The organism is Tenacibaculum litoreum, assembly GCF_964513915.1.
Lineage (GTDB): Bacteria > Bacteroidota > Bacteroidia > Flavobacteriales > Flavobacteriaceae > Polaribacter > Polaribacter litoreum.
Genome location: NZ_CAZEQS010000001.1, coordinates 115,344 through 230,686, shown reverse-complemented (window position 1 = coordinate 230,686; position 115,343 = coordinate 115,344). Strand labels below are relative to the sequence as shown.

Annotated in this window: 103 protein-coding genes and 1 tRNA gene (2 of these 104 cut by a window edge); 42 read left to right on the top strand and 62 right to left on the bottom strand. The window is 31.9% G+C overall.

Annotated elements, in window-relative coordinates; genetic code table 11:
- Positions 1-397, bottom strand: partial view of a tyrosine--tRNA ligase gene (tyrS, locus tag ACKTTR_RS00990; protein ID WP_408026104.1) — the 5' end (the start) only. 908 nt of this gene lie to the left of the window's left edge; 397 of the gene's 1,305 nt are visible here — the first part of the coding sequence; the start codon lies at positions 395-397; its stop codon lies off the left edge, out of view.
- 62 nt (positions 398-459) lie between these two features.
- Between tyrS and ACKTTR_RS00985 the strand changes: the two genes are divergently transcribed.
- Entirely contained in the window at positions 460-1,470 is a 1,011-nt protein-coding gene (locus ACKTTR_RS00985; protein WP_408026103.1) for an SDR family oxidoreductase, read from the top strand.
- Here the strand turns inward: ACKTTR_RS00985 and ACKTTR_RS00980 are convergent.
- Genes ACKTTR_RS00980 through ACKTTR_RS00965 form a run of 4 tightly spaced genes read right to left on the bottom strand, consistent with a single transcriptional unit; the run spans position 1,463 to position 4,475 of the window.
- On the bottom strand, positions 1,463-1,939 hold the full coding sequence (locus ACKTTR_RS00980; RefSeq protein ID WP_408026102.1) for a DUF4296 domain-containing protein: 477 nt from the start codon (positions 1,937-1,939) through the stop codon (positions 1,463-1,465). The two genes, ACKTTR_RS00985 and ACKTTR_RS00980, sit on opposite strands and share 8 nt — an antisense overlap.
- Positions 1,940-3,280 carry a dihydroorotase gene (locus ACKTTR_RS00975; RefSeq protein ID WP_408026101.1) on the bottom strand — a complete coding sequence of 447 codons (1,341 nt, stop codon included), beginning with the start codon at positions 3,278-3,280 and terminating at the stop codon, positions 1,940-1,942.
- A 6-nt stretch (positions 3,281-3,286) separates the two neighbouring features.
- Entirely contained in the window at positions 3,287-3,748 is a 462-nt protein-coding gene (locus tag ACKTTR_RS00970) for a GNAT family N-acetyltransferase (protein ID WP_408026100.1), read from the bottom strand.
- 4 nt (positions 3,749-3,752) lie between these two features.
- Complete coding sequence (locus ACKTTR_RS00965; protein ID WP_408026099.1) at positions 3,753-4,475, bottom strand: polyprenol monophosphomannose synthase; 723 nt, start codon at positions 4,473-4,475, stop codon at positions 3,753-3,755.
- Between the two features lie 77 nt (positions 4,476-4,552).
- Here ACKTTR_RS00965 and ACKTTR_RS00960 point away from each other — a divergent pair, with 77 nt between their 5' ends.
- From ACKTTR_RS00960 to ACKTTR_RS00940, 5 genes are all read left to right on the top strand, one after another.
- Positions 4,553-5,191, top strand: a complete 639-nt coding sequence (locus ACKTTR_RS00960) for a DUF4271 domain-containing protein (protein ID WP_408026098.1) — start codon at positions 4,553-4,555, stop codon at positions 5,189-5,191.
- Between the two features lie 14 nt (positions 5,192-5,205).
- On the top strand, positions 5,206-5,952 hold the full coding sequence (locus tag ACKTTR_RS00955) for a uroporphyrinogen-III synthase (protein ID WP_125066130.1): 747 nt from the start codon (positions 5,206-5,208) through the stop codon (positions 5,950-5,952).
- 117 nt (positions 5,953-6,069) lie between these two features.
- Positions 6,070-7,062 carry an inorganic phosphate transporter gene (locus ACKTTR_RS00950; protein WP_408026097.1) on the top strand — a complete coding sequence of 331 codons (993 nt, stop codon included), beginning with the start codon at positions 6,070-6,072 and terminating at the stop codon, positions 7,060-7,062.
- Positions 7,063-7,100: 38 nt separating this feature from the next.
- Entirely contained in the window at positions 7,101-7,985 is an 885-nt protein-coding gene (locus ACKTTR_RS00945) for a sterol desaturase family protein (protein WP_408026096.1), read from the top strand.
- Between the two features lie 90 nt (positions 7,986-8,075).
- Entirely contained in the window at positions 8,076-10,169 is a 2,094-nt protein-coding gene (locus ACKTTR_RS00940) for a S46 family peptidase (RefSeq protein WP_408026095.1), read from the top strand.
- A gap of 113 nt (positions 10,170-10,282) precedes the next feature.
- On the opposite strand, the gene ACKTTR_RS00935 is transcribed toward ACKTTR_RS00940, so the two are convergent.
- The 3 genes from ACKTTR_RS00935 to ACKTTR_RS00925 are packed head-to-tail and all read right to left on the bottom strand — an operon-like array spanning position 10,283 to position 13,463.
- A complete protein-coding gene (locus tag ACKTTR_RS00935; RefSeq protein ID WP_408026094.1) occupies positions 10,283-11,581 on the bottom strand; it encodes a POTRA domain-containing protein in 1,299 nt (432 codons plus the stop codon).
- The gene (locus ACKTTR_RS00930; RefSeq protein ID WP_408026093.1) at positions 11,565-12,572 is read right to left on the bottom strand and encodes a glycoside hydrolase family 113; all 1,008 of its coding nucleotides are present in this window, start codon (positions 12,570-12,572) and stop codon (positions 11,565-11,567) included. Before ACKTTR_RS00930 ends, ACKTTR_RS00935 begins: the two co-directional genes overlap by 17 nt.
- Before the next feature lie 21 nt (positions 12,573-12,593).
- Positions 12,594-13,463: a transporter gene (locus ACKTTR_RS00925; RefSeq protein WP_408026092.1), complete on the bottom strand. Its 870-nt coding sequence runs from the start codon at positions 13,461-13,463 to the stop codon at positions 12,594-12,596.
- Positions 13,464-13,603: 140 nt separating this feature from the next.
- On the opposite strand from ACKTTR_RS00925, the gene ACKTTR_RS00920 reads away from it, so the two are divergent.
- The 6 genes from ACKTTR_RS00920 to ACKTTR_RS00895 are packed head-to-tail and all read left to right on the top strand — an operon-like array spanning position 13,604 to position 20,639.
- Positions 13,604-14,947: an NAD(P)/FAD-dependent oxidoreductase gene (locus tag ACKTTR_RS00920; RefSeq protein WP_408026091.1), complete on the top strand. Its 1,344-nt coding sequence runs from the start codon at positions 13,604-13,606 to the stop codon at positions 14,945-14,947.
- Between the two features lies 1 nt (position 14,948).
- On the top strand, positions 14,949-16,571 hold the full coding sequence (locus tag ACKTTR_RS00915) for a 4Fe-4S binding protein (protein ID WP_408026090.1): 1,623 nt from the start codon (positions 14,949-14,951) through the stop codon (positions 16,569-16,571).
- On the top strand, positions 16,561-17,037 hold the full coding sequence (locus ACKTTR_RS00910) for a toxin-antitoxin system YwqK family antitoxin (protein WP_408026089.1): 477 nt from the start codon (positions 16,561-16,563) through the stop codon (positions 17,035-17,037). The genes ACKTTR_RS00915 and ACKTTR_RS00910 overlap by 11 nt, the downstream gene beginning before the upstream one ends.
- A gap of 3 nt (positions 17,038-17,040) precedes the next feature.
- Positions 17,041-17,733, top strand: a complete 693-nt coding sequence (locus tag ACKTTR_RS00905) for a glycosyltransferase family 2 protein (RefSeq protein WP_408026088.1) — start codon at positions 17,041-17,043, stop codon at positions 17,731-17,733.
- Positions 17,733-19,223, top strand: coding sequence for a cellulose synthase family protein (locus ACKTTR_RS00900; protein ID WP_408026087.1), 1,491 nt, complete (start codon positions 17,733-17,735; stop codon positions 19,221-19,223). The genes ACKTTR_RS00905 and ACKTTR_RS00900 overlap by 1 nt, the downstream gene beginning before the upstream one ends.
- Positions 19,224-20,639 carry a mannosyltransferase gene (locus tag ACKTTR_RS00895; protein WP_408026086.1) on the top strand — a complete coding sequence of 472 codons (1,416 nt, stop codon included), beginning with the start codon at positions 19,224-19,226 and terminating at the stop codon, positions 20,637-20,639.
- 51 nt (positions 20,640-20,690) lie between these two features.
- On the opposite strand, the gene ACKTTR_RS00890 is transcribed toward ACKTTR_RS00895, so the two are convergent.
- From ACKTTR_RS00890 to ACKTTR_RS00855, 8 genes are all read right to left on the bottom strand, one after another.
- Entirely contained in the window at positions 20,691-21,272 is a 582-nt protein-coding gene (locus ACKTTR_RS00890; RefSeq protein ID WP_408026085.1) for an acyltransferase, read from the bottom strand.
- A gap of 48 nt (positions 21,273-21,320) precedes the next feature.
- On the bottom strand, positions 21,321-22,064 hold the full coding sequence (locus ACKTTR_RS00885) for an energy transducer TonB (protein ID WP_408026084.1): 744 nt from the start codon (positions 22,062-22,064) through the stop codon (positions 21,321-21,323).
- 104 nt (positions 22,065-22,168) lie between these two features.
- Positions 22,169-22,891, bottom strand: a complete 723-nt coding sequence (locus tag ACKTTR_RS00880; RefSeq protein ID WP_121146344.1) for an energy transducer TonB — start codon at positions 22,889-22,891, stop codon at positions 22,169-22,171.
- A gap of 63 nt (positions 22,892-22,954) precedes the next feature.
- On the bottom strand, positions 22,955-23,332 hold the full coding sequence (locus ACKTTR_RS00875) for a VanZ family protein (RefSeq protein ID WP_262607241.1): 378 nt from the start codon (positions 23,330-23,332) through the stop codon (positions 22,955-22,957).
- A complete protein-coding gene (gcvH, locus tag ACKTTR_RS00870) occupies positions 23,298-23,678 on the bottom strand; it encodes a glycine cleavage system protein GcvH (protein ID WP_047787900.1) in 381 nt (126 codons plus the stop codon). The genes ACKTTR_RS00875 and gcvH overlap by 35 nt, the downstream gene beginning before the upstream one ends.
- 26 nt (positions 23,679-23,704) lie before the next feature.
- The gene (gene sov, locus ACKTTR_RS00865) at positions 23,705-30,808 is read right to left on the bottom strand and encodes a T9SS outer membrane translocon Sov/SprA (protein WP_408026083.1); all 7,104 of its coding nucleotides are present in this window, start codon (positions 30,806-30,808) and stop codon (positions 23,705-23,707) included.
- 21 nt (positions 30,809-30,829) lie between these two features.
- Positions 30,830-31,411: a Holliday junction branch migration protein RuvA gene (gene ruvA / locus ACKTTR_RS00860; protein WP_408026082.1), complete on the bottom strand. Its 582-nt coding sequence runs from the start codon at positions 31,409-31,411 to the stop codon at positions 30,830-30,832.
- A gap of 64 nt (positions 31,412-31,475) precedes the next feature.
- The gene (locus ACKTTR_RS00855) at positions 31,476-33,770 is read right to left on the bottom strand and encodes an NADP-dependent malic enzyme (protein WP_408026081.1); all 2,295 of its coding nucleotides are present in this window, start codon (positions 33,768-33,770) and stop codon (positions 31,476-31,478) included.
- A 135-nt stretch (positions 33,771-33,905) separates the two neighbouring features.
- Here ACKTTR_RS00855 and ACKTTR_RS00850 point away from each other — a divergent pair, with 135 nt between their 5' ends.
- Complete coding sequence (locus ACKTTR_RS00850) at positions 33,906-34,523, top strand: PAS domain-containing protein (protein WP_408026080.1); 618 nt, start codon at positions 33,906-33,908, stop codon at positions 34,521-34,523.
- 322 nt (positions 34,524-34,845) lie between these two features.
- Positions 34,846-35,484 (top strand): PAS domain-containing protein, encoded by a 639-nt coding sequence (locus ACKTTR_RS00845; protein ID WP_408026079.1) that lies wholly within the window; start codon positions 34,846-34,848, stop codon positions 35,482-35,484.
- 41 nt (positions 35,485-35,525) lie between these two features.
- On the opposite strand, the gene queG is transcribed toward ACKTTR_RS00845, so the two are convergent.
- Complete coding sequence (queG, locus tag ACKTTR_RS00840; protein WP_408026078.1) at positions 35,526-36,449, bottom strand: tRNA epoxyqueuosine(34) reductase QueG; 924 nt, start codon at positions 36,447-36,449, stop codon at positions 35,526-35,528.
- Between the two features lie 119 nt (positions 36,450-36,568).
- Here queG and ACKTTR_RS00835 point away from each other — a divergent pair, with 119 nt between their 5' ends.
- From ACKTTR_RS00835 to moaD, 3 genes are all read left to right on the top strand, one after another.
- A complete protein-coding gene (locus tag ACKTTR_RS00835; protein ID WP_408026077.1) occupies positions 36,569-39,169 on the top strand; it encodes an AsmA-like C-terminal region-containing protein in 2,601 nt (866 codons plus the stop codon).
- 128 nt (positions 39,170-39,297) lie between these two features.
- Positions 39,298-41,763 carry a DUF5686 family protein gene (locus ACKTTR_RS00830; protein WP_408026076.1) on the top strand — a complete coding sequence of 822 codons (2,466 nt, stop codon included), beginning with the start codon at positions 39,298-39,300 and terminating at the stop codon, positions 41,761-41,763.
- A 9-nt stretch (positions 41,764-41,772) separates the two neighbouring features.
- On the top strand, positions 41,773-42,015 hold the full coding sequence (moaD, locus tag ACKTTR_RS00825) for a molybdopterin converting factor subunit 1 (RefSeq protein WP_408026075.1): 243 nt from the start codon (positions 41,773-41,775) through the stop codon (positions 42,013-42,015).
- A gap of 29 nt (positions 42,016-42,044) precedes the next feature.
- On the opposite strand, the gene ACKTTR_RS00820 is transcribed toward moaD, so the two are convergent.
- Genes ACKTTR_RS00820 through recO form a run of 3 tightly spaced genes read right to left on the bottom strand, consistent with a single transcriptional unit; the run spans position 42,045 to position 45,528 of the window.
- On the bottom strand, positions 42,045-42,326 hold the full coding sequence (locus ACKTTR_RS00820) for a DUF3817 domain-containing protein (RefSeq protein ID WP_408026074.1): 282 nt from the start codon (positions 42,324-42,326) through the stop codon (positions 42,045-42,047).
- Between the two features lie 12 nt (positions 42,327-42,338).
- Positions 42,339-44,804: a TonB-dependent receptor gene (locus ACKTTR_RS00815; protein ID WP_408026073.1), complete on the bottom strand. Its 2,466-nt coding sequence runs from the start codon at positions 44,802-44,804 to the stop codon at positions 42,339-42,341.
- A gap of 1 nt (position 44,805) precedes the next feature.
- The gene (gene recO, locus ACKTTR_RS00810; protein ID WP_408026072.1) at positions 44,806-45,528 is read right to left on the bottom strand and encodes a DNA repair protein RecO; all 723 of its coding nucleotides are present in this window, start codon (positions 45,526-45,528) and stop codon (positions 44,806-44,808) included.
- A gap of 92 nt (positions 45,529-45,620) precedes the next feature.
- Between recO and ACKTTR_RS00805 the strand changes: the two genes are divergently transcribed.
- Complete coding sequence (locus tag ACKTTR_RS00805; protein ID WP_408026071.1) at positions 45,621-46,091, top strand: CYTH domain-containing protein; 471 nt, start codon at positions 45,621-45,623, stop codon at positions 46,089-46,091.
- A gap of 55 nt (positions 46,092-46,146) precedes the next feature.
- Here the strand turns inward: ACKTTR_RS00805 and ACKTTR_RS00800 are convergent, their stop codons facing one another.
- The 3 genes from ACKTTR_RS00800 to ACKTTR_RS00790 all read right to left on the bottom strand — a co-directional run bounded on the left by ACKTTR_RS00800 (position 46,147) and on the right by ACKTTR_RS00790 (position 50,773).
- Positions 46,147-49,272, bottom strand: coding sequence for a M43 family zinc metalloprotease (locus ACKTTR_RS00800; RefSeq protein ID WP_408026070.1), 3,126 nt, complete (start codon positions 49,270-49,272; stop codon positions 46,147-46,149).
- A 174-nt stretch (positions 49,273-49,446) separates the two neighbouring features.
- Positions 49,447-50,088, bottom strand: coding sequence for a PAQR family membrane homeostasis protein TrhA (gene trhA / locus ACKTTR_RS00795; protein WP_408026069.1), 642 nt, complete (start codon positions 50,086-50,088; stop codon positions 49,447-49,449).
- Positions 50,060-50,773: a lysophospholipid acyltransferase family protein gene (locus ACKTTR_RS00790; RefSeq protein ID WP_408026138.1), complete on the bottom strand. Its 714-nt coding sequence runs from the start codon at positions 50,771-50,773 to the stop codon at positions 50,060-50,062. Before ACKTTR_RS00790 ends, trhA begins: the two co-directional genes overlap by 29 nt.
- A gap of 249 nt (positions 50,774-51,022) precedes the next feature.
- Between ACKTTR_RS00790 and trpS the strand changes: the two genes are divergently transcribed.
- The 4 genes from trpS (at position 51,023) to ACKTTR_RS00770 (ending at position 53,226) form a co-directional block, all read left to right on the top strand.
- Positions 51,023-51,991: a tryptophan--tRNA ligase gene (gene trpS / locus ACKTTR_RS00785; RefSeq protein ID WP_408026068.1), complete on the top strand. Its 969-nt coding sequence runs from the start codon at positions 51,023-51,025 to the stop codon at positions 51,989-51,991.
- Between the two features lie 140 nt (positions 51,992-52,131).
- Positions 52,132-52,386 (top strand): hypothetical protein, encoded by a 255-nt coding sequence (locus ACKTTR_RS00780; RefSeq protein ID WP_115899774.1) that lies wholly within the window; start codon positions 52,132-52,134, stop codon positions 52,384-52,386.
- Between the two features lie 80 nt (positions 52,387-52,466).
- A complete protein-coding gene (locus tag ACKTTR_RS00775) occupies positions 52,467-52,772 on the top strand; it encodes a DUF6370 family protein (RefSeq protein WP_408026067.1) in 306 nt (101 codons plus the stop codon).
- 268 nt (positions 52,773-53,040) lie between these two features.
- On the top strand, positions 53,041-53,226 hold the full coding sequence (locus ACKTTR_RS00770; protein WP_408026066.1) for a hypothetical protein: 186 nt from the start codon (positions 53,041-53,043) through the stop codon (positions 53,224-53,226).
- Positions 53,227-53,290: 64 nt separating this feature from the next.
- Here ACKTTR_RS00770 and ACKTTR_RS00765 read toward each other — a convergent pair whose 3' ends face one another.
- The 3 genes from ACKTTR_RS00765 to ACKTTR_RS00755 all read right to left on the bottom strand — a co-directional run bounded on the left by ACKTTR_RS00765 (position 53,291) and on the right by ACKTTR_RS00755 (position 56,261).
- The gene (locus ACKTTR_RS00765; RefSeq protein ID WP_408026065.1) at positions 53,291-54,331 is read right to left on the bottom strand and encodes an NADP(H)-dependent aldo-keto reductase; all 1,041 of its coding nucleotides are present in this window, start codon (positions 54,329-54,331) and stop codon (positions 53,291-53,293) included.
- 119 nt (positions 54,332-54,450) lie between these two features.
- On the bottom strand, positions 54,451-55,041 hold the full coding sequence (locus ACKTTR_RS00760; RefSeq protein ID WP_408026064.1) for a hypothetical protein: 591 nt from the start codon (positions 55,039-55,041) through the stop codon (positions 54,451-54,453).
- Positions 55,042-55,073: 32 nt separating this feature from the next.
- Positions 55,074-56,261, bottom strand: coding sequence for a phosphoglycerate kinase (locus tag ACKTTR_RS00755; RefSeq protein ID WP_408026063.1), 1,188 nt, complete (start codon positions 56,259-56,261; stop codon positions 55,074-55,076).
- A gap of 108 nt (positions 56,262-56,369) precedes the next feature.
- Between ACKTTR_RS00755 and ACKTTR_RS00750 the strand changes: the two genes are divergently transcribed.
- From ACKTTR_RS00750 to ACKTTR_RS00740, 3 genes are all read left to right on the top strand, one after another.
- Complete coding sequence (locus ACKTTR_RS00750) at positions 56,370-56,792, top strand: molybdenum cofactor biosynthesis protein MoaE (protein WP_408026062.1); 423 nt, start codon at positions 56,370-56,372, stop codon at positions 56,790-56,792.
- A 64-nt stretch (positions 56,793-56,856) separates the two neighbouring features.
- A tRNA-Ala gene (locus tag ACKTTR_RS00745) sits at positions 56,857-56,930 on the top strand.
- A gap of 14 nt (positions 56,931-56,944) precedes the next feature.
- Positions 56,945-57,478: a GNAT family N-acetyltransferase gene (locus ACKTTR_RS00740; RefSeq protein WP_408026061.1), complete on the top strand. Its 534-nt coding sequence runs from the start codon at positions 56,945-56,947 to the stop codon at positions 57,476-57,478.
- Here the strand turns inward: ACKTTR_RS00740 and ACKTTR_RS00735 are convergent.
- Positions 57,475-60,231: a PD-(D/E)XK nuclease family protein gene (locus ACKTTR_RS00735; RefSeq protein WP_408026060.1), complete on the bottom strand. Its 2,757-nt coding sequence runs from the start codon at positions 60,229-60,231 to the stop codon at positions 57,475-57,477. The two genes, ACKTTR_RS00740 and ACKTTR_RS00735, sit on opposite strands and share 4 nt — an antisense overlap.
- A 77-nt stretch (positions 60,232-60,308) precedes the next feature.
- Between ACKTTR_RS00735 and ACKTTR_RS00730 the strand changes: the two genes are divergently transcribed.
- Complete coding sequence (locus ACKTTR_RS00730) at positions 60,309-61,094, top strand: amidohydrolase (protein WP_408026059.1); 786 nt, start codon at positions 60,309-60,311, stop codon at positions 61,092-61,094.
- Positions 61,095-61,124: 30 nt separating this feature from the next.
- Here ACKTTR_RS00730 and ACKTTR_RS00725 read toward each other — a convergent pair whose 3' ends face one another.
- From ACKTTR_RS00725 to ACKTTR_RS00680, 10 genes are all read right to left on the bottom strand, one after another.
- Positions 61,125-62,105 (bottom strand): acyl-ACP desaturase, encoded by a 981-nt coding sequence (locus tag ACKTTR_RS00725; RefSeq protein WP_408026058.1) that lies wholly within the window; start codon positions 62,103-62,105, stop codon positions 61,125-61,127.
- Positions 62,106-62,145: 40 nt separating this feature from the next.
- Positions 62,146-62,874 (bottom strand): lysophospholipid acyltransferase family protein, encoded by a 729-nt coding sequence (locus tag ACKTTR_RS00720; RefSeq protein ID WP_408026057.1) that lies wholly within the window; start codon positions 62,872-62,874, stop codon positions 62,146-62,148.
- Between the two features lie 142 nt (positions 62,875-63,016).
- The gene (locus tag ACKTTR_RS00715; RefSeq protein ID WP_408026137.1) at positions 63,017-63,439 is read right to left on the bottom strand and encodes a hypothetical protein; all 423 of its coding nucleotides are present in this window, start codon (positions 63,437-63,439) and stop codon (positions 63,017-63,019) included.
- 101 nt (positions 63,440-63,540) lie between these two features.
- The gene (locus ACKTTR_RS00710; RefSeq protein ID WP_408026056.1) at positions 63,541-66,111 is read right to left on the bottom strand and encodes a TonB-dependent receptor; all 2,571 of its coding nucleotides are present in this window, start codon (positions 66,109-66,111) and stop codon (positions 63,541-63,543) included.
- A 218-nt stretch (positions 66,112-66,329) separates the two neighbouring features.
- On the bottom strand, positions 66,330-67,901 hold the full coding sequence (gene pgi, locus ACKTTR_RS00705; protein ID WP_408026055.1) for a glucose-6-phosphate isomerase: 1,572 nt from the start codon (positions 67,899-67,901) through the stop codon (positions 66,330-66,332).
- Between the two features lie 2 nt (positions 67,902-67,903).
- Positions 67,904-69,196 carry a peptidoglycan DD-metalloendopeptidase family protein gene (locus ACKTTR_RS00700; protein WP_408026054.1) on the bottom strand — a complete coding sequence of 431 codons (1,293 nt, stop codon included), beginning with the start codon at positions 69,194-69,196 and terminating at the stop codon, positions 67,904-67,906.
- A 98-nt stretch (positions 69,197-69,294) separates the two neighbouring features.
- The gene (locus ACKTTR_RS00695) at positions 69,295-70,071 is read right to left on the bottom strand and encodes a DUF3108 domain-containing protein (protein WP_408026053.1); all 777 of its coding nucleotides are present in this window, start codon (positions 70,069-70,071) and stop codon (positions 69,295-69,297) included.
- Between the two features lie 102 nt (positions 70,072-70,173).
- On the bottom strand, positions 70,174-71,091 hold the full coding sequence (locus ACKTTR_RS00690) for a tryptophan 2,3-dioxygenase family protein (protein ID WP_408026052.1): 918 nt from the start codon (positions 71,089-71,091) through the stop codon (positions 70,174-70,176).
- A gap of 190 nt (positions 71,092-71,281) precedes the next feature.
- Positions 71,282-72,442 (bottom strand): 4-hydroxyphenylpyruvate dioxygenase, encoded by a 1,161-nt coding sequence (hppD, locus tag ACKTTR_RS00685; protein WP_408026051.1) that lies wholly within the window; start codon positions 72,440-72,442, stop codon positions 71,282-71,284.
- An 84-nt stretch (positions 72,443-72,526) separates the two neighbouring features.
- A complete protein-coding gene (locus ACKTTR_RS00680) occupies positions 72,527-73,684 on the bottom strand; it encodes a homogentisate 1,2-dioxygenase (protein ID WP_408026050.1) in 1,158 nt (385 codons plus the stop codon).
- 369 nt (positions 73,685-74,053) lie between these two features.
- Between ACKTTR_RS00680 and ACKTTR_RS00675 the strand changes: the two genes are divergently transcribed.
- The 5 genes from ACKTTR_RS00675 to ACKTTR_RS00655 all read left to right on the top strand — a co-directional run bounded on the left by ACKTTR_RS00675 (position 74,054) and on the right by ACKTTR_RS00655 (position 80,339).
- On the top strand, positions 74,054-76,462 hold the full coding sequence (locus tag ACKTTR_RS00675; protein WP_408026049.1) for a TonB-dependent siderophore receptor: 2,409 nt from the start codon (positions 74,054-74,056) through the stop codon (positions 76,460-76,462).
- An 88-nt stretch (positions 76,463-76,550) separates the two neighbouring features.
- A complete protein-coding gene (locus ACKTTR_RS00670; protein WP_408026048.1) occupies positions 76,551-76,880 on the top strand; it encodes a hypothetical protein in 330 nt (109 codons plus the stop codon).
- Between the two features lies 1 nt (position 76,881).
- Positions 76,882-77,184 carry a hypothetical protein gene (locus ACKTTR_RS00665; protein WP_133535320.1) on the top strand — a complete coding sequence of 101 codons (303 nt, stop codon included), beginning with the start codon at positions 76,882-76,884 and terminating at the stop codon, positions 77,182-77,184.
- Positions 77,184-79,259: a PepSY-associated TM helix domain-containing protein gene (locus ACKTTR_RS00660; RefSeq protein WP_408026047.1), complete on the top strand. Its 2,076-nt coding sequence runs from the start codon at positions 77,184-77,186 to the stop codon at positions 79,257-79,259. Before ACKTTR_RS00665 ends, ACKTTR_RS00660 begins: the two co-directional genes overlap by 1 nt.
- A gap of 111 nt (positions 79,260-79,370) precedes the next feature.
- Positions 79,371-80,339, top strand: coding sequence for a helix-turn-helix domain-containing protein (locus tag ACKTTR_RS00655; protein WP_408026046.1), 969 nt, complete (start codon positions 79,371-79,373; stop codon positions 80,337-80,339).
- Here ACKTTR_RS00655 and ACKTTR_RS00650 read toward each other — a convergent pair.
- From ACKTTR_RS00650 to ACKTTR_RS00565, 18 genes are all read right to left on the bottom strand, one after another.
- The gene (locus ACKTTR_RS00650) at positions 80,311-81,276 is read right to left on the bottom strand and encodes a sterol desaturase family protein (protein WP_408026045.1); all 966 of its coding nucleotides are present in this window, start codon (positions 81,274-81,276) and stop codon (positions 80,311-80,313) included. The genes ACKTTR_RS00655 and ACKTTR_RS00650 overlap by 29 nt on opposite strands.
- 2 nt (positions 81,277-81,278) lie before the next feature.
- The gene (locus tag ACKTTR_RS00645) at positions 81,279-82,307 is read right to left on the bottom strand and encodes an alpha/beta hydrolase (protein ID WP_408026044.1); all 1,029 of its coding nucleotides are present in this window, start codon (positions 82,305-82,307) and stop codon (positions 81,279-81,281) included.
- A 2-nt stretch (positions 82,308-82,309) separates the two neighbouring features.
- A complete protein-coding gene (locus ACKTTR_RS00640) occupies positions 82,310-83,410 on the bottom strand; it encodes a heparan-alpha-glucosaminide N-acetyltransferase domain-containing protein (protein WP_408026043.1) in 1,101 nt (366 codons plus the stop codon).
- A 16-nt stretch (positions 83,411-83,426) separates the two neighbouring features.
- A complete protein-coding gene (locus tag ACKTTR_RS00635; RefSeq protein WP_408026042.1) occupies positions 83,427-85,250 on the bottom strand; it encodes an IucA/IucC family protein in 1,824 nt (607 codons plus the stop codon).
- Positions 85,240-85,830: a GNAT family N-acetyltransferase gene (locus ACKTTR_RS00630; protein ID WP_408026041.1), complete on the bottom strand. Its 591-nt coding sequence runs from the start codon at positions 85,828-85,830 to the stop codon at positions 85,240-85,242. The genes ACKTTR_RS00635 and ACKTTR_RS00630 overlap by 11 nt, the downstream gene beginning before the upstream one ends.
- A gap of 2 nt (positions 85,831-85,832) precedes the next feature.
- Positions 85,833-88,250 (bottom strand): GNAT family N-acetyltransferase, encoded by a 2,418-nt coding sequence (locus tag ACKTTR_RS00625; RefSeq protein ID WP_408026040.1) that lies wholly within the window; start codon positions 88,248-88,250, stop codon positions 85,833-85,835.
- Between the two features lie 3 nt (positions 88,251-88,253).
- Positions 88,254-89,447, bottom strand: coding sequence for an MFS transporter (locus tag ACKTTR_RS00620; RefSeq protein WP_408026039.1), 1,194 nt, complete (start codon positions 89,445-89,447; stop codon positions 88,254-88,256).
- Entirely contained in the window at positions 89,434-90,756 is a 1,323-nt protein-coding gene (locus ACKTTR_RS00615) for a lysine N(6)-hydroxylase/L-ornithine N(5)-oxygenase family protein (RefSeq protein ID WP_408026038.1), read from the bottom strand. Before ACKTTR_RS00615 ends, ACKTTR_RS00620 begins: the two co-directional genes overlap by 14 nt.
- A gap of 5 nt (positions 90,757-90,761) precedes the next feature.
- Complete coding sequence (locus tag ACKTTR_RS00610; protein WP_408026037.1) at positions 90,762-92,270, bottom strand: pyridoxal phosphate-dependent decarboxylase family protein; 1,509 nt, start codon at positions 92,268-92,270, stop codon at positions 90,762-90,764.
- Between the two features lie 173 nt (positions 92,271-92,443).
- Positions 92,444-92,776, bottom strand: a complete 333-nt coding sequence (locus ACKTTR_RS00605; protein ID WP_120185967.1) for a 2Fe-2S iron-sulfur cluster-binding family protein — start codon at positions 92,774-92,776, stop codon at positions 92,444-92,446.
- Positions 92,777-92,778: 2 nt separating this feature from the next.
- On the bottom strand, positions 92,779-93,597 hold the full coding sequence (locus ACKTTR_RS00600; RefSeq protein ID WP_408026136.1) for a sterol desaturase family protein: 819 nt from the start codon (positions 93,595-93,597) through the stop codon (positions 92,779-92,781).
- Positions 93,598-93,677: 80 nt separating this feature from the next.
- Positions 93,678-94,733 carry an NAD(P)/FAD-dependent oxidoreductase gene (locus ACKTTR_RS00595; protein WP_408026036.1) on the bottom strand — a complete coding sequence of 352 codons (1,056 nt, stop codon included), beginning with the start codon at positions 94,731-94,733 and terminating at the stop codon, positions 93,678-93,680.
- Positions 94,734-94,924: 191 nt separating this feature from the next.
- Positions 94,925-95,161 carry a NifU family protein gene (locus tag ACKTTR_RS00590; RefSeq protein WP_408026035.1) on the bottom strand — a complete coding sequence of 79 codons (237 nt, stop codon included), beginning with the start codon at positions 95,159-95,161 and terminating at the stop codon, positions 94,925-94,927.
- Positions 95,162-95,167: 6 nt separating this feature from the next.
- Positions 95,168-96,298 (bottom strand): Mrp/NBP35 family ATP-binding protein, encoded by a 1,131-nt coding sequence (locus tag ACKTTR_RS00585; protein ID WP_408026034.1) that lies wholly within the window; start codon positions 96,296-96,298, stop codon positions 95,168-95,170.
- 176 nt (positions 96,299-96,474) lie between these two features.
- Positions 96,475-97,020 (bottom strand): DUF4269 domain-containing protein, encoded by a 546-nt coding sequence (locus ACKTTR_RS00580; protein WP_408026033.1) that lies wholly within the window; start codon positions 97,018-97,020, stop codon positions 96,475-96,477.
- A complete protein-coding gene (locus tag ACKTTR_RS00575; protein ID WP_408026032.1) occupies positions 97,017-97,340 on the bottom strand; it encodes an MGMT family protein in 324 nt (107 codons plus the stop codon). Before ACKTTR_RS00575 ends, ACKTTR_RS00580 begins: the two co-directional genes overlap by 4 nt.
- 82 nt (positions 97,341-97,422) lie before the next feature.
- Complete coding sequence (trmB, locus tag ACKTTR_RS00570) at positions 97,423-98,094, bottom strand: tRNA (guanosine(46)-N7)-methyltransferase TrmB (protein ID WP_408026031.1); 672 nt, start codon at positions 98,092-98,094, stop codon at positions 97,423-97,425.
- 12 nt (positions 98,095-98,106) lie between these two features.
- The gene (locus ACKTTR_RS00565; protein ID WP_408026030.1) at positions 98,107-98,328 is read right to left on the bottom strand and encodes a DUF6341 family protein; all 222 of its coding nucleotides are present in this window, start codon (positions 98,326-98,328) and stop codon (positions 98,107-98,109) included.
- Between the two features lie 42 nt (positions 98,329-98,370).
- Here ACKTTR_RS00565 and ACKTTR_RS00560 point away from each other — a divergent pair, with 42 nt between their 5' ends.
- Positions 98,371-99,276, top strand: coding sequence for a DUF6427 family protein (locus ACKTTR_RS00560; protein WP_408026029.1), 906 nt, complete (start codon positions 98,371-98,373; stop codon positions 99,274-99,276).
- Position 99,277: 1 nt separating this feature from the next.
- Here the strand turns inward: ACKTTR_RS00560 and upp are convergent, their stop codons facing one another.
- Together upp and ACKTTR_RS00550 are read right to left on the bottom strand one after the other, a co-directional pair.
- Positions 99,278-99,931, bottom strand: coding sequence for a uracil phosphoribosyltransferase (gene upp, locus ACKTTR_RS00555; RefSeq protein WP_408026028.1), 654 nt, complete (start codon positions 99,929-99,931; stop codon positions 99,278-99,280).
- Positions 99,932-99,973: 42 nt separating this feature from the next.
- Positions 99,974-100,747: an alpha/beta fold hydrolase gene (locus ACKTTR_RS00550; protein ID WP_408026027.1), complete on the bottom strand. Its 774-nt coding sequence runs from the start codon at positions 100,745-100,747 to the stop codon at positions 99,974-99,976.
- Positions 100,748-100,786: 39 nt separating this feature from the next.
- Here ACKTTR_RS00550 and brnQ point away from each other — a divergent pair, with 39 nt between their 5' ends.
- On the top strand, positions 100,787-102,070 hold the full coding sequence (brnQ, locus tag ACKTTR_RS00545; RefSeq protein ID WP_408026026.1) for a branched-chain amino acid transport system II carrier protein: 1,284 nt from the start codon (positions 100,787-100,789) through the stop codon (positions 102,068-102,070).
- Between the two features lie 79 nt (positions 102,071-102,149).
- Here brnQ and ACKTTR_RS00540 read toward each other — a convergent pair whose 3' ends face one another.
- The 3 genes from ACKTTR_RS00540 to ACKTTR_RS00530 all read right to left on the bottom strand — a co-directional run bounded on the left by ACKTTR_RS00540 (position 102,150) and on the right by ACKTTR_RS00530 (position 105,203).
- Positions 102,150-102,653 (bottom strand): DUF3575 domain-containing protein, encoded by a 504-nt coding sequence (locus ACKTTR_RS00540; protein ID WP_408026025.1) that lies wholly within the window; start codon positions 102,651-102,653, stop codon positions 102,150-102,152.
- Between the two features lie 216 nt (positions 102,654-102,869).
- Entirely contained in the window at positions 102,870-104,975 is a 2,106-nt protein-coding gene (gene feoB / locus ACKTTR_RS00535) for a ferrous iron transport protein B (RefSeq protein ID WP_408026024.1), read from the bottom strand.
- Between the two features lie 3 nt (positions 104,976-104,978).
- Positions 104,979-105,203 carry a FeoA family protein gene (locus ACKTTR_RS00530; RefSeq protein WP_047787963.1) on the bottom strand — a complete coding sequence of 75 codons (225 nt, stop codon included), beginning with the start codon at positions 105,201-105,203 and terminating at the stop codon, positions 104,979-104,981.
- Between the two features lie 120 nt (positions 105,204-105,323).
- Between ACKTTR_RS00530 and ACKTTR_RS00525 the strand changes: the two genes are divergently transcribed.
- Genes ACKTTR_RS00525 through ACKTTR_RS00510 form a run of 4 tightly spaced genes read left to right on the top strand, consistent with a single transcriptional unit; the run spans position 105,324 to position 109,201 of the window.
- Positions 105,324-106,475, top strand: a complete 1,152-nt coding sequence (locus ACKTTR_RS00525; RefSeq protein WP_408026023.1) for a DNA polymerase III subunit — start codon at positions 105,324-105,326, stop codon at positions 106,473-106,475.
- Between the two features lie 2 nt (positions 106,476-106,477).
- Positions 106,478-106,948, top strand: a complete 471-nt coding sequence (locus ACKTTR_RS00520) for a hypothetical protein (RefSeq protein WP_408026022.1) — start codon at positions 106,478-106,480, stop codon at positions 106,946-106,948.
- Between the two features lie 50 nt (positions 106,949-106,998).
- On the top strand, positions 106,999-108,411 hold the full coding sequence (locus ACKTTR_RS00515; RefSeq protein WP_408026021.1) for a sensor histidine kinase: 1,413 nt from the start codon (positions 106,999-107,001) through the stop codon (positions 108,409-108,411).
- Positions 108,412-108,418: 7 nt separating this feature from the next.
- Positions 108,419-109,201 (top strand): enoyl-CoA hydratase/isomerase family protein, encoded by a 783-nt coding sequence (locus tag ACKTTR_RS00510; RefSeq protein WP_408026020.1) that lies wholly within the window; start codon positions 108,419-108,421, stop codon positions 109,199-109,201.
- Positions 109,202-109,398: 197 nt separating this feature from the next.
- Here the strand turns inward: ACKTTR_RS00510 and ACKTTR_RS00505 are convergent, their stop codons facing one another.
- Both ACKTTR_RS00505 and ACKTTR_RS00500 read right to left on the bottom strand, forming a co-directional pair.
- Positions 109,399-110,052 carry an HD domain-containing protein gene (locus ACKTTR_RS00505; protein ID WP_408026019.1) on the bottom strand — a complete coding sequence of 218 codons (654 nt, stop codon included), beginning with the start codon at positions 110,050-110,052 and terminating at the stop codon, positions 109,399-109,401.
- A 65-nt stretch (positions 110,053-110,117) separates the two neighbouring features.
- Positions 110,118-111,125, bottom strand: coding sequence for an aspartate-semialdehyde dehydrogenase (locus tag ACKTTR_RS00500; protein ID WP_408026018.1), 1,008 nt, complete (start codon positions 111,123-111,125; stop codon positions 110,118-110,120).
- 226 nt (positions 111,126-111,351) lie between these two features.
- On the opposite strand from ACKTTR_RS00500, the gene trhO reads away from it, so the two are divergent.
- The 5 genes from trhO to dinB form a co-directional block, all read left to right on the top strand.
- Positions 111,352-112,383, top strand: coding sequence for an oxygen-dependent tRNA uridine(34) hydroxylase TrhO (gene trhO / locus ACKTTR_RS00495; protein WP_408026017.1), 1,032 nt, complete (start codon positions 111,352-111,354; stop codon positions 112,381-112,383).
- On the top strand, positions 112,383-113,630 hold the full coding sequence (locus ACKTTR_RS00490) for a peptidase U32 family protein (RefSeq protein WP_408026016.1): 1,248 nt from the start codon (positions 112,383-112,385) through the stop codon (positions 113,628-113,630). Before trhO ends, ACKTTR_RS00490 begins: the two co-directional genes overlap by 1 nt.
- The gene (locus ACKTTR_RS00485; RefSeq protein WP_073182300.1) at positions 113,630-113,860 is read left to right on the top strand and encodes a ferredoxin; all 231 of its coding nucleotides are present in this window, start codon (positions 113,630-113,632) and stop codon (positions 113,858-113,860) included. The genes ACKTTR_RS00490 and ACKTTR_RS00485 overlap by 1 nt, the downstream gene beginning before the upstream one ends.
- A 107-nt stretch (positions 113,861-113,967) precedes the next feature.
- The gene (locus ACKTTR_RS00480; RefSeq protein WP_408026015.1) at positions 113,968-114,366 is read left to right on the top strand and encodes an ACT domain-containing protein; all 399 of its coding nucleotides are present in this window, start codon (positions 113,968-113,970) and stop codon (positions 114,364-114,366) included.
- Positions 114,367-114,375: 9 nt separating this feature from the next.
- Positions 114,376-115,343 carry the 5' portion of a DNA polymerase IV gene (gene dinB, locus ACKTTR_RS00475; RefSeq protein ID WP_408026014.1) on the top strand. 115 nt of this gene lie beyond the right edge of the window, so 968 of the gene's 1,083 nt are visible here — the first part of the coding sequence; it begins with the start codon at positions 114,376-114,378; its stop codon lies off the right edge, out of view.

The window sequence follows — 115,343 nt, the reverse complement described above, 5'->3', positions numbered from 1 at the left end:
ATGAAAAATCTTTCATCCAATCGTAATTGTTTACCAATAAAGGAGAGTTTTTAGCCCCGTTATCAAAATCTAAAAAGCGACCTAATGTTCTTTTTAAACCTGCTACGTTTTTTGCTAAAGCTTCTTCATTTAATAAATTACGCTCATCTGATTTTCCAGTTGGATCACCGATCATACCTGTTGCACCTCCTACTAAAGCTACTGGCTGATGCCCTGCTTTTTCAATGTGAACTAGTAAAATAATTGGAACTAAACTACCAATGTGTAACGAATCTGCAGTTGGATCAAAGCCAATATAAACCGACGTCATTTCTTTTTGAAGTTGTTCTTCGGTTCCTGGCATAATGTCGTGAATCATTCCACGCCATTGTAATTCTTCTACTAAATTCTTGGTCATTTTATTCTATTTTTAAAGAAGCAAAGATAAGTTTATCAGCCAAAATAAACTAAATTCGCTTTATGATTTTAGTTACAGGAGGAACAGGTTTAGTAGGCTCACATTTATTATATCATTTAAGCCAAAAAAACGACAAGATTCGAGCTATTTTTAGAACTAAAAAAAAGCTTGAACATGTTAAGAAAATCTTTTCTTTTTATACAGATAATGTGCTACAGTATTTCTCTAAAATTGAATGGATACAAGCTGACATTACTGATATTCCTTCCCTAGAACCTGTATTTAATAACATTACACAAGTTTACCACTGTGCTGCATTGGTTTCTTTTAACCCGAAGGATTATAGAAAAATGCGTCAAGTAAACATTGAAGGAACTGCCAACTTAATCAATTTTGCTATTGATACTAACGTAGATAAATTCTGTTTTGTAAGCTCTATCGCTTCAGTTGGTAATGCTATTAACGGAAAACCAATTAATGAAGAAAACGAATGGCTTGATAGTGATGAAAATCACGGATATGCAATTACCAAGTATGGTGCTGAAATGGAAGTTTGGAGAGGTAGCCAAGAAAATTTAAATATCGTAATTGTGAATCCTGGTGTAATTTTAGGAGGAGGTTTTTGGAATGAAGGCTCTGGTAAAATGTTTACCCAAATAAATAATGGATTTAAGTTTTACACTGAAGGTATTACTGGCTTTGTTGGAGTTAGCGATGTGGTGAAAGCAATGATAAGTCTGATGGATTCTCACATTAAAAATGAACGTTTTATTCTTGTTTCAGAAAACAAATCGTTTAAAGATGTTTTATTTAGCATTGCTGATAACCTGAATAAAAAGAGACCCTCTAAAAAAGTAGGAAGGTTGATAACTTCAATATTTTGGAAAATTGATTGGCTTTTAACAAAGCTTACTGGTAAAGAACCTTTGCTTACTAAAAACTCTGCAAAATCTGCTCACAACGAATCGTTCTATACTTCTAAAAAAATCATGGAACAACTTGGTTTTGAATTTGAACCTGTTGATAATGCAATTGCTAGAATTTCCAGAGAATTCAAAAAACAAGTTACTTAATATTATTCTTCAAGTCTTTTTTTTCTAACTCTCTATCTTCCCTTTTTATTAACTCTTTAGGAATATCATTCAATAATAGTTCTTTATCTAAAACAGTATCTTTTTTGATGCCTTTTATAGAGTCTTGAACCTCTTGTTTTTTTCTATATAAAACGTCTAATGAATCAATATTCTTTTTTACTTTATTTAAAATTTCAGTATACTGGTCAACCATAGAAGTGTAATAGGTATTACTAGCATCAAAGCGAGTACTATCAATTTTATACTTTTCGTATACCAAAATCATATAGTTTTTTTCTCTCTTTAAAAACTTATTTTTTTGGTTTTTAGCTGAAGAAGCAATATACATATCGGTTAATAACGAAACCATTGAATCTTTCGGTATAAGATTCTCTGGCTTTTTGTATATCGTATTACTGGTACACGACACTATAAACAAACCAATACATATGTAAAAAAAAGACTTCATCTATCTGTTAAATAATAATCGTTTCCCTTTAATCTCTTCGTTAAACACACCTTCATTGTACATTAAGTTTCCATTTACAAAAGTGTGTGTTATTTGGTTTGAAAACTCAACTCCTTCAAACGGAGACCATCCACATTTATACAATACATTTTCTTTATCTACTGTCCATTTTTTTTCAGCATCAACTAAAACTAAATCAGCATAAAACCCTTCTTTTATAAATCCTCTTTTTTCAATTTTGAAGATTTTCGCTGGGTTATGACTCATCTTTTCTACTGCTTTTTCTATTGGTAGCACTCCTTCTTTCACCTTTTCTAAAACTGCTGGAACTGCATGTTGTACTAATGGACCTCCACTAGGTGCTTTTGTATACACATTATCTTTTTCTTCTAAGGTGTGGGGTGCATGGTCGGTTGCAATAATATCAATTCTATCATCTAACAATGCTTTCCATAAACCATCTTTGTCTTTTTGAGTTTTTACCGCAGGATTCCACTTAATATGTGTTCCTTTTTTATCGTAATCAGCATCGGTAAACCATAAGTGATGTACACAAACCTCAGCCGTAATTTGTTTTTCTTCTAACGGAATATCATTTCGGAATAAGTGTGTTTCTTTTTCTGTAGATAAATGAAAAATATGTAAACGTGCTCCTGTTTTCTTTGCTAATTCAATTGCTTTTGAAGATGATAAATAACATGCTTCTTCACTACGAATCAATGGGTGATATTTTACAGGAATGTCATCACCGTATTTTGCTTTATATTCTTCTGTGTTTTTTCTAATAGTAGCTTCGTCCTCACAATGTACAGAAATCAACATTTTAGTTGATGAAAATATTTTTTCTAATACTTCTTCATTATCAACTAACATATTTCCTGTTGAAGAACCTAAGAATAGTTTGATCCCCGCAACGTCTTTTGGATTCGTTTTTAACAACTCTTCCAAATTATCATTAGTTCCTCCAAACATAAACGAATAGTTAGCATACGATGTTTTGCTTGCAATATCAAACTTGTCTGCTAATAGTTCTTGAGTTGTTGCCTGTGGCACTGTATTGGGCATTTCTATAAACGAAGTAATTCCTCCAGCAATTGCTGCCTTACTTTCTGTAGCAATATTAGCTTTATGTGTTAAACCTGGTTCACGAAAATGTACTTGGTCATCAATCATACCAGGAATTAAGAATTTTCCTTCAGCATCTACCATTAATACATCATCGGTAGGAATTATGTTTTCTCCTATTTCCTTAATAAATTCTCCTTCTATTAAAACATCGCCTTTAAAAACCTTGTTTTCGTTAACGATTTGTGCGTTTTTAATTAAATATGATTGTTTCATTTTCTACTAAATTTCCATTTTCATGTTAATCAAACTCTTGTTAAAACCAAAGCGTTCATAAGATTTTATCGCTGCTAAATTCTCATTATAAACATCTAACCTTAGTTCTTTTAATTCTTTGCTCTTTGCCCAATTCTTTAAAGACTCCAAAATTAGTGAACTTATTCTTTTGCCTCTAAAATTTGGTTTTACATACATAAAACCAATATATCCATTCAATTCATTTTTACGATAACTTCCAGATTTTTCTATTCTAAGATAGCCTGAACCCACAATTTCATCTTCAGCTACAGCTACAATTAAATGTACGTTTTCAGCAAAAATCATTTCTTCCAGATTATAGTAACTAATTTTCCCTTCTTTCAATGATGAATCAAAAGGTCTTTCAGCTTCTATAATACCTTGTTCAAATCCCAACAAGATTTCTAAATCTTCTTTCCTTGCTTCTCTTATCGTAATTATGGTCATTATCCTATTTCGGTAATCCTTTAATTCTCATTTTAATCACACCGAAGACAGCTTCTTTAATAATTCCTTTGCTTAGTTTTGACTTTCCTAAAACTCTATCAGTAAAAATAACCGAAACTTCTTTGACATTAAACCCGTGCTTCCATGCTTTATATTTCATTTCTATTTGAAATGCATAACCTACAAATTTAACTTTATCAAGTTTAATTGTTTCTAACACTTTCCTTTTATAGCATACAAAACCTGCTGTAGTATCATGAATAGGCATTCTGGTAATTAGTCGTACATATTTTGATGCAAAATAAGAGAGTAATACCCTACTCATTGGCCAATTAACTACATTAACCCCTACCGAATATCTTGAGCCTATAGCTACATCTGCTCCTTCATTAACACATTCATCATACAATCTAATTAAGTCATTAGGGTTATGTGAAAAGTCGGCATCCATTTCTATAATATAATCATATTGTTTTGCTATTGCCCATTTGAATCCATGGATATACGCGGTACCTAATCCATTTTTTCCTGCTCTCTTTTCAATAAAAAGTTGGTTTGGAAACTCTTCTTGTAAATTTTCTACAATTGCTGCTGTTCCGTCAGGGGAATTATCATCAACAACCAATACATGAAATACCTTTTCTTGACTAAAAGTTGCTCGAATAATAGCTTCGATGTTTTCTTTCTCGTTATACGTAGGAATTATGACTAAAGCGTCTGACTTCATGTAATTTTCATATAATTCTGGGCAAAGATACACTTATTTATTACTAATTTTGTGTTAATTAAAAAGTATAAAAGCAATTGCAAGCAGTAGAACGAATTACAAACCATGATAGTTGGATTACTTTAGTTATTGTATTGGCTATTGTATTATTGGCTATGATGAAATCGTTAAAACCTACTAAGCTATATGGGTATACTGTTGCTTTTATAACTCCTGGTTTTTTTCATAAAAGAACTGAAGAAGGAGCCTCTTTTTTCACCCCTTTTAAGCTACTTTTATTTTCTTTTTCATCGATTGTTATTTCTCTGTTCTTATTCTTGACTTTAGTATCAGAAATATACTCTCAAAGTTTTTTAGCTTTTCTAGGATTACTTTTATTTGTTATCCTATACTTTTTGCTACGTTTTTTAATAGATTATGCATTAGCAAACGTTTTAGGTTTATCATCAGTTGTAAATTATTTTTTACATACAAAATCAGGATATTTATATGTTCTTAGCATATGGTTACTTCCTATTGTTATACTATACCAGTATGCTTTTACCAACAAACTTTTTTTAATTTATTCTTTCGGTATCTTGCTTATTTTTAGGGCTTTTTTAATTTTAACAAATAATAAAAAGCTTGTAATTAGCAAGTTGTTTTATTTTATTTTGTACTTTTGCACCCTTGAAATAGCACCGCTATTAATTCTTTATAAAACAACAACTACGTAATAAAGAGAAAGTTTATGAAAGTTAAAACTATTTTAGTCTCTCAACCTAAACCGAAAACGGAAACATCGCCATATTTTGATTTGGCGGAAAAGCAAAAGGTTAAGGTTGACTTTCGATCGTTTATTCATGTCGAGGGAATTCCTGTTAAAGAGGTAAGAGCTCAAAAAGTTGATTTAAACAATTACACAGCAATCATACTTACTAGTAGAAATGCTGTTGATCATTTTTTTAGAATAGCTGAAGAAATGCGCTTTACAGTTCCTGATGATATGAAATACTTCTGTCAATCTGAAGCTGTAGCTTACTACTTACAGAAATACGTTGTGTACCGTAAGCGTAAAATTTATGTTGGTAACAGAACGTTTCCTGAATTAACTAAATTAATTAAGAAGCATAAAGATGAAAAGTTTTTACTTCCTTCTTCAGATAAGTTAAAGCCTTTAATTCCTGCTGAATTAGATAAATTAGGAGTAGATTGGAAACGAGCAGATTTATATCGTACTGTTGTAAGTGATTTATCTGACTTAGAAGATGTTTTTTACGATATTTTAGTATTCTTTAGCCCGTCTGGAATTGATAGTTTATTTAAAAACTTTCCTGACTTCAAACAAAACAATACTCGAATAGCCGTATTTGGTAACACTACCATTAAAGCTGTTGAAGATAGAGGTTTACGTGTGGATATTGCTGCACCAACGCCTGAAACACCTTCAATGACCATGGCTTTAGAAAAATACATTAAAGAAGCTAACAAAAAGTAATTTACTTATTTTTAGCAGCTTAAACAGCCATCAAAGTATCTTTGATGGCTGTTTAATTTTACACATGTAAGTTTAATTTAATTCTTCCGTCAAACGAACGACAATTAAATTAATCTCATGATATTTTTACTACTTTTTTTAGCAGCCTGTTTTCTTGCATATAGCAATGGAGCAAATGATAATTTTAAAGGGGTTGCTACTTTATTTGGCTCAGGAACTACTAACTATAAAAATGCAATTAGTTGGGCTACCATTACTACTTTTTCTGGTTCAGTGGCCGCTATTTTTTTAGCAGACGAGTTAGTAAAAAACTTCTCAGGAAAAGGCTTAGTTCCAGATGATTTAATTCAAACACCAATATTTGCTATCGCTATCGCTATGGGAGCAGCAATTACTGTATTCTTAGCAACAAAAATAGGAATGCCAATTTCTACTACACATAGTTTAGTTGGAGCTTTATTTGGTACAGGTATTATAGCTGTTGGCAATACTTTTAACTTTAAATTACTAACAAGTACTTTTCTTTTTCCTTTAATTGTTAGCCCTTTAATTGCAATGATTTTAAGCTTAATTACTTACCTTGTTTTTAAATTTATACGAAGACAAATTCCAAGCTTACATAAAGATAATCCAGCTTTACTTAATTTTTCTTCTCTCAATATTTTAAACAGTTTACATTATTTGAGTTCGGGTATTGTTAGTTTTGCTAGAGGTTTAAATGATACTCCAAAGATTGTAGGTTTGTTAATCATTGCCAATACTATTGACTTAAAATGGAGTATGATATTAATTGCAATTACTATGGCTTTAGGAGGGTTATTAAATGCAAAAAATGTGGGTGAAACTATGAGTAAAAAGATTACTAAAATGAATGTTGGCCAAGGGTTTACCGCTAATATTGTTACTGGTTTACTCGTAACCACTGCCAGTATACATGGTTTACCTGTCTCTACTACACATGTGTCAGTTGGTTCTTTATTTGGAATTGGAACGGTTACCAAAAAAGCTAATTATAAAGTAATTACTAACATTTTGTTATCATGGTTACTTACTTTACCTATTGCTGCTATTATAAGTGCTGTAATTTTTAAAATCTTAGAAATAATTTAACTAATTTATATTTTGTAATTGCTATTTTTAAATTCTTTATGGACACTTACATAGACATTATAAAAAACTCATATACTGGTTATTGGAATTACATTAAGCAGTCAGTACTTATGGAGTTAAACTGGGAAAATTATTTTTATGGTTTAATTCTTATTTCTCTTGTTGTTTGGGGGTTAGAAATCATCTTTCCTTGGCGAAAAAATCAACCTTTATTTCGTAAGGATTTTTGGTTAGACACTTTTTACATGTTTTTTAATTTCTTCTTATTAAATCTAATTGTACTTATTGCCTTATCAAACACAGCAGAGCAATTGTTTAATGACTTATTAGGTTTAGTAGGGTTGTCTGTTGCTAGTTTTCAATTATTTGATATCAATACTTTTCCCTATTGGGCAAGAATTACCGTATTTTTTATCATTATCGATTTTGTGCAGTGGTTTACACACACTTTACTCCATCGTTATGAATTTTTATGGAACTTTCATAAAGTACACCATTCCGTAAAACAGATGGGGTTTGCCGCACACCTTCGATATCATTGGATGGAGCCCGTAGTATATAACTCTATGAAGTATATTCCACTTGCTATTATGGGTGGATTTACGGCACAAGACGTAGCCATTGTGCATTTTTTTAACATTACTATCGGACACTTAAATCACGCCAATATAAATTGGGATTACGGTTGGTTAAAATATATTTTAAATAACCCAAGAATGCATATTTGGCATCACGCAAAAGAACTTCCATCAGAAAGAAAAATGGGTGTCAACTTTGGAATTACCTTAAGTATTTGGGACTACATCTTTAAAACCAACTATATTCCTTACAACGGACGTGATATTGAGTTAGGTTTTGAAGGAGATGAAAAATTCCCAAAGGATTTCATTCACCAAGAACTCTATCCAATAGGAAAAAAATAATATTTTAAGTCTTTTTTAACCTATTACTTCATACTTTCAATTAGCTGTTCTACTGCCAATTTGTATCTTTAGCTTTTTAAAAATAAACAGATGAAGTATATAAAAATTCTATTCTTATTTATTGTCGTTCAGGTTACTGCACAACAAGGTGGTATGTGGATTCCTTCACTTTTAGAAGGAATGAACGAACAAGAAATGACTTCTTTAGGAAGTAAATTAACTGCCAAAGACATTTACGATGTAAACAACTCTAGTTTGAAAGATGCTATTGGACATTTTAACGGAGGTTGTACCAGTGAAGTAATTTCTCCTGAAGGATTAATTTTAACCAATCACCACTGTGGTTTTGGACAAATTCAGTCACATTCCTCTCTAGAAAACGATTATTTAAAAGATGGTTTTTGGGCAATGAGTAAAAAAGAAGAATTACCTAATAAAGGGTTATATGTTGAATTTATTGTTCGAATTGATGATGTAACTACCAAAGCATTAAATGGTGTTACTAATACAATGACTGAGCGTGAAAAACAATCGACTATTGATAAGAACATCAATGAAGTTACAAAAAATGCACAAAAAGAAACTTGGCAAAACATTAAGGTGAAGCCTTTTTACAAAGGAAACCAATATTTCTTATTTGTTACTGAAAAATTTGAAGACGTTCGTTTGGTAGGAGCACCACCAAGTAGTATTGGAAAGTTTGGTAGTGATACCGATAACTGGGTTTTCCCACGTCATACAGGAGATTTTTCATTATTCAGAATTTATGCTGATAAAAACAATCGTCCTGCTAAATACAGCAAAGACAACGTTCCTTACAAACCAAAGCACTTTTTACCAGTTTCTTTAGATGGGATTGAAGAAGGTGATTTTACCATGGTTTTTGGATTTCCTGGTCGCACAAACGAATACTTGCCTGCGGTTGCCATAAAACACATTACACAAGAGTTTAACCCAAGTAATATTGCTATTCGTGAAGCTGCATTAAAAGAAATTGATGCACAAATGAAAGCGAGCGATGCTGTTCGTATTAAATACGCTTCAAAGCAAGCACGCATTGCAAATGCTTGGAAAAAATGGATTGGTGAAAACTTAGGTATTAAAAAAAGTAATGCTATTGCAGAGCGTCAAGCTTTTGAAGCTACTTTCAAAAAAGCATTAAAAGAAAAAGGATTAGAAAAAAACTACGGAAATATTCTTCCTGAGTTCGAAAAATTATATGCAGATTTTGCTGATATTAATATTAAAAGAAGAAACTTTATTGAAGTTTTCTTGGTTACCAACGAGTTGATGCAAATGACTTTTAGAGCATATCAATTAGAACAAGTAGCCTTAAACAAACCTGAAAATTTTGAAGAAGCTAGAACTTCTTTGATAAATCGAATTAAAGGAATTCACAAAAACTTTGATGTAAATGTTGATAAAGGAGTGTTTAAAAATGTAATGCCTTTATACAACCCTACTAATGTAGATGCTTCTATTTATGACAAAACAAATTTTACTGATTTAGATAAAGCTTTACAGTTATTAGAAGGAGATGCTAAAAAGATAGTAAAAAACTTAAACAAAGATGCTGCTTACCGATATGCAAAACCTATGATTGAGGAGTTCTACACAAAAATCAATCCTGAGTTTCAACAGAAAAACCAGCCAATTACAGCGTTACAAAAAACATACATGAAAGCATTAATGGAAGCATTACCAAATGCACGCTATTTTCCTGATGCTAACAGTACATTACGTATTACTTACGGTCAAGTTCGTGGATATTCTCCTAGAGATGCAGTATACTACAACCCCGTAAGTTATTTAGATGGTGTTATTGAAAAATACGTTCCTGGTGATTATGAGTTTGATGTACCTCAAAAGTTACGCGATTTATATGACGCTAAGGATTTTGGACAGTACACTGATAAAAACGGAAAAGTTCCTGTTTGTTTTTTAGGAACCAACCATACCACAGGTGGTAACTCAGGAAGTCCTGCAATTGACGCACACGGAAACTTAATTGGATTAAACTTCGACCGTGTATGGGAAGGAACGATGAGCGACATGAATTACGATCCAGAAATTTGTAGAAATATTATGGTAGATATTCGTTATGTATTATTTATTGTTGATAAATATGCAGGAGCTAAGCATTTAATTGAAGAAATGAAGTTAGTGCACCCAAAGAAAAAATAAAACATTTTTCTATATAAGAATAATATAAAAGCGAGGTTGTAAAATACATACCTCGTTTTTTTATACAAATAAATAAGTCTTTGGAGACAGAACTCTTGGCTATCTCCCTACGATTAAAAATATTGACCTATACCAAATACAAGTCCTTTTGATGCATTCTTTGTAAGTCCATGTCCATAATCAATTCTAAAAATTGCATTAAATATTTTTTTATTGATAAAACGTAAGCCAATACCAGAATACATTCTAACATTATCACTATCTACAAAATCACTTAATGCTCCTCCAGGTTTTCGCCAAGTTCCAACATCTGTAAAGATATTTCCTTGTAAAACAAACCATTTCTTTTCATACAAAGTATAACGGTACTCCGAATTTAAAACAACGCTTCCTGTTCCTCTATCAACTAAAATACCAACACCTCTTAAATTCAAATTATTGTCTAAAGCAAATGGAGCAAATGGAGTATCATCATTAGATGATAAACCAAAACGCAATCTGTTTGCCCAATTTCCTTTTTTACCTACTCTTTTAAAGTAAAAAAAGTCGTTCCAAAAAATTAAAAAATCATTCTGATATTCATTTTCAGAAGTTACATATTGTCCATGAAATTCATTTTTTAATCCATTGATGTATTGATAATTATAGTCTAAATCATCAAAAGTATAAATTAACTTCAGCAGCTTTTTATCTACATTTAACTCGGTAGGAACATCCGATGAAGTACTTCCGTTTAAATAGTTATACTTTTCTTTAAAAAAATTGATTCCAAACTGAAACTGATTTTTAAAATTATGTTGGTATAAAGCCAAGGCTTCATAAGAGATATTCTGATACTTATAATTAGCCGATTCACTATCAAAGTATAGTGGTTCTTCACTTGTCCAGTTTTGATGACTTAATAATACTCCCCATTTTGCTGAAAATAACGTAGGAGCCCTAAAATTAATTCCATAAGAATCAAAACCATTGTATTGGTAAAACCCACCAAGGGTCATATTCCTCCCCAAAAAGTTATACTCACCTACTCCTATTCTGTAAGCTAATTTTTGATTGATCGTTTTGTGAAAATTGACTTCTGGAATTATTGTAAAATTCTCTTCTACAGTTACAATAACATTACATTTACCCTCAGAAAATAATACTTTAAAATACGCATTAGAAATTGCTGGTAAACGCTTTAAACGAATCATATCTTCATTTAACACAATTGAATCAAGTACTTTATTTTCTTTTGATTTCAATATTTTCTTTAAGACGTGTGCTTTAGTTTTTTTAGCACCTGAAAAAGTGATTTTTTCTATACTTTTCTCTTGTGAATAACAGTTTACAGACAACCAAAATGTTGCAAGAATTATTGTTTTCAAGAAGAATAGATACTCATTTTTATATTTCTCATTTACTACTTTCATACATCTTTTTTATAGTCAATTCTGCTGGTTTGTTTTGAGGTGTAAATCTATTGTTCTCTTGACCTCCAACTTCTTTATGATTATGAAACCATTTCCAAACAAAACCACCAGCAAACCAATCTTCTTTCCAAAATTGATTATACAAAGCCTGTAATGCTTTTTGTTGGTTTTCTAAGTTTACATCTCCTTCTATTCTACCTGAGTTCCATGGTTCTCTCCCAGTAAAATTTACACTTCTGTATCCGTACTCAGTGAATAAAACAGGCTTATTAAACTTACTTTGAACCAGAATAACTTCATTTTTGTGTGGTTGCCAACCTTTTTCAAAATCTTTAAGAGTGGGAGATTTTCGATCACTTAACGGAAAATAAGCATCAATTCCTATAAAGTCTAAATCTTCCCAAAAATCTACTCGCTTAAATTCATCCCAATTTGCTGCATAGGTCAATTTTCCAGAGTATACCTTTCTGATTTTTTTAATGAGTTTTTTCCAGTATTCTGGTCTGTTTTTTACAAACTGTTCCAATTCTGTTCCAACACAAAAAATTTCTGCATTAATTTCTTCTGCTACTTTGGCAAAAGCAAGAATAAAGTCTTCATAAGATTGCTCTAGTTTTCTCCATTTATCTTCGGAATTCATTTTTATAGTTCCTGTATACACACCATTCCAAACCCAAATTTGTGGTTTCAACATAATCTTTATCTTACTTTGTTGAAACTCTTTGGCATATTGTTTCACACCTTCTTTTGTCTCTCCAAACCATTGATTCTTTGAATTATAAATCACATTTGGAGATGATAAATTTTTAACAAAACCAAAAGGCATCAGTGTAACATAATTTGCTGATACCTTTTTTACGTCATCAATATGTTGATTTGTTATCTCTTTTGAAGAAGCAACAAAACTAACACCATTTATCTTTTTTGACTGACTCGTACAAGAGCCCACAAAAAGGATAAAACTTAATAAAAGGAGTTTTAGAGTTTTCATTACTCCTCTAATTTACTATTTTTAAAATAATGCTCTTAATCCTAAATTAAAACTTTGCCCTAAGCCATTGTTTGTTCCTCTAACAAAATTACTATACAACACTTCTAAGTTTAAGGTCTTAGTGATTTGATATTTCCCTCCCAAACCTAAAGCTGTATAATCTTGTGTAAAATCTCCAAACCTTTGTGAATGTTGGGTAAAAACTAATACAGTAGACTTTTCATTTGGAAAATAACTAAAGAAAACTCCTGGAGCTAACAAAAAAGTATTGTTCGCAAAGCTATCATCATCTCCAAAATTGTACTCAGTACTTAATTCGGTAAATAATTGCCATTTTCCACTAGAAAAAGTATAATCGTAAAAAAATCGGTTTTGAAAAGTCCATGCTGTTTGATCTAAAAAAACACCATTTTCTGTTTCATTACTCACTAAAGGAATGTGTATTGCTGATTGAACGGAAAAGTTCCCAACATTTTTTAATGGTTGAAACTTAATAGCTGGTGCAATTGATGTAATTCCTTTTCTTTCTGAATTTGGGCTATCTTCTAAACTAAATACTGATAATGCTTGACGTCCTCCTATTGTGTTGGAACGAAACTCTACAATTGCTCCTACGTTAATACGGTTGTTTTTAGAAACTCCTGTGAAGGCTTCCAACGTTGAAGTGAAGTAGTTCTCTCTTAATTTTGACTTGGAAGTACCATCGGCATCTGCAAATTTTGTTTCTGTGTAAAGGTTATTAAACCATTTAATATCCCACTGACCATTATTTAAAAGTTTAGATGGTGTATACGTTTGAATATTTGATTTTTCTGCTTTATCATCTTGAGCATTTGAAAATTGCACTACAAAAAACAGTAAAACTGAAAGGCTTACTAATTGTCGTTTCATAAGGTTAATTTTTTATATAAATCATAGGTCGCCTAAAAAAAACTTCTCTTACAAAACCTCTTTATTTAAAATCATTCTAAATTTAATTCCTTTATTAAGTTCTTAACTTTAGCAACGACCTAAACTGCAAATCAACATTTATGGAGCACGTTGTTATTATTGGTAATGGAATTTCTGGAGTTACAGCCGCAAGGCATATCAGAAAATTATCAGACAAAAAAATTACCATTATTTCTTCTGAGACTGATGAGTTCTTTTCAAGAACTGCTTTAATGTATGTGTACATGGGACACATGAAATTTGAACATACACAACCTTACGAATCTTGGTTTTGGAAAAAAAACAAAATCAATCTTAAAAATGGTTTTGTTTCAAAAGTAGATTCATCAGAAAAAGAAATAGAGTTTAGTACTGGAGAAAAATTGTCTTACGATAAATTAATTATAGCCACTGGCTCTAAACCCAATAAGTTTAGTTGGCCTGGACAAGACTTAAAAGGTGTTATGGGAATGTATCATAAACAAGATTTAGAGGCTCTTGAACAATATGCACCCAACAACAAAGTATGTAAAAGAGCTATAATTGTTGGTGGAGGTTTAATTGGTATTGAACTTGCCGAAATGCTTCATAGCAGAAATATTCCTGTAACCTTTTTAGTTCGTGAAGATAGTTTCTGGGATAAAGTATTGCCTATGGAGGAATCTGCCATGATAAATCGTGAAATTATAGAAAATCATATCGATTTACGATTAGGGGTAAATCTAAAGGAAATAAAATCAGATAAAAACGGACAAGTTACATCTGTAATTGTTGAAGATACTGGTGAAGAAATACCTTGTAATGTTGTTGGTTTGACTGCTGGGGTTTCTCCAAATGTTGATTTTTTAAAAGGCTCGGAAATTGAGCTTGGTAGGGGAGTTAAAGTCAATCGTTTTTTAGAAACCAACATCAAAGATGTGTATGCTATAGGTGATTGTGCTGAACAGCACGAAGCAATTGGTTTACGTCGTCCTATTGAAGCCGTTTGGTACACTGGTAGAATGATGGGTGAAACCGTTGCGCAAACTATTTGTGGCAACCGAATTCAATATAAACCAGGACACTGGTTTAACTCAGCAAAGTTTATTGATATTGAATACCAAACCTATGGTTGGGTATGGCCACAACCTAAAGAAAATGAAGCGCATTTTTACTGGGAACATGATAGTGGTAAAAAATGTATTCGAATTAACTACGATAAAAACACACAAGAATTCCTTGGCATAAATACATTAGGAATACGCATGCGTCATGAATTTTTTGATAAAGTTTTGAATGAAAAGCAGTCTGTAACTTATACTTTAGAACATTTAGCAGACGCAAACTTCGATCCTGAATTCTATAAACTTCACGAATCAGAAATTGTAGCAAAATTCAACAAAGAAAACAACACCAATATTCAATTAAAAAAGAAAAGCTGGAAGCGAATTTTCAGCAGAGTTTAGGATGAAAATAATAAAACAAACAGGTTTACTTCTATTCTTAATAGGATTAATCATTTTTTCAGGAGTAATTTTTACTGGTTCTTTTAATTTAAATCAATCAGAGTTAGACTCATTTATTACTGAAAAAGGATATAAAAGCGAAATTATAAAAGAGGAACTCAGTAAAGCTATAGTTACCGATGAAAGCTTGAATATTTTTGAGTTTTCTAGTCAAGTTAGGAATGCCTATGAAGCATCTAACAATCATTACAATACTTTAATTACTAAATACAACGCTGAAAAAAACTGGGATAAAAAAGGAGAACAGTACCAGTATTTAATTTACGGTAAACCTCATACATTAAGTTATGAGTTAGCTAAAAAATCAGGTAATGGCTTTGTAAAAAACAACTCAGGTTTATTATGGTTACTTACTTTTGGTTTAGGTATTTTGGGGGCTCTATTGTTCATCCTTCCTAATTTTATTTTACTTGGACCCAAAGGAATAAAGAATAATGGTATTTATTTAGAAACTAGTACAAATAGAGGGTGGATAGCTTGGTTAGTTTTAATTTACTTAGTTGTTTTTTACTTGTTGCTTTATTTTTTTCCTGATTATGTGGTGAACTGGACTTTTATATTAGATCCTATCAGCAAATTTTTAAACGGTGGAGAAGCTAGCCAATGGTTTGTATATGGTTTTTTATACTGTGTAATTATGTTAGTAATGGGGGTGAGAATGTATATAAAATACAGGCACAACAAATATCAAGTTATTAGAACAACTTCTGTCTTATTCTTTCAAATTGTATTTGCCTTTCTTATTCCAGAAATCATGACCAGTTTAAATATGCCTGGGTATGATTTTAAAAATGCTTTTCCGTTAGACTATGACTTCTTTTTTGAATGGAATTTAGATAGCTTAAGAAATAGTGGAGCTATTGGTTTATTTATTTTAGTTTGGGGTATTGTACTTACGCTTATTATTGTTCCTGTAATGGTATATTTCTTCGGAAAAAGATGGTATTGTTCTTGGGTTTGTGGTTGTGGTGGTTTAGCCGAAACTTTAGGTGATCCATACCGTCAACATTCTAACAAAAGTATGAATGCATGGAAATTAGAACGTTGGTTAATACATAGTGTCTTAGTATTTTCGTTGGTAATGACCGTTGTAACGTTATACTGTTACTTTACTGGAGCGCAATCTTTCCTTGGAATCAACTCTCAATGGATTAAAGATACCTATAGCTTTTTAATAGGAGCTTGGTTTGCAGGAGTTATTGGTACTGGGTTTTATCCAATTTTCGGAAATCGTGTTTGGTGTCGTTTTGGTTGTCCGTTAGCCGCTTATTTAGGAATTGTACAACGTTTTAAATCTCGATTTAGAATTACTACCAATGGCGGACAATGTATTTCTTGTGGAAATTGTTCTACGTATTGTGAACAAGGTATTGATGTACGTGCATATGCCCAAAAAGGAGAAAATATTGTTCGTGCAAGTTGTGTCGGATGCGGAATTTGTTCAGCAGTATGTCCTCGTGGAGTATTAAAGTTGGAAAATGGTCCAGAAAAAGGACGTATTAATCCAACAGAGATTTTATTAGGTAACGATGTTGATTTAATGAAATTGGTAAATGAAAAGTAATGTTTTCATACTATACTTTTTTATTACTTTCTCTTTAGTCGGACAAAAAACATATCATAAATCATTTTATGAAGAAGGAACACTAAAAGAAGAAGGCTGGCTTGAAAATAACCAAAAAACCGATTATTGGATTTTTTATTATAAAAATGGAAACATTAAAAAAGAAGGAGGTTTTAAAAATAACCTCCCTGTAAAGTATTGGTATTTCTATTATGAAAACTCTTTTAAAAAAAAGGAAGGACACTTTATTAACGGCCTACAAAACAAATGGTGGGTTTTTTACAATAATAAAGGAAGTATTTATCAAAAATGTCAAATCAAAAACAATAAAAAAAACGGATACTGCTTGTTATATAAAGAACATAAATTAATAAAAGCTATAAAGTTTAAAGAAGGACTAAAGTTAAAAGAATGGAATAATTTGTCTTCTTTTGCAGAAGAAAATAATCTCAACGACTTAAAATAATTAATGAATCCACTTATAAAGGTTATCATCCCCGCATATAACGAACAAGATTCTATTATCCATGTAATCAATGACATTCCTTCCATAGTAGACGAGGTAATCGTTATTAGTAACAATTCAACAGATAATACTGAAGTTAATGCTAAGAATGCAGGAGCAACAGTACTTTCTGAAAGCAGAAAAGGCTACGGGTATGCTTGTTTAAAAGGAATGGAATACGTTTCTATAAAAAATGAAAAACCAGATATCGTTGTTTTTTTAGATGGTGATTATTCTGATTATCCTGAACAACTCACTGAGCTTATTGCTCCAATAATAAATGATAATATTGATTTTGTAATTGGTGCACGTGTACAACGACTACGTGAAAAGGGTTCTATGACTCCTCAACAAATTTTTGGTAATTGGCTAGCAACTACTTTAATGAAGTTGTTTTTTGGTGCGAAGTTCACCGATTTAGGTCCTTTCAGAGCAATAAAATATGATAAACTGCTTGCTTTAAACATGGAAGATAAAACGTATGGATGGACAGTAGAAATGCAGCTAAAAGCCTTGAAACAAAAATTAACTTATACCGAAATCCCTATGAAATATAGAAATAGAATTGGCGTTTCTAAAGTTTCAGGAACCGTAAAAGGTAGTATCTTAGCCGGCATAAAAATTTTAGGTTGGATCTTTAAATATAGCTTTAAATAATGGTTTTAGAATATATAATAATTACACTATACACCATATCATTAGTACTTATATTACTGTATGCTATAGCACAGTTAAATCTGCTTATAAATTATTTAAAAGCTCAGAAAAAAAAAGAAAACGCACCTATGTTAGATTTATCTGACATTAACAAAGTTCCGTATGTAACAATACAGCTACCTGTTTACAATGAACTATATGTAATGGAGCGTTTATTAAACAACATTGCTCTATTAGAATATCCACGCGAAAAGTTAGAAATTCAAGTATTAGATGACTCTACCGATGAATCTGTTGAGAGTACAGCCATACAAATTGAAGAACTTCAAAAAACAGGTTTAGACATTCAACATATTAGACGTGAAAACCGTCAAGGGTTTAAAGCTGGCGCTTTAAAAGAAGGACTTAAAACAGCCAAAGGTGAGTTTATTGCTATTTTTGATGCCGATTTCTTACCTAAGAAAAACTGGTTACTAGAAACTGTTCCATATTTTAAAGATCCTAAAATAGGCGTAGTTCAAACTCGTTGGGGACACATTAATAGAAACTATTCAACTTTAACAAAAATTCAAGCTTTTGCTTTAGATGCTCATTTTACTTTAGAACAGGTAGGTAGAAATAGCCAAGGACATTTTATCAATTTTAATGGTACCGCAGGTATTTGGCGTAAAGAGTGTATTTATGATGCTGGAAACTGGGAAGGTGATACATTAACAGAAGATTTAGACTTAAGCTACCGTGCTCAATTGAAAAACTGGAAATTCAAATATTTAGAAAATGTTGTTACTCCTGCTGAATTACCGGTAGTTATTAGCGCTGCTCGTTCACAACAATTTAGATGGAATAAGGGAGGTGCAGAGAATTTTCAAAAGATGTTAAAAAGAATAATTACAAGCCCTAATATTTCTTTTAAAACAAAACTTCACGGAACACTACACTTACTAAATAGTTCAATGTTTACTTGTATCTTTTTAGTAGCTGTTTTAAGTATACCTATGTTGTATATTAAAAATGAATATGCTCATTTAAAAATTTACTTTTTAGTAATGAGTTTTTTTATTGTAAGTACCTTTATTTTCTTTATCTGCTATTGGTTTATGTATAAAAGGACTTACGGAGGAGGTTTCTGGAATTTTATCAAATATATTGGTGCCTTTTTCGCTTTTTTCTCTATTGCCATGGGCTTCTCTTTACACAATACAATTGCTGTTTTAGAAGGTCATTTAGGTAAAAAAAGTGAATTTGTAAGAACCCCTAAATTCAATATTAAGTCATTAAAAGATAGTTGGAAAAACAATAAATACATTCGTAAAAGGCCTTCTTTACATGTAATTATAGAAGGTTTATTAGCTTTATACTTTGCTTTTGGTATGTATAGTGCTTTTACTGTTGGTGATCAGGGTGGAGACTTTGGTTTATTCCCCTTTCATTTAATGTTATTTGTTGGTTTTGGGTATGTCTTTTTTAAATCGATTTTCTCAAAAGCTTAAATGTCTTTTTTAAAAAAATATAGCTCAATTATACTAACCTTTGTTAGTGTAGTTCTTTATTTTTTATTTGCCTATACAATTGAACGTACCGAATTTAACAAATTACTTTTTCTCTGGATTAGCCTATTTACTTGTTATTTTGCTCTTCTACGTGATAAAGAATTATCGTTTGCTTATTTAACAGGAATTGCGGTCTTATTTCGATTTGTTTTCTTTTTTGCTACTCCTAATTTATCACAAGATTTTTATCGCTTTATCTGGGATGGTCGTATGATTTTAGAAGGATTGAATCCTTATCTATCCTTACCTCAAACATTTATTGAGCAAAACAACTATCCAGTAAACCAAGCTAAGGAGTTGTATGAAGGAATGGGGACTTTGAATGGTAGTCATTACACCAACTATCCTCCAGTTAATCAACTTTGTTTTTTAATAGCTGCTCTCTTTGCTAAAAACAGCATTTTTGGAAGTGTTGTTGTAATGAGAGTGTTGATTATTTTGGCTGATATAGGTATTTTATACTTCGGAAAAAAGCTTTTAGAAAGGCTACAATTACCTGTTAAAAACATTTTTTTATACATTTTAAATCCTTTTGTGATAATTGAACTTACTGGAAACTTACATTTTGAACCTGTAATGTTGTTCTTTTTGGTTTGGAGTATTTATACGCTACATAAACAAAAGTGGTTTTTAGCAGCTATTTTACTGGCTTGTTCGGTTTCTGTAAAACTAATTCCTTTGCTCTTTTTACCTTTATTTTTTCAATGGTTTGTAAAGAATGATTTTTCACTCCTTAAAGGATTCAAAAAATTAGCATTCTTTTATGGAACTGTAGTTCTTACAATTATTCTACTTTTTCTTCCTTTCTACTCTCCTGAATTAATTTCAAACTACACCAACTCTGTTGGCTTATGGTTTAAAAACTTTGAGTTTAATGCTAGTTTTTACTATTTAGCTAGAGAAATTGGTTATCTATTTAGAGGCTATAATGAGATTGCCATTATTGGTAAGATAATACCTATTCTTACCGTTTGCTTTTTATTGATTCTTACTTTTTTCAAAAAAAACAAGTCTACAAAACAATTAACTGTAAGTATGCTATTTGCTTTATCGTTCTACTATTTTTTAACAACAACAATGCATCCATGGTATATAGCAACACTTTTAATTTTATCTGTATTTACTCAATATCGTTATGCTGTTTTGTGGAGTTTAGTCGTTATCCTAAGTTATCAGGCATATGCTAATTCTCCATGGAAAGAAAATCTTTGGCTAATTACTTTAGAGTATATTATTCTATACACTTACGTTATTTGGGAAGTTTGCATAAAAAAGAAAACCCACTCAAAATTGAGTGGGAAAAATTGCTATGAAAAAGAAAAAGAAAGTGGTTTTAAAACCACTGTTCAAATATAAATAAGATTTTTCTTTTCACAAATATTTTTTTTACTTTTTTTAAACTTTAACTTAAAGTTTTCTTAACTCATTGTTTTTCAAGGCATATTTCTCTCCACTTTCTGGGCAAATAGCCAAGCCTTCTTCATCAAAATTTAAACGATGCCCGTACTCACTAATCCAACCTATTTGTTTTGATGGGTTTCCTACAACTAAAGCATAGGGTTTTACTTCTTTAGTTACCACAGCTCCTGCACCTATAAAAGCGTACTCTCCTATATTATTACCACACACAATGGTTGCATTAGCCCCTATACTTGCTCCTTTTTTAACAACTGTTTCTAAGTACTGGTCTTGTCTTTTTATTGCACTACGTGGATTGATTACGTTCGTAAAAACCATAGAAGGCCCTAAAAAAACATCATCTTCGCATCTGACACCCGTATATATAGAAACATTATTTTGAACCTTTACATTATTCCCCAAAACAACTTGTGGTGACACTACAACATTTTGTCCAATATTACAGTTATTTCCAATAATGCAATTTGGCATAATATGACTAAAGTGCCATATTTTGGTACCATCTCCAATTTTACAACCGTCATCAATAACTGCTGTTTCGTGTGCAAAAAATGTTTTGTTTGTATCCATATATAACAAAAATAAAAAAACTCAACCAGTTGGCTGAGTTTTTACTTTTTATTCCACTCTAAAAGTAATAGGCAACGTATATTTTACTTTTACTTCTTTATTATTCTGTTTACCTGGAGTAAATTTTGGAATTTTATTTACCACTCTATCCGTTTCCTTTTCTAATTTAGCATGCGGTGCTCTAATTTGAATATCCGTAACATTACCTAATTTATCAATAACAAACTGTGTTAATATTTTATATTTTCCAGAACTTAATCCTACATCTTGTGCCAATTCAGAGTTGAAATTACGTTGTATATGTTGTTGTATTTTTCTTTCAAAACATTTTATATTTTCTTCTTCTGAAAGTCCTTCACAACCTTTAAAAACTGGAGTATTTTGCACATTGTTTATTGAAACTGGATCGTCAATATCTTTTATAATTTCAGTTTCTTTTAACTCTGGAATTTGATTTAAATCAATAGGTGCTTCATCTACAGGTAAATCTATTACAGTATTGGTTTCTGTATTATTATCTACTACTTCTGGTTTAAATACTTCTTTAATTACACGCTCTTGCTTTGGCTTTTCAATTTCTTTTACTTTTCTTTTTATAATAACAGGCTTATCAAAAGGATAAACTTTCTCATAAACTTGTGCATTGGTAGGTTCAACTATTGCTACATCTTTAGCTGTTTCGTGTTCTAAAACAAGAAAAACTACAAATAAAGTTAGCACCAAGCCTAACTGTGTAAAAATAGTTGAGAATTTTTCTAATTGCTTCTTAGCATGTTTCTTAGGTGTTTTCATAGTACTATATTTTTATGTTAATACTTTGTTAAAAACAAGAAACGTGCCAATAAAAAAGGCAGTCCAAAATGGATTGCCTTTTTTATCTTTTATTTAAGCTATTACTACTCTACATTAAATGTAATTGGTAAAGTATAACCTACTCTTACTGGTCTACCTCTTTGTCTACCAGGTTTCATTTTAGGTATCTTTCTAGCAACTCTTTCTGCTTCCTTCTTTAATCTTGGATGCGGAGCTCTAGCTACTACATTTGTAATAGATCCATCTTTGTCAATTTTAAACTGAACGTAGATTCTTTTCTTCCCTGGAGATAAACCTAACTCATTAGCAAGTTCTGCATTAAAGTTACGTTGAATATGCTTTTGTAACTTTTTATTTAAACATTCTTTCTTTTGAGCCTTAGTTCCACTACATCCTGGAAATACAGGAACTTCTTCAATAATAGCGAATGGTACATCTTCTACTACCTCTTCTACTTCTTCTACTTCTTGAATATCTTCTACCTCTACAGCTTCAGATTCATCAGTTTCAGTAGATTCAATTACTGTTTCTTCTATTTCTTCCTCGTCTTCTACTACTTCAATTTTTTCAGGAGCTGGTGGTGGAGGCGTATTTGGTTTAGGCTTTGGTGGCTCAATTTGAAGTTCAATAGTTTCCTCTTCAATATCAGAAGCCATGTTAGCCATACCTAACTCTCCATATTCTTTATCATATGTCTTATTTTCAATAGCAACATACGTTACAAATAAAGCTAAAACCAAACCTATTTGCATAAATAGTTTACTATAGTTTTCTAAGTTTGATTTTGGATTTTTCTTGATTTCCATCCTAAATGTTTTTAATAGTTCGCTAATTTAATTAATTTATTTCAACTTTTACAAGCTTAATCTTTAAATAGCTTTATTTTTCTTAAAAAAAGAGTTGTAAACTATGAAAGCTATTAAAATACCCGTCGTATTTGCCATTATATCTAAAATCTCTCCTGATCTATATGACGTGGTTGTAACTTGTAGAACCTCAATAATTATGCCGTAAAAAAAACAACAAAAAACGATAATATATTTATTAATTTTTGTTGTTTTTAAAGCTAGCAACCATACTAAACTTAACACGAAATAAGCGAAAGCATGTTCTAACTTATCTATATGATTAACTTGTATAGGAGCTTTTTCTAGTTTTATTAAACTAATAATAGCAATACTTAAAGTTATTAGTATTGCTATTATGATTAGTTTATCCTTTAATAAGTTCTTGGTATGCTTCAGCACTTAATAAATCTGCTACTTGTGAATCGTCAGATAATTTTACCTTTATCATCCACCCATTTCCATAAGGATCTGAATTTACTAACTCTGGTTCATCTTCTAACGCTTCGTTAAACTCTACTACTTCTCCTGATAAAGGCATGAAAAGGTCTGAAACTGTTTTTACCGCTTCTACAGAACCGAAAACTTCTTCGGCATCTAATTCCTCATCTAATGTATCTACGTCAACGTATACGATATCTCCTAACTCTCCTTGTGCAAAATCAGTAATACCAATAGTTGCTACACCATTTTCTACTTTAACCCACTCGTGGTCTTTGGTGTACTTTAATTCTGATGGAATGTTCATTGTAATGATTTTTTATTGTGTTTGTTTTAATTTCCTAAGTTGTATACTAAATTAATTCCTGCATTAATAGATTGTCTTGGAAAAGTTGTAGAAACTGCGTATTCAAACGTTTGGTGATTATAATAAAAAGATGCTGTTAAATTGCTACTTAAATTATAGTCGGCAATAAATTTTAATCCAAATAATTTCTCGCCTCCTGTAATCTGACTATTCTCTTCATCTACACTTCTTATCAACGTTAAGTTATCTCTTAACGAAATATCAGCTCTTAAATTTATATCTCCTTTTAGAGTTTCTTTCTTCCCTGTAAATCTGGTGACAAATTTAACATCTCTTATCTTATATCCAAATCCTAAAACATATTCTGTTCCTTTAATGTCTGTTAAAGTATTGTTGTTAAAATTTAATGTTAAAGATCTGTCTCTTCTTATCTCTCCTTTGAATGAAACTGAATTTTTCATTCTAAAATCAACTTTTATTAATGGTGAAAACTCATCAATTAAAGTTGCCGACGAAATTAAGAGTTCTGATTGATAATTACCAGAAGTATTTGTATTTGTTGGTGTATTTGAATCGTACTGTAAATTATTGGTATAATTACCTATTGTATACGAAGATTTATACCCATGTGATAAGGTGAAAGAAGTAAAGTTTTTCTTAAACCACTTATACTTCATAAACCCATTATAGCGTAGTGTCCAGTTTGGAATTGGTATGTTTTTAAAGATTCCTGTACTTACTGAATTTGGATTATTTCCAGAATATGCAGCAATAAACGCTGGGAGCATTGCTTGTTGTCCATTTTCTTTAAACCCTGGGTTATTATTATTTCTGTCAAAATCGTTTGCAGCTATTCCTCTCTCATCAGCAATTCTTCCTGAAATAGTACTTCTATAGTCTAAGAAATTTTGATATAACCTTTCATTGTCAGTAAAAATAGTTCCTAACATAAAATGACTTATACTATAATTACCTGTTTCAAAAGGTTTAATATTTGGGTCTTGTTCAAAACCTCCACTACCATTTGAAACAACATCTAACTGTTGTGTTAAATTACTTGTTTGAATTCTGTTTCCTCGTAAATCAATACTTAAGTCTCTAAATGGTTTTACAGATACATTATAATCTAGTTTTTTATATCTTGTTTTAGAGTAATTCTTACTATAATATTCATCTCCAGAGTTTCTGGTAATTAACCATCCATTCTCGATAGCTGTATTTAAAATATCTGTTTGACTACCAAACACAAATCCTAATGTTGGAGCTAAACCTCCATCAAAGCCATTTCTCCCTAAGAATCCAACTGAAGGTTTATATCCTTGTAGCAAGGTTCCATTATTTTGAGAGTAGCTGATTTTTGCTCTTTTTACCGATGTTAATACATCATACACTCCTTTTCCTAATTTCTGACCGAAAGTAGCTTTCTTTTTAAGCTTTGGTTTTTGCGCTACTTGATTCCCTCCTAATGCAGCTGTTCCTTTTTGGGTAGGTTGCTTTTTTGTACCTTTTAATAATAACTTATCAACTCCAACAATTTTATAAAAACGACCAAAATCTATATTAGTATTTAAGTTATGTGTATTGGCGTTTTGAATCATGTTTCCAACTTGCTCAATATAACTTTGCGATCCTGCCTTCCAATCAAAATCAGCTGTATAACCATAATCTGCATTGATGAAATTCAAGAACGGGAACTTATCTAAAGGTAATTTATAAGTTGTATTCAACTTTTGATGGTAATTGTCAGGTCTTCCTATACTAAAAAATTGATCGTAAACTTCTAATTGTTCATCTTCACCAAAACTATCATATATATAGTTATTCGATGCATTAAAGTTTAATTGTAGCGACTTGGTTAAGTCAAAACCAATTGTATAATCCCAATTAAATAAAAATCTTCTCTGTATAAGTTCTGGTTGGGCAGGTAAAGGGTTTACAGGATCAATAATTAGGTTTCTTGACTGCTGACTATTATAATTTCTGTTAATTCTTGAGTTTAATGCTATTGTTTTTGGTACTGGGTTAAAGTTTAAATCTCTTATAAATTGTAAGTACCTATTTTTAAATCCTTCAGATTTTTTAAATGGTTCAATATTAAAAGGAACAAAAGTGAAATTATAACTAGCTCCTGCCATTACATTTTTGTTTACATAGCTTTCAATATTGTAATCTTTATGAAACTCTTCACTATGTGCATACGAAGCAGAGAAATTCTCTACATCATAAAATTTAGGTTTCTTCTTACTCTCTGGATTTCTATTCTTTTTTACATTGATAAAACTAATACTTTTTCTTCTTGTATAATCTTGAGCATTTTTACTATTTGGATTTTTATCAATTGCGTCTTCTAATTCTACGTCTTGAAATTGTGGATCGTATTTTGGATCTCTAAACTCTTCTCCATAACTATAATTCATCGGCACTTGCATGTTCCATTTTTTAGGCATCATTTTACCTAACTGAATATTTGTAGCTACGCTATATTGTTTTATTTCTTCAATACTTCTTTGTTGTACACGATCTTCTACATTACCAAAACCTATGGTTGACATTCTTCCTGCTAAAGACACATCCATCACATCGGCCATATTAGCATCTGCATTTACCACAGCTGCCCACCCTCCTTTATTATCAAAACCAACAGCACGTAATTCATTAAACCAAACTTCTATCGATTTGGTATCTGTTACTTCTTTATTCTTCACCCCTAACATTACTGTTCTAACTTGGGCTAAGGTTGGATTTCCTTTTACAGAGATCTTTAATTTCCCTCCTTCAATATTTGGGTCGTCTACCTCTCCAGAAAAAACTTCAGTAATACTAACCCCTGTAGGTCTTTCAATTTTTAAATTAGCTAGTTCTTGTAATGGTACTTCTAGGTTGTTTTCTGTTGGCCAAATATCAGTTGGTGAAGCGCTGGAAGTTGACCACTTTAATGGCTTCTCTATTTCGTAATAATTATCATTTAAATCTGTACCTAAACGAATAATTACCACTGTATTTGTTGGGTCTCCTTCTCTAACAACTTTATCAGGGTTCTCTGCGTGTAAAAACATACGTAGCTTTTTATACCTACGCATATCAATACTAATGTTTTTATAAATAGTCCTAGATTTATCAGGTTCTAAATCAGTTACCTTTAAAGTTACTGATTGCTCGTTTTGACGCTGAATTCTGTTTGTTCCTTGTAAACGTTCTCTTTGAATTCCTGGTGGTAAGTCATAACGATCAGGGTTTTGTTCAATACTTACCACCCCAACTTCAAACTTATTTAAATCTTCTGACTCTAAAGGAATCGACACCCCTGACTCTGGTAGTGTTTTGGTATAACGACGCCAATCTCCACGTACTAATTCTAACTCTCCAAAACGCAATACCACTGGCATTTTAAATCCTGCTAGAAACATTCGTATAAAACGAATACTATTAAAATCAGTTATATTATATTTTTGGTCTTCTGTTACATTTCTAATTGGAATTCTAAATTGATACCATGTACTATTTCTTTCCTCTCCATTTAACAAAACAACTTTTTGACTTTTTACATCAACAATATGATTTTGCCCCAACACTAAATCATTTTCATTTAATGAAACCTCATACTCAAAATAACTATTTACAGGATTCATTGTTTGATCCTTATTAATATCTTCTGTATCTGGGTATGTGGTTGATGATGTAGGGTACGGTTCATTTGATTGACTCGCTGTTGGTGAGTTTCCTTGAGTACCATTATAATTTTTATATCGAGATAACACGGAAGGATTAGTATTCTCTATAGCTCCTCCTCTAAAAAACTGGAAATTATCTCCCGCAGGATCTTCTAGTCCAGCAAAAGCTGGATATTTTACGCGTTCTTCATCATCATTTAAACCATCTAGACCAACATCTTGATTTGTTCTTGCTTCGTTACTTGAATCGAAAGCATATAAAATAGAAGGATTTATAGGTGTATCTCCCCAAATAGAAGTTTGAATATTACCTCCATCAGCTTTTTGTCCATCAGCGGGAAGTCCATTTTCGTATTGTTTTCTTCCATCTTTTAAAATGTCTTCGGAAATATTACCTAAATTTATAAATAGTTTCCCAACCTGATTAACTTTAAGGTTTGGATCTACCCCCGCTTGTAACCCTTCTTCTGTAGTGATTGAATAATTTTCATACGGATCCATTAACCAAAACTGAATGTACTCTACATTTGCTTGTTCAAAATTGTTTGTAGTTAACGATCGCATAATACCTCCCCAACGCTCTTCTGGAAGTACTGTATTTGCATTCTCATTATAGTTATACGGACCTCTTTCTGCAGGGTAATAAGCTAAATCTAGAGTTCTAACTAAATTTTGTTGTGTAATATCTAGGTCTGTATTAGGAAATAATTCATTGTAACGTATTTGACGTACCTCATCTCTAGATAATTCATTTTCATCAATATTACTTGGCCTGTTTCCACTTCCATAGAATAGTTGATCAATGTTATACCAAGCTAATTTTCCTCTTTTGTAATTATACTCTAAACCAAAAGTACCTCCATCAAAACCTTGAGATTCTGGTGTACTGGCTAAAAACCATTGCTGTGGTGAGTTTAAGTTTATTGGTATTTGTGAAGCTTCAAAATCATCTAAATACGATGTCGCAGTACCATCTACATTAATTCCACTAGGAGACCCTGGTAATAAGTATGCCATATCTGCTCTAACCGAAACATTCGACGGAGCTTCTGTTTCTACAAAAGGTAGTTTATTGGCTAATTTTGTTAAATAGGGTACTTCTGAAGAGTAATCTAAATTCAACCCTAACATGATATTATCTATAGGTTCTCCTCCTAAATTTACCTTAGGCGTAATTGGCTTTTCACTAACATTTAAAAAAGTTCCCCCTAAAATAAAATCTTCAGAAAAACGATGTTCAACATCAATTCCTATAAATGTTTTTCGTTGCTGATTAAAGAATGTATTATTTTCTACAGATGCATTAATTGGTACTCCAGATGCTTCTAAACCTGGATCTAAAATTTGCACACGACCCAACTGATAATCCACCACATAATCTATTCCTTCAACCAATTGTCTTCCTCCAGCTGTAACTCGTACCGAACCTCTTGGAACATTGAAAGCTCCTAATGAAATTCCTCTACTAGTTTCAGATTTAAAATACCCTTTTAAAAAGAATTTATCTAAATTTTGATATTCGTTTTTGGCTTGAATTTTTGTAGTTAAGTATAACTCTTCAAACACATACTTATCTTGATCTGCTGGGTTAGTAAGCTCATCTTTTAAATCATTACCGAATGGCTCTGGTTCAGGAAATAAAATATATCCTCTTTCAGAATTTACCGTAATTCCTTCAACGTAATCAAAGAAACCATCTCCATTAGGAACAGCATATTCACTTTGATCTAATTTATCTAAGTTTAAAATACGTAATAATGGCTTATCTGTTATACCAGGGGTTTGTGCTTTTTGCAGAGTATTTTGCAAAGTTCCCGTTTCATCATCACGGTACAATAATTCAAAACGAAATCCATCACGTTGTAAAGGAAATGCTCCTAAAGCATATACGTTTTTCATCATCAATCTCCAAGTTGGAAAAGCTTCCGTATCATCTCCTGGTCTTGTAGTATTTAAAATTTCACTACGCAATAACTTAACTGCAATATTTGCTGGTGCTACAATTCCATCGTTTGAAAATTCTCCTACTTTAAATACTGTTTCTCCATTAGAAGCCCCAACCACAGTATACTCAAAAGCTACCGCTAAAACCTCTCCATCATTTAATCTTCTGTTTAATGAGATGAAACCTAACTGTGAGTTTAGTTTAAATTCATTAGGTTGTAATCTACGAGCATTTTGTAAGTATGTATAGTTAAACCCTTGTCGTGCCGGTACTCCTATACCATTAATTGCAGCATCAATCGTTGCTACATCTCTTATTCCTCCTGAATTTGCCGCTAATAATGAACTTAAATTATTCACTCCATTATATGGTATAATTTCAGAATTAACCGATATAGCTCCTGGTGTTGTCGTTATTTCAGCTGGATTTACCTCGTTTGCATCATCTGACTCTCCTAAATCGGCAAGAGCTACAATACTTCTATAATCACTTACGTTTTGGTTTCTATTAGTTACCCAAACTTCAACTCTTGTAATATTTATAGGACTATTGATTAATGGATAATTCTCTAAAGCTTTTTTATAATTTTCTCTAAAGTATTGTGATAAAAAGAAGTGTCGATCATTATCATAATCAGATGCTCTTAATTCAAATGGCTCTATGGTTGCTCCACCTTCAGCAACTACTGTTTTAGATTGTGAGTTTTGTTGTGAGAATGCAGCAGTTACATATGTTTTACCAAACTGCAACTCTGTTTTTACTCCAAATAACGATTGTGCTCCATTAATAAGTGAGTTTTTAATTGGCATACTAATATTACCTGCCTCGATGTTTCTAATAATATCATCTTCGGTTGGAGTATATTCTAACTTAATAATATTTTGAAAATCAAAAGTAGATTGGGTATCATAATTTGCTGTTACCGTTAATCGCTTACCTACTTTTGCTTGTAAACTCGCACTAATTTGTTGATCAAAATCAAATGTAAAACTACTTTGATTTTCAACAGAGATTTGAGGATTTTCATTGTTTTGATATACCCCTCCAAGTTTAATATTTATTTGTCCTGTTGGATTTACCTCAACCGTGTTGCCTCCAAAAACGGATTCAAAAAATTTAGAGTTTACATAGTATTTAGGTAATAAATTTTTACGAGCTGCTTCGTTTCCTTTCTTTTTAGGATTAGTAGCATCTACTTTTTCTTTGAAGTAATCTTTTAAATCATTTTTTAAACGGTACTCATTATACTCTTTAGGAGTCATAAAAATAGGTGTACCTACATAATAGTCTCCTATTTTTTCAACAATCATAAACTTATTCAACGCCTTATCATAAGTTACTACTTTTTGAGTGGGGTTATTTAAGTAAAGTGTTCCGTTTTGATTGTATTTAAAATTGTATTTAAGGGGAATTACAGTATCTTTTTTAACAGCATTAGTGCTGTCCTTTTGAGTGTTTTGTGAAAACGAAACAACACTTACTAAAACAGTAAGTACCGTAAGTAGTCTATTCATAACTGCTTTTTCCAACCTTTTTTATAAATTTTTTAACGCCTGTTTTATAAGTTTTTCAACACTTGCATCAGGTGTTTCTTTTAATATATTCCCTATTACCTTATCAGCTTGCTTCCGCGGAAACCCAAGAACCTCTAAAGCAGATAACGCTTCTTCTTTATTTGTATTGTTCTGTACCACAGAAACTTCGTCAATGTCAAAGGTTTTTAATACCTTATCTTTTAAATCAACAATAACTCGTTGTGCTGTTTTGGCTCCAATACCTTTAACTGTTTGTATTAACTTCACATTTTCAGAAGCTATTGCCTGCGAAACTTCATGTGAAGTCATTGAAGATAGCATTGTTCGTGCAGTACTTGGACCTACACCTGAAACCGAAGTTAGTAACCTAAAAACTTCTCGCTCTGTTTTTGTTAAAAACCCATATAAAGTATGAGCATCTTCTCTAATAGATAAGTGTGTATACAACAACACATATTCATCGTTTGGTAATGATGAATATGTGTTTAAAGAAATATGCATTAAATATCCTACTCCATTGCAATCTACAACAGCGTATGTAGGATTTTTTTCCACAAGTTTTCCCCTTATTTGTGTTATCATCCAGCTATTTTTTCTATTTGTCTAAAATAGACAAAATTATCTTTTAAAAAAATTTCTCTCTAAGCTATTGAGAAACCTTCGTTTTAGCTTTCATTTCCTTGTTTTGAGCATCTACAACTGCTACCGCAGCCATATTTACCATTTCGTCAACACTTGCCCCCAATTGCAAGATGTGTACTGGCTTACTCATTCCTAGTAAAATTGGCCCTATAGTTTCTACTTCATCAACAGCTTTCATTAATTTATAAGTAATGTTAGCTGACTCTAAATTTGGAAAAATTAACACGTTTGCTCTTTTTCCATTTAATTTAGAGAAAGGAAATTCTTTTGCTAATAATTCTGGGTTCAAAGCAAAATCTGCTTGTAGTTCACCATCTACTACAACATTTGGATAATGACGGTGAATGTAAGAAACTGCTTCTCTAATCTTAGTTGAACTTTCTGCTTTTGATGAACCAAAATTTGAAAATCCTAACATTGCTACATTTGGTTTCATTCCAAACATTTTAGCTAGTACAGATGTTAACTGTGTAATTTTAGCTAAATCTTTTGCTGTTGGATTGATATTAATTGTTGTATCTGCTAAGAATATAGGTCCTTGCTTCGTTAACATCATGTTAGTAGCTGCTACTCTTGTTACTCCTTGATCTTTTTCAATCAATTCTAACATTGGTTTCACCACAGAAGGATAAGGCCTTGAATATCCTGTAATTAACGCATCCGCCTCACCAGAATTAACCATCATTGCCGCAAAATAGTTACGTTCACGCATCCATTTTTGAGCTTCTAAAAAAGTTACTCCTTTACGCTGTCTTGATTTCCAAAATATTTCGGCATATCGGTTTCTTCTTTCTTCTTCCTCGTCTGTTTTAGGGTCAATAATCGGCACGTCAGCATCAAACCCTAACTCAGTTTTCAACTCTAAAATAATTTCTCTTCTTCCTAATAAAATCGGTTTTCCAATTTTTTCTTCATACACTCTCTGTGCTGCTTTTAACACATCTAAATGATCTGCTTCTGCAAACACTAATCTCTTAGGGTTCTTTTTAGCTCTGTTATGTAGTAGTCGTACTTCTTTACTTCCTGTACCTGAACGATCCATCAACTCCTCACGGTACTTATCCCAGTCATCAATAGGTTCCTGAGCTACGCCAGAATCCATCGCTGCTTTTGCTATTGCTGGTGGAATTTCATAGATTAATCTTGGGTCAAATGGTTTAGGTATAATATATTCTTTTCCAAAAGAAAGGCTTACTTCATCATATACAATATTTACCTGTTCTGGTACTGATTGCTTTGCTAAATCTGCTAATGCATGTACCGCTGCCATTTTCATATCTTCATTAATCTTTCTTGCACGTACATCTAATGCTCCACGGAAAATAAAAGGGAAACCTAACACATTATTCACCTGATTAGGATGATCTGACCTTCCTGTTGCCATAATAATATCGTCTCTTGTCGCAATTGCTAAATCATACTCAATTTCTGGCTCTGGATTTGCCATTGCAAAAACAATAGGATTTTTAGCCATTGACAATAACATTTCAGGAGACACCACATTTCCTTTTGACAAACCAATAAACACATCAGCATTTAACATTGCCTCTTCTAATGTATTTACATCTTGATCTGTAGCAAATTCCGCTTTTTGTGATGTTAGGTTGCCTCTATCTTTTCTAATAACACCCTTACTATCACACATAATTACATTTTCACGACTCGCACCTAAGGCTAAGTATAAACGTGTACATGAAATTGCTGCAGCTCCTGCTCCGTTAACAACAATTTTTACATCCTTAATATTCTTTTCATTAATTTCTAATGCATTTTTTAAGGCTGCGGCTGAAATAATTGCTGTACCATGCTGATCATCATGCATTACAGGAATATCTAATTCCTCTTTTAATCGTCTTTCTATTTCAAAAGCTTCAGGAGCTTTAATATCTTCTAAGTTAATTCCTCCAAAAGTAGGAGCAATAGCCTTAACAGTTTCAACAAATTTATCTACATCTGTAGTATCTACTTCAATATCAAAAACATCAATATCAGCAAAAATTTTAAATAGTAGTCCTTTTCCTTCCATTACTGGTTTAGATGCTTCAGGACCAATATCTCCTAGTCCTAAAACTGCTGTTCCATTTGAAATAACAGCTACTAAGTTACCTTTTGATGTGTATTTATAAACGTTGTTTTTATCTTTAGCTATTTCTAAACAAGGCTCTGCTACTCCTGGAGAATATGCTAACGATAAATCGTGTTGAGTTGCATATTTTTTGGTAGGTACTACTGCTATTTTTCCCGGCTTCGGCTTAGCATGATAAAGTAGTGCTTCATGCCTTTTTCTAGAATCTCTCATAGGTTCGTTCTTGTTTGTTTGAACTTACAAATATACATTTTGTTATGAAGTAAAAAGAATTTGTAACCTGATAAAAGTCATATTTCGTCTTTAAAAATTTCCTGAATTTTGCCCTAACCTTAAACCAAATAAAAAATGGAAACTACACAAAGACACATTATTGATGAAGAAGTACAATGGGACAAAACAAAAACCATTGTAAGTAAAACCGATGTTTACGGAACTATTTTATATGCTAACGATGTTTTTTCAAACACCTGTGAATATAGTACTATTGAATTAGTTGGTGAACCTCATAATATTATTCGTCACCCAGACATGCCTAAAGTGGCTTTTAAAGTATTGTGGGACGCTCTTAAAAAAGGCGAAAACTTTCATGCTATTGTTAAAAACCTAACAAGAACAGGTAGATATTACTGGGTTATTACCGATTTTACTATTGATAAAGATGAAGAAGGTAAAATTGTAGGATACACTGCTCGAAGAAAAGCCGTTCCTAACGGAGTTGTAAAAAAGATTGAACCTATATATAAAACACTTTTAGATATTGAAAAACTAAAAGGCGAAAAGGCAAGTGAAATGTATTTTGATGCTTACTTAAAAGAAGAAGTTGGTAAAACATACAATGAGTTTGTTGTTGATTTATTTAATGAAGAACTTTCTAAAGAGGAAGCTGAAAAAATTAAAAACGAGACAAATCCTTTGAAAAAAGGGTTGAATTGGTTCTTTTTCGGAGAAACAAACCCGACGTAAAACTTATTATTCCCCTAAATAATCCTCTTAAAAAACTTTTTAGTAGGGCTGAAACAAATGTTTCAGCCCTATTTTATTTTAAAATGAAATCTTTGAAAAGATCCTCACAAATAAAAATAACACTATCCTATTATTTTTAAAACAAAAACCAACACAATACAATCATCTAAAAACCAGTATTTTAGATTGAATAAAAATTACTTCTTTTTAACAGTTTTTAACCCAACTAAAAACTCAATCAAAACACACTCCTCCATCAAAAACCTTATATTTGCTGATTATTTTTTATAAACCACCCCGAATAACTATTAAAACAAAAAAAATGCACACAAACAATTCTCTCAGACCTTCCAAAGTCATTGATGAGGAAGTAAAATGGGACAAGTCTAAAACAATTATTAGTAAAACAGATCCTGTAGGAACTATTTTATACATGAACGATACTTTTGAAGAAGCTTCGGAGTATAATAAGATAGAGCTTATTGGAGAACCTCACAACGTTATTAGGCATCCTGACATGCCTAAGGTAGTCTTCAAAGTATTATGGGACAACTTAAAACAAGGAAACAACTTCCATGCTATTGTTAAAAACCTAACAAGAACAGGTAGATACTATTGGGTTATTACTGATTTTGATGTAGAAAAAGATGATAGCGGAAAAATCATCGGATATACTGGAAGAAGAAAATCTTTACCTGAAAGCGTTGTAAAAAAAATAGAGCCTTTATACAAAACGCTATTAGAAATTGAAAAAGTTAAAGGTGAAAAAGCAAGTGAATTATATTTTAATTCATATTTGCAAGAAGAAGTTAATTCTTCGTACGATGATTTTGTTGTAAACTTATTTGAAGGAGAAACTGCTAACACAAAAGAGGCAGATAAAAAAGCTCCTGTAAAAGAAAGCGGAATGATTAAAAAAGGACTTAATTGGTTTTTCTTTGGAGAGACGAATCCTAAATAATCTTCAAAACATAAATAAAACCGCTTTAAAAAGCGGTTTTATTATTTTATAAAGTCAATATTTCTTAACAGACCTGAAAACTTAGTACGCTTTACTGCTGATTTTTTAAAAACCTTACTAAAGGTTTCTTGCGTTAATTCTTGCCAATCACGTTTCGTCATTTGCAGTAAATTTTCTTGAGGCGTAAATAAACTTTCTTCGTGCGGTTGTGAAAAACGATTCCATGGACATACATCTTGGCATACATCGCAACCAAACATCCAATCTTGCATTTCTCCCTTAAATTCTGATGGAATTGCATCCTTTAACTCAATTGTTAAGTACGAAATACATTTACTTCCATCAACTGTATTATCAGGTAAAATAGCTTGTGTTGGGCAAGCATCAATACAACGAGTACAACTTCCACAATGATCTGTTTTAAAAGGTTCATCATATTCCAGTTCTAAATCAATAATCAATTCAGCTAAAAAGAAAAATGATCCTTGTTGCTTCTGGATTAACAACGAATGTTTCCCATTCCAACCCAATCCTGACTTTTTCGCCCAAGCTCGTTCTAGCACAGGAGCAGAATCAACAAAACAACGACCAGAAACCTCTCCAATTTCATCATTAATTAACTGCAATAGTTCACGTAACTTTCCTTTTATAATGTGGTGATAATCTTGCCCGTAAGCATATTTAGAAATCTTATAACTTCCTTCTTGCTGAACTTCCGAAGGAAAATAATTATACGATAAAGAAATCACAGATTTTGCACCTTCTACTAATAGCCGTGGATCCAAACGTTTATCAAAGTGATTTTCCATATAATGCATTTCACCATGATATCCATTTTGTAACCATTTCTCTAAACGAGGGGCTTCTTCTTCTAAAAAGTCAGCTTTTGCAATACCACAACCTAAAAAACCCAAACGTTTTGCTTGTGTTTTTATAAAATTTGAGTATTGCTGTTTCTTATTCAAAATACGTGATTTTAACAGCGCAAAATTACCAAAAGAAAAATTATAATTTTATTCACTTTCTATTTACAAATAAATGTTGAAATTTGTTCGTTAGTATTACATGACAAACTTTATTCATTATGAAAAAGATATATAAAATATTATTAAGTATTGTGGTTTTTTTCTTCATCCTTTTGGTTAGTATTCCCCTACTATTTCAAGATAAAGTGATGAACTTGGTAAAAACTACCATTAACAACAACGTAAACGCCAAAGTTGATTTTAGCGATTCTAGCTTAAGCTTACTTAGAAATTTTCCAAATGCATCAGTTCAATTATCTAACCTAACGGTTATTAATAACGCTCCTTTTGAAGGTGATACTTTGGTATATGCAAAAGAGGTAAACTTAGCATTAAAACTTACTGAGCTTTTTAAAGCTTCATCTGAACAGCTAAACATCAAATCATTTACTATTGATGATGCTTTGGTAAATGTATTAGTTGATAAAAAAGGAAATGCCAACTACGATATTGCGAAACCTTCAGAAACAGAAGAGACAAAAGATGAAGAACCATCTACTTTTGGACTATCTATTAATTCATATGCTATTAACAATGCTACGATAAAATACAATGACGAACAAGGTAAACTAAACCTTGAGCTAGCTGAGTTAAACCATAGTGGAAGTGGTGACTTTTCTCAATCAAATACTGAACTAGATACTCAAACCTCTACCCTAGTTTCTTTTGGAATGGACGGTAATTCGTATGCCAAGAATCAAAAAATAGAATTAGATGCTATTTTAGGAATGGACTTAACTAATATGAAGTTTTCTTTCTTAAAAAATGAGGCTAAGTTAAATAACCTTCCATTAGTATTTGATGGTTTTGTTCAAATAAACGAAAAAAACCAAGAGGTTGATATTAACTTCAAGACTCCTTCGTCTGACTTTAAAAACTTCTTAGGGTTAATTCCTGAAGCCTATACTAAAAGTATTGCTGGAGTAAGTACTACGGGTAATTTTAGTGTAAATGGAAAAGTAAACGGAATTATTGACGACAACCATATTCCTAAGTTAGATATTTCTATGAAGTCAAATAACGCTTCATTTAAATATCCTGATTTACCAAAAAGTGTTCAAAACATTAATATTGATGCACAAATAAAAAACACTACTGGTAAAACTGAAAACACTTTTGTCACTATTAATGGTCTTTCTTTTAAAGTTGACCAAGATACTTTTTCTGGAAAAGGAAACATCTATAACTTAACCACTAACCCTAAAGTTAATGCTAGTTTAAAAGGTGTTTTAAACCTTGCTAATATTAACAAAGCGTATCCTATTGATTTAGAAAATGAGTTAAGCGGGATTTTAAAGGCAGATTTACGTACAGAATTCGACATGAAAGCGCTTGAGAACAATACTTTAAGTCGTATTAAAAATAACGGAAAAATGGAAGTAAGCGACTTTGTTTTTTCGTCGGAAGATGTTGTAAACCCTCTTCATATTAAAAATACAGTTGTCAATTTTACCCCTGGTACCGTTAGCTTAACAAAGTTTGATGCGACTACTGGAAAAAGTGATTTAAATGCTACTGGAACACTTAAGAACTTATTAGGTTTTTTACTTTCTGACAAAAAGTTACGTGGAAACTTCAAGCTGAATTCAAACAACTTTTATGTAAGTGATTTTATGCAAGAAAATCCTGAAGCTGTAGGAAACAAAGAAAATGATTCTAAAAAAGATACACCAACTGAATCTTTAAAGATTCCTGCATTTTTAGATTGTGCTGTTTCTGCAAACGCTAAAACTGTATATTACGATAACTTGACTCTAAAAAATGTAAGAGGAACACTTCTTTTAAAAGACGAAAAAGCCATTTTACAAAACATGAATGCTGGTATTTTTAATGGTCAAATTGCTTTAAATGGAGAAGTTAACACACAACAAAAGAAACCTACATTTGATATGAAGTTAGGTATCAAATCTTTTGATATTGCTCAATCATTTACTAGTCTTGATTTACTACAATCAATAAGTCCTATTGCAGGTGCTATGAATGGTAAATTAAATTCTGACATTGACTTAGCTGGAAGTTTAAATGATGATTTTACACCTAACTTAGCTTCTGTTTCTGGTAAAGCTTTAGCAGAGTTATTAACTACTAGTATCAATCCACAAAAAACGAAAGCTTTAAGTTTATTAAATGATAAACTATCTTTTATGGATTTATCAAAACTAGATTTATCTGATATTAAAACTCATCTGTCTTTTAAAGAAGGTAAAGTGGTTGTAAAGCCTTTTGATTTAAAATATAATGATATTGGTATTACCGTTGGTGGTAGCCATGGATTTGATAAAACAATGAACTATAATGTTACCCTGAATGTTCCTGCTAAATATTTAGGTAATGAAGCACAAGGATTACTTTCTAAGCTAAGTGCTAAAGACCAACAAAATATTACTGTTCCTATTACTGCAAGTATTGCTGGAAACATGACTAATCCTTCTGTAAAAACAGATATGTCTTCATCGGTTAGTAAATTAAGTCAGCAGTTAGTTCAGCAACAAAAAGACAAATTAGTAAACAACGCTATAGGTGGTTTATTAGGTAACAAAAAGAAAGATAGTACCAGCACAACCAACAAAAAAGAGGAAACCGTTAAGAAAGTAACAGACGTTTTAGGTGGTTTGTTCGGAAAAAAGAAGAAAAAACAACAAAAAGACACTGTTAAATAGTCTTTTGTAACATTTTTTCTACTTCATAGTCTTACTTATATTAAGAGAACTTTGTAAGTTATTTAACACTTCTTAAATACACTTTACAAAGTTCTTCTTTTATGTTTGTTACCAACAACTAACTGACTATGAAAATCATAACTACATTTTTATTTTTAGTATGCTCTTCAATTACTTTTTCTCAAATTACAGGAAAGGTTACCAATACTAAAAACCAACCTATTTCTTTTGTAAGTGTATATTTAGAAAACACTATTACAGGTACCACAACCAATACAAATGGCGACTATGAATTAGCCTTTAACTCAACAGGACAGCACACTGTAATATTTCAAATGTTAGGCTATAAAACCATTAAAAAAATGGTTGAAATCAACTCTTTTCCTTTTATCTTAAATGTTGTTTTAGCTGAAGAAGAAGTTACCTTAGATGAAGTTGTAGTTTCTTCTGAAGAAAACCCTGCTAACAAAATTATTAGGAATGCTATTGCTAATAAAGCTAAAAACACGGATAAGTTTGCTGAGTATACTGCCAATTTTTATTCTCGCGGCTTGTTTAAGGTAAAAGATTTACCTAAGAAATTTTTAGGACAAGATATTGGTGATATGGGTGGTGGATTAGACTCAACTCGAAGTGGTGTGGTATACCTTTCTGAAACTGTATCGAAAATCGCTTTTCAAAAAAGACCTAAAAACTTTAAAGAGCATATTATAGCTTCAAAAGTTAGTGGGCAAGACAACGGGATTAGTTTTAATCAAGCGGAAGAAGTGAATTTTAATTTTTATGAAAATTCTTTTGATTTAGCTGATGTTAAAGTTATTTCACCCATTGCTAATGGTGCATTTGGTTATTACAATTATAAATTAACAGGTGTTTTTTATGATAAAAACGGAAAACTAATTAACAAAATTCAACTTTTACCAAAACGTAAAAACGATCGGGTTTTTAGTGGGTTTATTTATATTGTTGAAGATGATTGGGCTGTTTACGGTGCTGATGTTATTGTTACTGGCGCACAAATAAGCTTGCCTATTGTAGATTCACTACATATTAAACAAAACTATAATTTCTCTACTAAAAACAAAGCTTGGGTACCCGTTACACAAACTATAGATTTTAAAGCTGGTTTGTTTGGTTTTCATTTTAACGGTCGATTTTCTGCTGCTTATTCTAACTATAATTTCAACCCTAACTTTACTGAAGATACTTTTGGTAACGAAGTGCTTTCATTTGCTGAAAACGCTACAGAAAAGGATTCGTTGTACTGGAATAAAATTCGTCCCGTAACTTTAACTTCTGAAGAAATATCGGATTACAAATTAAAGGACAGCATAAAAACCATTCGAAAATCGAAGAAATATTTAGATTCGATTGACACAAAAAACAATAAGTTTAAACCGTTGGATATTCTTTCTGGTTACACTTACCAGGATTCTTACAACAAGTGGTCGTTAAGCACTTCTTCTCCTATTGAAAGCCTTAACTTTAATACGGTGCAAGGGTGGAATTCTTCTTTAGGTGTTAACTATCGAAAATCACTTAACAAAAAAGGAAAACGTTTTAGTATTGGGGCTGATGTTAATTATGGTTTTTCAGAAAAAAAAGTGCGACCTACAGCCAACTTCAACTATCGTTGGAATAATACTACGCGACCTGTTTTAACAATTTCTGGAGGAATTGCTACACCACAGTTCAACCCAAAACAACCTATTTCTAAGTTTTGGAACACGATAAGTTCTGTTGGCTTTGAAAGAAACTATTTAAAAATTTATGAAAAAACATTTGCTAAAACAACCTTTTCACAAGAAGTAATGAACGGAATACGCATGTTTTCTTCTTTAGAGTTTGCAGATAGAAAACCATTATTTAATACAACTAACTATGTAATGTTTCCGCAAGACGATGTAGACTACACTTCTAATAATCCACAAAACCCTACTAATTTTTCAACAGGTTTTACACCTCATCAAATGTGGACTTTTTCTTTAGGAACAAACATTAATTTTGGTCAAAAATACTTATCATATCCTGATGGAAAATATAATATTCCTAGTCGTAAATATCCATCGCTATATATTGGTTATCAAAAAAGCTTCGGGTCTGGAAATTCTGAATGGAATTCTGATGTGATTTTTTCTCAATTATATCAACAAATCAATCTAGGTAATTGGGGTGAATTTGCTTACAAAGCGAAAGGAGGTATGTTCTTAGAGAAAAAAGACATTCCGTTTATAGATTATGCTCACTTTAACGGAAATCGCTTATTAATAGCTCCAAAGGACAACTATTTGAACAACTTTTACATGCTTCCGTATTATCAATTAAGTTCTAATGATAAATACGCTGAACTTCATGGAGAATATAACTTTAAAGGTGCGTTATTAAGCAAGGTTCCTTTGTTAAACAAACTTAACTTTCATTTAGTTACTGGAGCAAAAGGATTATTTACAGCAGGAAACAAACCTTATTCTGAGTTTGCTATTGGTTTAGATAATGTTGGTATTGGAAAATGGCGCTTTTTACGTGTAGATTTTGCTCGCTCTTACTTTAATGGAAAATTTGAAAATAGAGTTGTTTTCGGGATAAAATTGTAGATTTGTTATATGAAAATAAGCATTCTATTTTTTGGTATGGCCACAGACTTGGTTGATAGTTCTTCTTTAGAAATTGAACTACCTAACAAAAGTTCTGTTGCTAGTTTTAAAGAATTTCTTTTAGCAGAATTCCCCGAGTTACAAAAAATGAGCTCGTATGCTGTAGCTATTAACGAAAGTTATGCTACAGACGATATGCTCATACAAGAAAATGATGTAGTGGCAATTATTCCACCGGTAAGCGGAGGATAATTCATCAATTTACTACAAAATAAAAAATATTAAGCTTCTGCCTTTTTTAAGTATCTGCCAACGAAAAATGTTCCGAAAGGTAAGATAGAAAGTAAGCTAACAATTCCGAAAGTTTTACCGTTCCAGTTTAACTCGTACTTTAACATAATAGCTAATACAATATACCCAACAAACAATAATCCGTGGGGCATACCCAGCATTTTAACATACTCTGGATTTCCTTGTAAATATTTAATTGGAACAGCTATAAAAAGTAATAAAATATAAGATATCCCTTCCAATAAACTTACTAATCTGAAAAAATTAATCATTTGATTTTTTACTTAAAAATTGGTTAGCAAAGATACTGAAATATTACGTCCTGCAGCTGAAACTCCTGAAGCAAATTCTTTATAGTGCTCGTCAAATAAGTTAGACAATTGTGCTTGTAAAGCTATGTTTTTTGTGAACTGAAATTTACCATACAATCCGACAGTCATCCAACTAGGGCTTCCGTAGTATTTATCAACATCTTCAGCTGCATTAGCATTAACAACTGGTGTTTGTTCATGGTTATCAATACCTTCAGTTATATTATAGTCTGAAATATCTTTCTTTGCATTAAAAACTAAGTTAGCTCCGCCTTCAAACTTTTTGTTTACATAACTCAAATCAAAACGACCAAACAACGGCGGAATGGATGATAAAGGTTCATTTGTATCATAAGCTTTACCATACGTGTAAGTAATAAACCCAGAAGTATTCCAGTTTTTATGCAGTTTACCTTGATAACTTACCGTAGCTCCCGTAACATAAGCTGTTCCTTTATTTACATTAGCAACAATAGTTCCTTCTTCTCCATCATACTCAATAGTTGAGCTTCCATTCAATTCAAAATTCTCTCTGTAAATGTAGTTATTCAACAAGGTATAATACACATTTGCCCCAACTCTAAACTTTCTATTATTAAAGTATTTTTGAGCTCCAATTTCAGCATTATATGCGTGTTCAGGCTTTAATCTTATGTTTGGTATCGTCACCTTTCCATTTTTCTCTCTTATCTTTCCTACATCATCAATATTTGGTGATCTGAAACCAGAAGATAATACTGTATTTAATTGCCAAGTTTTATTAGGCTTGTATACATAACCTATAGTTGCTGTTAGCGATTGGTTATCTAATTGAATATCATTTTGAGGAATATCAATAAAAGTTTCATCTAACCATTTTGCTTTTAATACTGTATTTGTTCCTCTTATACCTGTATTTAACGTTGATTTACTATTGATATCTTGACGGTAATCTACATAAAAAGCAGAGCTCAAATAACTGCTTCCTCCATCAGGGTAACGAGACTGAACTACAAAATCACCATCAAAACCAACTATGCTATTGCCATTAACGCGTAATGTTTTTCCGTGAGAGTTTGACGCTACATCATTATATGCTATTTCAATTCCGTATCCTAAATTTCTATTTTCTGCTAGCGGAACTGTAAAATCTCCATTCAAACTAAAAACATCAACTTTTTCTTCTCTGTAAGATCTATCTAAACTTCCAAACTTTCGCTGAATGCGACTTTCTTTTATCTTTTGGTACGCTAAAGTAATTGTACCATTATCCATCCATTTTTTCTTTGGATTGATAATTAACTGCGGAGATATTAACAAACGTTCTTGTGGCCCATAATACCATTCTGCAAACTTTAAACTTCCTTTTTTCAATTCCATTAACTTGTCAAAACGAGGTATATTAGAAGATGTTGAGTATTGAATATTTAATTTAAAATCTGTGTTTTTTGAAAAAGGTACATAAAACTTTTGCAATACATCAGTTTGACTGTAACCTGTGTTTCTTTGTAAGTTCTGGTTAGAATTAACTACTGGTGAATCGTTATAAAAAGTATTAGTATTGTTGGAGTAAAAAGGTACTTTTCCCCAATTTTCAAAACCATGTGAACGGTTTTCTCCCATCTTTAAATCTCCGAAATTACTATGAGCTATACTTGTAAAAGATGCCCATTTTTTAAATCTTAATTCAGCAGAAACCACATTAGTTACTTCATTATTTGCTGAGCTGTATCGTAAAAAAGTATTTCCTTTAATTTCGTTTTCTTTTTCCGATAGTTTTGGAGTTTTAGTATAATAATGAATCACTCCCCCTAATGCGTCTGAACCATAAATTACAGATGATGGTCCAAAAACGACTTCTGTTCTATCTAATAAGTTAGGAGCTACTGTTATTGAGTTTTGTAAGTGTCCTTTTCTATAAATAGCATTGTTCATACGAACACCATCAACCACTAAAAGTACTCGATTACTTTCCATTCCACGTAAAACAGGGCTTCCTCCTCCAAACTGTGATTTCTGAACTTTAATTCCAGGAACACTTGCTAATAAATCTGCTGATGTTTGTGGTGATAGTTTTTCTATTTCTTTTGAAGATACTACCGCTATTTGCTCAGCAATGCGGTTGGTTTTTTCTCTATTTTTAAAAACCGAAACAACTACCTCATCTAACTGCTCTGAATTTTTTGATAAATAAACATGATAGTTATTCCTTTTTATTACTGATTTTTTTTCTTGATATTCAGCATAAGATACATGTGTAAACGTAAGTAACTCATTTTCTCTAAAATCAGAAATATCAATTTTCCCTAACTCATCACTTATAGCTGACGTTGTTTTGCTTTTATTAAAAACAGCAACAGCCTCTACAGGCTTACCTGTTTCAGCATCAATAACAGTAATTGTTTGAGAAAAAATTGTGGTAACAAATAGTAAAAAAAATACAGTAATTCTGTGTTTCATATTAATTAAATACAGTTTCTAAAACATCTAATGATTTAGGCTTTCTAAATCCCTCCAAATGTAATTCATAATACTGAACTATAATTCGGAGAATAATTTGTCTTTCTTTTTTTGAATAAGAAATCGAATTAATCTCATCAAAATTTATGCCTAATAGGCTTTTAAATAACATTATTTCTTTTCCTGAAATCGTTAGTTTTTCATATTCAGTGTCTGTAAAACCTCCTTCTAATAAATTAAATGCTGCCTTATCAATATTGGTAGTATCTGGATAGAAACCAAGATATCTAGATAAGTTTAATAAAAACAACAAGTGAAAATTTGCAACCTCATCATGCGTATCTAACCAAATCAAAGATGTTTCAATATAACTGTATAAAGAATTATTTTCTTCCTCTTCTTGTAGAATATACGATAACACTTCAGATAAAAATAACACGATTGTTTGCTTAACTACAGAAGTATAAATAGTTTCAAATGGATGTATAACTTGTACTTCCTTAATAGAATGCAACGAACTTTTGTTGCTGTGGTTTGCTGTAAGGTTTAATTGCGTTAATGGTTGAAAATGTGCAGGCTTTAACTTTCCTTTTTTTGATTTTAATATTCCTTTTACCATATACGATTTTACCCCTTCTTGTAAAGTAAAACATTTTACAACTAAACTAGTATCTCCATATTTAAGAGAGCTCAAAACGATGGCTTTTGTAGTAATTACCGCCATTTAATTAAGTTTATCTATTAAAATCATTAATCAAAGATATACCAATAATATCAACAAAAATAGTACATTCGTGTAAAAATGATTCCTTTAGCATGACAACAGAAATAGAACGAAAATTCTTGGTAAAATCTACTGATTTTAAACAAGAAGCTTTTCAAAAAAACTATATAAAACAAGGATTTCTAAATTCAAATAAAGAAAGAGTTGTACGAGTTCGTTTAAAAGATGATACTGGTTTTTTAACTATTAAAGGAGCATCAAACGCTAATGGAACAACTCGTTTTGAATGGGAAAAAGAGATTGATAAAAATGAAGCCGAAAGTCTTTTTAATTTATGTGAAAAAGGTATTATTGAAAAGTATCGATACTTAGTAAACATTGACAATCACACTTTTGAAGTAGATGAATTTTTAGGAGACAATAACGGTTTACTTATTGCCGAAGTGGAGTTAGAAGATGAAAACGAACATTTTTCAAAACCTGAATGGTTAGGTGAAGAAGTTACTGGAATTGCCAAATACTACAACTCCAACTTAAGTAAACTACCCTATAATAAATGGTAAAAAGCTGTTTGAAAATCTTCCAAACAGCTTTTACTCCCCTAATAAAACTCTCTTCTTATTTTTTTAGAATACTAAGAGTTTTTACTTGTTTTCCTGATTGTATTTTTAATAAGTACATTCCTTGATTCTTTAACACACCATCATCTATTCGTATAAATGTAGAAGGTGATTGAACCTCTTTACTATGTATAAATCTTCCCAATAAATCATACACCTCTAATCGAATAGCTCCATCTTTTAAAATACTAGAAACATCAATTTTTGTTTGTGACACAAATGGATTGGGTATTGCAGAGATAACTCCATTATTATTTGACTTTTCATCGTTAGGCCCTACAACTCCACTTCTTGTCACAGTTGTAATTGGCAAGTTTGCTGTTTTGTTGTAGGCGTAATCTGTTAATGTATAAGATTGTCCATCATTTGCTACCGCAATGTGAAACCATCCATAATGTATATTCCCTTTTATTTTAAAAGTAAATCCAATGAAACCAGTCTTTCCATTCCACGACGTATAATTGGACGAGCTAACCGTATAAGGGCTAGAACTTGTCACAAAATTACTTGATGCTCCAACAGAAACACCTTCCGCTAAATAGGACACATTACTTGTTGTTCCTTCACAAACAATTTCTTTGTTATATGTTTCTAATCGCACAGAATTGCTAGTGTACCATGCTCCATAATCTGCATCGTCTCCTACTTCAATTCTGAAAAACTCCCACGTATTACTATCACTCACGGCTAGGTCTGGAATATCTACATATACTATTTCATCATTCCCATTACATGGTGTACAGCTACCGCCACAATCAACTCCTGTTTCATCTCCATTTTGAATTCCGTCATCACAAGTTGGAAGAAAGTCTCCATTTATCGTTATTTTATAATCTTCAACTTCACCATAATTAAATGATTCACAAGATGTTGGAACACCATTATATTTCATAGACACTCTCATTCTAGTATCTCCTAAAACTGCTGAATTAGGCACAGTAAACTGTCCTGTTACCGAAGTATCTTTTGAAGCTGTTTTAGTCCAAACTTGTTCTCCTGCATCTGTAAAATCACCATCTTGATTGTAATCAATCCAAACACTATATCCTTCAGAATAAACAGTACTAGTCCAGCTCGGTGTTATGGTTATTGAATAATCACCTTCTTTTGATAGTTTAGTTGATATCATGGATGTATAATCTGTATATCCACCACTTGATCCTGATGAACTATTGCTAATGGTATTTAATTCAACTTTACTTATGAATTCATCATTTACACTCTTTCCGTTAGAATCACAATATATTACGGTACAAGGTTCACATGAACCACCACAATCCACACCTGTTTCATCTCCATTTTGGATTCCATCGTTACATGTAGCTCCAGTATTTCCATCCCAAACCTTACTTCCTGCTTTGATGGCTCCAAAAGGCTGAGTGCTATATGCATAATCTAGTAAACTATATGAAGTACCATTGTTATTAACACTAATTCTAAACCAACCGTAATTCGTTTTTCCTGGATATAACTCTAATTGAAACCCTATGTAAGCAGTTTTACCATCCCAAGAAGAGTAATTAGCATTTCTAATTACATGCAAATCGGGATATGCTCCTCCATCAACCCAAGAACTTTGTTGATCAATCACTGTATTCACCTCAATTGGTTTCACATTTCTAGTTCCAGATTGGCACACTAATGCTTTTTTATATGTTTCTAATATCAATGAGTTATTCTCATAAAAAGTTCCAAATCTATTATTACTAGCGCCCTCTATTGTAAAAAACGTCCAGGTATTTCCTGAATCTGCTGTGTAATCTTGATTATCAAAATACACCACTTTGTAAGGATCGTAAAAAGAGAAATTAAACGTTACTTTATTAGAGTTTAGAGAGGACGTTCCTCCTGAAATTACAGCATCTTTAAATATAACAGAACCTGTTGTATTATTTAATTCAGAGTGGTTTGTTGCTTGTCCTGTAAATTTCACACTTAGCGTTTTATTATTAAGTGCTGTTATTTGAACTGACAAACCTTGGGGCAGGTTGGCATCAAAATGAGTTCCAGAAATTAAATTCCCTGAAGAAACTGAGAAAGTTGTTCCTTCTATAGATATGTTTTTAGCCTCATCAACTATTGAACCATCATTTGACAGTGTTTCTTCTACTGTAGTAGAATCTACTATCAGAGATCCACCATTTAAATTTACTCCTGTAGCTGTTAAGTTTTCAGATTGCCACAATGGTTTACGAGCTGGGTGCTGCAATGCAGTTAACATTCTATTTATTTGCCCTTGTGTAAACATTTTTCCACAACCAGCAGCAGCATCATATCCCATGTAATTTTCATAGTTAATTAAATTACCACAATCACTTGCTCCAACCGTACAACCATCATCTCCAGAATTAGAATCTTCTTTTGGAGTATCGTCCACATAATCACCATTTGGATCATTACATCCACCTTCAAACGTGTGTATAAGGTTTAACCAATGACCAAACTCATGCGTTAATACTGAAGCAAATTCTTTATTCGTATTTCCGTGAATGTAACGCCCGTTATAGACCACTCTAGCAGTGTTATTATTAGACATTGAAGTATTTGGATACCAAGCAACACCTGAGTTTGTTGCACTCCCATCTGCATACAAATCTCCCATAATGTACACGTTCATATACTTATAGTTATCCCAAGCATCTACTGCTATTTGTGCATCATGACCTGAGCCGTTTCCATACCCTGCTTTTTCTGGATGAAATACTACACCATTGGTACTTCCTCCATTAGGATCTATTTTTGCCAAAGCAAATCGAATACTTAGAGTACCTCGTCTTCCTGAAAAAACAGGATCAACAGTATTGAAGTCATCATTAAGTCCGTTGAAATCCTCATTCAGTTTATCTAATGCAACTTTTATTTTATCATACGTTACAGTTAGTCCATGTTGAACTGAGCCATAAACATGTACAACCACCGGAATGGTATAGGTCTCTCCAGCTTTATTAAAAAGCGAAGTCTGTTTTTTTCTAACTACATTTTTTGTGTAGTTATTAAACTTGTCAAATTCTTTTTTTGATTCTGGGTATTTTAAAAATACCTTTTGATTTTCACTTGTAACTTTACAGTCTTGAGCCAGCACAGCTTCAACACAGAAAAACAACAAAAAGAAGAAGGGTAACAAAATAGTTTTTTTGTTTCATAATTGTTTGATTTTAAATTACTTAAAAACAAACCTACAGTTATAAAACAAATCAAATCAATACAATACTAACCAATGCAGGTAAAAAATTATCTATTGACATTATTTTAACCTTAATTTTATAGTTATTCCATTTTTTTTAATAATAAAACACAATTAAACCACGTAAAAAACAGCTAAAAAATGACTCAAACTTCCTAGCAGCACAAAAACATGAAAGGTTGCGTGGCTATATTTCATTTTTTTTAAGGAATAGAAAATAGCTCCAACGGTATAAAAAACTCCACCAAGAAAAAGATATAACAGGCCTTTATCTGATAAATTTTCCATTAAAGGTTTAATTACAAAAACAACTTGCCATCCCATTAATAAATACAACGCTGTTGATAGTTTGTCAAACCGTCCTGTAAAAAAAAGCTTTAGTATAACCCCTGTAATAGCAAATAGCCAAACAAAAATAAACATATACCAACCTAGTTTTGGTGGTAATACAACTAAACAAAATGGGGTATATGTTCCGGCAATTAATACATAAATAGCTGCATGGTCTAAAATGTTAAGTCTTCGCCTAAGTTTAGGTTCTTTAGCTGCATGATAAAAAGTAGATGCTGCATAAAGAATTATCATACTTAATCCGTAAATACAAAAACTAGCTATTTTCCAAAAAGCATGATAGTCAAGGGATTTTTTCACTAAAAAAGGAAAGGCTATAACACTTAACAACAATCCAAATCCGTGAGTAAGTATATTTAACTTTTCTTCTTTTTCGCTATAAAAGTGATTTAAATTCTCGCTCATTGTTAGGTCGGTTAGTATCTTTCATATACAACTCATCATTTATCAATTCATTGTATATTACATTATATGTTTGCTCTTTAAGTTTTTTCTTGTCTCCAATAACTAGATTCTCTGTTTCAATAAACTCACATTGTTTTACTCTAAGTGTTCCAGGGGCTCCTTTAAAAAAATCCCAAGAAAACAAACGTTTTCCATCATAATACACTTGAGGAACAATAGGTATTTGATGTTCTATTGCTAAACTAAATGCTCCATTTTTAAAAGGCGCCAAAACAACATTTTCAGCAGGCACTAATCCTTCTGGAAAAATTGCAACACTAGTTCCATTTTTTAATCTTTTGTGAGCTTCTTCATATACTTTTTTTCTACTTTCTAAATCGCTTCTATCAACTACAATAACCACTTTTTTGTAAAAAAAACCAAAAATTGGAAATTTTGCCAATTCTTTCTTCCCTACAAAAACTATTGGATTTTTACTCATAGCTATTAGAATCCATGGATCTATAAACGACGCATGGTTAGCACAAAACATATAACTTTTGTTCCGATCTATTTCTTGCTCTTTTTCAACTTTTAATCGAAAACCCATTCCATAAATTAAAAAATAAGCCCATGCTCTTACTACCTTCCAAAAAACTGGGTAATATTTTTCATCTGAAGTTAAAATCAGCATAAAAGGCGCCATTATTAATATTGATACTACGATTAGTGTGTAGAACCAAACACGCCAAATAAAACGAATAGGAAAAAATATATACTTCAATTCTTCTAAATTATAATCAACTAACTAACCTTGTACTTCTTTTATCAAAAAAGTTTAGCATCAAGGTTCCCCTAATATGCGAATGTAGTAATTTCTTTTGTTTGATAAATTTTAAGCTTATTTTTGCTCACTTAAGCAAGCACTTATTTAAAAACATTTCAAAACAGACTTATGTCAAGAATTTTAACAGGAGTACAAAGTACAGGAACCCCACATTTAGGGAATTTATTAGGAGCAATTTTACCTGCAATTGAAATGGCGAATGATTCTAAAAACGAATCGTTTATTTTTATTGCCGACATGCACTCTTTAACACAGATTAAAGACGGAAACGAATTGCGAGAAAACACCTATAGTGTTGCGGCTACTTGGCTTGCCTGTGGTATTGACATTAATAAAACAGTATTTTATCGCCAAAGTGATATTCCTGAAGTTACTGAGTTAACTTGGTATTTAAGCTGCTTTTTTCCATACCAACGTTTAACCTTAGCTCATGGTTTTAAAGATAAAGCTGATCGTTTGGCTGATGTAAACGCTGGGTTATTTACGTATCCAATGTTAATGGCTGCGGATATTTTATTGTATGATGCTGAAATTGTTCCGGTAGGAAAAGATCAGTTACAACATTTAGAAATGACGCGTGATGTTGCTAACAGATTTAACAACATAGTTGGTGAAACCTTAGTTCCGCCTCAAGCAAAAATAAACGAAGACACCAAATTAGTTCCAGGTATTGATGGTGAAAAAATGAGTAAATCAAGGAATAATTTCATCAATATTTTCCTTCCAGACAAGAAGTTACGTAAACAAATTATGGGAATTCAAACTGATAGTAAAGCTTTAGAAGACTCAAAAGATCCAGATACCGATAATGTTTTTGCTCTATATAAGTTATTAGCTTCGGAAAAACAAATTGCTGAAATGCGTGCTAATTATGAAAATGGAGGTTATGGATACGGACACGCAAAACAAGCTCTTTATGAATTAATTGTAGATAAATTTGCTGATGTACGCGCAAAGTACAGCCACTATATGGAAAACCGTCATGAAATTGATGAAGCTTTGGCTGTAGGGGCAGAAAAAGCTCGTATAATAGCTAAAGATGTGCTACAAAGAGTTCGAGGTAAAATAGGATATTAAATTATATTCTTTTTGATAAACAAGTTGTTTCATCCTTAAAAAATAAGGAGTATGTCCCCACTAAAAACGGGAAATAGATAACCCTTGTTGGCTGTGTTTTTTGATAGTTTTACATTACTATTAACTCAAACTAACATATTATGCCACATTATGCACAAGGAACAACAGGATGGACAAAATTGAAAGGCTATCAGGCTTTATGGGATCCTAAAATTGATTTGGGTAAGTTTTACTTTACGACATTTCAGGGGAAAAGACAAGAAACTCCATATATGACAGCAGATAATTTCGCAAGAGTAATTGATATTCTAAGAAATGAAACCCCTGTCTACGGAAACGCAACTACTGGCTCTGTGACCACACAAGGAGAACTTGTTGGTGAAGAAGAGAGCTAGGAGGTTTAAATACTATAATTAATCAAACCCAGAATAAATTTATTCTGGGTTTTTTATGCTTATTTTCATAAATTCACAGCATGAAAAAAATATTAATTTTAGTATTCTTAGGAATCGTTGCCTGTAGTACTCCAAAAGAAAAAACACAAATAGTAGAAGCTTCGTGCGGTCAATGTAAGTTTGGTTTAGACAGCCAACATGGATGTGATTTAGCTGTAAAAGTAGATGGACAAGCCTATTTTATTGAAGGTGCTCACATAGATGATTATGGTGATGCCCATGATAAGAATATTGGTTTTTGTAATGTTATTAGAAAAGCCGAGGTTACTGGAAAAATTGAAGATGGTAAGTTCAAAGCTTCTTCTTTTAAAATTGTAAAAGAATAGTTTAAACAAAAAATTAAAAAACCCGAAGTAAGTTTTACTTTGGATTTTTTTTTTGCTCCTTTAAAAACCTTTCATTTTTATAATAATTTCCTTTATTACCCTATCAAAACGACACTCCAACAGAATTAAATCACTGATTTCGTGATTTTTTTTAATAAAAACAGTATTTTTAAGCTCATTAAAATTCTTTCGCGAGAAAATAGACATAAACCTTGAGTGTCTATAAAATGTTCAAGGATTTAATCAAATTAATTAAATCGTTATCATTATGAAAAAACAAATTTTAAATCTAGGAAAAAGATTAAACAGAGAAGATCAACACCAAATTAAAGGAGGTAGAGCATTTCTTGATTGTAACGACTTCTGCAACTCTACTAGACCAGAAAATAGAGATGATTATATACAGCACCAGCTACTAAGATATGATTTAGATTGGTCTCACTGTGTTTGTTAGTATTGATATAAAAGTCGCCTGAAAAATATTTTTCAGGCGACTTTCTTTTTTATTTTTAACCCAACTATGGTGCTGGATTAGGAATTACTTTGTGTACCGCTTCTATTTCTTCTAAAATATCATCAGATAATTCTATATTGATAGAATTGATATTCTCTTTTAACTGACTTATTTTAGTAGCTCCAATAATGTTACTCGTTACAAATGGTAACTGATTGATGTACGCTAATGATAATTCTGTTAACGTCAATCCGTGTTTATTTGCTATTTTTTGATACTCTAAAACCGCTCTTTCTGAACCTTCATTTTTATATCTAGCTATAAACCTTGGAAATAATGTTCCTCTTGCTCCTTCTGGAGTTTTTCCATCAATATATTTTCCTGTTAATACTCCTTGCGCTAATGGGGAATAAGCTAACAAACCTATATTTTCTCTCATAGAAACCTCAGACATTCCCACTTCATATCCTCTATGAATTAATGAGTATGAATTTTGAATCGTAACCATTCTTGGTAAGCCGTGTTGTTCTGCTGTTTGTAAGTACTTCATCGTTCCCCAAGGTGTTTCGTTAGACAAACCAATATGTTTAATCTTTCCTTGTTTCACAAAATCATTCAGCGTCTCTAAAATCTCTAAATGTTTTTCAGCTTCTTTCGCAGAAGTTTTATAAGGATAATCACGTACTCCAAAACAGTTTACCCCACGATCTGGCCAATGCAATTGATATAAATCAATATAATCTGTTTGTAAACGTTTTAAGCTACCTTCAATGGCTTCACTTATATTCTTTCTATTGAAACCACCTGTTCTAATATGAGCTGTGTAATCTCCTGCGCCTGCTATTTTAGATGCCAACACTACTTTATCTCTGTTTCCTGTTTTCTTGAACCAAGAACCTATGATTTTTTCTGTAGCACCATATGTTTCTGGAGTAGCAGGTACAGAATACAATTCCGCAGTATCAAAAAAGTTTACCCCTTGTTCTAAGGCATAATCCATTTGTTCATGGCCTTCTGCTTCCGTATTCTGTCTACCCCATGTCATCGTTCCTAAACAAATTTTTGAAACTTTTACATCGGTATTGGGTAGTGTTGTGTATTTCATAAATTAATTATCATTTGTTATTCTTGTAAAAATACAAGGTTTTTAGAATATCCACTTCTTAAAGTTTATATAAAAGAAATCCTGCAATAAGCTGGATTAAATACTCATTTAACAGGTATTTATCTTATTAAAAACTCCGTCAAAGTTCTTTTCTTTAATTTTCTTGTTAATGCTATTATTGCTATTGATAGAACTAAAAAGTATCCTAATAAAACCTTAATAGTTCCAAATTGAGCTAACCCTAAGACCAATCCGCTTAAGCCTTGTCTTCCTCCAACAATCTCATACTGGTAACCTTTCTCAATTTCTCTAGCTAAATAGAATATCCATAAAAATATTCCTGTGGAAAATAATATGGAAAAAATCTGAGGCTTTACAAACTTAATTACTTTTGGTTTCTCTTTAGAATAACTAAACTCAGATAACTTTTCTCTTAAATAAAGAAATATCTGACTCTTAACCTCTTTATTATTTATAATGATTTCCTCTTCAGAATTACCTCCATAAAAAACAGTTATTGTACTTGACTCTTCTGGATTTTCTATGCTTTTAATATATGAGAAAGGAATACTAAAAACACCTTCTAGAATGTCTCCTTTTTCAAAACCTGAAATCAATTCAGACTTTATATATTTCTTTGTTTTCCCTACATATATAGATTCATCTGTAACAACAATAAAGTTATTATCATTGTAAAACCAATATCTCATTCTATTTTCTTTTTCTACTACTAGCAATTTCCTTATCTCAAAATTGCTTCAATTCCTGGTAAGGTTTGTCCTTCTAGCATTTCTAGCATCGCTCCTCCACCTGTAGAAACATAACTCACTTTATCAGCAAATCCAAATTGTTTTACCGCTGCAACTGAATCTCCTCCTCCAACTAACGAGAATGCACCATTCTTAGTAGCTTCTGCAATTGCATTTCCTAAACCAATAGTTCCTTGTGCAAACTTTTCCATTTCAAAAACACCTAAAGGTCCGTTCCATAAAATAGTTTTAGATTTTGCGATAACTTCGGCAAATTTTTCAACAGTTTTAGGTCCGCAATCTAATCCCATCCATCCATCAGGAATTTCATTAGTATCTACCATTTGCGTATTAGCATCATTTGAAAAAGCATCTGCAATAACAGCATCTACTGGTAAATGAATTTCTGTATTATTTTCTTTTGCTTTCGCTAAAATTTCTAACGCTAACTCTAATTTATCCTCTTCAACTAATGAGTTTCCTATCTTACCTCCTAAAGCTTTGATGAACGTAAACGTCATACCACCACCTACAATGATATGATCTACTTTCTCAATAATATTTTCAATCACTCCTATTTTAGACGATACTTTTGCTCCTCCTAAAATAGCGGTTACAGGTTTTTCTGAATTGTTTAATACTTTATCAATGCTTTCAATCTCAGTTGCTAATAAATTTCCGAAACACTTATTTTCTGGAAAAAATTGTGCAATAATTGCAGTAGATGCATGTGCTCTGTGTGCAGTACCAAAAGCATCATTTACATACACGTCTCCCCATTTAGATAATTGTTCAGCAAAAGCAACATCTCCTGCTTTTTCTTCTGAGTAAAAACGTAAGTTTTCTAATAGTAAAACTTCTCCGTTTTTTAAGTTTACAACAGCTTCTTCAACAGCTGAACCAACACAATCATCAACAAACTTCACTTGTACACCTAACACTTCTGTTACTTTACTAACAATATGGCGTAACGAAAACTGATCTTCTTTGCCTTTCGGACGCCCTAAATGTGACATTAACACACAGCTTCCTCCATCTTCTAATATTTTTATAATCGTTGGTTTTGCTGCTTGAATTCTTGTATCGTCTGTTACTTCAAAACTATCGTTTAAAGGCACATTAAAATCTACACGAATTAATGCTTTTTTATTTTCGAAATTGAAATCGTTCAATGTTTTCATTTTAAGTTGTGTTCTGTTTCAGCAAACAAAAATAATTATTTAAATCTGATTGGTTTCTATTCTTTTTAAGCTTTCAATCTTATATCTTTGTTAAACTTACATACCAATATGAACACAACATCTATAAAAATAACTTCAGAAAAACTCAACTTACAAGAATGTTACGATTTTGTGGCTGATCCTTCTTGTGGTGGGATTGCTGTTTTTGTAGGTACTGTAAGAAATGCTACACAAAACAAAGAAGTAACTCAACTAGATTTTTCTACTTACAAGCCAATGGCTATTAAGGAAATGCAAAAAATTGCGGATGCGGCTTTGGAAAAATTTGGAGTAACCAAAATAGCCATTCACCATGCAGAAGGTTTGTTAACCATTGGTGATATCCCTGTTATTATTACTGTTTCTTCTCCACATAGAAAAGCTGCTTTTGAAGCTTGCCAATATGCTATAGATACCTTAAAAGAAACAGTCCCTATTTGGAAGAAAGAATTTTTTGAAGATGGTGAAGTTTGGGTAAATGCACATCCTTAAAAATATTATATTTGGAATGAAGTTATTTCTAACAAAGTAAAATGAGTGTGAGAAATTTTACAATGGGGCATTAGCTCAGTTGGCTAGAGCGTTTGACTGGCAGTCAAAAGGTCATCGGTTCGACTCCGATATGCTCCACTATTTTTAAAACTATGCTTGAGTTCACTACCACAACCAACCCAACAGAACTGCTTCAAATATTAGAGCTACAACAACAAAATTTACCTGAAAGTTTATCAGAAATTGATAAAAAAGAACAAGGTTTTGTTACGGTTCGTCATGATTTTGAATTATTGAAAAAAATGAACGAGATACACCCGCATATCATCGCAAAAAGTAATGGTAATGTTGTTGGGTATGCTTTATCAATGTCTAAAGTTTTCAGAAATGACATCCCTATTCTCGTTCCTATGTTTGATGAGATTGATACTACTTTACAAGGTAAGAAACCTTATATTTTAATGGGACAGGTTTGTATAGACAGGAATTATCGAGGTAATGGTGTTTTTAGAGGTTTGTATGCAAAAATGAAAGAAGAGTTCACTGGAATATACAGTTCTATTATTACTGAAGTAGACGAAAAAAACATTCGTTCTATGAATGCACATAAAGCAATTGGTTTTAAAACTTTAAAAACCTACAGGAGTAATAATCATAACTGGAATATCATTTACCTAGATATTTAGTATGGCAAATCTGCTGGCTCAACAAAACTAATTGTCGGATTGTACAATTCTGTTAACAAGATTTTTATTTCAGCCATAAATTCTTCTAATTTCTCTTGTGTGATTGCATTATCAGGTTTTCGGTAATTGGATGAGAAATTCATTTGTAAAAACCCACTTTTTAAGTTTTTAAACGAAATAATTCCTGCTTCAAGAGACTTTTCAAAATTAAATTGTGTGTGTTGCGTATATAAAAAAGCATATAGCATCACCTGAATAGCTTTATGGTATTTTAAATCTCGTATCACCTCAAAGTCGATTACTTTTAAATTTGTGCTATCAACCATTCCTGTTTTATAGTCAATAATTCTTGTTACACCATTTAGCTCATCAATTCGATCAACGATTCCTTTAATTTTTATTGGGAAATCAATTCCCTCAACTCTTATTTCTGAGGACAACTCTTGCTCAGTAGCAATTATTTTTAGTTGATTATTCTCATCTTTCAATAATTGTTTTTCCTTTGTTAAGAAATTCTCTACAAAACGATTAGCAACTTCAAAAATTAGTCGGTTTTTTCCTGTACTTAAATCTCCATTTTTAAAATGCTTCGAAAAATAAAAAGTTACAAGTTCTTTGGTTTTGTTCTGCATATCTTCAACATCTCCTAATTGTAAAAACTTCCCTTCAAAAGGTTTATACAATTCTTCTAGCGTATCGTGTACCACAGTTCCCATCGTATTTGCTGCCACTGTTTCTTCAACATCTTCTAACTCATTTATTTTTAAAATTTTTTGTTTATAAAAAGCAATCGGATTGTATAAATAATTGGTTAATGCTGATGGAGAAATCCCTTTTTGAGCTAATTCTTGTAAACGTTCAAGAACTTTTTCATCCTTTTGAATTTCTTTTAATTGAACAGGTGACGTTACTACTTTAGGGCTAACAATTTTTTCGGTAATATCGTCTCGCATCATTTCTAACTGTGTCACAAAACGACTTTTTTCCCCACTTCCAAATACATCATGTTCAGTGTTATACAAAATGTAAATGTTCTTAGCACGTTGTAACAATCGGAAAAAGTGGTATGAAAATAGTGCATCTTTTTCCCTATATGTTGGCAAACCAAATTCTATCTTCACATCAAAAGGAATAAACGTGTTTTGTTGTTGATTGGCAGGTAAAACTCCTTCATTCACAGAAGTTATAATAACATTTTCAAAATCTAACACACGTGTTTCTAATACTCCCATTAACTGCAACCCTTGTAACGGTTCTCCTTGAAATGATAAACTTTCCGATTGTATTAGTTGTCTAAAAAATTGATGCAAAGTTTTTAAATCTTGTACATAACCAAACTCATTATGCAAGTTTTGTAACTGAGTAAATGCGGTGTAAAATCGGAATAAGTACTCTTTTTCTAACTCGTTAGTATTTTCTTTCAATAAGTTGATTAACTCTATAATTCTGTTTAAAAACTCACTAATCGATACTAACGGATTAAAAATTGTCGTTATAGTTTTCTTTATTTCTTCACTTACAACAGACAAAAATGTTACAATCTCTTCTTGACTAACAAACGTGTTATTTTCTTTAGCAATCGCTTCTGAAAGCGTATCTGCTATATTGGTTTGCTCATCTATCTGTAATAATCTATAAATGGTGGTATCTTTTACTAATCGAATTACATCTTTATGATAAAAAAGATTTTCTTTCTTCTTTTCTAACTTTTCTTGATTGATAAATAGATGGAAAATAGCAAATACTAAACTTGTAGTAGGCACATCTTTTAAAGGGTACCCCATTGTAATATTAACTGCATTTACAGTTGCGGGCAATGAATTTAAAGTAATTGGCAACAAAGTTTCATCTGCCAAAACCAATGCTGTATTGTTGTAATTAGGAAGTTTGGCTAAAATCTCTCCAGCATATTTTATCTGTGTTATATTTTTTGAAGCTCCAATAACCTCAATATGTTTTTTTTCAGAAAAACATTCTTTAATCGTTTGAATAGGGTGCTTCTGATAATATTTCCAACGAGTTTTATACTTCCTTAAAAAGCTTCCTGCTTGATGTTGACTTTCATAAAATGTTCTGTCAATATCCCAATAAGCTTCTGCGTTTCCATTCAATAAAAATTGTTCAAATAGTAATTCTTCTGCTGCATTTAACGCATTAAACCCTATAAAAAAGTATTTCTTGTGCTGATTCTTACCAATGAACTCTGTTGTTTTTTTAGTTGCCTCTCTGTATAAAACTCCTTGATATCCGATATTATTTTTAATCAAAAACTCATAAAAAGCATCGTAATATTTGTTCATCTTTTCCATGAAAGAAAAGTGATCTTTCATCAATTCTGTTTCTTTAAACTCTCCTTTTACTGACCATTTTCTTAAGCGATGAATATCTCGCAAATACACAAATATCTCTCGTGTGTTAATTAAGTGTTGATCGATTTCATTAAAGTCTTGCAACACTGTAAATGCCCAAGATGAAAATACATCAAATGAATCTGGATTTTCTTCTTGCTCTTTGTAAATGGTATAAAAATGAAAAAGGAGCTGAACTGCATCAATCTTTTTCATTTCAGAGACTTCTTCAACAAAATCACCAACATTGATAATCTCTGGTAAAAAGCCTGCTGAAATTTTCTTTTTAAACGTTTCTTTTACAAAAACTCCTGCCCTTTGTGAAGGCAATACAAACACAACATTTTCAAACGATTTGGTGTTTTGTAAAATAGTATCTAACGTTTCTGAAATAAAAGACTGCATTTTTTATAAAATGGTTTTAGCTTGAATCGAAAGTACAATTTTTATCCTATTTTTGAGAGTACAAATAGCCTATATTCATGAACACAACGAATCACTTAAGAGTAGCTTTGATTCAATCGGATTTAATTTGGGAAAATCCAACAGCAAACAGAAAACAATTTGAGGAAAAAATCAACAATTTAACTGAAGGTATTGACTTAATTATCTTACCTGAAATGTTTACTACTGGTTTCACTATGAATGCTTCTGTAATTGCTGAAACTATGGAAGGCGAAACAGTACAATGGTTGCAAAATTTAGCACAAGAAAAGAGTATTGCTATTACTGGGAGTATTGTTATTAATGAAAATGATAATTTTTATAATCGTTTATTATTTGTGCACCCTTCAGGGAGAATTGATTCATATGATAAAAAACATACATTTACGCTAGCAGGTGAACATGAAGTGTTTTCTGCAGGAACTGAAAGAATTATAGTTGATTACAAAGGATGGAAAATTTGTCCGTTAATATGTTATGATTTACGTTTTCCTGTATGGGCTAGAAATACAAAGAATTACGACTTATTGCTATATGTAGCCAGTTGGCCTAAACCTCGTATTGAAGCTTGGGATGGTTTATTAAAAGCACGTGCTATTGAAAATATGAGTTATACCATTGGTGTGAATAGAGTAGGAGTAGACGCTAACGGTTATGAATATACTGGAAATACGGTTTGTTATGATACTTTAGGAAATTGTTTGGCAAAAAATAATCAAGGAACTGAAGAAATATTGATTGTTGATTTAGATATAGAAGCACAAACAAAAATCCGTAATCGATTTCGCTTTTTGGATGATAGAGACAGATTTATATTACAATAAAAAAGCAACCAATTGGTTGCTTTTTTATTTTTATGCAGGAATCATCCATTTAAAATTGAACTTTGTATCAGGTACTACAATACGTTCAGTAATTCGGTACATTCTATCTGGTAATTTCATTAAGAAATCACGTGCTTTTTCTGCTTCTGGTGTTAAGTTCGTTATTTTGTCAATTTCCCAAGCTTCATTTAGTTTCTTTATAATATCTACATAATCAAAACCTGTATATACACCTATTCTTTGTGCTACGGTTGAGAAATCATCAAATAAACTTCCTTTTTCACCAAATGATTCTCTTAAGTGCATTGCTGGCATTACTATTTTGTGTTTCATCATATGTTGAAACGCCAACATCATTTCACTTGGGTCTACTTTAAAAATTTCTTTTACAAATTCTGTATACGCTAAGTGATGACGCATTTCATCTCCGGCAATGATTCTAGACATTTTGGCTAAAGCTTTGTGTCCTTTCTTCTTCGCTATTTTCGCTACATTTAAGTGCGAAATATAAGTTGCTAGCTCTTGAAAACTTGTGTATACAAAGTTCTTATACGGATCAGTAGCGGTACCAATATCGAATCCGTCAGCAATTAAGTGTTGTGTAGATACTTCTACTTCACGCATATTTACTCTTCCTGAAAGGTATAAATATTTATTTAACACATCTCCGTGACGGTTTTCTTCTGCGGTCCAAGCACGAATCCATTTTGCCCAACCATTATCAGGTTGTTGGGTTACTCCATCCAAATCTAACAACCAAGATTCATAGGTTGGTAATGCTTCTTCAGTAATTGTATCTCCTACCAAAACCACCCAAAAATCATCATCAAGCTCTTTTGAGAGCTCTTGAATTTCTTTTACTTCATCAATAAAAGAATCTTGTTGTGAGTTTGGTAAAAAATCGGTCGGTTGCCAAATTTTTTCTATTGGCATCAAGAATCTGTCTACAAAACTGTCAATGTTTTTTTCCAGCGTTTGCATTACTTCCTTTCTAATGTTTTGTATTGACATAATTTAATTTAAAGGTTATATTTATTGTTGTTTGTTTTGTTTAGTATATTGCTTTTTTTATAGTTGTTTCTACTTTGGCAATTAACTCATCAAACGGTAAGCTATCTACTTTTATTGGTTTGTGAGTTCTTATTTTTATCGGACTTCCAATTCCCAATGGGAATTTTCCGTATTTAAATACTTTCCATGAGTTGTTAATTGAAATAGGGACTACAAAGGCTTCTGGATTGTACTTAACAATCATTTTAAGCCCGTTTACAGAGAACGGTTTAGGTTTTCCGGTTCTACTTCTCGTTCCTTCAGGAAAAATCGCTGCAGACCATTTATTTTTATTAATACTTTTGGCGAATCTTCCTAATTCAGATAATGCTTGTTTAGCGTCTTTTCTATCGATTAGAGCAGCACCTCCGTGTTTTAGGTTAAAAGATATACTAGGAATTCCTTTTCCTAGTTCTTTCTTTGATACAAATTTTGGGTAGTGTCTCCTAAGATACCAAATAATTGGCGGAATATCAAATGTACTTTGATGATTTGCCACAAAAATTAGTGTGGTATTTTCTGGTAACTCTTGTTTGTTCTCAAATTGAACACGAATTCCTAGTATTAAAAGTGATTTTATAAGAAACCAATTCATGATGTTTACTACTTTTTGATGTCCTTCTTGACCAAAAAGTTTTAGCCCTAACCATTGTAATGGATGGAAAATTAACAATAAAGAGAAAAATACCAATCCAAAGATTGATGAAAGTAAATAGCTTAAGATTTTCATTCTATTTAGTTGTTTTGTTATTTGCTTAGTCTTGTCATTTAATAATTAAAAACCTGTTATTAAAACATACTGATTTCATTATTAAAACTTTACTAGTGCGCAAAAATAGAAAATCCCGCGGAAGCGGGACTATAATTTTATCTTAAAACCAATTATTCCAAGGAATTCTTGAGAGAATTAGCAACAAAGCCAATCCGTAAAAGATAGCAAAGGTTTTGAACTTAGCTTCGCTTTTTACTTGTTTTTTATGTTTTGACCATCCTATGGTTATTAATACAATAGCAATAATCATCATTAATGGATGCTCTACTGCCAATAAGCGTGCCATTGGCTCTCCCATAACCTCACTTCCATTCGATTTTAGAGCTTTATACCAAGGAGACATAAAATACCACCCTAAACCAATTAACAATTGAATATGAGCTGTTATTAACGTGAATAGCCCTAAACGGAACTCTTTGTGGGTAAATTCTTTTTTTTGTACTAATCCTATAATAGCATTTACCACCGTAAATATTAAAACTGCTAATACAACGTATGCCCAATAAGAGTGTAATGTTTTCATCATGATTTTTAAAGTTTTGTCTGTGTAAAAATACTGAATTTTCTGCATAAAAAAACCACCTCAAAAGAGGTGGTTCTATATTTTATTTCTAATCAGAATTATTAGAAATTGAATCTTATAGATGCATTCCAAGTTCTTCCGTAACCAAAACGACCTCTGTTATTAATGTTAATGCCATTCCAGTTTTCTGCTGGATCAGATGAAGCTGCTCTACTTTCTTGTAATCTCTCAAGATAAAGAGTATCAAACACGTTGTTTACATTAACTCTAAACTGTAATCCTTTAATGAAAGTTCCTTCTTTTAATGTAGGCTTAAAAGTTATCCCAATATCTGTTAAATTATAACTAGGTAACTCAACTGGTGCAAATTTAATTTGAGCATCAGAGAATAATCTATCATAATAGTTCCAGTTAGCATCAACTGTTAAGCTAGGTAAAACTTTATAAGCTGCTGAAATACCTGCATTTGTTTGTGCTCCTCCACCAACTTCAAATCCATCAACACTTACTTCAGAAGTTCCTACTAATGCTCCAGTATTATTATATGCATATTCTGTCCCATTACCATCATATTTCCAATCTCCATATGATAAGAAACCATTTACTTTTAATCCAGGTAGAGGATTAGTAAACAACTCTAATTCGGCTCCTCTATGGATTTGCGTTACACCCTGTGTTTTAAAAGATCTAAATTCTGGAGTGTCAAAATTTTCTCTGTTTACATTACTTATTGTTCTATTTCTCCATTCAGTATTATAAACATTTAAATTAGCAGAAACAAACTCACTTTTAAACTGGTAACCAGCTTCTAAACCTAATATTTTTTGATTGTCTACACCAGGTGCTAAATCGTTAGCTAATCTATCAGTCAAAAATAAATCTTCGTGATAAGGTTGACGAGAATAATAGCCTGCATTAGCAAACACCTTATTATTTTCGTTAAGTTCATAAGCTAAACCAGCTTTTAAATTATATCCTAAATTTGAAATAGTTTCAGATTTATCTGATTGTCCAACATTTTGAGTTCTTAAAAACTCTTCTCTTACGTGATCCTGATTAGATATTGCTCCTTGAAAAAATGCTGATAAAGCATCTTTAGAATATTCTAATTGTCCAAAAAGTCCATAATACGTTATTACTTCTTCATAGTCATATCCAAAACGTTGTCTATGATCATCATTAGAATTGAATAACAAACTCCAAGGGTTAATTCCTCCAAAAGTGTTATTTAAAGTATAAGGTTCTCCTATAAAAGTACTATAATCACTACGCGTAGGATCTGTATTTACATCAACAGAATTAACACCTATAAAATCGTTAGCACTTCTAAAGTGGATACCATTATAGGTTCTTACATCTGCTCCTACATTTAAAGTTAAATTTTCATTTAATTCATTATTATAATTTGATACTAATCCAAACCAGTTATGGTTATTATTAGACCCTCTACCATATAGTGCAGCTCCTGTATTTCTATCTGTTTGTAAAGAAATAAATGCTCCTCTACCTAAAGACCCATACAATACCGTAGATAAAGATGATTTATTATTTATTGTCCAATCCCAAGTTAAGTTTGCTACTGGTTTATGGTAAACATTTCTACCTCCAGGGTATAAACCTGTGTTACCTAAAGTATTATCATGATTTGCTACTGGAGTACTCCAGTCATTAAAACGGATTCCATTCTCTAAAAAATCCTTAACATCTCCTCTACCTGCTGCTGCATGCCATTGTGGGGCACCAGTCAACATAAAATTGAAAACGTTATTCTCATTTGGTTGATAGCCTACAGACAGGAAATATGTTTGTCCTTGTCCATGAGTGTTATCTACATACCCATCACCTTGCCAGTGACCAAATAACCCCGTAAAAGACCATCCTTTTTCACTAACTCCAGTTGAATAAGAAACTGTAGATTTAGTATACCCATTGTTTCCAACCATTTGTTGTACAAAACCTCCTTCTTTTCTATCTATTGTTTTAGTTACAATATTTACTGTACCTCCTACTGAAGAAATTGCTAATTTAGAAGAACCTAAACCACGTTGTACCTGAATAGCATTCGCAACATCCATAACTCCTTGCCAGTTAGACCAGTACATTTTACCATCTTCCATACCATTAATTGGCTGACCGTTTAATAAAAATGCAGTATTTGTTTGATCAAAACCACGTAAATACATTTGACCTTCACCAAAAGCCCCCCCTTTAACAGCTTGAACCGACGGAGTTGACTTTAACACCTCAGGTAAATCCCATGCTCCAGCTTTCTCTTGAATCTCAGCAGCTTTAACTGTAGATACCGCTACTGGTGTTTTTCTATCTTCTGCTAAATCGATTACCCCTGATGCTGTAACAACGATTTCTTCTAACACGTTAGAAGGCTCTAAAGCAATTGTTCCTAAATCAGAAGCTCCTGAAAAAGAAACAGTTTTGTTGGTATATCCAACAAACGATACTACAACTGCTCCAGACTCAGAGCTAGCGTTTAGTATAAATTTCCCATCAAAATCAGTAGCTGAACCGTTTGTAGTCCCTTTTACTACAACGTTAGCTCCTGGTAATGGTTCCCCCATTTCGTCAACTACTGTACCAGTAATTTTTGTTTGACCTAAAACTGTAGCTGTTACAAAGAACAAAGCTACAAGTAATACATTTTTAAATGTTTTCATTTTTTAATCTAATTGTTATTAAATGCAGGTGCAAATATCCTGCTTTTCATTAGTGCTAATATTAACTTAATGTTAAGTTTTAACAACAAATTAAGATACTACGACATATAAAAAACAACTTAATTCTTTGGTTTACAACACACCACCCCTCAACAACATTGTTAACAACAACCTATATATAAGTTAAAAAACATAAAAGGGATACGATTAACTAAAATTTAATCGTTAGTAAGTTTTTTTTGAGCTAATTCTTTTCCCAATTCTACACCAAATTGATCATATGAAAATATATTCCATATAACTCCTTGTACAAAGATTTTGTGCTCATATATAGCTAAAAGCATTCCTAAGCAAGAAGGTGTTAGTTTTTTAAAAAGTATTGAATTACTAGGGTGGTTACCTCTAAATACTTTGTAAGGTAAAAGTATATTTATTTGGTTTAACTGACCATTTGTCTTTAACTCTAAATGCGCTTCCTCTTTTGTTCTCCCAAAAGCTAATGCATCTTGTTGTGCAAAATAATTTGCAAGCAATTTTTCATGATGATCTTCTAAGTTGTGTAATGGTTCTTTAAAACCAATAAAATCAACTGGTATTAACTTAGTTCCATGATGTAATAATTGCATAAAGGCATGTTGTGAGTTTACTCCTGTCCCTCCCCATACAATCGTTCCTGTTTGATAATCCACTCTATTTCCATTTCTATCAACGTCTTTACCATTACTTTCCATCACGGCTTGCTGCAAATAAATAGGCAACTTTTCTAGGCACTCACTATATGGCATCACCATTTCAGTCTCTGCATCAAAAAAGTTATTATACCAAATACTCAGAAGAGCTAATATAACTGGTATATTTTCATTAAACTTAGAAGTACTAAAGTGCTTATCAATTTTTTCTGCTCCCCTTAACAATTTTTCAAAATTATCAAAACCTAATGACAAAGAGATCGATAACCCTACAGTTGACCAAAGAGAAAATCGACCACCAACCCAATCCCACATGGGAAATACATTTTTCTTATCTATACCAAAATTATCAACTGCTTTTGTATTACACGAAACTGCAATAAAATGCTTAGACACATCAAAAACAGTAGCTGATTTTAAAAACCAATCTCTTATTGTATTAGCGTTGTTAATTGTTTCTTGAGTTGTAAAACTTTTAGAAACAATAACAAAAAGGGTCGTTTCAGGGTTTATCTTTTTTAAGACTTCAGAAACATGGTCTCCATCAATATTGGAAACAAAGTGTGTATTTAGTTTATTTTTATAAAACTGTAATGCTTCTACAACCATTTTAGGGCCTAAATCTGATCCACCAACACCAATATTGACAATATCTGTAATTGATTTTCCTGTATACCCTTTCCACTTTCCTGAAATAACTTTATTACTAAAAGCTTTCATTTTTCGTAAAGCGGTTTTAATTTGGGGTTTTACATCTTTTCCATCAACTAAAACAGGAATATCAGAGCTGCTTCTTAGAGCTGTATGCAATACTGCTCTGTTCTCTGTTACATTAATTTTATCTCCTAAAAAGTATTTTTCTATAGCATCCTTTAAATCAACTTCCTCGGCTAAAGAAATTAATAAATCGATTGTTTCTTGAGTTACTCTATTTTTCGAATAATCTATAGACAACTCATCCAAAAAAATTGAAAACTCATTTTCTCTATTTTTGTTTGCACGAAATAATTCTCTTAACTCATAATCTTTCGCTTCATTAAAATGTTTTCTTAAGTTCTCCCAGGCAATGGTTTCTGTTGGGTTTATATTTTTTAGAGGCATAATTAATTCGTAACTAAAATTTCTTTTTCTTTAAATGAAAGTGGTTCTGGTTGTGGTAACTTTATACTATCCAACTGTCTTTTTAATGGTTTTATATACTCTAAATATGTTGGTTTTATTTTGGGGTCTAATGGTTCTGCCGATGGTAATTTTTCACGGAATGGATCTACCTGTCGCCCATTTTTCCAAAAACGATAACAAACATGTGGACCGCTAGTATTTCCTGTCATACCTACCCAACCAATAATATCTCCTTGTTTTACATATTCACCAACTCTTACTTTCCTTCTTTTCATGTGTAAATACTGAGTTGTATATGTACTATTATGCTTTACTTTCACATAGTTTCCATTACCTCCTCTTCTTGCAGATTCTACAACAGTTCCGCTTGCTGTAGTCATAATTGGAGTTCCATACCTAGCAGCAAAATCAGTTCCTTTATGAGCCCTTACTCTATTTCCATATAATTTTATACGTCTCCTTAGATTATAACGTGATGATATTCTGTATTGAAATTTAATAGGTGATTTTAAAAATGCTCTTCGTAACATATTCCCATCTTGATCATAATACTCAGGAATTTTTTTAATTGAATCGGCTACATATCTATAGGCATATAAATCTTCTCCATTGTGTTTAAATATAGCTGCTTTAACTTTACCATACCCAACAAATGTTGTATCGTTGATAAATTTTTCTTCAAAAATCAACTTAAATGTGTCTCCTTTTTGCAAACGATAAAAATCTAATGTCCAAGCATAAATATCTGCAACCGTATTCGTTAATGTTGGTTTTAGCTGCAAACTATCCATTGTTATAGATAAATTAGAGTAAATCTTACCAGCTATTTCTTTTTCAATCGTTTTTATCTTTTTTCTATGTTTATAGGCAGATATTATTGAATCTTTAAAATTTATAATAGTAGCTTCTACTTTATTATGTTTATAAATAAAAACTTGTGCTTGATCTAAACTATCTTTTGAAGCTAAAATTGTGTACGCTTTTCCTGATCGTATTCTTCTTACATCAAAAGTATCTTTAATTTTGGTTGCTATTTCATTAATCTTCGGATACAGAACATGGTGTCTATCCATAATAACTCCAAAACTTTCTCCATTTTTTATAGTGTCATTAATAACCTTATAATTATCTAAATTAAACCCGTAAGCTATAACAGGTTTAGGTTTTTCTATTTTAACCGGTTCTTGTACGACTACTTTCTTTTCTTTTTTACATGAAAAGAAAAGACATAAAAGAATGAATGTAAGAATGAATGTAAGAATGAATTTTTTCAAAAAAAAGCTGCTTTAAATTTGAGTTTATGGGCAAAAGTACAAATAAATACTATTTTTCCTTCCACTTTAACAATTCTTAAACAGCTTATGTGATTTTTTTAGTCAACCACTATCTCAAAAGGATTTGCTAAGCCTTTATAGGCATCTAATTCTGCGCGTAATGAACCTACAGCTAAGGAGGCCTTCATTTTTATTGGTATTTTATTATCATCTGCTGAAATCCAAATAGTAACGCTCTCTTTTGCTTTAAAAACTCTACCTGCTTGAACCAATGGTCTAAATTTTTGCGTTTTAACTTTACCAAATTTTGTTTTTAATGTTTCGTGTCCTAAAAATCGTAATTTAAACGGGTAACTTTTATTATCGAAAAACATGTCAAGCTTAATTTCATCTCCTTTTCTCAAATTTTCAGTATTCTGACTTCTTAAAAAGTAGAAAGTGGAAATCATATCTTGAGGAGAGTTTACAGAGATTAATGTATCTTTTTGCTTACGGAAATCTTGAACGTACGCTGTATTTTTTTTATGATTGAAAGTTATATGGCGATTCTTTTTATGTCCTCCCTCATCTATTTTCCTTTTAAATAAATAAGGCTGTACTTTATCAATTCCAAAGTAACTTTCATACCTGTCTTCAACCTTAAAAAACCAACTAATGACACCCGTTGTTTTACCTGTCCCTACAGCATGTAGTACTTTTTGGTTATTTAAATTCTTTTCTTTTAACTGTAAAACTGCTGTTCCTGCTTTTAAAAACCCACTATAGCTCATATCAAAACGAAGCCATTCTCCACTCTTATAAGCTTTTGGTTTACTTTGTGCAAAAAAACTTTGTGCAACTACTAAAAATGTAAAAAACAATATTCTTTTTCTCATAATGTTCAAACTTATGAAAATTGATAGACAATTACCGTTCCAAAAATAAAAAAAGCTGTTTAACAGAATATTAAACAGCTTTTATCTTATAATTACTAGAATTTAAAACGTTCCCCAGTTTTCTAATTCTTCTTGGCTCCATAGGTATGGAAAGAAAATTCTTCTTTGATATTTTGGGTGCAAATATTTACGCCAATTACTACCTCCTGTAGCTTCTAAATCTCCATCGCTTCCTCCTAAGTATTTTCCTGCTGCGTTGTAATGTGCCATTACCCATTTTACATTTACAGTATAATCATAATGACGCATTGCTTTTATTAGTTCTTCATTTGCTTGAACTTCTTCAGGTAATTGCTTAAACTTTTTTGAAAGGTTACAATCATTATAATCCTCCATAAAATCTATAAATTCACCCATATATTTTTTCTCAAACAAATTTAATAAAGTTGTTTTTTGACCTGTGGTATAATTTTTCCCTGCAGCTTGCCAGTATAAGTGATCATAGGCATTTTTAAATGATGAATTTCTATCAATTGTATCTCGATAACGGGCATCTATCAAATTGATAAGATCAGTAGAAGCAAATTCAATTTTACGATATTGTGCACTTTGAAAACCACTTGCTGGTGTTAATGTATTACGGAATTTTAAGTATTGGTCTACATCCATTCCGTCACCCATTACTGTAAACGAACTACATAACATATCGAAATAGCGGCTAATACGCATTAGGTGTTTTGAAAACTTATCTGCTGTAATTTCTTCTGCTTTTGCTACTTGGTCAATTTCCCATAAAATCATTTTAAACAACAATTCATTTACTTGATGATACATGATAAAAACCATTTCATCTGGCAACGTAGTTCTAGGGATTTGTAACCCTAATAATGCATCTGTTTGTATATAATCCCAATAGGTTATAGGTTCACTCCATAGCAGTCCTTCTAACATTGCTTCAACAGGAACTCCTAATTTATCATATTTTTCTTCTATTGCTTTTAATATTTCTTCTTTACTCATTTGTTTGTTCTTTTATAATTACTCTAAATTCTTACTCTTAACATAAAGTAAGCTTTATGAGAAAGGAGATTTTATATTTAAATACCTATTTTGATCCATTATATAAATAATAAAGAAACCAAGAAACAAGGCAATTTATACTGTCTTGAATCTTGGTTTTTGATTTGCTTTATCTTATAAAATAAGTTTTTTACAGAGTTCCTCTTAATTCTTGTTCTCTTTCAATTGATTCGAACAATGCTTTAAAGTTTCCAGCTCCAAAACCACGAGCTCCCATACGTTGAATGATTTCAAAGAATAATGTAGGACGATCTTCTACTGGTTTTGTAAAAATTTGTAATAAATACCCTTCTTCATCAGCATCAATCATAATTCCTAAAGATTTTAGCTTTTCAATATCTTCTCTTAACTCGTGACTAAATTCTTCTAATCTTCCTGGAACTGCTTTGTAATATTCTTCTGGTGGAGTTGATAAAAACTCTACTCCTTGAGATCTTAATTGACTTACTGTTTTTATTATATCATCAGTAGCTACAGCAATATGTTGTACTCCTGCTCCTTCATAAAAATCTAAATATTCTTCAATTTGAGAACGTTTTTTTCCTTCAGCTGGCTCATTAATTGGAAATTTGATTCTTCCGTTTCCGTTAGACATTACCTTACTCATTAAAGCGGAATATTCTGTATGAATTTGTTTATCATCGAATGACAGGAAGTTTTCAAACCCCATTACATCTTCATACCATTTTACCCAAACATCCATCTGATTCCAACCAACATTACCAACCATGTGGTCGATATATTTTAATCCTGCTGTTGGTGGGTTATAATCTGATTCCCATTTTTGGAAACCTGGTAAAAATGTTCCGTTATAGTTTTTACGCTCTACAAACATATGAACTGTTTCTCCGTATGTGTAAATACCTGCTCTTACAACCTCTCCATGTTCATCTGTTTCAACAGTTGGTTCCATGTATGATTTTGCTCCTCTTGAAGTTGTTTCTTCATATGCTTTTCTTGCATCTTCTACCCAAAGCGCTACCACTTTAACTCCATCACCATGTTTTACAATATGATCATTAATTGGAGACTTACTATTTAACGGTGTTGTTAAAACTAATTTGATTTTATCTTGCTTTAACACATAACTCACTTCTTCTGTAGAACCTGTTTCTAAACCTTTATATGCATGTGATTGGAAACCAAAAGCTGTCTTATAAAAATGCGCTGCTTGTTTTGCGTTTCCAACATAAAACTCAACATAATCTGTTCCTAAAAGTGGTAAGAAGTCTTGCGCTCCTTCAAATATTTTTTCTAAACCGTAGTTTACTGATTTTATTTCTTTTGACATTTCTCTCTATTTTGAAAATTTGAAAATTAGTTAATTTGAAAATTGATGAATTCAATTTTCAAATTATTACATTGATACATTGAACTATTCTAGCCAAGATTTATAATAATCTTCATCTGCTATTTTCATAGCCTCTTCAGTTACTTTTAATGGTTTAAAAGTATCTACCATTACTGCTAGTTCTTCAGTAACTTTTTCTCCAATACTCCTTTCTGTAGCTCCTGGGTGCGGTCCGTGAGGAATACCTGCTGGATGCAACGAAATATGACCAGCATCTATATCATTTCTACTCATAAAATCTCCATCTACATAGTACAATACTTCGTCAGAATCAATATTACTATGATTGTATGGTGCTGGAATAGCTTCTGGATGATAATCGTATAAACGAGGTACAAAACTACAGATTACAAATGCATCTGTTTCAAATGTTTGATGTACTGGAGGCGGCTGATGTATACGTCCTGTTATTGGTTCAAAATCATGAATTGAAAAAGCATACGGATAGTTATACCCATCATAACCAACAACATCAAAAGGGTGTGTTGCGTATACCATTTCAATAATTTCGTTTTGTTTTTTCACATTGATAACAAAGTCTCCTTTTTCATTATGTGTTTCTAGTTCTTCTGGTCTGCGAATGTCACGCTCACAAAATGGCGAGTGTTCTAATAATTGACCAAACCAGTTACGGTATCTTTTTGGAGTGTATACTGGACGATAAGATTCTACAATAAACAACCTATTATCTTCCGTATCGAAATCTAATTTGTATATGATTCCGCGAGGGATTACTAAATAATCACCATATTTGAAATCTAAATTACCTAACATCGTACGTAACTTTCCTGTTCCTTTATGAATGAAAATTACCTCATCTGCATCAGTATTCTTGTAAAAATATTCTTTGGTTGATTCTTTTGGAGCTGCTAAAATGATATTACAATCAGAATTGGTAAGTACTACTTTTCTACTTTGTAAGTAATCATTTTCTGGTGCTACTTGAAATCCTCTAAAACGATACGATTGAATATTGTTTTCTTTTGCCACCTTAGGCGCTATCGAATATTGTTTACGGATTTCTTTGACCATTGTTGGTCTATATTCATGGTAACTGTTGGTAGACATTCCGTCAAAACCAATCGTACCAAATAATTGTTCGTAATATAAACTTCCGTCTTCTTTACGAAACTGAATATGTCGCTTGTGTGGAATTTTTCCTAATTTATGATAAAAAGGCATCTTTAATTAATTTGATAGTTCAACAATGTGTTAATTATACAATTAACTCTCTTTCTCTACTTAGTCAATTATTTCTACTTATTATTTATAAATAGTGACTAAATCTCAAAATCAATCAATAATAGCTACTCTGGGTTCCGTTTTATCATGAACTTTAAATGCGCTAAAAGATCTTTCCAATGCATTTTAATAGGTTTTTAGTTGCGTTTTACAAATATACCAAAATTAAAAAGATGTTGATATCTCATTAAATTTCAAAATTTTAGATTTTTTTATTTAAAATTAATCTAAATAAATTTTGATACTTAATCCTCCTGAGATACATTTGCGATATTAAATAATTTTTATTAAATCTAAATAAGAAAAAAAATGAAGGGCTTTTTAACAACAGTTTTACTGTTTGTAGGAATGGTAAATTCAGTAGCGCAAGGGGATAAGATTAGCGGTACTGTATTAGACAATAATAATGACCCTCTAATAGGTGTTAATATACTTATTGAAGGAACTCAAAAAGGGGTGCAAACCAACATTGATGGTAACTTTACAATACCTATCTCTACAAAAGGAGAAGTAACATTGATAGTATCCTATATTGGTTTTAAAACTAAAAAAGTAACAACCAATAGCAATACGCAAAACTTACAAATTACCTTATATGAAGGTAATGAAATACTAAACGAAGTGACTGTTGACACTCATAGAAAAAACAAGTTTTCTAGAAAGAAAACTGCTTATGTGGCGAAGTTACCTCTAAAAAATATTGAAAACTCACAAGTGTATAGTACAGTAACCAATCAGTTATTGGTTTCACAGTCTGTTACAAGTTTTGAGGAAGCGTTGAAAAACACTACTGGTGTTGAAAAATTATGGTCTTCAACTGGTAGAAGTGGAGATGGTGCTGGTTACTATTCTATTCGTGGTTTTTCTGTTCAACCTCAATTAGTTAATGGTGTTCCTGGAATTACAAATGGTTTTATAAACCCTGATAATGTAGAAAGAATTGAGGTTATAAAAGGGCCTTCTGCTACTTTATACGGAAGCACCGTAACATCATACGGAGGTTTAATTAATATTGTTACGAAGAAACCATATAAAGGAACTGGCGGAAATATTACTGTTGGTAGTGGTTCTTTTGGTTTTAAAAAGTTAACTGTTGACCTTAATACTAACCTTGAAGAAAATGAAAACATCTCATTACGATTAAATGCGGGTTATCAAACACAAGATAGTTTTCAAGATGCTGGTTTTAGAAAGGCTTTATTCTTAGCTCCTGCTATTTCTTATAAAGTAAATAATAGATTGACATTAAATTTTAATTATGAATTATCATCTACAGATCAAACAAATCAAACTTTTCTGTTTTTAAATAGAGGAGCTCCTCTTACTGTTAAAAACTTAGAAGAACTAAATTACGACAGAAATAAATCTTTAACAAACGACGATATTTCTATTAAAAACCCTAACCAAAACTATAGAGGTGAGATTGCTTATAAAATTACAGATAACTGGTCTTCTCAAACAATTGTAGCTGGTAGTAACACAAAATCAAAAGGATATTATACTTACTTATATAATGTTCAAAATGATTTATTTGGATTATATGCTCAAAAAACAGATGCTTCTACTAATACTTTAAGTTTACAACAAAACTTTACAGGAGACTTTAAACTAGGTTCTGTTAGAAACAGAGTGGTAGTTGGTATTGACTATTTAGATTCACAAATTATAGACAATGGTTCTGGTTATCGTGGAATTAATGTTGTGAATCCACAAGGACAACTAATCCCAGTACCTCCAGCATTTGGTTTTGCTAATTTACCTACAACAAGAGCAAGTCTTGATAGCGTTTTAGCTAATGTTGATAGATCAAATTCTGATATAAATCAAAATGTTCTTAGTGGTTATATTTCTGATGTTGTAAACATCTTACCTCAACTATCTGTAATGGCAGGAGTTCGTTATGATAGATTTAATTATAAAGGTGATGAAAACGACCCAAGTGATGACGAAAAAGAATTTACTAAATCAACTTTTTCCCCAAAGTTTGGAATTGTTTACCAACCAATTGTAGATCAACTATCAGTTTTTGCCAATTATCAAAATGGATTTTCTTACGTAAACCCTGAAAGAGTTCCTGTAGATATTTCAAATCCTAATGGAGCTACTAAGATCCAATCATATAACCTAGAACAAGCAAATCAATTAGAGTTTGGTATAAAAACCAATCTATTCAATAATAAAGTAGAAACTACATTAAGTTATTATAATATAACTGTTGAAGATAAGGTTATGGGATTTGGAGCTAGTAAACAACAAGATGCTACAGTAAAAAGTAAAGGTTTTGAGCTAGAAGTAAACGCAAATCCTATTAACGGATTAAACTTACGTGGAGGTATTAGTTATAATGACGCAAAAGTTACTGAATCAAAATCACGACCTGATTTAGTAGATAAACGTTTAGCTGAAGCAGGACCTGAAACTTCTTACAATTTCTGGGCTGATTATAAGTTTCAAGACGGTATTATTAAAAATCTAGGGTTAGGTTTTGGACTTAATGGCGCTAGCAAATACAATACTATGGTAGGATACCCATCAGTAGGAGATTTTTACTTACCTGCCTATACTATTTTTAACGCTTCAATTTATTATGAAGTTGATAAATTTAGAATTAGTGTAAAAGGAAACAACTTAACAGACAAAGAATACTATACAGGGTGGAGTACTATAACACCTCAAGCCCCAAGAGCCTTTTTAGGTACTGTTAGTTATAAATTTTAAATATGAATAGCTATTTGAATTATTAAATGTTGCAAACACAAAACTCTGAATTTTTATGTTCAGGGTTTTGTTATTTCAATAAACCACTATGAAAACAATCACCTTTCTTTTTATTTTTATCGGATGTTATGCCTTATATAACACCTCTGAAAAAGCTTATGTATCTGATAATTTTTCCTTGCAAAAATGGTTTCAGTCTAATAACCTTTTTACTCAAATAACTGGAGTAACCTTTTTACTTACAGGTTTATTATTATCTATCTCATTTTTTGGACTTTCTGCAGGAGTTATTACATGGATTGTGGCTACTTCACTTTTTTTAAGTCTTATCATTCTCATTACTCCTTTAAGAGTGATAAACCACGTCTCTTTAACTGTTTTATGTATGTTAACCTTTTTAATAGAATTCTTCTTTTAATATGCCTGCTAATTCTAAATATTTAAACCAATCACCTTGGCAACAGTTTGCAAAAATATCTGCTGGTCTAATTGGTGGATATATCATAAGTGCCTTGCTACATTTATGTTTAGTCTTATGGTTACCCAACCCTAAAGAAGTACTCATTACTTCTATCTACACCATTTTTATTGTATGGGGAGCTTTGCTAATTGTTCCTTACTTGTTTAAAAATGGGTGGAAAGCTTGGATTTTATATATCATAATCTCAATAATCCTATATATAATCTACTACTTAGGAAACCAACAAAATCCGTTTGTATAATGAGTAACAGAAATTACAATGTGTTTTTCAATACACATACAGTTAGTGGTATTGTTATAAGTGTAGCCTTGTATGTAATTTTTTTCACGGGTGCTTTTGCGCTTTTTAAAGACGAAATTGAAGCCTGGGAAGATGGTAAGCATTCACAAAACATTGCTAGAGAAAACATTGATTATGATTTTTTATTAGAAAAGCTCTCAGAAAATCATCATCTAACGAGTAGAGACATTCGCTTTTACTTAGGGCATAAAAGTGACAACATCTATGTCTTAACCTCAGCTGCAAAAGACACAGTAAATATTCCTGATGAAGCTAAATACCAAAACTATCAGGCAATAAATATTCATACTGGTGAAACAGCATCTTATGTAGAAAAATATGGTTTAGGCGAATTTTTATACCGTTTACATTTCTTTACGCAAATCCCCACTATAGGAATTTATCTTGCTGGTTTTGTATCCTTATTCTTTTTGTTTGCCATTGTTACTGGTGTGATTGTACATTGGAAAAAAATCGTCTCAAATTTTTATCAATTCAACCCAAAAGTTTCTTTAAAAAGAGTGTGGACAGATGCCCATACTGCATTGGGTATCATTGGACTTCCTTTTCAGTTTATGTATGCTGTTACGGCAGCTTATTTTTGTTTAAGCTTGTTTGTTTTACTTCCTGCAAACTTTTTATATGGTGGTGATCAAGATAAACTAATGGAAGATTTACGTCCAGACCGTAAGTCGTATGAGTGGATTGCTAAAACAGATAAAGAAATCCCTAGTGTAAACCAGTTTGTGAAAGAGAACGCCAACCGTTGGTCTCATTTTAATTCAAACTATGTTTTAATTAAAAACTATGGAGGTACCAACATGAAATATTGCTTGATTGGCGAACTGGATTATAAAGAACGTTTTTTAAGTTCTGGAATGATATTTTATGATTTCGAGACAGATGAAACTTCGATTATAAGAAATCCTAATGAAAGTAAGTATACAGATGATATTCAACTTTCTGTAAGCCGCTTACATTATGGTAATTTTGGAGGTATTGCTATAAAAGTTATTTACTTTATTCTCGCGCTTATCACTTGTTTTGTAATTATTACTGGTGTACTCATATGGATAGAAGCTCGTAATAAGAAAAGTATGAGTTTAAAACAGCGTTTATATACAGCTAAAGTAGGACATATTTATCTTGCTATTTGCTTGTCTTTGTATCCTATTATTGCTTTATTTTTCTTAGTAGTGAAAATTCTGCCAGAAAACTATCAAACCCAAAAAATGAGTATTTTATATACTTGGTTTTTTGTTGTTTGGTTATTAGCTACCATTTACTTCAGGTTCAAGAGAAATAATTACTTTACTAATAAAATCACTCTTCTAACAGGAGCTATTCTTGGGTTTTTAGTTCCAATTGCTAGTGGTATAGTTTCCAACAACTGGATTTGGAATACTTACAAGGCTAGACAATTTGATATCCTTACAATCGATTTATTATGGATAGGCATTTCAATTACTGCACTATTCATCTATTTTAAAATTAAACCAGAAGCAAAAGCCAAAAGTGCTTTTACAAAACACCCTATAGATTACAAAAATCGTAAGCAGTTGTTAGCAGAAGAAACTCAAAAAACGACTCAAATTTTAAACACTGAAAAAAACAATCAATTATTAAACAATAAAAACCACATACCTATGAGAACAAAAATTATAATCCTTTGGATATTTTTAGCAATTGGCTGGATAGTTCACCACATTTACGGACTGTTCAATATATATTACAATGAAACCTTAGTAATGGAGGGTGCAACAGGTGAAGCTCCTTTTGCACATCATATATACCGTATACTATTTGAAGGAATGTGCTTACTTTTTGGTTTACTAACCATTGAGATCTCTAAAAAATGGTTTAAGATAATCTCACTAATTTGGGCAAGTATTGCTGGGTTATACAACGTATACCATTTATTTGAAGCCATTATGCATGAAGCGAGTAACATCTCTGAAATATTCATGCTTCTTTTAGTAGCTATAGCAAGTGTATTTTTAATCATTAATATTTACAAATGGATTAAAGACCACTAACTAACTCATTAAGCCCTTTTAAACACCGTGACACAAGTGACAAGATATTCAAAATAACCTTGTCACTTGTTCCATCGGCTTATCCTTCATTTCCTAGTCCCCCTATATTTCATGGAAATTGCTACTACCAACAGCGAAACACCACAGTTAAAAAAAATATTGCAGCTACAAACTGAAAGTTTAGATTGCGGTATAAAGACCTCTATATTTACAATTAATCCCGCCTATGGCAGGGGGTTTGTTACTAGTTATTATTTTGATGGTTTATTAATTAATGTTATTAATGCTAGATTTAAAGAGGATTTTCTTTTTATATCAAATGATAACCTAAGTATTTTAGAACTTTCTGTTTTAATTGAAGGAGAAAAAATTATCCGTGCTTCTAATTTCAAAAATGACCTCATCCTCGAAAAAAATGAAAGTTGTCTCTTATATAATAGCAATATAGACAATAAAACATTTTTTTATAGAGATAAGCCTATAAACGAGATTAAAATTAGAATGTATGATTATTTCATACAGAAACACCAAATGCAAGCTCTTCTGTCCAATGATAAAGCTCTTGGCTTAAAAAAAAAGGAAAATTTCACTCAACAGTTAACTTCTAATATGGAGAAAATTGTTACCGAAATACTCCTTAATTCACAAAAAGGGTTGCTTAAACGTCTTTTTTTAGAATCAAAAACTTTAGAATTGCTACACCTGCAATTAGCTGTTTGTACGGAAAAAACAAGCAGTTCTAATGAAAATATTCTTAAGAAAATATATAAGGTAGAAGCTATACTTCAAACAAATCTACATGAACAAATATCCATACAGCAACTTGCTCGTAAAGTATTATTGAATCAAAATGTTTTAAAAAATGAGTTTAAAAAATTGTTTAATGAAACTATTTTTAATTACGCTAAAAAATTAAGAATGGAGAAGGCTAAAAACTTATTAATCCATACTCAAAAACCTATTTATGAAGTAGCTGATATGGTGGGGTACAAAAACCCTACTCATTTTACAGCTGCTTTTAAAAAGTTTGAAAAAGTTACTCCTAAAGAGTTTAGAAAGACTTATTCTCATACCCTTTAAGACTAGGGTCTAAATTTAAACTCTCTTCTTTGTCATATTTATTTACCCAGGCATCATTTCTGTACTCTCTTGCCTTTCTCCCTCCATCAATGTGGTTCCAACCTGGAGGCATGAAAATATACTTTATCTTATCTATCAATCTTGGTGCATTTTTAACATCGAACCATAATTCTTTCCATAATAAAAACTGTACATGCCATATATTTTCGCTATTCAACTTGTCATGCATAATTCCATATTGAATTTTTTCATTCTCTAACTCTTTTTGAAAGGTTTTAAATAAACGATCCCAAATACTAAAGGTCTCGCCATAATTTCTATCTAAATAAATATGATTTTTAGCATGATGCACCCTGTGAACTGAAGGAGTAATTAATATCTTATCTAACCATTTTTGCTTCCCAATAACTTTTTCATTTATATGTGTTAAAGTAGCGTATAGTCTTGCTATAGGCTCAATTACAAAAATCATTAATGGGTGAAATCCTACTATTGGGAGCCATATAAAATTAAACGGAGTAAAAAATACATCAAAGATTGATCCTCTTGCAACTACAGTTAAATTCATTTCTTCTGCAGTATGATGTACACCATGAATACACCATAAAACTCGAACTTTATGTCCTAATAAATGAATAAAAAACACTGTAAAATCGTACAACAAGTAAGCTGCTATCCATACATACCATTGAAAACCCAAGTTGAACAACTTATTTTCATATAGCAAAAACATGGTGCCTACAATCAATACTTTTGACAATAGAAAATACGGAATACTTTGTACTAAATAAGACACAATGCTAACCACCCCTTCTTTATTTTTTTCTACATAACTTGATACAATAAGAATTCCCCATTCTACTAGCATTAAAACAAGTACTATTATACTCATATATTCTAGTTGACCCGCAAGTGTTTTTATAGACGATAAATCCATTTTTAATTATTCTTATAAAAATTATTCTTTAAAAAAGTACACATTTGTGCTACTGCTGCTTTTGATGTTTCAGTTTCCCTAAGAGCATTTAGTACTATAAAATCATGTATTGTTCCTCCATATCTTGTTGAAATAACTGGTACTTTAGCCATTCGTAACTTTTTAGCATATGCTTCTCCTTCATCTCTTAGCACATCATATTCCGCCGTTATTAAAAGAGTTTTAGGTAAGTTTTGAAGTACTTCTAAACTAGCTTTTAAAGGAGCTACAGTTGCTAATGATTGTGTACTTTTATCAGGAGCGTATACTTCCCAGAACCATTTCATAGTAGCTCTAGTTAAATAATGTCCTTTTGAAAATTGTTCGTATGATTTGGTATTTAAATTAGTATCGGTTACAGGATACAACAACACTTGCCCAAGAATTTTAGGAACTCCTTCCTCTTTTGCCTTCATTGCTATAACTGTTGCCATATTTCCTCCTACACTGTCACCGCCAACTATAATTCTGTTTGAATCTAATCCATATCTTTTTCCATATTTCGATATAAATAAAGCTGCTGTATATCCTTCTTCATTTGCTACAGGATATTTTACTTCTGGTGCTCTTGAATATTCTACAAAAACCACTCCTACGTTTGCTTTTAAAGCAATGTCTCGCATTAAACGTTTGTGTGTTTCAAAGCTATTGAACACCCAACCTCCTCCATGAAAGTATATTAATGTAGGGAGTAATTTTTCTGCCTTTTTTGGCTTTATTATTACTGCGCTTATTTTTCGATTCCCTTCCTTAAAAATAGTTTTGGTAAAAGTTACTTTATCATACGTTAGGGTTGAATCTTTTTGCATGTTTTCCATCGCAAGTCTACCTACATCTAACGGTAGATTTTGCAATGGTGGACCCTGATAAGAATGGATAACTTCTAAAAATTCTTGAACTGTGGGGTCTAATCCATAGTTCCCTGCTAGTTTTGCTTGTGCTACAGATTTAAGCTGTAATAAAACAATAATAATAACTAATAATTTCCTCATAATTATACCATTTGTTGTACTACTCTTGTTTTTTTACTTCTCTTGGCAACCTTATATTTGTTAAACAGATACAATAATCCAAAAGTTCCTAAATTTACAGCTAGCATAATGGCTAAGACCATTGGTTCACTATAAGCTGAGAATTCTGTAAACGCTAACAACCAATAAATTAACACCCATTGTATCATATAAAAAGGAGTAACATTTTTACTACAGTAAAAGAACAACCTACTTATATAATTGTTCTTAGGCAGATTTCGCTCTATTAAATAATACACCCAGAAAAGAACTAAGATACATCCCATTAATCCCATACTTCCTCCTGGACCTAAATGATAATAATCTCCAAAATGATACTCATAATTATAATCACACAGTAACTTTCCTATTACCAGAAAAACGATTCCGATGTACAACATTGGCCTGAATAAAGATGTATCAGCATTTTCAGGTGCTTCCTGATATCTTAATCCTAGATATAACCCCATCAGAATAAAGGAAATCCACGGGAATAAAGGAAAGTATACATCAAAATTATTACCCCAAATAAGGTTTAAAACATAATCTACCCCAGGGATTCCTAATTGAATACCACTTACAATTTTTGAAAGCCACATGACAACTAATGCTATAAGTATGAGTATGTTTTTGTTTTTTATTAAGAACTTAAAGGATATCCCTATTAAAAATAAGGATATCCCTATCAATTGAAACATATCTCCTTTTAAAAAGTAATTTAACATGCTAGACAAATCACCTACTTGAAGCCCACTTGCCTTTACAAAGCTTTCTGGGAAACCTCCAAAAAATAAAAGAGGCACTATAAATCTTAAGAAGTTTAAAATGTATCCTAAAGTAATAATGAATAAAGCTTTTTTAAGAATCCCTTTTTTATTTGAGTTTCTTGAGAATGCAAATGATATCCCCATTACAATAAGGAAAACCGGTGATCCTCTTTCTAATATCTGAGCTATATTTCCAGTTATCGAATTTTCCCAAGTATCCATACTTGAAAAAATCATCATCACATGTACTGGAATCATAATAAGAACACTAAACCCTCTTACAAAGTCTACAGCTCTTACTCTTTGTGTTTTTTGCATTTGTAATGTGTTTATTTTATGTGTTTTGAATTATTATCTCAGTTTCTATTTCCTCTTCTTTTTTAAATTTAGCAAGCGGATTTTCTAAAGTTCCTTCCAGTTGTAAGCTCTCGATTGGGTCGGCTAAACTCAACATTTGTTTTGTATTGCTTAACTGCAACCTGTTTAAACAACAGCGATCAAACTCATCAACAAACAAATCATATCGTTTATATTTTTCTATAAACTCAGGATGCTCTTCCTGATACTCATACACACATTCTGCCACCAATTCCCAGAAGTTTTCTTCTGAAAAGTTTGCGTAACGGTCTAATTGTTGTGCCATAAAACGGAAAAAGCAATCGAAAACATCTGTAAAAATGGTTAGCACTTTCATTTTATCAGAAGTTTTAGTAAACAATCTTTCAGCGTGTTCTGGTAAGTGTATTTCTTCATTAAAAACAATTACTTCTTCCGTAATGTCTTTCATTAAAACATGTACAGGAGTGCTTTCTTCTAATACTAGAATAAGATTTTCTCCGTGTGGCATAAACACAAATTCGTACTTATAGAAACAATGCAATAAAGGAGCTAAATAAGCTTTTAAATAACGTTGAACCCAAGTAGTAGTATTATAAGGTGATGCATCTATTAAAGCAGTCAACAATAATTTTTCTTGATAATCTACATGTAATAAAGCAGCCATGGTAAGCACACGTTGATTGGAGCTAATTTTTGTAAACGGACTCTCACGCCACAAGGTCGATAACATTTTATTATGCGGATTCGTTTTTCCTAAAACTTCGTAATAATGGTTGTGATATCCTACCGTTGCTACTTCACCTAACATGGTAAAACCATTATTTTGCAAATACGTATCGTCTAACAACAAATCTGTTATCCATTTTGTTATGTGTGGGGTGCTTTGCATATAATACGGAGATAATCCACGCATAAAGCCCATGTTTAAAATAGATAAAGCTGTTTTTGTGTATAATTTTTCTGGATTTGAGGCATTAAATAATGTTCTAATAGATTGCTGTGCGGAAAATTCATCGTCACTTTCTCCTACCAAAATGATATTTTTTTGTGCTATGTCTGCCCCAAAAACGGCTACTATTTTATTTTTCCATTGCCAAGGATGTACGGGCATAAAAATGTAATTTTCTAAGGCTACATTTTGTTTCTTTACAACTTCTTTAAATGAGGTTAATTTTTCATTTCCTAATTCACTTTCTAAAAGTTTTTCATATTCATATCCTTTAACAGCTGTGTAGGTCGCATATTTTTTATGAACCGCAATCCATACAAGTTTAAAAGGATGATTGCTTTCTGGTGCATACACATAGTAATCATCAATATTGAATCCTATTCTACCATTATTTGCTACAAAACAGGGGTGACCTTCAGTCATCGCATGTTCTATTTCTTGAAAACTTTTCTCTGCTAATTCATGGGCTGAAAATTTCTCATTTACATATTTATATGCTGCTCCTGAAAGTGTACTTGTTATTTCTTCTAAATAGGTTGCTAAAAACTCATTAGGAATCCCCAAAGTATTTTGGAACTCTGTTATAAAATGCAATGCGTCTAGGCAAACTTCTTCCGAAGCATTGTCTTTTTTGGTAATACTTTTTACATCTACCAACCAGTGATCAAGCAAATATTTTTTTGCTTTAAATCGATAGACAAACTTATTATCATCAGAAGTTATTTGGTATGTGCATCCATCCTCTTGTTCTGAAATAAATTCGGGAGTTAAAATAAGTTCGTGAGAGAACTCACTGATTGCTTTTTTTATTAATTGACGATTTACAAACTTCCACACATCGGGTTGTAAATGTGCTATATTATTTATCATGTTGTTTTAGTTTGATTAAAGCTGATTGATACATCTCTTTTGTACAAAAAGCTAGCGCAGCTTTTTTATGAGGTAATTCAATTTCTTTTTGGTATTCAAAGCCTGCTTTTTTATTTAGCACATGTATTTTTTCGTTGTTCACATCAGGCTCTACGACAATTCTTTCTATTTGTGGCAAACTGAAAAAATAATCGATAATGGTTGAAAACACATACCAAGTAAACTGTGGCATTCTTTTTTCCACTGGAGCTACTAAAACGTGCATTCCATAATCGTTTTCCTGTACATCGTAATAGTTTGCTATAATATCTTTTGATGCTTTGTATTGTTCCATCAAAAACACAGGAGTATCATTTAACATCCCTATATAACTATGATGATGTGGGCTGTTTTCAATTTCTTGATATTCACTATACACTTCGTCTAAAGACTTATCTAACATTCCCCAATATTTTGCATACGGTTGCGTTACCCAGCTATGCAACATTGGTATATCTGTTTCCAATTGAAACGGACGAATACTTATTATTCCTACTCCTGTAATTTCTTTGCTAAATACTTTTTGATACGCTTGAACCATAATTATACTTCCTGAGTTTTAAATACAGCTATTGGATTGTCTAGTTTTCCTACAAATTGTAGTAAAGCAACAGGGTCGTCTAAATCAATCATTTGTTTGTGATTGTTCAATTGTAATCTATTTAAACACGAAAGTTTAAAGTCTTCAGCAAACAAATCATATTGTTCAAACTTCTTCGACAATTCTGGGAACTGTTCTTGATATTCTTGAATATTTTCTGCTACTAACTTCCAAAAACGGTTCTCGCTATAACTTGCATGTTCTTCTAAAATTGGAGCTAAGAAACGGAAGAAACCATCAAACATATCTGTAAATATGGATAGTAATTTTACGTCTTCCGGAACGGGTGCATACATTCTTTTTAACTCTTCTGGTAGCTCAACTTCTGGATTTAAAACACATGCTTCTTCAGTAATATCTTTTAGTAAAGCATATGCTGGAATGTTATTTTCTAATACCAAAATAATGTTTTCTCCATGTGGCATAAACACCAAATCGTAATAGTAAAAACAGTGTAATAAAGGACTTAAGTATGCTTTTAAATAACTACGTAGCCAATCATCTATTGAAATTCCAGAGTCTTTAATAATTTCTGGCAACAATGCTTTTCCGTGATGGTCTATATGTAATAATGCTGCCATCGTTAGTGGTTTTTGATTTTGTTTAACCACTGAATACGGACTTTCTCTCCATAACGATGCTAACATTTTATTGTAATCGTTGTGCGGACCAAATTCTTCAAAATATGGATTCACATAGCTAACCGAACCTATTTCACTCAACATTCTAAATCCGTTTTCCTTTATATACGCATCATTATACAACAGGTTTTCTAACCAAACTGCCATTTTAGGAGCAGTTCCTAAATAATACAATGGCAATCCTCTCATAAAACCCATGTTTAGAATAGACAATGCCGATTTTGTATAAAACTTCTGTGGATTGGTTATATTAAATAGGGTTCTTATTGATTGCTGCGCTAAGTATTGGTCTGGTCCATATCCTAAACAGATTAAATCTCCTTTGGCAACTTCTGAAGCAAAAATTGTAGCTAGTTTGTTAAACCATTGCCATGGATGAACAGGAATAAATAAGTACTCTTTTGGACTAAAGCCTTTTTCTTCAATTATTTTATTGAATTGTGCTATAGTATCAGCATCTAACTCCTGATGTATTAAGGTTTCATAGGGCAATGCTTCTATCGCTGAAAAAAGGGCTTTTGATGTATGTCCTGCCAACCATATTAACGAAAAAGAATTTCCTGCTTCTGGCGCATACGAACGATAATCGCTACTATCAAAACCTATTCTCCCATTATTAGCTACAAACCCCGGATGTCCTTCCGTCATAGATTGCTCTATCGTTTGAAAATCAGCTATCGCTAATGCTGCTACTGTTGGATTTCCTTTAGTCATTTTAAATGTGCTTCCGTAAAGGGTACTTATAATTTCTTCTAAATACACGGGCATTTTTTCATCAGCAATGCCTAATGCTTTTCTAAATTCTTTTATAAAAGCAATCGCATCGATTTCTTCTTCAACTTCTTTTGCATATTTTTTTATAGAGTTTTCATCAATCATCAAATGATTCAACGCCATTGGTTTTGCTTCAAACTCATATTGGATTTCAATATCATCTGCATAAACTTTATAAAGTTTATACCCTTTGTTTAGCTCTTGAATTATTTCTGGTTGAATTAATAGTTCATGTGAAAACTCGCACAATGCTTTTTTTACTAATAATAGGTTCGCTTTTTGCCAAACCTCTGGTTGTATATGTTGGGTTGATTGTTGTGGAGAAACCACATTATCTAAGGTGTTCATGGCACTTCTTTTTGATGGTATAAAAGATTGAATTTGTTGTTGGTAATTAGTTTTGGTTAAAAATGCTAGTTGTGCTGTTTTGTTAGGTAGTTCTATTACGCTTCCTAGTTGAAAACCTATGCGTTGACACAGTGCAAACATTTTTTTGTTTCGGATATCGGGTTCTACTACTATTCTATTGATAGTAGGGTTCGTAAAAACAAAATCCATAATAGACCGAAACATAAACCACGTAAAGTTTGGTGTTTTAGTAGTTTTTGGTGGTGCTACAATAATATGTACGCCACAGTCAGCCGTTTTAGCTTTATAAAAATTATGAATAACGTCTAGTTGCGGGTTGTAACGCTCTAATACAAATGCAGGTTCGTCATCAAACATTCCTACAAAAACATCATAATGTTCTGGGGCTATAAGTTGGGTATATTCTTCTTCAACTTCTTTTACCGTTGCGTTTTGCATTCCCCAAAAAACAGCATACTCTTGTGTTACCCATTTTTGTAAAAAAACACTGTCTTTTTTTACTTGAAAAGGACGAATGGTAATTCTTCCAAAATCTTTGTATTTTTTTGAAAAAGCTATGGTTTCTGTTGTTCTCATAATTTAAGCTTTGGCTAATTGTTTGTGTACTTTCCTTACCGATTTAAACACGATAAAGTACAAGACTAGTGTGAGTGTAAATCCGCCTAAAGCAATAATGAAAGGTATGCGTAAACCAAAGCTATCGACTATAATCCCTACGTTTAGCGAAGCTAATAACACACCTAGGTTTTGAAAGAAATGTATTTTACTGTAATCTACTGAGTATGATTCTGGAGAACTCAACTCGAATAATAAAATATCGAATTTCACGACTCCTTGAAAAATTGCCCATCCGTAAATAACTCTTCCTAAAACAACTGCTACTTCATGAGGTATTCCTTGTAACATCAATCCTATCAAACCTATACATAAAGCATTTATAATTCCTTCGTGTCCTTTTGATTTTCGCTTGTTATTAATCCATAATGCTACTAAAGCAACAAAACCTGGAATAGCGTAGATAGTCCCTGAAACCAATTTGCTTTTATACACTGAAAAACTTTCCCAATACGTTGAAAAGAAAGGCCTGATTAAAAAATCACTGAAATATAATATCAAGGTGATTAAGCCTAATTTCAAAATAAACCCTTTTGGGATAATTTTTTTATCAGTTACGGCTGGTTCTTCTGAAATAATTAAGTCAGTAGCATATTTTTTACTTTTTAATAAATAGGCACTCATCGTCATTTGAATAAAATCGCCTGCTGCCATAATTAAAAAAATACTACTCGGGTTTATATAATCTACAGTTACACCTCCCAATACAGCACCTAAAATTCCTCCTAAATGCACCACTACTGAAAGTAACCCAATTGTACTTGGATGTTCTTCTTTTGTAATGATTTTTAAAATGTACGGATATACCAGTAAATAACTTCCTTTAAACAGTACCATAACAAGTGATACTATCCAGAAATTAATATATGATGTGGTATAATAGCAATACAATGCTAACATACCTGCAACTGCCTGGGTGTAAACTAAAATGTTTAATTCTGAAACTTTTTTAGAAACATACGCCCAAAAAGGAAATGCAATCATTACCATAAAACAGATGGCTGCAAAATAGTATCCGACATTTTTGGGATTCTTCATTCCAAAACGAAGCTCAAAAAACTGCGGGTAAAATGGATGCAGTAAATAATCGCTTACTACTGCAACCAGTGTCATTAGTATTAAAAATGTTTTTAACTTCATACCTCTATGCAAAGACATTGAGTTCTATTTCTTCTTCTTGTGTAACCTCAAATTGTTGAAATGCAATTTTTTGCTCAATAGAGTAATGTTCTACTCCTGTTATTTCTTTAATAATGTAGGAATTTTTATAAGCAGCCATCCCTAAATCAGGAGTTACAAAACCATGCGTATGTAGCTCTACATTCTGAACAAAAATTTCGCTGTGATTTTTATCTATACTATAATTGCGTTGTACATCGAAACGATCTTGATAATCCCATAAAATTCGGTCTGTAATTCCTTCTATAAAATCAGGTAATTGATATTCATATCCTGTGGCAAGAACCAATCCGTCAGTTTCATGTTTAAAATATTTGTCTTGTTCTACTTGATGAAGTTCAAGTTTAATACCGGTATCTGATACTTTCGTGGTTTTCAATTCCGAATTGGTACGCAATGAAACTTTTAAAGGTTCTTTTGATAGGACTCGTTTCGCATATAACGTATCGTGAATAGCTCCTATTAAATCTTGATTGATCCCTTTGTATAAATGCTTTTGATTTTTAATTAATGTATCTCTTTTGGATGCTGGTAAATTGTAAAAGTAGTCTACATACTCTGGAGACGTCATTTCCAACGTTAGCTTAGCATACTCTAATGGGAAAAAGCGAGGAGAGCGGGTTATCCAGTTCAATTCATATCTTTTTGTGTCTATTTCTTGTAATAAATCAGAAAATATTTCAGCAGCACTTTGCCCACTTCCTAGTACGGTTATTCTTTTTTTATTCTGTAATTGTTCTTTATTAGGTAAATATTCTGATGAATGGACAGCAACATCTTTCAACTTTTTACAACAAGCAGGAATGTAAGGTTGTGTTCCTGTTCCTAAAACTAACTTCTTCGCTTTATAAATTTTAACTTCCTGTGTTTTTGTACAAATACTTGTAACTACATAAATTTTGTCTTTTTGATCGTAATTTACATTTGTAACTTCTGTATTAAAATAGATGTTAGAAAGCTTGCTAATTACCCACTGACAATAGTGGTTGTACTCATTTCTAAGCAACAAGAAATTTTCTCGTATGTAAAAAGAATAAATTCTTCCTTGTTCTTTTATATAATTAAGAAAACTAAAAGGGCTGGTTGGGTCGGCAAGGGTTACCAAATCTGCCATAAAAGGCACTTGTAAAGTGGTGTCTTCCAACAACATTCCTGGATGCCAATCAAATTTCTTTTTTTTATCAAGAAAGACTCCATGTAAGTTTTCAATTGGTTCTGATAAACAGGCCAATCCTAAGTTAAAAGGACCTACACCTATGGCTATAAAATCTAATATAGTATTCTTCATCTTTTTTAGTTTGTAGTTTTGTATTGTTCTCCTCTAGTTTTAATCATTTCTATAATGTTTAGGAGATTGTTAATTGTGTTTTTAGGATTTAGTAAAGTAAATTTTAGATAGATGTTACCGTCTAATTTTGTACTTGCTATTGATGCTTTTCCAGCTTTGTATAAGGTGTTTTTGATATATAAATTAATTGTGTCATGAATTATATCCTCTGTTATACCTTTTGCTTTATATCGAAATACTAGGGTACTTAGTTCTGGTACATGAGCAATTTCAAAACACTCTTCATTTTTTATACGATGATATACTGCTTTTGTTAAAGAGTGTACCTCTTCTAAGTAATTAGCTATGGTTTTAGTCCCCATTGTTTTTAAGGTCAACCAAACTTTTAAGGCATCAAATCGACGTGTTGTTTGGATTGATTTCTCTATAAGATTAGGGCGTTGCGGATCTTTATCTTCAACAGGATTTAAGTAATCTGCATAATACGATACGTATTGAAAATGCTGTTTATTATTAACTAAAAACGCACTACAACTTACGGGTTGAAACAATGTTTTATGAAAATCGATGGTAATAGAATCGGCTAACTCAATCCCTGCAAAATACTCTTTGTGAGTATTTGTAAGTGCATAAGCTCCTCCATAAGCGCCATCTGCATGCAACCACATGTTGTGTTCTCTAGTAATTTTCCCTATGGTTTGTATCGGGTCAAAACTACCATAATCGGTAGTTCCTAATGTTGCTACCACTGCAATTGGAATGTTCCCTTCTTGTTTTGTTCTTTCAATAGCTAACACCAACTCATTAGCATCCATTCGCATTCTCTTATCTACTTTTACAGGAATAACTGCATCATAGCCCATACCTAACAAAGCGGCACTTTTTTGAATACTGAAATGTGCCTTTTCAGAGCAAAAAACTCTAAACTTACTTATCTCATTACTCCAACCATGTTGCTTAATGTTAATCCCAAAATTTTTAAAGGCATAATTATCTCGAGCCATTAATAATCCCATAAAATTAGATTGTGTTCCTCCGCTTGTAAAAACACCATCTGAATTATTTGAAAGATTAAATACGCTAGTTATCCATTGTATAACCTCTTGCTCTATAAAAGTTGCTGAAGTACTTTGATCCCATGTTTCAACTGCAGTATTTATTGTTGTTGTAATCATTTCTGCAATCACCGAAGGCAATGTAATTGGGCAGTTTAAATGCGCTACATATGTTGGATTATGAAAAGCGATTGCATTTTTTATATACAAACCATTTAATTCTTCTAAAACACTATCAATTGTGTGTTTTTCTTCAATGTTTAGCAATTTTGCTTGTTCTTTATTTTTTAGAATCTCTTCAAGATTATCTCCCTGATAAAAAGTTCTATTGGATAAAAATTGCTGAATATAGGAGGTTGTTTTTTGAATATACTCTTCATACAACTGTGCAGATTCATCACTAAACAAATAGCTATTTAATGACAATTCTTTTAGTGAAGGGCTGGGTTTAAGAATCATTTATTTTTATTTAGTCTTAATAATTTAAAGCAAAAGTATATTTAGACCCAATAAACTAAATGACGTAAATGGAATTTAAAATGACGTGAATAGCATATTTTACAAAAAAAGAAAAGCGCAGTATTTTAGTGTACACTAAAATACTGCGCTTTAAAAACCTTATTCTTATGTTATTAGCTCTCTGGAGCTAATTCTACTTCTAAACCATCTAAATCTGGCGTCATTTGTATTTGACAACCTAATCGGCTATTATCTTCCACATAAAAAGCCTCTGCTAACATAGCTTCTTCATCGTCTCCCATTTCTGGTAATTCGTGATCTGATTTTACATAGCATTGACAAGAAGCACACATTGCCATTCCACCACAAATACCAATGGTTCCTTCTGGAGCTAGCTCATACGAGCGTACCACTTCCATTAAGTTCATTGCCATATCTGTAGGCGCTTGTACTTCGTGAGTAACTCCATCACGGTCGGTAATTTTTATAGTAATATCTTGTTCCATTATTACAAATTCATTTTTTTTCGAAGTGTTTTCGCTCTTTTATCTTCTCCATCATGGGTCCATCCTGGTGAATTGAATATATAATTCAGTTTATCACTCCATTTATCAGCTCTCTTTACATCATTCCAAATAGCAGTATATTCATGCGTTGCTACTTTTACGGGATTAAAAGTTTCAATATTCACCGTAAGTCCATAAACAGGCTTATCGACATCTTTTAATTCTTCAGAAAAGGTACCAAATATACGATCCCAAATAATTAAAATACCCGCATGGTTACAATCTAAATATCGAATATTTGATGCGTGATGCACTCGGTGATGCGATGGTGTATTGAAAATTAATTCGATTGGTTTTGGCAGTTTATCAACTAGCTCTGTATGTACAAAAAACTGATAGATTAAACTAATTCCCATCATGGTAAACATCATTAAAGGGTCAAAACCTAACAACGGAATCCACATCCAAAAGAAAAATTTATGAATACGCTCACCAACTCCCTGACGTAATGCTGTTCCTAAATTCATATGCACTGACGAATGATGTGGTACATGACCTGCCCAAAACAAGCGTACTTCATGATTTAAACGGTGGAACCAGTAATAAGCAAAATCATCAGCCAATAATAATAGAATCCACGCCCACCATTGACGTTGTACTATGCCTTTTAACGGACTCATTTCATATAAATAGAAAAAAGCTACAAAGGCTAAAATCTTCGGAATAAATTCAACAATAGCAGAAAACACCATCATTAACATTGATACTCCAGTGTCTTTACCATGATATTTTTCTTTTGCTACTCGGTATTCCACGAACATGGAAATGAAAAATATAGGCAAGGCGAAGTACAATAATTTGTCTTCGGATAATTGTTGTATGTATTCGGTTAATGTCACGCTTAATTAATCGCTTTAACTACAGCTTTAGGCGCTTCTTTTCTAGTACCATCAAATCCATCAACTCCTCCAACCGTTGTGTATTTCATCACATATTTCTTGTCTGGATGAATACGTTTATAAGCGCTCTGGCACATTAACGTTGCTTCGTGGAATCCGCATAAAATTAACTTTAACTTCCCTGGATAGGTATTTACATCTCCAATTGCATAAATTCCTTCAACATTGGTTTGGTAGTCTAAAGCGTTGTTTACTTTTATCGCATTTTTCTCTATTTCTAATCCCCAATTTGCAATTGGTCCTAATTTTGGAGATAGTCCAAACAGCGGAATAAAATGCTCACAAGGTAATGTAAATGGTTCTTTATCTTTTTGCTCTACTAATACACCTTCAACTTTATCATCACCAATAATTCCTTTAACTTCTGCTGGTGTTATTAGCATTAGCTTTCCTTCGTTCTTTAACTCTTGTACTTTATCAACAGAATCTAGGGCTCCTCTAAACTCATTTCTTCTGTGAATTAAGGTTACTGATTTTGCTACGTCGGTTAAGAAAATAGACCAATCTAGAGCAGAGTCTCCTCCTCCAGCAATTACCACGTCTTTACCACGATAAATTTCTGGTTCTTTAATCATGTATTCCACTCCCTTATCTTCAAAATTTGCGATATTAGGAATAGGTGGTTTACGAGGCTCAAAACTTCCTAATCCTCCTGCAATAGCAACTACAGGTGCTTGATGTTTTGTTCCTTTGTTAGTTGTTACAATAAACGTTCCGTCATCTTGTTTTTCAATAGTATCTGCACGTTCTCCTAAGGTAAACCCTGGCTCAAATTGTTTAATTTGTTCTAGTAATTTATCGGTTAAATCTCCTGCTAAAATCTCTGGATAAGCTGGGATATCGTAAATAGGTTTCTTTGGATAAATTTCTGAACACTGCCCACCTGGTTGTGGTAAGGCATCAATTAAATGACAACGTAATTTTAATAATCCTGCTTCAAAAACCGTAAATAATCCTGTAGGTCCTGCTCCAATAATTAATATGTCTGTTTGTATCATTTTGTAACAAAATTCTCTTATTTATACTGAGATTCCCACCTTTTGAAGTAAGGCAGGAATATTTATGCGTTAGTGATTGAGTGGCTTGTTTGAGCTCTCCCAATTTTTTTAATTGGGAAGCGAGTAACGAAAGCACGCCCGAACGCCCAAAATTAAAGCAATTGTTTTACTTAAAACCTGACTTTTATCAGTTAAGCTATGTTAATTACTTCTGTAATTTCTGGTGCGTATTTTTTAATCGTTGCTTCTACTCCGTTTTTCAAGGTCATTTGATTGACTGAACAACCGCTGCAAGCTCCTTCTAATTGTACTTTTACTGTACTGTCTTCTATAGATAATAATTTAATATTACCTCCATCACTTACTAAAAAAGGTCGGATTTCTTCCAACGCTTTTTCTACGTTATTTCTTATGTCTGCTGTTGCCATAACTGCTTATTTTGAGCTACAACCACTCATAGTAGTAATTCGTACTACTTCTGTTGGTGGTAAGTTTGCATTTCTTTTTAATAGTTGTGAAACCATTTCTTTGGTTACCTCTGTAAAAGCTTCTGCTAGTGGTGTATTTTCTTGTAAAGCTACTGGATGTCCAACATCTCCTGCTTCACGTATGCTTTGTACTAATGGTATTTCTCCTAAGAAACTTGTTTCAATATCTTCTGCTAAATTTTTAGCACCTCCTTTTCCAAAAATATAATATTTATTGTTAGGAAGTTCTGCTGGTGTAAAATACGCCATATTTTCAACGATACCTAATACTGGTACGTTAATACTTTCTTGTTGAAACATTGCCACTCCTTTTTTAGCATCTGCTAAGGCTATGTTTTGCGGTGTACTTACTACAACTGCTCCATTAATTGGCACTGCTTGTACTATTGATAAATGTACATCTCCTGTCCCTGGAGGTAAGTCGATTAGTAAGAAGTCTAACTCTCCCCAATCTGCATCAAAGATTAATTGGTTTAATGCTTTTGAAGCCATTGGTCCACGCCAAATTACTGCTTGACTTGGATCTGTAAAGAAACCTAATGATAATAATTTTACTCCATAGCTTTCAATAGGTTTCATTTTTGAACGTCCATTTACGTTTACCGCTAATGGTTTTTCTTTTTCTACATCAAACATTAAATGTTGCGATGGTCCGTATACATCAGCATCTAAAACTCCTACTTTGAAGCCCATTTTTGCTAAAGATACTGCCATATTTGAGGTGATGGTAGATTTTCCTACTCCTCCTTTACCTGATGCAATGGCAATAATATTTTGAATATTAGGAATTTCTTTTCCTCTAATTTGATTTGGGTTTTCTTTTTGTTGAACTTCCACCTTTACATTCACTTTTACATCGATTTTTTGATCAACGTGTTGGTGAATTGCTTTCATTATCTCAACTTCTACCTTCTTTTTCGCTTGTAATGATGGATTTGCAATAGTAACATCTACAATAACCTCATCTCCAAATGTAACTACATTGGTTATATTTTCGTTTTCTACTAAACTTTTACCTTCTCCTGGTGCTGTTATGGTTTCTAACGCTTTGTATATATCTTGTTTTTTAAAACTCATGTTTTATGCTATATGCTTTAAACAGCAAGCGATAGGCTTGTTGCTTATTTTTATTTAATCTTAACTGCAAAGATACGTTTTAGCCCTCAGAAAATAAAGTCTTTAGATTGGTAATATTTATAGGCTGATAAGTTGGTTTTATAGATGATTTTTAAACTTGATTTTTTTAGGAAAAATCAAGAAATATAACCTTTCTCAAACCCGTAGGTTAATAACATTTTATATGGATCTCCTTTTAAACTTAAAAGTTTTGCAAATGCTGGTTCAGTTTTAAATCCTTGTTGTTTTAGGGTTATAATTTTAGACTTAAATGCTACGTTTTCTTCTAATAACACTTGGTGTTCTATAAGCATATGTAAATAAGAGTCTTGCTTTTCAGGTAGTTTATTTTGTATAAAAATCTCTATTGGAAAGGTTTTATACTCGAATGTAATAATTGTTGTTTTTAAGTTTTTATACGACGAAATTGTCCTTACTTCAAACCCTGAAAACTCTCCATAATTTTCGCACACAACTTTTATAACCTCTTCATGATTATCACTCTGACAGATGATATCTAAATCACTTGACTCTACATCAATATCGATAGGTATTGTACCTACTAAAATAGGATTGTAGTTTTCTAATAATTGAAAAACATTCAGCTCTAACAACGTTTTATGAGCTTCTTTTTGACGAACAGTTCCTTCTTTTAAGTATGTTATATCTTTGAAGTTTATCACAATTCTTCACTCGGATTCCAGAATACATTTTCAAAATCTTGAATTTGATTGTCAACAACCTCTATTCCTTCGCTTTCTAACAATTGTTGCATAAGGTTCGTTCCGTCAAAATGATGCTTTCCTGTTAATAATCCTTTTCTATTAACTACTCGGTGTGCTGGTACTTCTTTTTCTGAAGAGTTATTCATTGCCCAACCAACCATTCTTGCTGAACGAGCTGCTCCTAAATATGTAGCAATGGCTCCATAACTAGTTACTCTTCCATGTGGTATTAAACGTGCTACTTCGTACACTTTTTCGAAGAAATTTTTATCTGCCATGTGGGTAAAGATAGTGACATTTAACGAATACCAATCGACCGAAGAAAAATCTAAAAACAAAAAATCCTGCAAAAAAGCAGGATTAGTAATTAAGTTTAAATTTTATATAAGTAATCGGTTTTCCGATTTCTAAATATTGTTTTTCGTAGAATGTTTGCGTACCTGTTACCTCTTCTGGGCTGTACACATTTTTATACACATCATGGTTGGCATGTAAAACTTCATGTCCTTCACCATGTAACAACCCTAAAGTATAACCGTGCATAAATTCACTATCGGTTTTTAAGTTTACAAAACCTTCTGAATTTAAAATATGGTAATATTTCTTTAAAAATTCAGAGTTCGTCATACGATGTTTGGTACGCTTATATTTTATTTGAGGGTCTGGGAAGGTAATCCAAATTTCAGAAACTTCGTTTTCAGCAAAAATATAATCTACTAATTCTATTTGAGTTCTAATAAAAGCAACATTGTTCATGTTATTTTCTAGTGCTGTTTTAGCTCCTCGCCAAAATCGCGCACCTTTAATATCAATTCCAATAAAGTTTTTATCAGGATTCTTTTCTGCTAAAGCAATCGTGTATTCACCTTTACCACAACCTAGCTCTAAAACTATTGGATTGTCGTTTTTAAAAAAAGTATTCCATTTTCCTTTATAAGAAAAATCGTTGGTTACTTCTTCTCGTGTTGGTTGAATAACGTTAGCAAACGTTTCATTTTCTTTGAAACGTTTTAGTTTATTTTTGCTTCCCAAAGTTTATAGAAATTAGGCTCTATCTTCTGTTCCTTCTCTTTGAAAACGAGCAGCTTCTTTCATCCAATAAGCAAATAACACTAATAGGATTAATAAAAAGAACCAGTTTACAGCGTTTGAAGTCCACCAACCTGCATCTGATTTTGCTACTGTTAAACGTAACCAATCGAATGGTGCAAATAAAAAGTCGGTAAATAAACTACCAATCCATCTAAAAATATTGCCTGCTATCATATCTTAAGTATCTTTACAGCTGCAAAAATATAAAAAGAAACAATGTTAGCCAATTTTTTCGGTAAATCTAAACCTATAAATTTTATTGTACTGTTTGTACTTTTCTTAGGGTATTTTGTTTTAAGTATTTTTTCTAAAGAATTATCTTTCAATCTCGTTAAAGAACTTGGTTGGTTTTTAGTTGTTTTTTCTGTGTACAACTTTATAATAGCTAAAAATTTATTGACTTATGATAACTCTTTTGCTTTTTTGTTTTTTGTAATATTAATTGGTTTTTTTCCTGATACTATACAGATAAACAAAACTTTTTACGCTAATTTAACCATACTTCTTTTCTTACGAAAAGTATATAGTTTACAGTCTTCAAAAAACATTCTACACAAATTGTTCGATGGTGGATTGTGGCTTGGGATCTCATTTTTAATAGAACCTTATGCTCCTTTGTTACTTATCTTGCTTTACTTATCTATATTCTTACATCAACGATTTACCTATCAAACATTATTAACACCTATAATTGCTTTTTGTTCTCCTGTCTTTTTGTACTTCACTTACTATTTTTGGTATGATAAGCTTGAAAAATTTTGGTTGCTTTTTGATTGGAATTTTCACCCTGATTTAAGCTTTTATTCTCATGAGAAGTATTTGTTCCCCATTCTTTTTATTAGTTTTTTTTTAATAGCTTCTATTTTTTTAAAAAGCCCAAAGGCACTTTCTGTTAAAAATAAATTCAGAAAAAACTGGATATTAATTCTTACTCATCTTGTAATTACTACAGCTATTTTACTTTTAGTTCAAGATGGCTCTGGAAGTGAGTTTTTATATATATTTTTCCCTATTTCTGTTATTCTAGCTAACGGAATAGAATTTTTCCAAAAGAAATGGTATGCAGATGCTATTATTATTTTATTCTTAATAGCTTCTTTTACTGTAAGTGCTATTGTATAAACTACAGTTTTGCTCCGTAGGCTAAATCACCTGCATCTCCCAAGCCAGGAACAATGTAACCTTTATCATTTAATTTTTCGTCAATATCAGCAATCCATAAAGTTGTGTCTGCTGGCAAATGTTTAGCAACATACTCTACACCTTCTACTGAACCGATAACTGAAACTATAATTATTTCTTTTGGTGTTCCGTATTTTTTTATACCTTCATAAACCTCTACCATAGAGCGTCCTGTTGCTAACATTGGATCTACTAGTAACAATGTTTTACCATCAATAGAGGGTGATGCAAAGTATTCTACTACTATTTCAAACTCTTCATCATTATTTGGGTGATGACGGTATGCCGATATAAATGCATTTTCTACATCGTCAAAATAATTTAACATTCCATTGTGTAGTGGTAATCCTGCTCTAAGAATAGAGCATAACACTATATTGTTTGTAGGTAACTCTACCTTTTTGGTTCCTAAAGGTGTTGTTATTTCTTTTGTCTCATAATTCAGCTCTTTACTTAATTCATATCCTAAAACTTCTCCTATTCGTTCAATGTTTCTACGAAAACGCATCGAATCTTTTTGAATAGATGTGTCTCTGAGTTCAGCTAGGAATTTATTAAGAATAGAATTTTGTTTGGCTAAATGATGAGTTTTCATGAAATGTATTCTTTTTGTGCGCTACAAAAGTAACGGATTTTATCAAGCTTTTATAAAGTTGGTTATTGCTTTTAGTAGTTCTTCTCTTGCTTCAACATAGCTCATATGTCCATTTGGTAATTTAATTAATGAAGTCCTTGTTTTCTTTGCTTCTTTTTCAACAATCGTATAATTTAATATTGGATCATTTTTTCCAGCAATTATCAATCTCTTTTCTATTGTTTGTAAAACAACTTCCTTGTTTTCTCGTAAACGCATTCCTTCTGTTGCTGCAATATATCCTCTAACTGGAGTTTTTAAGGCTTCTTCTCTTATTTTTTCTATTTCTTCAGATAATTGTGAACGCATATTTTCTGCAAATAAGTTGCTTATTGACATTTTTACCAACGTTTCATAGTTTTCCTTAGCCATTTCAATGGCTCTAAGTCGTAACTTCTTGCGTTCTTCACTATCTGCTTGAGAGGTGGAGTTCATCAAACAAATTCCTTTTACATTTTTTTGATATTTTTCTGCAAATACCAATGCAACATATCCACCCATGGAATGTCCTACAAAAGTAGCTCGACGAATTTTTAATTCTCTTAAAACAGATTTGACCGCTTCTGCCATTTCTTCCATCGTATGAATATACCCAACACATCCTGTTTTTCCATGTCCTAATAAGTCAATACAAATCACGCGGTTTTTTTTAGACAATTCATCAACCACCTCGGTCCACATAGTGCTATTTTCTAAAAACCCATGTAATAAAACAATACTACTTCCCTTACCAGTATCTGTATAAAAAACCGTTGTTTCCTTAAATTTTGCAATCATTTTTTAATGTATATTCGTCGCTTACAAATTTGTTAAGCAATGCACAAAACTAAGGAGATATTTATAAACGGATTTGCTTTATTTTCAATGTTTTTTGGGGCTGGTAATTTAATTTTACCTCCATTTTTAGGAAAAAATGCTGGAAACTTATGGTTTTGGGTAACTATTGGCTTTTTTATTACTGCTGTTTTTATTCCTATGATAGGTATTTTAGCCCATGCTAAACTACAGGGTACTATGTACGATTTTGGTAAAAAAGTATCTCCTACTTTTAGCCTTATATATTGCTTTGTTGTATACACTATTTGCATTGCTTTACCCGCACCTAGAACAGCATCAGTTACTCATGAAATGGCTATTGCTCCTTACTTTAGTAACAGTAGTTCTTTAGTTACTAGTACAATTTATTTCGGGCTTGTTTTTCTTTTTACCATGAACCGATCAAAAGTACTAAACCTACTAGGCAAGTTTTTAACACCTCTTATTATACTAATTCTATTAGCTATTATTTTCGTTGGTTTTTTTACAGCTCCTGATACAATTACTCCAACTACTCTTAAAGCTCCTTTTGTTGATGGTTTGCTAGAAGGGTATCAAACTTTTGACGCTATTGCTTCCATAGTTGTTGGTGGTGTTTTAGTTATTTCAATGAATTTTAACACGAATACAACTTTTGAAGAGAAAAAAGAGCTAATTACCAAAGCTGGTTTTATTGCTGGTGTAGGTTTGTTAATTATTTATGCTGGCCTTATTTATAACGGCGTTTTATTTAGTTCTACCTTTTCTGAAAGTGCTAACAGAACAGAAATTTTAAACTCTTTGAGTAATCAAACTTTAGGGAATATTGGAAGTGTTTTCCTGAGTGTTTTAGTTGCTTTGGCCTGTTTTACAACAGCTGTTGGAATTATTACTGGAACTGCCGATTATTTTAAAGGAATTAACAATAACTCTCAAAAAGTTTTTACAATTACTGCTATTATTAGTTGTTTACTAGGAATTGCTGTAGGTCAATTTGATGTAAAATATATTATCAATATTGCACTACCGGCTTTAATGTTTATTTATCCAATTACTATTGTTTTAATTATACTAAATGTACTTCCTGAAAAATACACCTCAACTTTAGTTTTTAAAATTGTAGTGGGAATAACCTTTTTATTTAGCATTCCAGATTTTTTAGGCTTTATTATCAACCCTAACTACTTAATTGAGTTAAAAAACAACATTCCTTTTGCTAATCATAATTTAGGATGGGTATTACCAGCTATATTGAGTTTTGTTTTTGCTAATTTGATTAAAAGTAAAAAAGTAAATTCCAACTAAATAAATTACTTAACGAACAATATATTAACTAAAAAAGCTCGCAATTGCGAGCTTTTTATTTGTATATAAATTGAATATCTTAAAAACGATATCCTAAATTTATTCCTACTCTAGGCACAATTGAACGAGCCTCTGAAGTAAACAGGTTTCTACCCAAACCTCCATATATATCAAGTACAAAACCACCTGAGGACACATATTTTGATCCAAAAGCTAAGCCTAGAGCTCCATCTGTATATTCTTTATACTCAGGAGTGCTTGTTCCAAGCATAACAACCTTTCTTTCACCTGTATTAATCCCCATAAAAACTTCACCAAAATAGTTCCAATTACTATTGTTAGTAAAATAATGGCGGAAAAACGGAGTAAACATTCGTTCTTCGTTGTATCTGAAATCTGCTGATTTTTTTTCAAAGTTGAACAACGCTGAGATACCTATTGAAGAACGATCCGTAGTATAATATTCATAAGATACTTCTAACGTTTTAAAAGCTAATGCATCTAGTAAATCTACTTTTACTTCTTGCTGTGCATAGGTAAAAGAACTAACAAAAACCACAGCTACTAATAATATTTTTTTCATTTGAATTTTTACTATTTATAATTTAAGTATTGCCTACAAGTATAATACCACAAACATACATTTTTTATAAAAAACAGTTTGGTAAAATATACTTTCTCACTTACGAGCAGTTACAGTTTGTATCGCAACCGCTATTTTTTTTAGGTTTAAAAAAGAACTTTTTAACTAAAAAAATAACTGCTCCACAAACAACCACATATGTTAAAACTTCTTGCATCAACTTAAAATTTGATAGGCTATAAATGCTGATAAATATGCTAAAGCTCCCATACTTACTAGTTGAACCATTGGCCACTTCCAACTTTTTGTTTCTCTTTTTACAATTGCTAACGTTGCCATACACTGCATTGCAAACGCATAAAATAACAATAAAGAAATTCCTGTGGCAAAATTAAACCTCTTCTCTCCTGTATCAGGGTTTATTTCTGATTCCATTTTTTGTTTTATAGTGGTAATATCTTCTCCATCGTCTTCTACACTATAAATAGTTGCTAATGTACCAATAAACACTTCTCTTGCAGCAAAAGAACTAATTAATCCAATACCTATTTTCCAATCATACCCTAATGGTTTAACTACTGGTTCTATTGTTTTTCCTGCAATTCCTATATATGAGTTTGCCAACTTAGCAGATGCGACTTTTTTAGCTAAATCTTCTTCTGAAAGATTTTGATTTGCGGTATTCTCTACAACACTTTTCTCAGCATTTTCATAAGATGATGGTCCATGAGATGCTAAAAACCATAATACTATTGAAATTGCCAAAATGATTTTTCCTGCTCCAAAAACAAATGCTTTTGTTTTGTCCAATACATCAAAAAACACATTTTTTACTGATGGTATTTTGTAATTAGGCATTTCAACTACAAAAAGTGAGTTGTTTTTTATCTTCAGTGTTTTATGTAGTACATATGCTGCGATAACTGCTGCTGAAAACCCTAAAATATACAAAGCTAATAAGGTAAATCCTTGTAAACTTAAAAAGCCAAACAATTTAGTATCAGGAATAATTAAAGCTATTAAAATAGCATATACGGGTAATCGTGCTGAACACGTTGTAAATGGTGTTACTAAAATGGTTATTAATCGTTCTTTCCAACTTGATATGGTTCTGGTCGCCATAATTGCTGGAATAGCACATGCAGTACCTGAAATTAATGGAATAATACTCTTACCGCTCATTCCAAAACGACGCATAATTTTATCCATTAAAAACACTACACGACTCATATAACCCGTTTCTTCAAGAATGGATATAAATAAAAATAAAATAGCTATTTGAGGAATAAAAATCACAACTCCACCTACCCCAGGAATAACTCCATCGGTTAGTAAATCAGTAAACATTCCTGCGGGCAATTGCGCTTTTGTAAACTCTGCAATATTAGCAAATAAACCATCGATAAAATCCATGGGGGTTGATGCCCAATCGAAAATAGATTGAAATATCAGTAATAGCAACCCAAAGAAAATAACATAACCAAATATTTTATGAGTAAAAACTCTATCTAGTTTACTACGTACATCTGTTGCTTTAGATGCATCTACCTTATAAGTTTTATTTAAAACGGCATTTATTTGCTGATATCTATATATCGTTTCTTTATGTTGATACTTTTTTTGCTTTGTAATTTCCCCTTCAAATTCTTTTATCGCTTCTTTTTCTGAGGAAGAAAGTAATGGTGTGTGATTTTTTGTTAGCATCATCCACAACTCGTAGGGTGTAAACTCTTTACTGACTTTAGCTAATTTTTCAAAGTAAGTAGTATCTATCTTTTGAGATAATTCGTTGAAATTTGAGTGTACTTTTAACGATTTATAATTAACTACTTCTTCTTTTAAGTCATCAACTCCTTCATTTGTTCTTGCCGACATCAATACCACTTTGGTATGTAGTTCTTTTTCTAAGGCAGGGACATCTATAGAAATTCCTTTTCGCTTTAATTGATCCGCCATATTTAGCGCTAAAATTGTCGGAACTTCTAAATCTTGAATTTGCGAAAAAAGTAATAAGTTTCTTTTTAAGTTTTCAATATCAGCAACTACAACAATTACATCTGGTTTTTCTTCTTGATGAGTAGTCATTAAAGCTTTTAAAACAATGCTTTCATCTATAGAGGTAGGATTAATGCTATAAGTACCTGGCAAATCAGTAATCGTTGCATTTTTACCATTAGGTAATTTACAAACCCCTTGTTTTTTATCAACCGTAACCCCAGGATAATTTCCTACTTTTTGGTTTAAGCCTGTTAATTGATTAAACAACGATGTTTTACCCGTATTAGGATTTCCAATTAATGCTACATTAATACGATTACTCATCAGCTATAGTTTTATAATTGAAATTTGACAAGCTGTTTCTTTTCGAATCGCTAAATGACTTCCGTTTACGCATATATACATAGGGTCTTTTAACGGAGCTATTTGAAGTAACTCTACTTCACTTCCTGGTAAACACCCCATTTCTAATAATTTCAACGGAATCTTATCCAAGCACTCTTCAGATATAATTCCTTTTTCCCCTAAATGTAACGATGCGATAGTACTCAAAAGATATATTTTTAGCTTGCAAATATACTAAAATAGAATCGTTCTAAACAGTATATCAAAACAATATATCATTTATTTACAATAGGTTGTTCTCTTTGTTTGATGTCTTATATTTGTGGTATGACTTTCGACGATATTATTGGGCAAGAACATATAAAAAAACACTTACAGCAATCGGCTGAAAACAACAGAATTCCGCATGCACAACTCTTTGTTGGTAAAGAGGGGAGTGGAACTTTACCCATGGCAATTGCCTACGCTCAATTCTTATTATGTAACTTCTCCGATAATGTAGAAGCCTGCAACATTAAATGTAGCAAATTACAGCATCCTGATTTACATTTTGCTTTTCCTGTAACTACAAATGATTCTGTTAAAAAACACCCAGTTAGTAATTTGTTTTTAGAAGATTGGCGTTCTTTTATAGAAGAGCAACCTTATGGAAGTTTATTTAATTGGCTACAACATATTGGTGTTGAAAATAAACAAGGACAAATTGGCGTTGATGAAGCGGAAGACATTGTAAAAAAACTACAATTAAAATCATACGAAGGTGGTTTTAAAGTAATGATTATTTGGATGGCAGAAAAAATGAACGTTGCCGCCTCTAACAAATTATTAAAACTGATTGAAGAGCCACCAAGTAAAACTATTTTTATCCTTGTTACTGAAGATGAAGAACAGATTATTAACACCATAAAATCTCGATGTCAAGCATTACATTTCCCTGTATTAAGTGAAAGTGATATAGCCAATGCTCTTACACAACAAAAAGAAATATCGGAGAACGAAGCAATAAAGATAGCTCATCAATCAGAAGGAAATTACAATAAAGCTCTACATGTTTTAAACAACAATTCAAACGATTTAGTTTTCGAACAATGGTTTATTACTTGGATTAGAGCCGCATTTAGAGCCAAAGGAAACGCTGCTGTTATTCAAGACTTAATTGGTTGGTCGGAAGAAATCGCTAAATCTGGTAGAGAAACTCAAAAGCAATTTTTACAATATTGTTTACAATTTTTTAGACAAGCTTTACTACTAAATTACGGAACACCAGACTTAGTATTTTTAGAAACTCAGTCTGCAAACTTCGAACTCGCGAAATTTGCTCCGTTTATTCATAGTGCCAATATCTTAATCATAGAAAAAGAAGTAAGTGACGCACAGTACCATATTGAAAGAAACGGAAATGCTAAAATTATTTTGTTAGATTTATCTATTAAACTAACACGTCTTCTTCACACCAAAGAAGAAAAAATCCAATCTTAATCATGAAAACAAAACACATAATTACCGCACTTATTTTCGGAATACTTTTTGTTACTTGTAAACAAGAAAAAAAAGAACCGTTATTACAAGAATATTTGGTTGGTAATTGGGAAACAACATATTTGAAAATTGAATATTTAACGGCCAACGAAACTGATAGTACTTCTGTTTTTGAAGATGATTTTAGCAAACCTAACTCAGGAAAGGCTCAATCTACCTATAACAGCGATGGTACTTTTTCTGCGTGGTTTGTGCAAGCCGATGGAAAAAAAATTGGAGAAACGTATGGGAAGTGGAAAACTAGTAGAGATAGTCTATTTGTTGATTATCCGTATTTAGGAAAGCAAGTACAAGCTTGGTATAAAATTACACAAACTAGTGATGGGTTTAGCGCTACCTCTACTTACGACTGGGATAATGATGGAGAAACGGATGATACTTTGCTTATGAAAACTAAAAAAATTGAGTTATAAAATTGCGTATTTTCAATAACATATCGCTTCGAATTAGAATTTTCTTGTCAATGATACTTTTAGTACTATTGGCATCAATTTTAATTGTAATTGTTACTATTTATCAATACGACGAGCAAACAAAAGATTATAATACTGCACGTTTTGAACGTAAAGAATTCTCTACAAAACAAGATATTGAAATTGAGCTTAAACGTAGAACCACATACCCTGTAACTACAGAGAATTTATCCAAAATTTTTCAAGATAGAATTTATGACATTGCTTATGTTCATAAACTTACCATCTCTATGTACGACATGGATGGAAAGTTATTAAAATCTTCCATTCCTTATAATTTTGATAAAAAAGAAGGGCAAAACTTAGCAAACGAAACTGTTAGGGATTTAGCTAACAATTCAAATCATAAAATTTTTAAAAGTAGAACCGAAAAAGGTATCACTTACCAATCTTCATACACCTATTTAAACGACCCTCGTTTTAAAAGGATTGGAATTTTAGAATTACAAATTGCACAAGATAACGAAGAGCAAAAACACGAACTACGAGAGTTTATTTCTCGCCTATCATTAGTTTATTTACTAATGCTTATTATTGCCATTGTTTTAGCTTACTTCTTATCAACCTATATCACACGATCAATTCAAACCATCTCACAAAAAATAAACGAGACCCGTTTAAATAAGCGTAACGAAAAAATTACCTTAAACTCTGCTAGTTCAGAAATCAACTCTCTTGTTGCCGCTTATAACAACATGATTGACCAGTTAGAAGAAAGTGCTGTAAAACTAGCTCAAAGCGAGCGAGAACAAGCTTGGAGAGAAATGGCCAAACAGGTAGCTCATGAGATTAAAAATCCGTTAACACCTATGCGTTTATCGGTACAAAGTTTTGAAAGAAAGTTCAATCCAGAAGATCCTAATATCAAAGAAAAAATGTCTGAATACAGCGAAACGCTTATTCAGCAAATCGATGTGATGAGTTCTATTGCTTCTGCTTTTTCTGATTTTGCTAAAATGCCTACACAACGTAGAGAAAAGCTTAATGTTGTTGATATAGTAAAACATTCGTTAGATATTTTCACTGAAGATTACATACATTATTTTCCTCAAGAAAAAGAGTTGTATGCCAGTTTAGACAAAACACAGTTGATACGAATTGTCACCAACCTAGTTAAAAACTCAATTCAGGCAATAAAAGACACCGATAAAAACCCTAAAATAGAAGTCAAAGTTGCTTCTGAAGGAAATAATGTTAAAATAACAGTTTCTGATAATGGAAAAGGTATTAGTGATGAAAATAAGGAGTTAATTTTCGAGCCTAAATTTACTACTAAAACTAGTGGAATGGGCTTAGGACTATCTATCATAAAAAATATAATTGAAGCGTATGACGGTACAATATCCTTTACTTCAACTAAAGGAGTTGGAACTGTTTTTACCGTAATATTACCTAAAACATAAACATAGTATGAATTTTGAAAATATTTTAGTTGAACAAACTAACGCATTGGCAACTATTACCATTAACCGACCAAAAAAATTAAACGCTTTAAACAAAGCTACTATTGAAGAGCTTCATAATGCTTTTAAAGCTCTGGAAGAAGATGCTAGTATTAAAGTAATTATTATCACAGGTAGTGGAGAAAAAGCATTTGTTGCTGGAGCAGACATCTCTGAATTTGCACATTTCTCTGTTGAAGAGGGAGCAATGTTAGCAAGAAAAGGACAGGAAATTTTATTTGATTTTGTTGAAAATTTATCAACTCCTGTTATTGCCGCTGTAAATGGTTTTGCTTTAGGTGGCGGATTAGAATTAGCAATGGCTTGTCATTTTAGAGTAGCTTCAGACAATGCTAAAATGGGGCTACCTGAAGTTTCTTTAGGAGTTATCCCTGGTTATGGAGGAACACAACGTTTGCCTCAATTAATAGGCAAAGGAAAAGCGATGGAATTAGTCATGACTGCTGGAATGATTACTGCTGATGAAGCAAAAGAATATGGTTTAGTTAATCATGTAACATCTCAAGAAGAGTTGCTTCCTCTTGCTGAAAAAATTGCGTCAAAAATTATGCGCAATTCATCTGTAGCTATTAGTGCAGCAATTAAAGCTGTAAATGATAATTTTAAAGATGGTGTGAATGGCTTTGAAAGTGAAATCACAGAGTTTGGAAACTGTTTTGGGACTGAAGATTTTAAAGAAGGAACTACTGCTTTTTTAGAAAAACGTAAACCTGAATTTCCAGGAAAATAATTTTTTACTACAGAAACAACGACAAAAAAATAGCATCTAAATAAAATTTAGATGCTATTTTTACAATAAGGGGATTACATTAATAAAATGGGGGTTATTAACTGAAGCAAATATATACTAAATTCAATAACATCCAAATTTTAACGTGAACTTTTTATTAAAACAGCATATTTTTTACATTATCAACACAATAAACACTAAATCGTTCCATTCCATTCTTTATAGAATTGATCTAAAAAACCTTCCATATAAGCATGTCTTTGCTCCGCGATTTTTTTTCCTGTCGTAGTATTCATTTTATCTTTTAGCAGTAATAATTTCTCATAAAAGTGATTAATTGTAGGTGCTGTTGATTTTTTATATTCTTCTTTTGTCATCTTTAAATTCGGAGGAATTTCTGGATTGTACAATTCTCTGTTTTTAAACCCTCCATAATTAAAACAACGAGCTACTCCAACAGCTCCTATAGCATCTAATCGGTCTGCATCTTGGATAACATTTAACTCAGGAGAAGTGAAGCTTTGTTTGAAGTTTCCTCCTTTAAAAGAAATGTTATTAATAATATTTTCTATATGAACTATAGTGTCTTCAGAAACTTGTTGATTCATCAGAAATGCTCTAGCCTTTTTTGGTCCAACCGTTTCATCTCCATCATAAAATTTACTATCGGCTATATCATGCAACAATGCACCCAAAGAAACCACAAACTCATCAACATTTTCATTTTTCGCAATTAATAAAGCATTTTTATATACTCGTTCAATATGAAAAAAATCATGCCCTCCTTCTGCTCCTTGTAAAGTTTCTTTCACAAACTCAATTGTGTTTTGTATTATTTGTTCTTTGTTCATAATCCAAAAATAAAAATCCTGCACTTACAAGCACAGGATTTTTAAAGTATTATTATTAAATATTTTTAAGCAGTAACCGATGGTTTCACCAAATTGTTAGCTACTAGATATTCTGCTATTTGAATGGTATTAGTTGCTGCTCCTTTACGTAAGTTATCAGCAACAATCCACATATTTAAAGTATTAGGTTGAGATTCATCTCTTCTAATTCTACCTACAAAAACCTCATCTTTATTGTTTGCTAAAATAGGCATTGGGTATACATTATTTTGTACATCATCTTGTACAACAACACCATCAGTTTGTGTAAGTAACTCGCGTACTTTGTCTAATTCAAAATCATTTTCAAATTGAACATTTACAGCCTCAGAATGTCCTCCAGCAGTTGGTATTCTAACTGCCGTAGCTGTAACACTAAAAGAATCGTCTCGTAAAATCTTTTTAGGCTCTTTTACCAGCTTCATTTCTTCTTTGGTATATCCATTTTCTAAAAACACATCACAATGTGGTAAAGCATTTCTTCCGATAGGGTGTGGATAAGCCATTTCTCCTTCAATTCCTGCTTCTTCATTATCTAATTGACGAACCGCTTTAACACCTGTTCCAGAAACAGATTGATAGGTTGAAATTACCACACGTTTCATTTTATACTCTTTGTGTAACGGAGCCAATGCCATTACTAATTGAATAGTAGAACAGTTTGGGTTTGCTATAATTTTATCTTCGCTCGTTAACACATCTCCATTAATCTCTGGAACTACCAACTTCTTCGTTGGATCCATTCTCCAAGCCGATGAATTATCAATTACGGTTGTCCCAGCCTCAGCAAATTTAGGAGCCCATTCTAAAGAGGTATCTCCTCCAGCTGAAAACAATGCAATATCTGGTTGCATAGCTACTGCAGTTTCTAAACCTACTACTGTATAATTTGTTCCTTGAAATTCAATTTGATTTCCTACTGAACGTTCTGACGCAACAGGAATTAATTCTGTTACTGGAAAATTACGTTCTGCCAATACTTGTAACATTACATTACCTACCATTCCGGTAGCTCCTACCACTGCTACTCTCATTTTTTTGATTTTTGAGTATAAAATTTATTGTTTGTATGCTACAAAGGTTTAAAAAAAACAAATTGGTTGTATCTCTTTTGTTAGAAAAAATACGTTAAAATTTAAAAAATATACCATTTAGGCTTAAATCGTATTGTTTTAAACAGTAAAACTCAAAAAATCAGTACATTTGCACCGGTTTTCTAGAAAAACCACAACATATTTGTTTAACTTAAAAAAGTATAGCATGCAACTGTACAACAAGTTAAGCGCAGAAGAACGCGCTAAATTAATTGACGACGCGGGTAAAGACCGTATTACTATCTCATTCTATCAATATCATAAGATAGAAAATCCAACTTTATTTAGAAATAAATTATTCCTTGAATGGAATGAACTAGATGTTTTAGGAAGAACATATGTTTCATACGAAGGAATCAACGCTCAAATATCTGTTCCCTCAGAAAACTTTCTAGCTTTAAAAAAACAACTAGATAGTATTTCTTTTTTAAATGGAATTCGTTTAAACGTAGCTATTGAGCACGATAATAAATCGTTTTTAAAACTAAAAGTAAAAGTTCGTAACAAAATTGTTGCTGACGGATTAAATGACGACACTTTTGATGTTACCGACAAAGGAGTACATTTAAATGCAAAAGAATTTAATGAAATGCTAGCAAATCCGAATACGGTTTGTGTAGATATGCGTAACCATTACGAAAGTGAAATTGGACATTTTGATGGTGCAGTAACTCCAGATGTTGATACGTTTAGAGATTCATTAGATATTATTGAAGAAGATTTAAAAGACCATAAAGAAGATAAAAACTTATTAATGTATTGTACAGGTGGAATTCGATGTGAAAAAGCTTCTGCCTATTACAAACACAAAGGTTTTAAAAATGTTTTCCAACTTGAAGGAGGAATTATTGAATATACCCGTCAGGTAAAAGATGAAGGTTTAGAAAACAAGTTTTTAGGAAAGAATTTTGTTTTTGACCACCGAAGAGCTGAAAAAATTTCTGATGATGTAATTGCCAATTGTCATCAATGTGGAAAACCTTGTGACACACATACCAACTGTGCTAACGAAGGTTGTCACTTATTATTCATTCAATGTGATGACTGTGCTGAAAAAATGGAAAACACTTGTTCTCCTGAATGCCAAGACATCATTCATTTACCCTACGAAGAACAAAAAGAATTGCGTAAAGGAAAACACGCAAGCAATAAAATATTTAAAAAAGGACGTTCAGAAGCTTTAAAATTTAAAAAGTAATGCAAAAGATTGAGTTAATGGCTCCTGCTGGTAATTTTGAATCGTTACAGGCAGCTTTAGATAACGGATGTGATTCAATATATTTTGGTGTAGAGCAATTAAATATGCGTGCTCGAGCATCTATTAATTTTACCCTAGATGATTTAGAAGAAATCTCTCGTAGGTGTTCTGAAAAAAATGTTCGTACGTATTTAACCTTAAATACAATTGTGTACGATCATGATTTATCTATTGTAAAAACCTTAATCAAAAGAGCTAAAGAAGCGAACATTACTGCTGTGATTGCAATGGATCAAGCTGTAATTGCCATGGCAAGAGCAGAGGGTATGGAAGTACATATTTCTACGCAAATTAATATTACCAACATCGAAACGGTTAAGTTTTATGCCATGTTTGCTGATACCGTAGTATTGAGTAGGGAGTTGAGTTTACGTCAGGTAAAAAAGATTACTGAGCAAATTGAAAAAGAAGAAATCAAAGGACCATCTGGTCGTTTGTTAGAAATTGAAATTTTTGGTCACGGTGCTTTATGTATGGCCGTTTCCGGAAAATGCTATATGAGTTTACACTCGCATAATTCATCTGCAAACAGAGGAGCCTGTAAACAAAATTGTCGTAAAAAATATACGGTAATTGATCAGGAATCTGGTTTTGAAATGGAATTAGACAATGAGTACATCATGTCTCCTAAAGATTTATGTACCATCGATTTTTTAGATCAAATTGCGGATGCTGGAATTAAAGTGTTGAAGATTGAAGGACGCGGTCGCGCACCAGAATATGTTGCCAAAGTTATCAAGTGTTATCGTGATGCTATTGACAGTTTATATAATGGAACTTACGACAAAGAGAAAGTAATTAGCTGGATGCAAGAACTTGAAAAAGTATATAATCGTGGTTTTTGGAATGGATATTATTTAGGTCAGAAATTAGGAGAGTGGAGTAAAGAACCTGGTTCGCATGCTACTCAAAAGAAAGTGTACTTAGGAAAAGGAATGCACTATTTTCCAAAAGCAGAAGTTGGAGAGTTTAAAATTGAAGCCTACGATTTAGCAATTGGCGATACTATTTTAATTACAGGACCCACCACAGGTGCTCAGGAAATGGAATTAAAAAGCATGTTTGTAAACGATAAAGAAGCGCAAACCGCTACCAAAGGAGATGAAGTTACTATGAAACTAGATTTCAGGATTCGTCCATCAGATAAATTATACAAAATTGTAAAAACCGAATTTGCTAAAAACTAATGGTCGTAATTACGCTACAAAGAAACAAATGTATTGGTTGTAATTATTGCGTGGAGTTAGCTCCAGCACAATTTCAAATGTCGAAAAAGGATGGAAAATCTGTTTTATTACATTCTACAGAAAAGAAAGGTTTCTTTACCATAAAATCACACGATGATAGTATTTTTGAAGCTTCTTATGAAGCAAAAAAGGCGTGTCCTGTTAAAATTATTGAAGTAAAACAAGTGTAATTTTAACAAAAACTACTTCCTGTCAGAAAAAATCAAAACTAATGAAAGCTCTCTTATGAGGGCTTTTGTTATTTTAAAAAAATGTACTTTTATCTAAAATAAGCACCATGACTGGAGAAAAAAATTTATCCGTACTTATCAGAGAAATGAAGCCTTTTGTAAATAAAGGAGAGTATGTTTTTACTACTGTAAAAGATATACCCAACATTAATAAAGAAGATATAGTTGGTCAGTTCAAAGAAGCAGAAGGAATCACTTTAATTCTTGAAAAGAAGGTTGCAGATAATTTAGAATTGGCTTACAGTTTTATAGCATCTTGGATTACCTTAAAAATTCACTCTGCTTTAGATGCAGTTGGTTTAACAGCTGCTTTTTCTTCTGAACTTGCTAAACATGATATTAGCTGTAATGTTGTTGCAGGTTTTTATCATGATCATATTTTTGTTGACAAGAAAGATGAAACAAAAACTATAAATGTTTTAACAAACCTATCTAAATCTATTTAGATTGTATTGATGGAATTACAGCCTCCTTTTCGTAAAATTATTCATGTAGATATGGATGCCTTCTATGCTTCTGTTGAGCAATTGGATAATCCTGAATTAAGAGGAAAACCAGTTGCTGTTGGTGGTAGCGAAGTTCGAGGTGTGGTTTCTGCTGCTAGTTACGAAGCTCGAAAGTTTGGAGTACGTTCTGCCATGAGTGGTGTTTTGGCAAAACAAAAGTGCCCACATATTATATTCGTACCTCCAAGGTTTGATCGCTACAAAGAAATTTCATCTAAAATTAGAAAGATTTTTTACGATTATACCGATTTGGTAGAACCTTTATCGTTGGACGAAGCCTACTTAGATGTTACTGAAAATAAAAAGGGGAATCCGTCAGCTAGTATGATTGCCCAAGAAATTCGTCAGCGAATTTGGGATGAACTAGAGTTACGAGCATCCGCAGGAATTTCTATCAATAAATTTATTGCCAAAGTAGCTTCAGACATTAATAAACCTAATGGACAAAAAACTATCAATCCAGAAGAGGTTCTTGAATTTTTAGAGCAACTTCCTGTGAATAAGTTTTATGGAGTAGGTAAAGTTACCGCTGCAAAAATGCATAACCTTGGTATTTTTACCGGATTAGATTTAAAACAAAAATCATTAGAAGAGCTTTCTAAATTATTTGGAAAGTCTGGAGTACATTATTACCATATTGTTAGAGGCATTCATAATTCAGCAGTAAAACCTAATCGAATTAGAAAATCAATCGCTGCCGAAACTACTTTTAGAGAAAATCTATCTTCAGAGGTTTTTATGTTAGAGCGTCTTGATAAAATTGCTGACGAGTTGGAACGTCGCATGAAAAAATCAAACACCAAAGGAAAGACAGTGACCTTAAAAATTAAATACAGCGATTTTACGCAACAAACACGTAGTAAAACCACCAACCATTACCTACAATTAAAAAAAGAGTTCTACCCTATAGTAAAAGA

Bases quoted from the DNA above. Each gene is read 5' to 3' on its own strand.
- trhA (WP_408026069.1), bottom strand. From the start codon at position 50,088: ATGAGCGAGAATTTAAATCACTTTTATAGCGAAAAAGAAGAAAAGTTA.
- ACKTTR_RS00640 (WP_408026043.1), bottom strand. From the start codon at position 83,410: ATGCAAAAAACACAAAGAGTAAGAGCTGTAGACTTTGTAAGAGGGTTT.
- upp (WP_408026028.1), bottom strand. From the start codon at position 99,931: ATGAAAACTCATCATTTAGCCAAACAAAATTCTATTCTTAATAAATTC.
- ACKTTR_RS00560 (WP_408026029.1), top strand. From the start codon at position 98,371: ATGTTAGCCAATTTTTTCGGTAAATCTAAACCTATAAATTTTATTGTA.
- recO (WP_408026072.1), bottom strand. From the start codon at position 45,528: ATGGCGGTAATTACTACAAAAGCCATCGTTTTGAGCTCTCTTAAATAT.
- ACKTTR_RS00760 (WP_408026064.1), bottom strand. From the start codon at position 55,041: ATGAGATATTGGTTTTACAATGATAATAACTTTATTGTTGTTACAGAT.
- ACKTTR_RS00770 (WP_408026066.1), top strand. From the start codon at position 53,041: ATGAAAAAACAAATTTTAAATCTAGGAAAAAGATTAAACAGAGAAGAT.
- ACKTTR_RS00510 (WP_408026020.1), top strand. From the start codon at position 108,419: ATGAATTTTGAAAATATTTTAGTTGAACAAACTAACGCATTGGCAACT.
- ACKTTR_RS00965 (WP_408026099.1), bottom strand. From the start codon at position 4,475: ATGAAGTCAGACGCTTTAGTCATAATTCCTACGTATAACGAGAAAGAA.
- ACKTTR_RS00680 (WP_408026050.1), bottom strand. From the start codon at position 73,684: ATGCCTTTTTATCATAAATTAGGAAAAATTCCACACAAGCGACATATT.
- ACKTTR_RS00515 (WP_408026021.1), top strand. From the start codon at position 106,999: ATGATACTTTTAGTACTATTGGCATCAATTTTAATTGTAATTGTTACT.
- ACKTTR_RS00605 (WP_120185967.1), bottom strand. From the start codon at position 92,776: ATGGAACAAGATATTACTATAAAAATTACCGACCGTGATGGAGTTACT.
- ACKTTR_RS00630 (WP_408026041.1), bottom strand. From the start codon at position 85,830: ATGGTTCAAGCGTATCAAAAAGTATTTAGCAAAGAAATTACAGGAGTA.
- ACKTTR_RS00500 (WP_408026018.1), bottom strand. From the start codon at position 111,125: ATGAGAGTAGCAGTGGTAGGAGCTACCGGAATGGTAGGTAATGTAATG.
- ACKTTR_RS00755 (WP_408026063.1), bottom strand. From the start codon at position 56,261: ATGAAAACATTGAACGATTTCAATTTCGAAAATAAAAAAGCATTAATT.
- ACKTTR_RS00945 (WP_408026096.1), top strand. From the start codon at position 7,101: ATGGACACTTACATAGACATTATAAAAAACTCATATACTGGTTATTGG.
- ACKTTR_RS00665 (WP_133535320.1), top strand. From the start codon at position 76,882: ATGCCTGCTAATTCTAAATATTTAAACCAATCACCTTGGCAACAGTTT.
- ACKTTR_RS00715 (WP_408026137.1), bottom strand. From the start codon at position 63,439: ATGAAAACATTACACTCTTATTGGGCATACGTTGTATTAGCAGTTTTA.
- gcvH (WP_047787900.1), bottom strand. From the start codon at position 23,678: ATGAACATTCCATCAGAATTAAAGTACACCAAAGACCACGAGTGGGTT.
- ACKTTR_RS00905 (WP_408026088.1), top strand. From the start codon at position 17,041: ATGAATCCACTTATAAAGGTTATCATCCCCGCATATAACGAACAAGAT.
- ACKTTR_RS00725 (WP_408026058.1), bottom strand. From the start codon at position 62,105: ATGTCAATACAAAACATTAGAAAGGAAGTAATGCAAACGCTGGAAAAA.
- ACKTTR_RS00845 (WP_408026079.1), top strand. From the start codon at position 34,846: ATGCACACAAACAATTCTCTCAGACCTTCCAAAGTCATTGATGAGGAA.
- ACKTTR_RS00830 (WP_408026076.1), top strand. From the start codon at position 39,298: ATGAAAATCATAACTACATTTTTATTTTTAGTATGCTCTTCAATTACT.
- ACKTTR_RS00850 (WP_408026080.1), top strand. From the start codon at position 33,906: ATGGAAACTACACAAAGACACATTATTGATGAAGAAGTACAATGGGAC.
- ACKTTR_RS00585 (WP_408026034.1), bottom strand. From the start codon at position 96,298: ATGAGTTTTAAAAAACAAGATATATACAAAGCGTTAGAAACCATAACA.
- ACKTTR_RS00490 (WP_408026016.1), top strand. From the start codon at position 112,383: ATGCAAAAGATTGAGTTAATGGCTCCTGCTGGTAATTTTGAATCGTTA.
- ACKTTR_RS00935 (WP_408026094.1), bottom strand. From the start codon at position 11,581: ATGAAAGTAGTAAATGAGAAATATAAAAATGAGTATCTATTCTTCTTG.
- ACKTTR_RS00505 (WP_408026019.1), bottom strand. From the start codon at position 110,052: ATGAACAAAGAACAAATAATACAAAACACAATTGAGTTTGTGAAAGAA.
- ACKTTR_RS00925 (WP_408026092.1), bottom strand. From the start codon at position 13,463: ATGAAACGACAATTAGTAAGCCTTTCAGTTTTACTGTTTTTTGTAGTG.
- ACKTTR_RS00550 (WP_408026027.1), bottom strand. From the start codon at position 100,747: ATGATTGCAAAATTTAAGGAAACAACGGTTTTTTATACAGATACTGGT.
- ACKTTR_RS00625 (WP_408026040.1), bottom strand. From the start codon at position 88,250: ATGAGAACAACAGAAACCATAGCTTTTTCAAAAAAATACAAAGATTTT.
- ACKTTR_RS00525 (WP_408026023.1), top strand. From the start codon at position 105,324: ATGACTTTCGACGATATTATTGGGCAAGAACATATAAAAAAACACTTA.
- ACKTTR_RS00615 (WP_408026038.1), bottom strand. From the start codon at position 90,756: ATGAAGAATACTATATTAGATTTTATAGCCATAGGTGTAGGTCCTTTT.
- ACKTTR_RS00895 (WP_408026086.1), top strand. From the start codon at position 19,224: ATGTCTTTTTTAAAAAAATATAGCTCAATTATACTAACCTTTGTTAGT.
- ACKTTR_RS00985 (WP_408026103.1), top strand. From the start codon at position 460: ATGATTTTAGTTACAGGAGGAACAGGTTTAGTAGGCTCACATTTATTA.
- ACKTTR_RS00710 (WP_408026056.1), bottom strand. From the start codon at position 66,111: ATGAAAACATTTAAAAATGTATTACTTGTAGCTTTGTTCTTTGTAACA.
- ACKTTR_RS00485 (WP_073182300.1), top strand. From the start codon at position 113,630: ATGGTCGTAATTACGCTACAAAGAAACAAATGTATTGGTTGTAATTAT.
- ACKTTR_RS00910 (WP_408026089.1), top strand. From the start codon at position 16,561: ATGAAAAGTAATGTTTTCATACTATACTTTTTTATTACTTTCTCTTTA.
- ACKTTR_RS00820 (WP_408026074.1), bottom strand. From the start codon at position 42,326: ATGATTAATTTTTTCAGATTAGTAAGTTTATTGGAAGGGATATCTTAT.
- ACKTTR_RS00660 (WP_408026047.1), top strand. From the start codon at position 77,184: ATGAGTAACAGAAATTACAATGTGTTTTTCAATACACATACAGTTAGT.
- ACKTTR_RS00955 (WP_125066130.1), top strand. From the start codon at position 5,206: ATGAAAGTTAAAACTATTTTAGTCTCTCAACCTAAACCGAAAACGGAA.
- pgi (WP_408026055.1), bottom strand. From the start codon at position 67,901: ATGCCTCTAAAAAATATAAACCCAACAGAAACCATTGCCTGGGAGAAC.
- ACKTTR_RS00655 (WP_408026046.1), top strand. From the start codon at position 79,371: ATGGAAATTGCTACTACCAACAGCGAAACACCACAGTTAAAAAAAATA.
- ACKTTR_RS00565 (WP_408026030.1), bottom strand. From the start codon at position 98,328: ATGATAGCAGGCAATATTTTTAGATGGATTGGTAGTTTATTTACCGAC.
- ACKTTR_RS00930 (WP_408026093.1), bottom strand. From the start codon at position 12,572: ATGAAAACTCTAAAACTCCTTTTATTAAGTTTTATCCTTTTTGTGGGC.
- ACKTTR_RS00690 (WP_408026052.1), bottom strand. From the start codon at position 71,091: ATGAGTAAAGAAGAAATATTAAAAGCAATAGAAGAAAAATATGATAAA.
- ACKTTR_RS00815 (WP_408026073.1), bottom strand. From the start codon at position 44,804: ATGAAACACAGAATTACTGTATTTTTTTTACTATTTGTTACCACAATT.
- ACKTTR_RS00735 (WP_408026060.1), bottom strand. From the start codon at position 60,231: ATGCAGTCTTTTATTTCAGAAACGTTAGATACTATTTTACAAAACACC.
- ACKTTR_RS00620 (WP_408026039.1), bottom strand. From the start codon at position 89,447: ATGTCTTTGCATAGAGGTATGAAGTTAAAAACATTTTTAATACTAATG.
- moaD (WP_408026075.1), top strand. From the start codon at position 41,773: ATGAAAATAAGCATTCTATTTTTTGGTATGGCCACAGACTTGGTTGAT.
- brnQ (WP_408026026.1), top strand. From the start codon at position 100,787: ATGCACAAAACTAAGGAGATATTTATAAACGGATTTGCTTTATTTTCA.
- ACKTTR_RS00835 (WP_408026077.1), top strand. From the start codon at position 36,569: ATGAAAAAGATATATAAAATATTATTAAGTATTGTGGTTTTTTTCTTC.
- ACKTTR_RS00635 (WP_408026042.1), bottom strand. From the start codon at position 85,250: ATGATAAATAATATAGCACATTTACAACCCGATGTGTGGAAGTTTGTA.
- trhO (WP_408026017.1), top strand. From the start codon at position 111,352: ATGCAACTGTACAACAAGTTAAGCGCAGAAGAACGCGCTAAATTAATT.
- ACKTTR_RS00650 (WP_408026045.1), bottom strand. From the start codon at position 81,276: ATGGATTTATCGTCTATAAAAACACTTGCGGGTCAACTAGAATATATG.
- ACKTTR_RS00950 (WP_408026097.1), top strand. From the start codon at position 6,070: ATGATATTTTTACTACTTTTTTTAGCAGCCTGTTTTCTTGCATATAGC.
- ACKTTR_RS00610 (WP_408026037.1), bottom strand. From the start codon at position 92,270: ATGATTCTTAAACCCAGCCCTTCACTAAAAGAATTGTCATTAAATAGC.
- ACKTTR_RS00900 (WP_408026087.1), top strand. From the start codon at position 17,733: ATGGTTTTAGAATATATAATAATTACACTATACACCATATCATTAGTA.
- ACKTTR_RS00590 (WP_408026035.1), bottom strand. From the start codon at position 95,161: ATGGCAACAGCAGACATAAGAAATAACGTAGAAAAAGCGTTGGAAGAA.
- ACKTTR_RS00805 (WP_408026071.1), top strand. From the start codon at position 45,621: ATGACAACAGAAATAGAACGAAAATTCTTGGTAAAATCTACTGATTTT.
- ACKTTR_RS00595 (WP_408026036.1), bottom strand. From the start codon at position 94,733: ATGATACAAACAGACATATTAATTATTGGAGCAGGACCTACAGGATTA.
- ACKTTR_RS00880 (WP_121146344.1), bottom strand. From the start codon at position 22,891: ATGGAAATCAAGAAAAATCCAAAATCAAACTTAGAAAACTATAGTAAA.
- ACKTTR_RS00780 (WP_115899774.1), top strand. From the start codon at position 52,132: ATGCCACATTATGCACAAGGAACAACAGGATGGACAAAATTGAAAGGC.
- ACKTTR_RS00730 (WP_408026059.1), top strand. From the start codon at position 60,309: ATGAACACAACGAATCACTTAAGAGTAGCTTTGATTCAATCGGATTTA.
- ACKTTR_RS00980 (WP_408026102.1), bottom strand. From the start codon at position 1,939: ATGAAGTCTTTTTTTTACATATGTATTGGTTTGTTTATAGTGTCGTGT.
- ACKTTR_RS00740 (WP_408026061.1), top strand. From the start codon at position 56,945: ATGCTTGAGTTCACTACCACAACCAACCCAACAGAACTGCTTCAAATA.
- ACKTTR_RS00480 (WP_408026015.1), top strand. From the start codon at position 113,968: ATGACTGGAGAAAAAAATTTATCCGTACTTATCAGAGAAATGAAGCCT.
- ACKTTR_RS00675 (WP_408026049.1), top strand. From the start codon at position 74,054: ATGAAGGGCTTTTTAACAACAGTTTTACTGTTTGTAGGAATGGTAAAT.
- ACKTTR_RS00975 (WP_408026101.1), bottom strand. From the start codon at position 3,280: ATGAAACAATCATATTTAATTAAAAACGCACAAATCGTTAACGAAAAC.
- ACKTTR_RS00600 (WP_408026136.1), bottom strand. From the start codon at position 93,597: ATGTTCGTGGAATACCGAGTAGCAAAAGAAAAATATCATGGTAAAGAC.
- ACKTTR_RS00885 (WP_408026084.1), bottom strand. From the start codon at position 22,064: ATGAAAACACCTAAGAAACATGCTAAGAAGCAATTAGAAAAATTCTCA.
- ACKTTR_RS00750 (WP_408026062.1), top strand. From the start codon at position 56,370: ATGAACACAACATCTATAAAAATAACTTCAGAAAAACTCAACTTACAA.
- ACKTTR_RS00670 (WP_408026048.1), top strand. From the start codon at position 76,551: ATGAAAACAATCACCTTTCTTTTTATTTTTATCGGATGTTATGCCTTA.
- sov (WP_408026083.1), bottom strand. From the start codon at position 30,808: ATGAATAGACTACTTACGGTACTTACTGTTTTAGTAAGTGTTGTTTCG.
- ACKTTR_RS00970 (WP_408026100.1), bottom strand. From the start codon at position 3,748: ATGACCATAATTACGATAAGAGAAGCAAGGAAAGAAGATTTAGAAATC.
- ACKTTR_RS00855 (WP_408026081.1), bottom strand. From the start codon at position 33,770: ATGAGAGATTCTAGAAAAAGGCATGAAGCACTACTTTATCATGCTAAG.
- ACKTTR_RS00520 (WP_408026022.1), top strand. From the start codon at position 106,478: ATGAAAACAAAACACATAATTACCGCACTTATTTTCGGAATACTTTTT.
- ACKTTR_RS00890 (WP_408026085.1), bottom strand. From the start codon at position 21,272: ATGGATACAAACAAAACATTTTTTGCACACGAAACAGCAGTTATTGAT.
- ACKTTR_RS00540 (WP_408026025.1), bottom strand. From the start codon at position 102,653: ATGAAAAAAATATTATTAGTAGCTGTGGTTTTTGTTAGTTCTTTTACC.
- ACKTTR_RS00575 (WP_408026032.1), bottom strand. From the start codon at position 97,340: ATGGCAGATAAAAATTTCTTCGAAAAAGTGTACGAAGTAGCACGTTTA.
- ACKTTR_RS00720 (WP_408026057.1), bottom strand. From the start codon at position 62,874: ATGAAAATCTTAAGCTATTTACTTTCATCAATCTTTGGATTGGTATTT.
- feoB (WP_408026024.1), bottom strand. From the start codon at position 104,975: ATGAGTAATCGTATTAATGTAGCATTAATTGGAAATCCTAATACGGGT.
- ruvA (WP_408026082.1), bottom strand. From the start codon at position 31,411: ATGATAACACAAATAAGGGGAAAACTTGTGGAAAAAAATCCTACATAC.
- hppD (WP_408026051.1), bottom strand. From the start codon at position 72,442: ATGTCAAAAGAAATAAAATCAGTAAACTACGGTTTAGAAAAAATATTT.
- trpS (WP_408026068.1), top strand. From the start codon at position 51,023: ATGTCAAGAATTTTAACAGGAGTACAAAGTACAGGAACCCCACATTTA.
- ACKTTR_RS00645 (WP_408026044.1), bottom strand. From the start codon at position 82,307: ATGAGGAAATTATTAGTTATTATTATTGTTTTATTACAGCTTAAATCT.
- ACKTTR_RS00920 (WP_408026091.1), top strand. From the start codon at position 13,604: ATGGAGCACGTTGTTATTATTGGTAATGGAATTTCTGGAGTTACAGCC.
- ACKTTR_RS00940 (WP_408026095.1), top strand. From the start codon at position 8,076: ATGAAGTATATAAAAATTCTATTCTTATTTATTGTCGTTCAGGTTACT.
- ACKTTR_RS00695 (WP_408026053.1), bottom strand. From the start codon at position 70,071: ATGAGAAAAAGAATATTGTTTTTTACATTTTTAGTAGTTGCACAAAGT.
- ACKTTR_RS00765 (WP_408026065.1), bottom strand. From the start codon at position 54,331: ATGAAATACACAACACTACCCAATACCGATGTAAAAGTTTCAAAAATT.
- ACKTTR_RS00915 (WP_408026090.1), top strand. From the start codon at position 14,949: ATGAAAATAATAAAACAAACAGGTTTACTTCTATTCTTAATAGGATTA.
- ACKTTR_RS00790 (WP_408026138.1), bottom strand. From the start codon at position 50,773: ATGGCGCCTTTTATGCTGATTTTAACTTCAGATGAAAAATATTACCCA.
- ACKTTR_RS00775 (WP_408026067.1), top strand. From the start codon at position 52,467: ATGAAAAAAATATTAATTTTAGTATTCTTAGGAATCGTTGCCTGTAGT.